Source organism: Opitutus sp. (genome assembly GCA_024998815.1).
Classification (GTDB): domain Bacteria; phylum Verrucomicrobiota; class Verrucomicrobiia; order Opitutales; family Opitutaceae; genus Rariglobus.
This window is the reverse complement of sequence record JACEUQ010000002.1, coordinates 420,858-536,200: the sequence shown is the minus strand read 5'-3', so window position 1 is coordinate 536,200 and position 115,343 is coordinate 420,858. Positions and strand designations below refer to the sequence as shown.

At 61.8% G+C, this 115,343-nt stretch carries 88 protein-coding genes, 1 tRNA gene and 1 other RNA gene (2 of these 90 cut by a window edge); 43 read left to right on the top strand and 47 right to left on the bottom strand.

Going from position 1 to position 115,343, the window contains the following annotated elements; all coding sequences use genetic code 11:
* The 3 genes in view from H2170_10120 to H2170_10110 are tightly spaced (at most 5 nt apart) and all read right to left on the bottom strand, a layout consistent with a single transcriptional unit that may run on beyond the window.
* A protein-coding gene (locus tag H2170_10120) for a metallopeptidase family protein (protein ID MCS6300442.1) crosses the window boundary here: on the bottom strand, positions 1–21 show its 5' end (the start). Its footprint begins 351 nt before the window's first position; 21 of the gene's 372 nt are visible here — the first part of the coding sequence; the start codon lies at positions 19–21; its stop codon lies beyond the left edge, outside the window.
* Between the two features lie 5 nt (positions 22–26).
* Positions 27–980, bottom strand: coding sequence for a glycosyltransferase (locus H2170_10115; protein ID MCS6300441.1), 954 nt, complete (start codon positions 978–980; stop codon positions 27–29).
* Positions 977–1,405 (bottom strand): GtrA family protein, encoded by a 429-nt coding sequence (locus H2170_10110; protein MCS6300440.1) that lies wholly within the window; start codon positions 1,403–1,405, stop codon positions 977–979. Before H2170_10110 ends, H2170_10115 begins: the two co-directional genes overlap by 4 nt.
* A 125-nt stretch (positions 1,406–1,530) precedes the next feature.
* Between H2170_10110 and H2170_10105 the strand changes: the two genes are divergently transcribed.
* Together H2170_10105 and H2170_10100 are read left to right on the top strand one after the other, a co-directional pair.
* Positions 1,531–3,882 (top strand): RNA-binding transcriptional accessory protein, encoded by a 2,352-nt coding sequence (locus H2170_10105; GenBank protein ID MCS6300439.1) that lies wholly within the window; start codon positions 1,531–1,533, stop codon positions 3,880–3,882.
* A gap of 332 nt (positions 3,883–4,214) precedes the next feature.
* Complete coding sequence (locus H2170_10100; protein ID MCS6300438.1) at positions 4,215–4,568, top strand: hypothetical protein; 354 nt, start codon at positions 4,215–4,217, stop codon at positions 4,566–4,568.
* A gap of 122 nt (positions 4,569–4,690) precedes the next feature.
* Here the strand turns inward: H2170_10100 and cadA are convergent, their stop codons facing one another.
* Positions 4,691–6,724 carry a cadmium-translocating P-type ATPase gene (gene cadA / locus H2170_10095; GenBank protein MCS6300437.1) on the bottom strand — a complete coding sequence of 678 codons (2,034 nt, stop codon included), beginning with the start codon at positions 6,722–6,724 and terminating at the stop codon, positions 4,691–4,693.
* A gap of 1,287 nt (positions 6,725–8,011) precedes the next feature.
* Between cadA and H2170_10090 the strand changes: the two genes are divergently transcribed.
* Positions 8,012–9,745, top strand: coding sequence for a ShlB/FhaC/HecB family hemolysin secretion/activation protein (locus tag H2170_10090; protein ID MCS6300436.1), 1,734 nt, complete (start codon positions 8,012–8,014; stop codon positions 9,743–9,745).
* 17 nt (positions 9,746–9,762) lie between these two features.
* The gene (locus tag H2170_10085) at positions 9,763–16,326 is read left to right on the top strand and encodes a filamentous hemagglutinin N-terminal domain-containing protein (GenBank protein ID MCS6300435.1); all 6,564 of its coding nucleotides are present in this window, start codon (positions 9,763–9,765) and stop codon (positions 16,324–16,326) included.
* A 97-nt stretch (positions 16,327–16,423) separates the two neighbouring features.
* Here H2170_10085 and H2170_10080 read toward each other — a convergent pair whose 3' ends face one another.
* From H2170_10080 to H2170_10035, 10 genes are all read right to left on the bottom strand, one after another.
* Positions 16,424–17,206 (bottom strand): glycosyltransferase, encoded by a 783-nt coding sequence (locus H2170_10080; protein ID MCS6300434.1) that lies wholly within the window; start codon positions 17,204–17,206, stop codon positions 16,424–16,426.
* Positions 17,203–18,105, bottom strand: a complete 903-nt coding sequence (locus H2170_10075) for an FAD:protein FMN transferase (GenBank protein ID MCS6300433.1) — start codon at positions 18,103–18,105, stop codon at positions 17,203–17,205. Before H2170_10075 ends, H2170_10080 begins: the two co-directional genes overlap by 4 nt.
* 34 nt (positions 18,106–18,139) lie before the next feature.
* A complete protein-coding gene (locus H2170_10070; GenBank protein ID MCS6300432.1) occupies positions 18,140–19,303 on the bottom strand; it encodes a Gfo/Idh/MocA family oxidoreductase in 1,164 nt (387 codons plus the stop codon).
* Positions 19,304–19,430: 127 nt separating this feature from the next.
* The gene (locus H2170_10065) at positions 19,431–20,477 is read right to left on the bottom strand and encodes a sugar phosphate isomerase/epimerase (GenBank protein MCS6300431.1); all 1,047 of its coding nucleotides are present in this window, start codon (positions 20,475–20,477) and stop codon (positions 19,431–19,433) included.
* A gap of 90 nt (positions 20,478–20,567) precedes the next feature.
* Positions 20,568–22,184 (bottom strand): MFS transporter, encoded by a 1,617-nt coding sequence (locus H2170_10060; GenBank protein ID MCS6300430.1) that lies wholly within the window; start codon positions 22,182–22,184, stop codon positions 20,568–20,570.
* 41 nt (positions 22,185–22,225) lie between these two features.
* Positions 22,226–23,653, bottom strand: a complete 1,428-nt coding sequence (locus H2170_10055) for a hypothetical protein (GenBank protein ID MCS6300429.1) — start codon at positions 23,651–23,653, stop codon at positions 22,226–22,228.
* A gap of 14 nt (positions 23,654–23,667) precedes the next feature.
* On the bottom strand, positions 23,668–24,324 hold the full coding sequence (locus tag H2170_10050) for a hypothetical protein (GenBank protein ID MCS6300428.1): 657 nt from the start codon (positions 24,322–24,324) through the stop codon (positions 23,668–23,670).
* Between the two features lie 102 nt (positions 24,325–24,426).
* Positions 24,427–25,782: a Gfo/Idh/MocA family oxidoreductase gene (locus H2170_10045; protein ID MCS6300427.1), complete on the bottom strand. Its 1,356-nt coding sequence runs from the start codon at positions 25,780–25,782 to the stop codon at positions 24,427–24,429.
* Positions 25,783–25,785: 3 nt separating this feature from the next.
* Positions 25,786–26,310, bottom strand: coding sequence for a hypothetical protein (locus tag H2170_10040; protein ID MCS6300426.1), 525 nt, complete (start codon positions 26,308–26,310; stop codon positions 25,786–25,788).
* A gap of 246 nt (positions 26,311–26,556) precedes the next feature.
* On the bottom strand, positions 26,557–27,324 hold the full coding sequence (locus tag H2170_10035; GenBank protein MCS6300425.1) for an AraC family transcriptional regulator: 768 nt from the start codon (positions 27,322–27,324) through the stop codon (positions 26,557–26,559).
* Between the two features lie 721 nt (positions 27,325–28,045).
* On the opposite strand from H2170_10035, the gene H2170_10030 reads away from it, so the two are divergent.
* Positions 28,046–31,141 carry a PAS domain S-box protein gene (locus tag H2170_10030; protein MCS6300424.1) on the top strand — a complete coding sequence of 1,032 codons (3,096 nt, stop codon included), beginning with the start codon at positions 28,046–28,048 and terminating at the stop codon, positions 31,139–31,141.
* Positions 31,142–31,253: 112 nt separating this feature from the next.
* Here H2170_10030 and H2170_10025 read toward each other — a convergent pair whose 3' ends face one another.
* Positions 31,254–33,800 (bottom strand): circularly permuted type 2 ATP-grasp protein, encoded by a 2,547-nt coding sequence (locus H2170_10025; GenBank protein MCS6300423.1) that lies wholly within the window; start codon positions 33,798–33,800, stop codon positions 31,254–31,256.
* Between the two features lie 431 nt (positions 33,801–34,231).
* On the opposite strand from H2170_10025, the gene H2170_10020 reads away from it, so the two are divergent.
* The gene (locus tag H2170_10020) at positions 34,232–34,849 is read left to right on the top strand and encodes a response regulator transcription factor (GenBank protein ID MCS6300422.1); all 618 of its coding nucleotides are present in this window, start codon (positions 34,232–34,234) and stop codon (positions 34,847–34,849) included.
* A 4-nt stretch (positions 34,850–34,853) separates the two neighbouring features.
* Positions 34,854–35,927, top strand: coding sequence for a PAS domain-containing protein (locus H2170_10015; protein MCS6300421.1), 1,074 nt, complete (start codon positions 34,854–34,856; stop codon positions 35,925–35,927).
* A gap of 95 nt (positions 35,928–36,022) precedes the next feature.
* Here the strand turns inward: H2170_10015 and H2170_10010 are convergent, their stop codons facing one another.
* Positions 36,023–36,433, bottom strand: coding sequence for a DMT family protein (locus H2170_10010; protein ID MCS6300420.1), 411 nt, complete (start codon positions 36,431–36,433; stop codon positions 36,023–36,025).
* A 170-nt stretch (positions 36,434–36,603) separates the two neighbouring features.
* Here H2170_10010 and H2170_10005 point away from each other — a divergent pair, with 170 nt between their 5' ends.
* Complete coding sequence (locus tag H2170_10005; protein ID MCS6300419.1) at positions 36,604–37,044, top strand: DUF2721 domain-containing protein; 441 nt, start codon at positions 36,604–36,606, stop codon at positions 37,042–37,044.
* A gap of 259 nt (positions 37,045–37,303) precedes the next feature.
* Here H2170_10005 and H2170_10000 read toward each other — a convergent pair whose 3' ends face one another.
* Positions 37,304–37,951, bottom strand: a complete 648-nt coding sequence (locus tag H2170_10000) for an HAD family hydrolase (GenBank protein ID MCS6300418.1) — start codon at positions 37,949–37,951, stop codon at positions 37,304–37,306.
* An 84-nt stretch (positions 37,952–38,035) separates the two neighbouring features.
* Here H2170_10000 and H2170_09995 point away from each other — a divergent pair, with 84 nt between their 5' ends.
* From H2170_09995 to H2170_09980, 4 genes are read left to right on the top strand one after another with little or no spacing between them, the layout of a single operon-like run.
* On the top strand, positions 38,036–39,169 hold the full coding sequence (locus tag H2170_09995; GenBank protein ID MCS6300417.1) for an ABC transporter permease: 1,134 nt from the start codon (positions 38,036–38,038) through the stop codon (positions 39,167–39,169).
* On the top strand, positions 39,153–39,980 hold the full coding sequence (locus tag H2170_09990; protein ID MCS6300416.1) for an ATP-binding cassette domain-containing protein: 828 nt from the start codon (positions 39,153–39,155) through the stop codon (positions 39,978–39,980). Before H2170_09995 ends, H2170_09990 begins: the two co-directional genes overlap by 17 nt.
* A gap of 28 nt (positions 39,981–40,008) precedes the next feature.
* A complete protein-coding gene (locus tag H2170_09985) occupies positions 40,009–41,022 on the top strand; it encodes an MCE family protein (protein ID MCS6300415.1) in 1,014 nt (337 codons plus the stop codon).
* A gap of 20 nt (positions 41,023–41,042) precedes the next feature.
* Entirely contained in the window at positions 41,043–41,681 is a 639-nt protein-coding gene (locus H2170_09980) for a membrane integrity-associated transporter subunit PqiC (protein ID MCS6300414.1), read from the top strand.
* A gap of 28 nt (positions 41,682–41,709) precedes the next feature.
* Here H2170_09980 and H2170_09975 read toward each other — a convergent pair whose 3' ends face one another.
* The 13 genes from H2170_09975 to H2170_09915 all read right to left on the bottom strand — a co-directional run bounded on the left by H2170_09975 (position 41,710) and on the right by H2170_09915 (position 60,021).
* A complete protein-coding gene (locus tag H2170_09975; GenBank protein MCS6300413.1) occupies positions 41,710–41,865 on the bottom strand; it encodes a FeoB-associated Cys-rich membrane protein in 156 nt (51 codons plus the stop codon).
* Between the two features lie 175 nt (positions 41,866–42,040).
* On the bottom strand, positions 42,041–44,179 hold the full coding sequence (feoB, locus tag H2170_09970) for a ferrous iron transport protein B (protein ID MCS6300412.1): 2,139 nt from the start codon (positions 44,177–44,179) through the stop codon (positions 42,041–42,043).
* Positions 44,180–44,389: 210 nt separating this feature from the next.
* Positions 44,390–44,626 carry a ferrous iron transport protein A gene (locus H2170_09965; GenBank protein ID MCS6300411.1) on the bottom strand — a complete coding sequence of 79 codons (237 nt, stop codon included), beginning with the start codon at positions 44,624–44,626 and terminating at the stop codon, positions 44,390–44,392.
* Between the two features lie 72 nt (positions 44,627–44,698).
* The gene (locus tag H2170_09960) at positions 44,699–44,959 is read right to left on the bottom strand and encodes a ferrous iron transport protein A (protein MCS6300410.1); all 261 of its coding nucleotides are present in this window, start codon (positions 44,957–44,959) and stop codon (positions 44,699–44,701) included.
* A 408-nt stretch (positions 44,960–45,367) separates the two neighbouring features.
* Positions 45,368–46,567: an HDOD domain-containing protein gene (locus H2170_09955; GenBank protein MCS6300409.1), complete on the bottom strand. Its 1,200-nt coding sequence runs from the start codon at positions 46,565–46,567 to the stop codon at positions 45,368–45,370.
* 333 nt (positions 46,568–46,900) lie between these two features.
* A complete protein-coding gene (locus tag H2170_09950; GenBank protein ID MCS6300408.1) occupies positions 46,901–48,055 on the bottom strand; it encodes a response regulator in 1,155 nt (384 codons plus the stop codon).
* Positions 48,056–48,287: 232 nt separating this feature from the next.
* Positions 48,288–49,520 carry an HDOD domain-containing protein gene (locus H2170_09945; GenBank protein ID MCS6300407.1) on the bottom strand — a complete coding sequence of 411 codons (1,233 nt, stop codon included), beginning with the start codon at positions 49,518–49,520 and terminating at the stop codon, positions 48,288–48,290.
* Entirely contained in the window at positions 49,517–53,185 is a 3,669-nt protein-coding gene (locus H2170_09940) for a PAS domain S-box protein (GenBank protein MCS6300406.1), read from the bottom strand. The genes H2170_09945 and H2170_09940 overlap by 4 nt, the downstream gene beginning before the upstream one ends.
* A gap of 460 nt (positions 53,186–53,645) precedes the next feature.
* Positions 53,646–54,287, bottom strand: a complete 642-nt coding sequence (locus H2170_09935; protein ID MCS6300405.1) for a DNA/pantothenate metabolism flavoprotein — start codon at positions 54,285–54,287, stop codon at positions 53,646–53,648.
* 194 nt (positions 54,288–54,481) lie between these two features.
* Positions 54,482–55,045 carry a phosphopantothenoylcysteine decarboxylase gene (locus H2170_09930; GenBank protein MCS6300404.1) on the bottom strand — a complete coding sequence of 188 codons (564 nt, stop codon included), beginning with the start codon at positions 55,043–55,045 and terminating at the stop codon, positions 54,482–54,484.
* A gap of 183 nt (positions 55,046–55,228) precedes the next feature.
* A complete protein-coding gene (gene panB, locus H2170_09925) occupies positions 55,229–56,017 on the bottom strand; it encodes a 3-methyl-2-oxobutanoate hydroxymethyltransferase (protein MCS6300403.1) in 789 nt (262 codons plus the stop codon).
* Positions 56,018–57,017: 1,000 nt separating this feature from the next.
* Entirely contained in the window at positions 57,018–58,373 is a 1,356-nt protein-coding gene (locus tag H2170_09920) for an insulinase family protein (protein ID MCS6300402.1), read from the bottom strand.
* Between the two features lie 220 nt (positions 58,374–58,593).
* Positions 58,594–60,021, bottom strand: coding sequence for an insulinase family protein (locus H2170_09915; GenBank protein ID MCS6300401.1), 1,428 nt, complete (start codon positions 60,019–60,021; stop codon positions 58,594–58,596).
* A 138-nt stretch (positions 60,022–60,159) separates the two neighbouring features.
* Between H2170_09915 and H2170_09910 the strand changes: the two genes are divergently transcribed.
* Positions 60,160–62,856, top strand: a complete 2,697-nt coding sequence (locus H2170_09910) for a glucosidase (GenBank protein ID MCS6300400.1) — start codon at positions 60,160–60,162, stop codon at positions 62,854–62,856.
* 187 nt (positions 62,857–63,043) lie between these two features.
* On the opposite strand, the gene H2170_09905 is transcribed toward H2170_09910, so the two are convergent.
* The 5 genes from H2170_09905 to H2170_09885 all read right to left on the bottom strand — a co-directional run bounded on the left by H2170_09905 (position 63,044) and on the right by H2170_09885 (position 67,616).
* Positions 63,044–63,472: an iron-sulfur cluster assembly accessory protein gene (locus tag H2170_09905; protein MCS6300399.1), complete on the bottom strand. Its 429-nt coding sequence runs from the start codon at positions 63,470–63,472 to the stop codon at positions 63,044–63,046.
* 7 nt (positions 63,473–63,479) lie between these two features.
* Positions 63,480–64,451, bottom strand: a complete 972-nt coding sequence (gene pdxA / locus H2170_09900) for a 4-hydroxythreonine-4-phosphate dehydrogenase PdxA (GenBank protein MCS6300398.1) — start codon at positions 64,449–64,451, stop codon at positions 63,480–63,482.
* Positions 64,444–65,202: an acyl-ACP--UDP-N-acetylglucosamine O-acyltransferase gene (gene lpxA / locus H2170_09895; GenBank protein ID MCS6300397.1), complete on the bottom strand. Its 759-nt coding sequence runs from the start codon at positions 65,200–65,202 to the stop codon at positions 64,444–64,446. The genes pdxA and lpxA overlap by 8 nt, the downstream gene beginning before the upstream one ends.
* 68 nt (positions 65,203–65,270) lie before the next feature.
* A complete protein-coding gene (aroB, locus tag H2170_09890) occupies positions 65,271–66,356 on the bottom strand; it encodes a 3-dehydroquinate synthase (protein MCS6300396.1) in 1,086 nt (361 codons plus the stop codon).
* A 162-nt stretch (positions 66,357–66,518) separates the two neighbouring features.
* Complete coding sequence (locus tag H2170_09885; GenBank protein MCS6300395.1) at positions 66,519–67,616, bottom strand: hypothetical protein; 1,098 nt, start codon at positions 67,614–67,616, stop codon at positions 66,519–66,521.
* Between the two features lie 143 nt (positions 67,617–67,759).
* Here H2170_09885 and H2170_09880 point away from each other — a divergent pair, with 143 nt between their 5' ends.
* Both H2170_09880 and gndA read left to right on the top strand, forming a co-directional pair.
* Positions 67,760–68,071 (top strand): hypothetical protein, encoded by a 312-nt coding sequence (locus tag H2170_09880; GenBank protein MCS6300394.1) that lies wholly within the window; start codon positions 67,760–67,762, stop codon positions 68,069–68,071.
* 142 nt (positions 68,072–68,213) lie between these two features.
* Entirely contained in the window at positions 68,214–69,722 is a 1,509-nt protein-coding gene (gene gndA / locus H2170_09875) for an NADP-dependent phosphogluconate dehydrogenase (protein ID MCS6300393.1), read from the top strand.
* Positions 69,723–69,978: 256 nt separating this feature from the next.
* On the opposite strand, the gene H2170_09870 is transcribed toward gndA, so the two are convergent.
* Positions 69,979–70,368 (bottom strand): hypothetical protein, encoded by a 390-nt coding sequence (locus tag H2170_09870; GenBank protein ID MCS6300392.1) that lies wholly within the window; start codon positions 70,366–70,368, stop codon positions 69,979–69,981.
* Between the two features lie 109 nt (positions 70,369–70,477).
* Between H2170_09870 and H2170_09865 the strand changes: the two genes are divergently transcribed.
* From H2170_09865 to H2170_09845, 5 genes are all read left to right on the top strand, one after another.
* Positions 70,478–70,675 carry a helix-turn-helix transcriptional regulator gene (locus H2170_09865; protein MCS6300391.1) on the top strand — a complete coding sequence of 66 codons (198 nt, stop codon included), beginning with the start codon at positions 70,478–70,480 and terminating at the stop codon, positions 70,673–70,675.
* A gap of 439 nt (positions 70,676–71,114) precedes the next feature.
* Positions 71,115–71,828 (top strand): hypothetical protein, encoded by a 714-nt coding sequence (locus tag H2170_09860; protein ID MCS6300390.1) that lies wholly within the window; start codon positions 71,115–71,117, stop codon positions 71,826–71,828.
* A complete protein-coding gene (locus H2170_09855) occupies positions 71,825–75,016 on the top strand; it encodes a DEAD/DEAH box helicase (protein ID MCS6300389.1) in 3,192 nt (1,063 codons plus the stop codon). The genes H2170_09860 and H2170_09855 overlap by 4 nt, the downstream gene beginning before the upstream one ends.
* Before the next feature lie 626 nt (positions 75,017–75,642).
* Positions 75,643–76,197: a hypothetical protein gene (locus H2170_09850; GenBank protein ID MCS6300388.1), complete on the top strand. Its 555-nt coding sequence runs from the start codon at positions 75,643–75,645 to the stop codon at positions 76,195–76,197.
* 332 nt (positions 76,198–76,529) lie between these two features.
* Complete coding sequence (locus H2170_09845; GenBank protein MCS6300387.1) at positions 76,530–77,336, top strand: TnsA endonuclease N-terminal domain-containing protein; 807 nt, start codon at positions 76,530–76,532, stop codon at positions 77,334–77,336.
* Positions 77,337–77,654: 318 nt separating this feature from the next.
* Here H2170_09845 and H2170_09840 read toward each other — a convergent pair whose 3' ends face one another.
* On the bottom strand, positions 77,655–79,148 hold the full coding sequence (locus H2170_09840) for a hypothetical protein (protein ID MCS6300386.1): 1,494 nt from the start codon (positions 79,146–79,148) through the stop codon (positions 77,655–77,657).
* Positions 79,149–79,404: 256 nt separating this feature from the next.
* On the opposite strand from H2170_09840, the gene H2170_09835 reads away from it, so the two are divergent.
* The 4 genes from H2170_09835 (at position 79,405) to H2170_09820 (ending at position 83,560) form a co-directional block, all read left to right on the top strand.
* Entirely contained in the window at positions 79,405–80,565 is a 1,161-nt protein-coding gene (locus H2170_09835; GenBank protein ID MCS6300385.1) for a site-specific integrase, read from the top strand.
* 121 nt (positions 80,566–80,686) lie between these two features.
* Positions 80,687–80,962, top strand: coding sequence for a hypothetical protein (locus H2170_09830; protein MCS6300384.1), 276 nt, complete (start codon positions 80,687–80,689; stop codon positions 80,960–80,962).
* 441 nt (positions 80,963–81,403) lie between these two features.
* Entirely contained in the window at positions 81,404–82,924 is a 1,521-nt protein-coding gene (locus tag H2170_09825; GenBank protein ID MCS6300383.1) for an AAA family ATPase, read from the top strand.
* A 177-nt stretch (positions 82,925–83,101) separates the two neighbouring features.
* A complete protein-coding gene (locus H2170_09820; GenBank protein MCS6300382.1) occupies positions 83,102–83,560 on the top strand; it encodes a hypothetical protein in 459 nt (152 codons plus the stop codon).
* Between the two features lie 58 nt (positions 83,561–83,618).
* Here the strand turns inward: H2170_09820 and H2170_09815 are convergent, their stop codons facing one another.
* On the bottom strand, positions 83,619–83,846 hold the full coding sequence (locus H2170_09815) for a hypothetical protein (protein ID MCS6300381.1): 228 nt from the start codon (positions 83,844–83,846) through the stop codon (positions 83,619–83,621).
* A gap of 439 nt (positions 83,847–84,285) precedes the next feature.
* On the opposite strand from H2170_09815, the gene H2170_09810 reads away from it, so the two are divergent.
* Together H2170_09810 and H2170_09805 are read left to right on the top strand one after the other, a co-directional pair.
* A complete protein-coding gene (locus tag H2170_09810; GenBank protein ID MCS6300380.1) occupies positions 84,286–84,723 on the top strand; it encodes a hypothetical protein in 438 nt (145 codons plus the stop codon).
* Between the two features lie 388 nt (positions 84,724–85,111).
* Positions 85,112–85,312, top strand: a complete 201-nt coding sequence (locus H2170_09805) for a hypothetical protein (protein ID MCS6300379.1) — start codon at positions 85,112–85,114, stop codon at positions 85,310–85,312.
* Positions 85,313–85,507: 195 nt separating this feature from the next.
* Here H2170_09805 and H2170_09800 read toward each other — a convergent pair.
* Positions 85,508–85,584 (bottom strand) — tRNA-Val (locus H2170_09800).
* A 152-nt stretch (positions 85,585–85,736) separates the two neighbouring features.
* Between H2170_09800 and recN the strand changes: the two genes are divergently transcribed.
* The 7 genes from recN to H2170_09765 all read left to right on the top strand — a co-directional run bounded on the left by recN (position 85,737) and on the right by H2170_09765 (position 94,557).
* Positions 85,737–87,395, top strand: coding sequence for a DNA repair protein RecN (gene recN, locus H2170_09795; GenBank protein MCS6300378.1), 1,659 nt, complete (start codon positions 85,737–85,739; stop codon positions 87,393–87,395).
* Between the two features lie 133 nt (positions 87,396–87,528).
* Positions 87,529–88,707 (top strand): DNA polymerase IV, encoded by a 1,179-nt coding sequence (locus tag H2170_09790; protein ID MCS6300377.1) that lies wholly within the window; start codon positions 87,529–87,531, stop codon positions 88,705–88,707.
* A gap of 180 nt (positions 88,708–88,887) precedes the next feature.
* On the top strand, positions 88,888–90,612 hold the full coding sequence (gene ilvD, locus H2170_09785) for a dihydroxy-acid dehydratase (GenBank protein MCS6300376.1): 1,725 nt from the start codon (positions 88,888–88,890) through the stop codon (positions 90,610–90,612).
* Between the two features lie 215 nt (positions 90,613–90,827).
* On the top strand, positions 90,828–91,193 hold the full coding sequence (locus H2170_09780) for a hypothetical protein (GenBank protein ID MCS6300375.1): 366 nt from the start codon (positions 90,828–90,830) through the stop codon (positions 91,191–91,193).
* Positions 91,194–91,376: 183 nt separating this feature from the next.
* Positions 91,377–93,455 carry a TonB-dependent receptor gene (locus H2170_09775; protein MCS6300374.1) on the top strand — a complete coding sequence of 693 codons (2,079 nt, stop codon included), beginning with the start codon at positions 91,377–91,379 and terminating at the stop codon, positions 93,453–93,455.
* 22 nt (positions 93,456–93,477) lie between these two features.
* The gene (locus H2170_09770; protein ID MCS6300373.1) at positions 93,478–94,170 is read left to right on the top strand and encodes a PepSY domain-containing protein; all 693 of its coding nucleotides are present in this window, start codon (positions 93,478–93,480) and stop codon (positions 94,168–94,170) included.
* An 18-nt stretch (positions 94,171–94,188) separates the two neighbouring features.
* The gene (locus H2170_09765; protein ID MCS6300372.1) at positions 94,189–94,557 is read left to right on the top strand and encodes a copper-binding protein; all 369 of its coding nucleotides are present in this window, start codon (positions 94,189–94,191) and stop codon (positions 94,555–94,557) included.
* Positions 94,558–94,642: 85 nt separating this feature from the next.
* Here the strand turns inward: H2170_09765 and H2170_09760 are convergent, their stop codons facing one another.
* The 4 genes from H2170_09760 to gyrB all read right to left on the bottom strand — a co-directional run bounded on the left by H2170_09760 (position 94,643) and on the right by gyrB (position 101,706).
* A complete protein-coding gene (locus H2170_09760) occupies positions 94,643–95,119 on the bottom strand; it encodes a PTS sugar transporter subunit IIA (GenBank protein ID MCS6300371.1) in 477 nt (158 codons plus the stop codon).
* A gap of 162 nt (positions 95,120–95,281) precedes the next feature.
* On the bottom strand, positions 95,282–96,322 hold the full coding sequence (locus H2170_09755; GenBank protein ID MCS6300370.1) for a 50S ribosomal protein L11 methyltransferase: 1,041 nt from the start codon (positions 96,320–96,322) through the stop codon (positions 95,282–95,284).
* Positions 96,323–96,568: 246 nt separating this feature from the next.
* On the bottom strand, positions 96,569–99,073 hold the full coding sequence (gene gyrA / locus H2170_09750; protein ID MCS6300369.1) for a DNA gyrase subunit A: 2,505 nt from the start codon (positions 99,071–99,073) through the stop codon (positions 96,569–96,571).
* A 110-nt stretch (positions 99,074–99,183) separates the two neighbouring features.
* A complete protein-coding gene (gene gyrB, locus H2170_09745) occupies positions 99,184–101,706 on the bottom strand; it encodes a DNA topoisomerase (ATP-hydrolyzing) subunit B (protein ID MCS6300368.1) in 2,523 nt (840 codons plus the stop codon).
* A gap of 158 nt (positions 101,707–101,864) precedes the next feature.
* Here gyrB and H2170_09740 point away from each other — a divergent pair, with 158 nt between their 5' ends.
* The 7 genes from H2170_09740 to H2170_09710 all read left to right on the top strand — a co-directional run bounded on the left by H2170_09740 (position 101,865) and on the right by H2170_09710 (position 109,201).
* A complete protein-coding gene (locus H2170_09740) occupies positions 101,865–102,278 on the top strand; it encodes an Rrf2 family transcriptional regulator (protein ID MCS6300367.1) in 414 nt (137 codons plus the stop codon).
* 38 nt (positions 102,279–102,316) lie between these two features.
* Positions 102,317–103,036: a hypothetical protein gene (locus H2170_09735; protein MCS6300366.1), complete on the top strand. Its 720-nt coding sequence runs from the start codon at positions 102,317–102,319 to the stop codon at positions 103,034–103,036.
* Between the two features lie 243 nt (positions 103,037–103,279).
* Positions 103,280–103,710, top strand: an RNA gene (gene rnpB / locus H2170_09730) — RNase P RNA component class A.
* Between the two features lie 229 nt (positions 103,711–103,939).
* Positions 103,940–104,602 (top strand): DUF1275 domain-containing protein, encoded by a 663-nt coding sequence (locus H2170_09725; GenBank protein MCS6300365.1) that lies wholly within the window; start codon positions 103,940–103,942, stop codon positions 104,600–104,602.
* Between the two features lie 110 nt (positions 104,603–104,712).
* The gene (locus H2170_09720; protein MCS6300364.1) at positions 104,713–105,858 is read left to right on the top strand and encodes a PAS domain-containing protein; all 1,146 of its coding nucleotides are present in this window, start codon (positions 104,713–104,715) and stop codon (positions 105,856–105,858) included.
* A gap of 134 nt (positions 105,859–105,992) precedes the next feature.
* Positions 105,993–107,795: an ATP-binding cassette domain-containing protein gene (locus H2170_09715; protein MCS6300363.1), complete on the top strand. Its 1,803-nt coding sequence runs from the start codon at positions 105,993–105,995 to the stop codon at positions 107,793–107,795.
* Between the two features lie 212 nt (positions 107,796–108,007).
* Positions 108,008–109,201 (top strand): PAS domain-containing protein, encoded by a 1,194-nt coding sequence (locus tag H2170_09710; protein MCS6300362.1) that lies wholly within the window; start codon positions 108,008–108,010, stop codon positions 109,199–109,201.
* Between the two features lie 33 nt (positions 109,202–109,234).
* On the opposite strand, the gene H2170_09705 is transcribed toward H2170_09710, so the two are convergent.
* The 4 genes from H2170_09705 to H2170_09690 all read right to left on the bottom strand — a co-directional run bounded on the left by H2170_09705 (position 109,235) and on the right by H2170_09690 (position 112,621).
* On the bottom strand, positions 109,235–110,887 hold the full coding sequence (locus tag H2170_09705) for an AarF/ABC1/UbiB kinase family protein (protein ID MCS6300361.1): 1,653 nt from the start codon (positions 110,885–110,887) through the stop codon (positions 109,235–109,237).
* Entirely contained in the window at positions 110,884–111,204 is a 321-nt protein-coding gene (locus H2170_09700) for a hypothetical protein (protein ID MCS6300360.1), read from the bottom strand. The genes H2170_09705 and H2170_09700 overlap by 4 nt, the downstream gene beginning before the upstream one ends.
* A 76-nt stretch (positions 111,205–111,280) precedes the next feature.
* Positions 111,281–111,658 carry a twin-arginine translocase TatA/TatE family subunit gene (locus H2170_09695; GenBank protein MCS6300359.1) on the bottom strand — a complete coding sequence of 126 codons (378 nt, stop codon included), beginning with the start codon at positions 111,656–111,658 and terminating at the stop codon, positions 111,281–111,283.
* A gap of 42 nt (positions 111,659–111,700) precedes the next feature.
* The gene (locus H2170_09690; GenBank protein ID MCS6300358.1) at positions 111,701–112,621 is read right to left on the bottom strand and encodes an aldose epimerase; all 921 of its coding nucleotides are present in this window, start codon (positions 112,619–112,621) and stop codon (positions 111,701–111,703) included.
* Positions 112,622–112,754: 133 nt separating this feature from the next.
* On the opposite strand from H2170_09690, the gene H2170_09685 reads away from it, so the two are divergent.
* The 3 genes in view from H2170_09685 to floA are tightly spaced (each overlapping or abutting the next) and all read left to right on the top strand, a layout consistent with a single transcriptional unit that may run on beyond the window.
* The gene (locus H2170_09685) at positions 112,755–114,242 is read left to right on the top strand and encodes a hypothetical protein (protein MCS6300357.1); all 1,488 of its coding nucleotides are present in this window, start codon (positions 112,755–112,757) and stop codon (positions 114,240–114,242) included.
* Positions 114,239–114,721 (top strand): serine protease, encoded by a 483-nt coding sequence (locus H2170_09680; protein MCS6300356.1) that lies wholly within the window; start codon positions 114,239–114,241, stop codon positions 114,719–114,721. The genes H2170_09685 and H2170_09680 overlap by 4 nt, the downstream gene beginning before the upstream one ends.
* A protein-coding gene (gene floA / locus H2170_09675; protein ID MCS6300355.1) for a flotillin-like protein FloA crosses the window boundary here: on the top strand, positions 114,718–115,343 show its 5' portion. 385 nt of this gene lie beyond the right edge of the window; 626 of the gene's 1,011 nt are visible here — the first part of the coding sequence; it begins with the start codon at positions 114,718–114,720; its stop codon lies off the right edge, out of view. Before H2170_09680 ends, floA begins: the two co-directional genes overlap by 4 nt.

Here is a 115,343-nt window from a genome sequence, read left to right as displayed (position 1 = left end):
CGTGAGGTCGGTGGGCGTCATGGCTGTTATTTCACGCCTTCAGGGTTTCGGGAGGAGCCGAGTCCGAAAAGCCCCAGCGCCCAGCCGGCCAGGGCTGCCGCGGCTTTGCTCCAGCGCTGGTCAAAACCGTAATATATAAATCGCCAGGCCTGGAGCACCGCCCGCCGGCCCTGCCAGCCCGCCGCCAGAAGTTTATCAAAACCGTGCGCTGAGCGTGTATAAAAATAAGTGCTGTTGCGGTGGAGCAGGCGCACTCTCGCCACCGGCATGTCGGCAAACACATGCGTGTTTCCGTTTTTAATAAATGTCACCTTGCGCCCGACTTGATGTGAGAGTTCCAGCGCGGGCACCAGCCAGACGCCGGCGCCGGCCGCATTGATCGCCAGGCCGAGGGCGAAATCATATAGATCCAAAAAATAGGCGCTGTCAGGGAGCTTGAGCTGATGCAGCGAGGGCAGGTGCAGCAACATGCCGGAAGCCGGCAGGAAATCGCATTCCACGGGATCCGTTATATAAAAAACGGGGCGACTGCGGAAGCGGTCAAAGCGCAGCGGCGCGTTGGGCTGGCCGTCGTCGCGGTTGCGGGTCAGCGGCGCAACGAGGCCGACTGGAATAGGGATGGATTTTATCAGGCACTGGTGGTCCTCGACTAAATCGGCCAGCAGTCCCGGGTTTGGCTCGCTGTCCTGGTCGAGAATCCACAGGTAATCCACCCCGGTTTCAATGCCCCAGGTGATCGAGCGATTGATCGCCCCGGCGGTGCCTTCGTTGGCGGGCAGGTGGTGATAAAGGATGCGGGCGGGGGCGTGCGTTGGCGGTAACGGCAGAGCGAGCGGCGCGGGCGAATTATCCACCAGCCTGATGATCGCCGGTGCGCACGTTTGCGCCTGAACCGCAGTGAGCACCCGCGCCAACGCCGCGGCATCCCGATAGGCGGTGACGTGGACCGCTATATTAAAAATAACCGGACTCGCTGTCATGTCGCCGTGGTGCTCAGCGTGGGTGTCACGGGTGGCGGGCTGCGAAAGGTGAACTGGGAGTGAAGTATATAGGCGAGTGTGGCACTCACCGGAATTAATAAAAGTCCGGCCAGGTATTCGGTGATGCCGGTTTTTAATAAAGCCGTAAGAAGCCCGACGTTGACTCCATAGAGAACGGCGTAAACCAGCGCAAAGCGCACGGCGGTCGCAGTTCCTCGGCCGCCGCTGGTTTGTTTAAACACCAGTTTGCGTGTCGAGATGAAGTTGAAGCAAACGGCCAGGATGGTCGCCACCAAATTGGCGAGAGAGTAGTGCAGGCCCAGATAAATGAAGAGGGCGAACAGCCCGTAGCCCACCGCTGAATTAAGAATGCCGACCAGCAGGAAGCGGAAAAAACGGGCCTTCTGGGTGAACTTAAACGTCATGATTTTATGGGTATGGGTAACGTACCCAAGCTGGGCAATCGCGGAGTGCGCCGGATGCTTGGGGCGGCGGGGCTTTTGCCCTTGCCCGCGCTCTGCGAGGCGTTGCACTCGACTCTTTCTTTAACATGGCTGAACCCACCGCCCTCCCCGCCTCGCTCCCCAACGCCGACCACGTCCTCCTCATCGTCAAAGAGCTGGGGCCTTCGGTCAAAGTCCACCAGGTCGCTACGACCGCCCAGCTTCTCAAGGACGGCGCCACCGTCCCCTTCATCGCCCGCTACCGCAAGGAGATGACCGGCGAGCTCGACGAGGTCCAAATCACCACCATCCGCGACCGCTTGGAGCAACTCGCCCAGCTCGACGAGCGCCGCGCCGTCATCCTCGCTTCGCTCAAGGAGCGCGGCCTGCTCACTCCGGCCCTCGATAATCAGATCGCGTTGGCCGAAACCCTCACGCGGCTCGAAGACATCTACCTGCCGTTCCGTCCCAAGAAGCGCACCCGCGCCACCATCGCCAAGGAAAAGGGCCTGGAGCCCCTCGCCGAACTCATCTGGGCCCAAGATCCCGCCACCGATTTCGCTGCCGCCGCCCAGGCTTATGTCGGCCGCGAGTACCAGCCCGACGACGGTAAATCACCGCCCACTCCGGTGCAAAAAATCGCCACGCCCGAGGAGGCGTTTGCCGGTGCGCGCGACATTCTCGCCGAGCGCGTTAGCGATGATGCCGCTGCGCGTGAAAAACTCCGCTCCATCTACCGCGAGTCCGCCGTTATCACCTCCAAGGTGATCGGGGGCAAGGAGGCCGAGGGCGCCAAGTTCAAGGACTACTTTGAGTGGTCGGAGCCGCTCGCCAAGTGCCCCTCGCACCGCCTGCTCGCCATGCGCCGTGGTGAAAAGGAGCTGTTTTTGATGATGCGCATCACGGTCGACGAGCTGCTCTGCCTCGCCGAACTGGAGCGGCTTTTCATCAAAGCCACCTCGCCGGTCGCCACCGCGCAACTACGCCTGTTGCTCGCCGACACCCTCAAGCGCCTGCTCGCTCCGGCCATGGAAACCGAGTTCCGCCTCGATTCCAAAAAGAAGGCCGACGCCGACGCCATCAAGGTGTTTGCCGACAACGCCCGCGAATTGCTTCTGGCCGCTCCGCTCGGTCAACGCGCCGTGCTCGCCCTTGACCCGGGCTTCCGCACCGGTTGCAAAACAGTGATCCTCGATCGTCAGGGCAAACTGTTGCACAACGACGTGATTTACCCCGACCGCCACGAGGTCGAGGCCGCGGAAAAAATCAAAGGCTTTATCGAGTTTTTCAAAATCGAGGCCATCGCCATCGGTAACGGCACCGCCGGCCGCGAGACCGAGGCCTTCGTCCGCGGGCTGAAACTCCCCGCTTCGATCACCGTGGTCATGGTCAACGAGTCGGGCGCCTCCATCTATTCGGCCAGCGAGGTGGCGCGCGAAGAGTTCCCCGACCACGACCTGACGGTGCGCGGCGCCGTGTCGATTGGCCGCCGCCTGATGGACCCGCTCGCCGAGTTGGTGAAGCTCGACCCGAAGAGCATTGGCGTCGGCCAATACCAGCACGACGTCGACCAGAACGCTCTCAAGCGCTGCCTCGACGACACCGTGATTTCCTGCGTGAACGGCGTGGGCGTCGAGCTCAACACCGCCTCCAAACAGCTGCTCGCTCAGGTCTCGGGGCTCAACAGCCGCAGCGCCGCCGCAATCGTCGCCCGCCGCAACGACAAGGGAGCCTTCAAAACCCGCGCCGACCTCTTGGACGTGACGGGCCTCGGCCCCAAGGCCTTTGAACAGGCCGCCGGCTTCCTGCGCATCCACGATGCCGCGCACCCGCTCGACGCCTCGGCGGTGCACCCCGAGCGTTATGCGCTGGTTGCCAAAATGGCCGCCGACCTCGGCTGCACCGTGGCCGATTTGTTGCGCGACGAAAAGCTGCGCAAAAAGATCAATCTCGCCGCCTACGTCACCGAGGCGGTCGGTTTGCCGACGCTCACGGACATCTTGGCCGAGTTGGCCAAACCCGGCCGTGACCCGCGCGAAAAGTTTGAAGCCTTCAGTTTTCAGGAAGGCGTGAACAAACCCGAAGATTTGAAGCCCGGCATGAAGTTGCCCGGCCTGGTGACCAACGTGACGGCCTTCGGGGCGTTTGTGGACATCGGGGTGCACCAAGACGGACTGGTGCATGTGAGCCAGTTGGCGGACGGGTTTGTCAAAGATCCGGCGGCGGTGGTGAAACCGGGTCAGAAGGTCAGTGTGACGGTGACCGAAGTCGATTTGGCACGCGGGCGTATTGCGTTGTCGATGCGCAGCGCGCCGCAATTGGGTGCGAAGACCGGTCAAGCCGGCCCGCGCACGAGCCCGGGGCAAGCCCGCCCGGCCCCGGCTGCCGCTCCGGTGGCGAAACCCGCGCAGTCGTTGACCAACGACTGGTTCGCCGCCGCGCTCAACAAGAAGCGCTGAGCGGCAGCCCCGGCGCATGCGCAGGCACCTGTGCCTGCGCCCCCCACCCCCGCGCCACCCCCTACGCCCACCGCGTCCACCCTCGCAGCCGACCCTCGCAGCCGCGCACCCTCGCTGAATCAGCCGAATCCACCCGGTGGCGATCCCTTTATCGCGAACCGGCAAAACCAAAGTGTCACCTATTAGGTGACACTTTGGTTTAAAGGTTTACCTGAGCAGCCGGAGTTTACGCGGCGCAGATGGGTGAGGGAGCTTTCCAGCGGCCAGGGGACAAGCCAGAAAAGTGTCACCTATCAGGTGACACTTTTCGAAAGCTGCATAGCGGTGTGGGCATGGACTACTCACACCCGCGCCTGAACGCCGCGTTGGCTTTGGGGGCAGGACTTGAACTGGCCGCCGTAGCAACCGCCCGCGCGCTCAAAGACGCCTATAAGCACACCCGCCCTCCGCGCTGCGAAGCACTCAAACCGGGCTCCGACACTCCCTTGTGGAACGAGCTTTCCCTCGTCCTGCGCCAGCAAAAATGGGCTTATGGCGAGAAGGCCCGCTTGGGCCGTATTCTCGGCGTACCGCGCCAGCGGGTGGACGACTATATTGTCGGCCGCCGCCGTTTGCCCGATGCCGAGCGCACACTCCTGCTCCTGCATTGGCTAAACTCCCGCCAGCACGGCATTCACTTGTCCTGATTCGCCAATCTTAAGTGTCACCTAATAGGTGACACTTAGGATTTGGTCTGGGTGAACGAACGACCTTCTCGGTTGCCGCCCTGCTCCGACCGATCCGACCCCGCTCTCAACGCGGCGTGTGCTTAGAGTCGGGCGTGGCGCAGGCGCAGGGCGTTGGCCACCACACTTAGCGAGCTCAGGCTCATCGCCGCCGCCGCGAACATCGGGCTCAGCAGCCATCCGGTTAATGGATACAATAGTCCCGCCGCCAGCGGGATGCCGGCCGCGTTGTAGAAAAACGCCCAGAATAGGTTCTGCTTGATGTTGCGCAGCGTCGCCCGACTCAGGTGCACCGCCTTCACCAGCGCGCGCAGATCGCCTTTGACCAGCACCAGACCGGCGCTGTGCATGGCCACATCGGTGCCCGTGCCCATCGCGATCCCGATGTCGGCGGCGGCCAAGGCAGGCGCGTCGTTGAGGCCGTCGCCGGCAAACACCACGACCTCGCCGCGCGCCTGGTGCTCGCGCACGAGCTCCTGTTTGCGCGCCGGAGTCACGCCAGCGTGGAACCCGTCGAGGCCGAGTTCGTCGGCCACGGCGCGGGCGGTGGCCTCACGGTCGCCGGTGACCATGTAAATTTTTAACCCCAGCCGGTGCAGTTCGGCGATGGCCGCAGGCGTGGAGGCTTTGATCGGGTCGGCCAGCGCAATCGTGCCCGCGAAACTGCCGTTTAGGGTGACGTCGATCACCGTGGCGGTGGCGTGGTTGTCGGGGCGCTCGGCGGCGCGGGCGACGCGCACGGTGCGTTCGGCCACGCGGGCGCTGACGCCCTGACCCGGTTGGGCGCGGAAATCGCTGGCGGGGGCGAGGGGCAGGTTGCGCTCCTTGGCTGCGGCGACCAAGGCACGGGCGAGCGGGTGTTCGCTGGGCGACTCGGCGGCGGCGGCGAGGGCGAGCAGCTCGTTTTCGGGCATGCCGTTCTGGGGCGTAATGGCGACGACACGGGGTTTGCCCTCGGTGAGCGTGCCGGTCTTGTCGATCAGTACGGTGGTGGCGGCGGTGAGGTGTTCGAGGGCGGCGGCGTCTTTGACGAGAACGCCCGCCTGCGCGCCGCGCCCGATGCCGGTGACGAGTGCCACCGGCGTGGCCAGACCGAGGGCGCAGGGGCAGGCGATGATGAGGACTGCGACCGCGTTGACCAGGGCGGGGATGAAGGCCGGCGCGGGTCCGAGCCACAGCCACAGGATGAAGGTGAGCGCCGAAATCGCGGCGACCGTGGGCACGAACCACGCCGAGACGCGGTCGGCTACGCGCTGGATAGGCGCTTCGCTGTCCTGCGCCTGTTCGACCAGGCGGATGATTTGCGCGAGCAGCGTGTCCGCGCCAACGCGTTCGGCGCGGAACAGGAATGAGCCGGTGGTGTTGAGCGTGCCTGCGCTGACGGGGGCACCGGGGGATTTGGCGACGGGCGCGGGTTCACCGGTGAGCATGGCTTCGTCCACGTCGCTGCCGCCCTCGGTGAGCGTGCCGTCCACCGGGACTTTTTCGCCCGGGCGCACGCGCAGCACATCGCCCGCGACGATCTCGGCGAGCGGGACGTCTTCCTCGACGCCGTCGCGCACGCGGTGGGCGGTGGCGGGGGCGAGCTCCATCAGGGCGCGAATGGCCGCATCGGTGCGAGAGTGGGCGCGTTGCTCTAAAATCTGACCGAGCAAAACGATGGTCGTGATAAACGCCGCCCCCTCGAAATAGAGCGGCACGCCGTGATCGGCCAGGTGGAGGGAGGCGGGGAATTTGTGGCCGAACAGCACGGCGGCCACCGAGTAAAAATACGCCGCGCCCGTGCCGGTGACGGTGAGCGTAAACATGTTGGTATCAAGCTCGCGCAGGGATTTCCACCAGCGGCGGATGAAGAACGCGCCGCACCAGAAAAACACCGGGGTGGTCAGGGCCAGTTGCAACCAGGCGGATAGGCGCGGGTCGAGATGCGGAAAGCTGGCGGGGGCGAGCATCGGTCCCATCGCGAGGACGAGGACCGGCAAGGTGCAGGTGAAGGCGACCCAGAAGCGCGGACGCAGCACGCGTTCGTCGGGCAGGCCCATGTAAACCGGTGCGGCGGGTGCGGGAGCGGGAGTGTGGGGGCCGGGCGAATGGCAGCAGGACGGCGTGGTGGTCATGGCGAAGAAGCGGAGCGAGTGTAGGCGCGCACCCTAAGCATCCAGGTGCCGAGCGCGAGCGTGACGGCCAACGAGTTGGCTTATTTTGGTAATGCGAACGAGAGAACCGAAGGCGCGCCGCGAGTCTCCTTAACGTTTCCGGTGGGTCGGCCGCAATCCGTTGGCCACCAAAACACCCAATGACACAAAAACGCGGCCCCAAATCCCTTTTACCGCGAAGGCTGTAAGGCATGGGGCGTGCAGGCATAACCACCGTTGAGCCAAGCCCATAGGCGGGACGCCCATGCCACGTTAGGACCAAGCCCATGGGCGGGACGCCCGTGCCACGTTAGGACCAAGCCCATAGGCGGGACGCCCGTGCCACGTTAGGACCAAGCCCATAGGCGGGACGCCCATGCCACGTTAGGACCAAGCCCATAGGCGGGACGCCCATGCCTGGAGTTTGGCCTCAAAACGAGTTGAGATCCGTCCCCCAGCTAAGGTAGAAGCGTACCGCAGGTAGCAACGGCATGGGTTTCGATGCGTTCGTTGACGTGCGGGTGGCTGTTGCGAAGTCTGCGAAACTCTCCGGAGTGATCAGCTCAGATCGCCATACATGATGCGCAGCACCTGTGTGGTTCTTGGCACGAGTTAAACGGCCAAACTCCAGACCTTGAGCTCACGCTCAAGGCCACGTTCGGGCGGGTGCGGCCTGGAGTGTGCCTTTGCCTGGGTGGCTTTGGCTCGGTGTGGCTTCGTGCGTGAGCACGAGGTGTTTTTTCTGGCTGCGGTGCGCCGAATCCTTGAGCTCACGCTCAAGGCCACAAGGAGTGTGTTCGCGAAGAGTGTGGCCTTGAGCGTGAGCTCAAGGATTCGGCTGATCTGCGTTCGACTAGTCAGGGGCCAAACTCCAGCCATGGGCGGGACGCCCATGCCACGTTAGGAGCTAAGCCCATGGGCGGGACGCCCAAGGCGCTCAGACTCATCCGACGTGGCACGGGTGACCCGACCGTGGGGTTTGAGTCAAAAAGCATTCATCGGCTTTTATTAACAGGTAGTTACGTTGCCCTTAGCGCTCCTTTGCGAGCCTTCGCGGTTAGATCGATCGAGGCCTTGGTTTTTGTCTCATTGGGGGCTTTTCGTGGCCAATGGTTTGAGGTCTCACCACCGGCACTGTCGAAGAACCCCGTTTTTCGGCTCAAGTAAATGGCCTGCCGTGCCGTTAGTAACCAAACTATGGTGTTTTTATCGCGGAAAAGGCTGACGGCGTTTCAATGGCTGGCGGCTTGCGGGTTGGCATTGGCTTTCGTGGGCGCACCACTTGCCCGCGCCCAAACCCCGCCGCCAGTCGATGCCGGCAGCCTGCTGCAGCAGCAACAAAACCAGCCCGCGCGCGCTACCTTTCCGCCTGCCTCGGGCGATGCCGTTGTGCCGCCAACCGATCCGACTCCGGCCCCGCCTCCAGCTCCGGCCAAAGCGGAGGTCAGTTCCGCCGTTGTGGTCGTCACCTCCTTCAAGCTCACGGGCGCTATCTCCGTATTCACCCCAGAGCGTCTGCACGCGGCCCTGGCTGGTTATCTTAATCGCCCGTTGAGCCTAGCGGATTTGCAGGCAGCCGCCCGCAGCTTGACCGAGCTCTACCAAAAGGGGGGTTACTTTTTGGCGCGCGTTTACCTACCCAAGCAGGATGTCACCGAGGGGATCGTCACCTTGGTGGTTAGCGAGGGACGCGTGGATTCAGACCAGGGCATCCGCATCGAGGGCCAGGGGCTGCGGTTAAAACCCTCCGTGGTGAAGGGCGTTCTCGGCCGTGCCGCGCCCAGCAACCAGCCGCTAAAGCGGGCGGACCTAGAGCGCGGTTTGCTGCTGCTCAATGATCTGCCTGGCATCGGGGCCAGCGCTAACCTCGAACCTGGCCTCACCCCGGGCACCACCCGCATCGTTGCGGACGTGAAAGAGGCGTCGCTGTTTAACGGTTTCGCTCTGCTCGACAACTACGGCAGCCGCTACACCGGGGCCAACCGCGCCAGTGCGGGGTTTAACTTCAACGACCCGCTCGGCTATGGCGAACAGCTCACGGTGCAGGCCACCCAATCGCAGCGCTCGGCGGGCGCCAACTACACCTATGGGCGGGTGGGCTATTCGCAGCCGGTCGGCACGGCGGGAGCCCGGGCCGGTGTGGCCTATAGCAGCATGGCTTACAGCGTGGGTGAGGAGCTGGCCAACCTCCGCGCTGAGGGCACGGCGCAAACTTGGACGGGGAACGCGCGTTACCCGCTGATCCGCAGCCGTGAGCGCAGCCTCTACGCCACGGCCGCCTATGATCGCAAAACCCTTTATAACGAGGCCGCCGGCGCCGCCACCAGCGACAAGCTTGTCGATTTGGCCACCACGGGGCTCGATTTGGAGCAGTCTGATGCTCTCGCCGGCGGGGGCTACACCTACGCCGGGCTCTCGTTCAGCGCCGGTCAGCTCGATTTGGGCCGGAATGCGGCCAGCCTCAGTTCTGACCAAGGAACCGGCGGTGCCCACACCCAAGGCAGTTTCCAAAAAATCAACTGGCATGCCGCCCGCCTGCAGCGCGCCACCGAAAAGCTTAGCTTCGCGCTGCTCACCACCGGGCAGTTCGCCAGCTCCAATTTGGACAGCGCCGAGCGTTTTCAGCTGGGTGGCCCCAGCGGGGTGCGGGCCTATCCGACCGGCGAGGCCGCAGGCGACGAAGGCGTGCGCGCGACGTTGGAGGCGCGCTACTTCGTGGGTTCCTTTGGCGCTTGGGGCGATGTGAACGTGCAGGCGTTTTACGACTGGGGGCGGGTGCGCCAGTTTAAGGACGCCGACGGGCAAACCCTCACCACCCCGAACGATTACACTCTCAGCGGCTTCGGCCTGGGGGTGACGCTCAGTAAATCGGCGCGCTATGAGGCCCGCCTGCAGTGGGCCCAAAAAATCGGCGACAATCCCGCCGCCAACACCCAGGGCAACGACTCCGACGGCACCCGCCACCGCAGCCGCGTGTGGGTCAGCCTCACCACTTTCTTCTAATTTTGGACTCCCCGCGCATGAAACACATATCCTGCCTCACGTCCACGGGCTGCGGCCCGATCAAGCTCCTCGGTGATTGCCTGGCCGTCGTCCTCGCGACCCTGCTGAGCGTCGCGCCCGTCCAGGGCCAGATTTTGCCAATCGTCCTGGCCCCCGCCCCCACCGCGCTGCCCACCGGGGCCAACGTCGTCTCAGGCGTGGCGAGCCTTCAGCAAAGCGGCGCCAACCTGACCATTACCCAGTCGTCCCAGCAGCTGATTACGAACTGGCAGACCTTTAACATCGGCAGCGACGCGAGCGTGCGTTTTGTGCAGCCCAGCGCCTCGAGTGTGGCGCTCAACCGCGTGCAGTCGTCCGACCCCAGCGCGATCTACGGCTCGCTCAGCTCCAACGGGCAGGTGTTTTTGCTCAATCCTGCCGGCGTGATTTTCGGAGCTTCGGCGCGCGTGGACGTGGGCGGTCTGGTGGCCTCCAGCCTAGCGCTGAGCGACGCGGGCTTTTTGGCCGGGCGCCATGCGTTCGAGAAAAACGCCGGTGCGGCGGCCGCCTGGGTGGTCAATGCCGGGCAAATCCGTACCGCCGAGGGCGGCTACGTGGCCTTTCTCGCCCCGCGGGTCGAGAACCAGGGCACGATCAGCGCCGCTCAGGGCTCGGTGGCCCTGGTGGCCGCCGACAAGGTGAGCCTGAACTTTGACGGGCAGCGTTTGATTAACTTCACGGTCGACCAGGGCGCGCTCGATGCCCAGGTGCAAAACAGCGGGCGGCTGCAGGCCTCGGGCGGCGCGGTGCTGCTCTCGGCGCGTGCGGCGGACCATTTGACTCAGTCGGTCGTCAACCAAAGCGGTGTGATCGAGGCGAGCAGCCTCACGACCAAGGGCGGACGCATCGTGCTGGAAGGCGACGCGATCACCCTCTCCGCCGGCTCGCGCACTGAGGCCACCGGCCCAACCGGCGGCGGCGAGGTGCTGGTGGGCGGGGACTGGCAGGGCGGCGGCCCGCTGTATCAGGCCACCACGGTGAAGATGGAAGCGGGCGCGAGTATCGATGTTTCGGCGACGCAGGCCGGTGACGGCGGCAAGGTGGTGCTGTGGAGCGAGGTGGCCCAATCCGAATCGCGCACCACCGTGCAGGGCAGCATTTTTGCCAAGGGCGGCCCCGTCGGCGGCAATGGCGGCCAAATCGAGACCTCGGGTTACGTGGCCGAAGTGGGTGGCGCCACGATTTCTGCCTCCGCCGCCAACGGAGTGGGCGGCCTGTGGCTGATCGACCCGACCGACGCCACCATCGACCAAACCATCGCGAACACCTACGTCGCCACGCTCAACGGCGGCACCAGCGTCCTCAACGAGGTTTCGGGAAATATCTCGATCGATTCAGGCGTGACCTTGGCCAAAACCGTCGGCGGCGATGCCACCCTAACGCTCAAGGCGACCGGGGACATCGTGTTTAACAGCAGCGTGGCGATTAGCTCCACGCTGGGTAAATTGAACACCGTGTTGTGGGCCGACAGCGACAGCAACAGCAGCGGCAGCATCCGCCTGCTTAACGGCTCCAGCATCATCAGTAACGGGGGCGACATTACCATGGGCGGCGGGGCCAACCCGCTCAGCGGCGCGGCATTTGGTGATCGCGGGGTGGATTTGGATTCCAACGTGACGCTCACTGCGGGGGCCGGGAGTGTTTCCCTGCGCGGCACCAGCAATCGCAGCACCGGTGACACGGGCATTGGCGTGCGATTGATCGACCATGTGGTCGTGACGGGGGCCGACATCACGGTGGTGGGAACGGGTTCGGCCAACGCGGGAAGCGCCGATCGTAATTGGGGCGTGTCGTTGGAGGCCACTTCGTCGATCACGGGCACCGGCACGGTGGCGATTACCGGTACAGGCGGCGTTGGAAGTGGCAGCAGCGTAAACGGCAATAACAACCAGGGCATTTTTCTGGACTCTAGTTCTTCGATTACGGCCAGCGGCAGCGGGGCGATGACGCTCACCGGTACCGGTGGCGGAACCGGGACTTCGACGACCAATTTCGGCATTTATCTTTTGGGCAGTAGTGTGGTTAAAACGACCGGCGCTGGTGCGCTCTCCCTCGTCGGAACGGGGGGCAATGGAACCAACGGACTATTTGGCGTCAAAGTTAACGGCTCTACGGTGTCGGCAGAGGGTGTCGACGCGGGATCGACCGTTTCCATCACCGGCACGGGGGGCACGGGCCAAACCGGTAGCGGCGCGACTCATGGCGTCAGCATAGAAAACAGTGCTGTGGTCGAATCGGCAGGCGGCAACGTGACGGTAACCGGTACCGGCGGAGGCAATGGCAGCGGCTCCTACAACATGGGAGTTGTTGTTCAAAGTGGAGGAATTGTTCGGTCTGGTGGGGCGGGCACGCTGGCCATTGCAGGCACCGGTGGTTCAGGCGCGGGTTCCAACCAGTACGGTGTGCTGTTAAGTGGCGGCAATATCAGATCGGCCGGCGGTGCCATTGGCGTTACGGGTGTAGGCGGCAGCAGCGGCGGCACCGACAGTTTCGGTATCATCGCTGAGAGCACAAGTACCGTGGGCGACAACAGTTCAGGTGCTATCACTTTGCACGCCACCGGCGCCAGTGGGAGTTCCGATCTTAATGTGGCGAGTACGGCTTTCGGGGGTGCCAGCTACGCGGGCAACATCGCCATCAACGCCAATACGTTCTCTTCCTATTCTGCTTCTACGCTTCAAACCACGGGTGGACTCACCATTGCGCCCCGGACATCGTTTAGTTCGACGTTTACCTGGAGCGGTTCCAACGCGGGATCGCTCACCGGTTTGACGATCAACAGTTTGTCGTCACTTGGCGGGTTGACCCTCGGCAAGAGCGGTAACACGGCTGACCTGACCATCGGCGGGGCGAGCAGCATCGCTGGTCCGATCAACTTGTTTGGCGGTAATATCGCGATAAACGCAGCCCTTACCGCAACCGGTACGAACACCACCACACTCACCGCCACCGGCAGTATCAACGGCAGTGGTTTGATTACCTCAACGACGGTGGATCTTAACGCGGCCACGGGCATTGGTAACACCACCGCGCTCAACCTGGCCGCCAGCAGCATCTCCGCTGATACCACCGCGGGTAAGATCGACCTCAATAACGCGCTGGCAACCGCCACGACGGTTACCTCGCTTACGTCGGCTTCGACCACGGATCAGGGCATTCTTATCACCTTCGATCAGACCGGAGGCGGCGCTGTGAATTTCACCAATGTTTCGACTGTAGGCAGCACGGGTGGGTTTGGCGACATCAGCCTCAGCAACACGGGCGCCAATCTGACCATCGGCACTGCGGCCACCACGTCCGGGGACTCCCGGATTTTTCTCACCACCACGACGAGCGGTAACCTTATCCTCACCGGCACGACCGGTTCGGCGAGTGTTGGCGATGGCGGGCTCAATTTCACCTCGGCCGGAAACATCAGTGGCGCGGGGCTCGTTACCGGAAACGCCATCAACACCCTGCTTGCCCAGACGGGTATTTCCTTAAACACCGCTGTTGGGGATGTATTCCAAGAGATCGTCACCGCTGCCGGCGACATCACGATCAGCAACACGCAAGCCCTTCAACTGCCTGCGTTCACCGCCCCAGGGAATGTCACCCTAACGAGCACGGGTGGCGTCATCCGGCAGTATGAAACCTTCTTTAGTATCGTCGTAGCGGGCACGACTAACCTGACCGCCGGCGCCAACGCCATCACGCTGAATAATGCCACCAACGACTTCACCGGCGCCGTGAGCCTGTCGAACTCGGGTGCCAACAACGTCAGCCTGCGCGACACCAACGCGCTGGATCTGGGCACGGTTGGGGTGGGTTCGGGTACGCTGACGGTGCAGTCCGGTGGAGCGCTCACGCAGTCAGGGGTCATCACGCAGGCCGCAAGTGCTGGAGCGGCATCGTTCACGGCAGGTGCAAACGCCATCACCCTCAACAATGCCAGCAACAACTTCACCGGCACCGTCAGCCTGTCGAACTCGGGTGCTAATAACGTCAGCCTGCGCGACACCAATGCACTGGATCTGGGCACGGTGAGTGTGGGTTCGGGTACGCTGACAGTGCAGTCCGGCGGAGCGCTCACGCAGTCGGGGGTCATCACGCAGGCAGCAAGCGCTGGGGTGGCTTCGTTTACCGCAGGTGCCTTCGCCATCACGCTGGCCAATGCGAGCAACGACTTTACGGGTGCACTGAGTTTGTCGAACTCGGGTGCTAATAACGTCAGCCTGCGCGACACCAATGCACTGGATCTGGGCACGGTTGGGGTGGGTTCGGGTACGCTGACGGTGCAGTCAGGCGGCGCGCTCACGCAATCGGGGGTCATCACGCAAGCCGCCAGCGCCGGGGCGGCGTCGTTCACGGCGGGCGCCTTCGCCATCACATTGGCCAACGCCAGTAACGACTTTACCGGTGCACTGAGTTTGTCGAACTCGGGTGCCAACAACGTCAGCCTGCGCGACACTAATGCGCTGGATCTGGGCACGGTGAGTGTGGGTTCGGGTACGCTGACGGTGCAGTCGGGCGGTGCGCTCACGCAGTCAGGGGGCATCACGCAGGCAGCCAGCGCCGGGGCGGCATCGTTTACCGCGGGTGCCAACGCCATCACCCTCACCAACGCCAGCAACGACTTTACCGGCACCGTCAGTCTGTCGAACTCAGGTGCCAACGCCGTGGCGCTCACCGATGCCAACGCACTCACGCTGGATAGCTTCACACTGGGGGCCGGGACTTTCACCGCTACAGGCACCAGCATCACCCTCAGCGGGGATATCACCACCACGGGCAGCCAGACCTATAACGGTGCGGTCTTGGTCGGTGGCACGACCGTGACATTGGCCGCAGGCTCCGGGGCCATTAGCTTCAACAATGAGGTCAACAGCAGTGCTTCGGGGACTCACAATTTGGTGCTGAACTCCACGGGCCTAACGACGCTGGGCGGTGCGGTAGGCACCACCACTGCCCTCACCAGCCTGACCACTAACACTGGCGGCACGACTGCGCTCAACGGTGGCGCTGTGACCACCACGGGCGCCCAAACCTATGGCGACGCCATCACGCTTGGCGCTGATACCACGCTAACCGGGGTTGGCAGCAGCTTTGCCGGCACGATCGACGGCGCGCACACGTTGACGATCTCCGACAGCGGCACGCCCAGCTTTGGTGGGGCCTTGGGTGGCTCCACTGCGCTGACCGGCCTTGCACTCTTGGGAGGCGGCAATTTCACGCTGACAAATACCAGCAACCGACTCGGCATTTTGGCCGGCAACGTGGGGAGCCTTGCGGTGGTTAATGCCGGTGCGTTGACCATCGGCACGGTGGGGGCAACCCAGGGGATTACGGGCACCGGGACGCTCACGATCGCCACCTTGAGTGGTGATTTGACCGTGGCGCAGGCTGTGGTGACCACCAACACCACGAGCGGCGCGGTTGTTTTAAATGCGGGTAAATCGGCTGGGGCCGGCACCGCTGCGGGAGGTGAGTTAATCCTTACGGGCTCTCCCACCGTGAGCGTGGGCACGGGCGGTCGCGCGACCTTGTTTACCGGCAGCGTTTCCGGCAGCACGGGCTTGGCTACGCTGGTGGGTTCAGGCAGCGGGCGCTTCCGCTACAACAGCGACGAAGTGAGCGATGGTTTCAGCACGGCGCTAGGCGCGGGCGTCTTCGCGATCTACCGCGAGCAACCCACCCTCAGCGTGACGGCTAGCGCCGCGTCCAAGACCTTTGATAACGCCGCTTTTACCGGCGGAAATGGCGTGACGAACAGCGGCTTCGTTAACGGCGACACCGCGTCGGTGCTGACGGGTACGGTTGCCTTTGGCGGCAGCAGCCAGGGCGCGATTGCAGTGGGCACCTACGCGATAAGTCCCAGCGGTTTGGCCAATGGGCTGGGTTATGCCATCAGCTTTGTCGATGGGACGTTGACGGTGTCCGCCCAACAGGCTGCTACTGTGTTTGAGCCGCTCCCCGTTCAGCCCGTCACCCCAACCGATACGGGAACCGGCGGTGACTTGATCGGTTCGGGGGGCGCGCTGGTGGTCCCAGGAACACCCGGCGGCCCTTCGTTGATCTCGATGCTTCCGCCTGAAGCGGCGACCGCGCCCGGTGTTGAAATCGCGCGGAGTGGTAACGTGTTAACCCTAACCGGAGCCGGCACGCCCCGGGCTAATGGCGGAGAAACGGTGAGCAGCAGTTTTGCCGTGATCGTTTTGCGGGCCAATCAAGCGCCAGCACAGGAAAGTTCCTTTGCGCTCACCCAAGCCGACGACACGCTCCAGCTCAGCCCGCTCTCGGGCAGCGCGCTCCAAGCCCTGACCGAGCCAGGCAAGGTGCTGGCGAGTTATGCGTTTGAGATTACCGATCCCCAGCTGGGCGCCATGAGCTTCAGTGCCGAAGTGACCGATACCGGGTTGGTGATTAAGGTGAGTTCTGGAACGGCCTCCGAGCTGGCCAGCACCCAGCGCGATCTGTTGGTGGGCACGGCGTTGTTGGTCGCACAACGCAATAAAATGGCCACGGCAGCTCAGGTGAAATCGGTGTTCATCGACTTCCGCTAAGTGGGAGAAAAGCAGTGCACCCTGAAGCCGGGCCCGATTCGCCAATCGGGTCCGAGGCAGGAATTCGAGCCGCAGTGCAGGGCGCGGGCGTGACGGCCTAATTGGCGCGCGGTTGCGCAGGCGGCGCGCCGATGGGCACGCGGCTGAGCCGGCGGATTGCGCAAAGCATCGCCCAACCGTCTCGGCCCAACTTGAGCCGACTGCCGGGTTGCCAGCGCCAACGCACCGGCATCTCCCTGATCGTCGCGCCCGCCTTTTGGCAGGCCAGTAACAACTCGGGATCGAAGGCGAAGCGCTCCTCTTTCAGTTCACGTCGCACCGCACGGTAGATCGCAGCGGGCATGATTTTGGCACCGCATTGGCTATCCCTCACCGTTAACCGCGTGTGCCAGCGCACCCAGGCGGCGAACAGGTGGCTCAGGGCTTGGCGCAAGGGCGAACCCCAGCGGGCGTCGGCTCCGGCGACGTGGCGGCTGGCGCAAAGGCAAACCGGTGCGGGAGCGGCCAAAGCTTCGCGGCAAAGGCGCAGCAGTTCGTCGGCTTCCACGCTGCCGTCGGCATCACAAAACCCCAGCCAACACGCGTCGGCGGCGCAGGCCAAGTCCCAGCCGGCGTAAACCGCACCGCCTTTGCCCCTGTTGGTCGGAAGGCGGTGCAGGGGATTTACAAAGGCATATTGGGCGCGCCATGCCTCGCAGCGGTCAGCCAACGCTTCCGCCAACTGTGAAGGGGAGCCGTCGTCTACGATTTGTACGGTCACGGACAAACCAGACGCGGCGAGGGCGGGAAATAACCGTTGGACAAAGGCGTCGAGTCGCACGGTTTCGCACCACGCAGGAATGACTAAGCAGATGCTACTGGATTGGGATGGAACGTTCATTCAGTCCGCGGTGAGGTCGAAATGGGACCAAGCAGCGGGAAAAGCCCAAAGGGTTCCAGTGCCTCGGCGCGTTCCTCGGCGGCGATGAGGGCAAACCCGGTTTCCGGCAAGCGCGTGGCCAACTGATCCAGTTCGGCGCGCTCGAGGAGCATGGCGGCGGTGGAAAGGCCATCGGCGGCGGCCGCTGAGGGTGCGCTCGCCCAGGTGCGGAAAAAACCGTGCGACGGCGAACCATCCCGCGGATCCAAAATGTGTTTACCTTTAACCGTCGAGCCGGAGGCACCGAGCGCGATGTCGGCCAGCCAGATGCTTTGGCGGGCAGTCAGGCCGATTTCCCAGCCTGCCGTACCGGGAGGAGCAGCCAAGGCGAGTAAGCTGCTACCGCCTGCCAGCAGGAGGGCGTGCGGCAGGTCCCACTCGCGCAAAACCTCGGCGGCGCGGTCAAGGGCGTAACCTTTGCCAATGGCCCCGAGGTCGAGGTGAACGGGGCCCCCTTCGCAGGTCACTCGGCCTGCTTCAGGATCTAGCAGGAGGCGACCGCGCGGGGTGGAGGCGTTCGCCACCACGCCGTGGGCGGGACGTAGGTGGCCGAGTGCCGGGTCAAAGGCACCGCCGGTCGCCGTCGCCAAGTCCAGCGCCTGGCGCAGGCAGGCGAAGGTGTCGGGGTGGAGGCGCATCGCCTCACCCGGGGCAAGGCGCCCGAGTTGACGCACTTCGCTGTCCTCCCGGTAACGGCTGAGCAGCGACTCCAGCCGGTCGATGCGGCTGAATATCTCCTGCGACGCTTGTGCGGCGTAATCGGCATCCGTCGTGTCGATCCTCAGCTCAAACCAGGTGGCCATCGCCTCGTGCCGGTAGCGCTGTTGGGACCGAAAGGCCGAGGTGGAGGAGGATAACATGGCGAATAGGGGTAGATGATTGCCGCTGAGCGGCTCAGAGCTGGGGGAACTTCACCCAAACGGCGCCAGCGCGGGAGCTGGCCACGGCGGTCTCAATAAACGCCATGCCTTCGACGCCGTCCTCGATGGTCGGGAAATCGAGGTCGGCCGGCAGCGGTTGGCCAGCCTGGGTGGCGCGAATCGCCCGGAAGACCTCGCGGTAAATGTTACCGAAGGCTTCCAAATAACCCTCGGGGTGGCCGGCCGGAATACGGGTGACGGCGGTCGCAGCGGGACCGACGTAGCCGTTGCCGCGTCGCCAGATTTGCGTGGGCTGATCTGGGAATTTGAGCAGCAACTCGTTGGGGTGTTCCTGGCTCCACTCCAGGCCGGCCTTTTCGCCGTAAACGCGGATGTTGAGCGCGTTTTCTTCGCCGACGGAGATCTGCGAACTGTGAAGCACGCCCTTGGCGCCGCCTTCGAAGCGCAGGAGGATGTTGCCGTCGTCGTCGAGGGCGCGGCCTTCGACGAAGGTGGTCAGGTCGGCGCAGAGTTCGCTGATGCGCAGGCCGGTGATGTAGCGGGCTAGGTTTTCGGCGTGGGTGCCGATGTCGCCGATGCAACCGGCCGCGCCCGAGCGGGCGGGGTCGGTGCGCCAGCCGGCTTGTTTTTGGCCGGTGGCTTCGAGGAGCGTGGACAGCCAGCCTTGCGGGTACTCGACCACGACTTTGCGCAAGGTGCCGAGGCGGCCTTCGCGGACAAAGGCCCGGGCCTGTTTCACCATGGCGTTGCCGGTGTAGTTGTGGGTGAGGGCAAAGATATTGCCACTGCGGTGCACGATGTCGCGCAAGGTCCGGGCTTGGGCGAGGTCGAGGGTAACCGGTTTGTCGCAGACGACGTGAAAGCCGGCTTCGAGAAACGCTTGAGCGGGGCCGAAGTGCTGGTGATTCGGCGTGACGATCACTACGAAGTCGAGTCGATCGGCGGCGGGGCGTGCGGCCTCAACGCGGGCCATCTCGGCGTAGGAGCCGTAAACGCGAGTCGGGTCGAGAAATAGGTCCGCGCCGGAGGCGGCGGATTTTTCTGGATCGGCGGAGAAGGCGCCGGCGACGAGCTCGGCCTGGCCGTCCATTTGCGAAGCGATGCGGTGGACAGCGCCGATGAAGGCGCCGCGGCCGCCACCGATCATGCCGTAACGAAGTTTGCGATTTAGAGACATGGGAGAGGAAAACGGAAAGTTACACAGAGGGCACTAGAGGATGCACAGAGGTCACGGAGAAAGACATGGTTGGATTGGCTCTGTGGCCTCTGTGTCACCTCTCGTGCCCTCTGTGTAATTCTGTTCGTTATTGCTGTTTTTTGTCGAAGGCGGCGTCGAAGGCCACGGCACTGGGGGAGAAATCCAACCGACGCACGAAGGCGGCGGATTCAGTGGCTCCTTGCACGCGATCCATACGGATGTCTTCCCATTCCACGGAGAGCGGTCCGCGGTAGCCGATGTCGTTGAGTGCTACGATGACGTCCTCGAACCGGATATCGCCGCGACCCACCGAACGGAAATCCCATTGGCGACGGGCGTCACCAAACGAGGTGTGGCCGCCGAACACGCCGACCGTGCCGTCACCGTGGCCCCACCACACGTCTTTCATGTGGGCGTGGAAAATGCGGTCGGGGAAGCTGCGGATGAATTTAACGTAATCGACGCCTTGGTATCCGAGGTGGGACGGGTCGTAGTTGAAACCGAAGCGGCGGTGGTTGTTCACGGCCGCGAGGGCGCGCTGGGCCGAGGCGATGTCGAAGGCGATCTCGGTGGGGTGAACTTCGAGGGCAAAGTTCACGTTGACCGCATCGAAGGCGTTGAGGATGGGCGTCCAACGCTTGGCGAAGTCGGCGAACCCGGCGTCGTAGTAGGCCTGCGAGGTGGGCGGAAAAGCGTAAAGCGCGTGCCAGATCGAGGAACCGGTAAAGCCGTTGACCACCGGCGCGTGCGGGATGGCCGGGGCCAGCGAGGCGGGGCGGGCGTCAAAAAAGGCACGGGCAGCCTGGCCGGTGGCGATCATGGTGTCGGCGGCACGGCGGCGTACGCCCTCGGGGTCGCCATCGCCCCAAACCGTGGGCGAGAGGATGGCCTGGTGGCGGGCGTCGATGGGATCGCAGACCGCTTGGCCGACCAAGTGGCTGGAGAGTGCCACGCAGGTCAGGCCGTGGTCGGCGAGCAACTCCCAGCGTTCACGGGCGTAGGTGGGCGAGGCGGTGGCGGCCTCGACGTCGAAGTGGTCGCCCCAGCAGGCGAGCTCAAGTCCGTCATAGCCCATTTTTTTGGCCAACGGTGCGAGTTCGGCGAGGGGAAGATCGGCCCATTGGCCGGTGAATAAGGTGACGGAGCGTTTCATGAAAAGTGAGTGCGTGATTCGTTAAGCGAGGCGGCGGAATCGGAGGCCGCGCGCTCAGCCGCGCGGCCTCGTTGGAGAGCCAGTGTCTGTTTAAACCTCCTGCAGCTCGTTTTGCTTTGCCTTGGAATGCTTCGAGGTGGAATCGAGCGAGACCGGACGGTAGCCGCCCTTGGCGCGGAAAAACAGGAACAGACCGATGTAGCCGACCAACATCAGAGCGGGGAAAATCGCCATGTGGCCGAGGGCATCGAATTGCCCGGCGAGTTGCGCGGCGGCCAATTTGGCCTGAGCGGCGGGTTCGGCGAGCGCGGCAGCTTTGTCGGCCTGAATCGCCTGGTAGCCACCGAGCAGGTAGGACTTTTCCACCAACACGGTTTGGGCGATCGAGGGAGCCTCGGTGAGCAGGTGGGCGCTGGCGGTTTTTTCCTGCACGGCGCCGATGTAGGGGAAACCGAGCACGCCGACGGCGATCATGCCGACGCCACCCATGGCGTTGAGCGTGAGCGCACCGCCACGGGGCGATTGTTCGGAGGCGACCCCCAGCATGGTGGGCCAGAAGAAGGTTTTGCCCACGGCGTAGAGGGTAGCCGCAGCGAAGATGGCGAGAAGCGAAGCCTCGGCGCAGTGCGACAGCAGGGTAAGGCCGACGATAGCCAGGACGGAGCTACCGATGAGCAAGCCGATCGGCGAGAGACGGTGAATGATCGAGCCCGCGAAAAAGCGCAGGGCCATCATGATCGCCGAGGTATAAACCAGAACCCAGCCGGGGTTGTGGCCGGCGGCGGCCAGCGGGTGCTCCATCAAACTGCTGATCCAGCCGTCGGTGCCGATTTCGGCGGTGGCCAGCGGCATCATGAGGAGAATGAGAAACGCGAGTAGGGCGTTGCCCAGACGTCGGGTGTAGGCGCCAAAACCGAGCACGACGGTGGCGGTCAGGCCGATGGTCACGCCCGTGCTCCAGCCGAACACTTGACCGAGTTGGGCGAAAATCAGGCCGAAGGCGACCAAGGCACCGAACATGCCGAACTCGCCGAGCATTTCGCGGTAGGAAACACCGGCCTGCTCGCGTTCGCTTTGCGGAAACTTGGCACCGATCAGAAGGCCGAAGAAAACAACCGAGGGCAGCGCGATTAGACCGAGCACCAGGCGCCAGTCGCCGTGGCTGGCGGTGGAGCTCAGGCCGATAGTGATGAGGCCGCCGAGCACCAGACCCGCAGGCCAACCGGCGTGGAGTTTATTGAGCCACTTGGTCTTGTCGGTCTTGAAGATCGTGGCGACGAGCGGGTTAACAAAGGCTTCTACGGTACCGTTGCCCAGGCCGAGGATGATGCTGCCCCAATAGAGCAGGCTGTAACCACGGTTTTGAGCGGCTTGAAGTGCGACGCCCTCGAGCCCTTGGATCGAGAGGTAGGCGAACGAGGCCATGGCCAGATAACCGGCGTAACAGGCGAAAGAAAAAATCATCGCCACACGATAACCGACCCGGTCGATGATCAGGCTGAACAAGATGATCGAAATGGCGAAGGGCCAGATGCCCGCTCCTTGGAGTTCGCCGAGCTGGACTTTATCCAAACCGAAATCGGTCTGAAAGCGGCCGAGCAACATCATGCGAGTGATGAAGCCAAACGAGGTGGCGATGAGCGCGACGAAACAACCCCAGAAGACAAGCTGGCTGGGATTGGTTTTGGGTGAGACGGACTGTGTCATAGGTGTGTGTGGGAAAGTGGGAAAGGGGGAGCTGAGGTCGGTCAGCGAATACGGGAGAGAAAGAGGGTGAGGCCGGGACGCACTTCGTAGGGCGTGAACTCCATGCCCGGTTCGGCGAGGGCCCCGAGATACTCGGGCTCAACGAGCACGATACCCGGTTGAAGCGCGGCGGGCGGCTCCGGCCAGTAACCGACCTCGTAGCGCCGTAGAATCCACGGCAACGGCCAGTAGTCGCGGGCGATTACCTGAACCCGCAAAGGACGCCCGGACTTGGTGGTGGTGGCTTGGGCGGCGAGATCGCGCTCCAGGCGGGCGAGGTCGGCGCTGCCCGGCGAATAGGCGAGCGGGTTGGCCGGATTGACCGCGTGGCGCTGGCAGCGCGCCAGGGTCTCGGTCGCCAGCAATCCGGCGACTAAAAACCCGGCGGCCACCGCCAGCCCGACGAGCCGCCGTTCGCGCAGGCGGGCGACGAGGTTTTCCGCACCCAGACCGGCCAACAGCGCCAAGGGCAAGAGCGGCGCTAGGATGAGCCAGGGAGTTTTATAAGGGAGGATGGAGAAGAACGACGCCAGCAGGACGAAACCCAAGGCGAGTGCCCGGGCCAGGGGGTGGCGGCGGTGGGCCCATAAGCCGAAGCCGCCGAAGCCGAGTAAAAGCCACGTGCTCCACGGCCAGCCGACGGGCGTCGGGGCCAAGAACCAGCGCGCGTAGGTGAACCACGGAAAAGCGTGCTCGGTGCCGTGGCTGCGTCCCACGTGTTGGCCAATGGCGCGAAACAGATCGAACGCACGCTCAGGGTGCCGGCCGAAGTCGCTGTAAAAAAACAGCACGACGGCCAAACACACCGCACCCGCTTGGCCGCTGACGACGACCAGTCGGCGCCAGGGCGGACGCGCGATGCCGAGAATCGCCAGCCCCAGCAGGCCCATGAGCGGCGCCCCGGTTTCCTTGGTCGCGAGTAGCAACCCGGCACAAAGACCCGCTAGCAGCGTCGTGCGAACTCGGCCGCCGTTGACCGCGTGCCAAGTGGCGACGAACCAGCCGAGCAGCAGCAGGATGACGAACGATTCGTGGATAAACGTGCCGCTGTAGTAAACAAACGGCGCAGACAAACTGAGAAAGAACGCAGCACCCAAGGCGGGCGTTAAACCGAAAAGTGTGAGGAACCAAGCAGAGGCTGTGGCGGCGAGGGCGGCTCCGGCGACCGCCGGGAATATCCGGAGCATCCAGATTTTCCGGTCGGCCGCTTTGAGCGGGCCCGTCACACCCAGGACTGCGGCGGTGAGGTGGTAGAGTGTGGGTCCGTGGTGGTCGTGGGTGAGATAACGGTAGCCCTCACCGTTGAACAGGCCGTCGAGCTGGTAAGCGTTGCCCGCCTCGTCGGGGTGAACCGGCCGCGACTCCAACCCGGGCAAACGAAAGCAGAGCGCCACCCCAAAAACCAGCAGCGGCAGGAGCCAACGGGTCATGGGGCGGCAGCCAATCACGAGGTCGGCGTGCCCCAGACTTCGACCTCGGTGTAATGGTTGGCTGAGTTTGCAGAGCTACCGTTGCTATAAAGGCGCACGTAGCGGCCCTTGGCGCCCTTGGCGTCGAGCAGGCGGCCCTTGTTGGTTTCGATGTAGGATTTGTCTTTGCCGGCGCCGCGGCCGCTGAGGTTTTTGGCGTCGTTGTTGTAGATCACCGTGACCCCGGAAATGAAGTCGGGGTCGTCGGAGATTTGCACCACCATGCCGAGGTAAACGCGCTGCTGGGAATGGAAATGCCAGACGTAAACCGCGTTGATTTCGGCGGTTTTTCCGAGGTCGATCTGCACCCACTGGGTGCCCTTGGCCATTTCCACAAAGCAGCCTTCGGAGGCGTCCTTGTCGCCATCGGTGACGAGGTCGTAGTCACCGAGCAGTGGTGTCGGGTCGCTGCTGGTCACGGGCCGTTTGAGCGCGAGGTTTTGGGCCGTTTTGGGGATGAGGAACGGCGCGTCGGCGGCCGGGGCGTTTTCGAGGTTGTCGACTTTGATCGCCACTGGCGTGCCGACGAGCATCGGCTTGGGCAGTTCGGTGACCAAAGGCACCAGGTCGGCGGCACGCACGGTACCGGTGAGGGCCAAGGCGGAGAGCAGGAGAGCGAGGGTGGGTTTCATGAAATGAAGTGGGTTAAACTAATTCGCATTCAACTTTGGCAGTAGCGCAGACTTCCAGTCTGCTCAAAGGCAGGCTGGAAGCCTGCGCTACGGGGAGGCGGGTTAGACGACAGGTTCTTCGATGGTGATGAGCTGACGTTTTTCGATGGCTTCGATGGCTTTGAAAATCGGGTATTCGCTGCGGAAGGCTTCGTCGGCCGGGCAGTTCAGTTTGGCTTTGCCGCGGATCGCCTGAAAAAAGTTCTCCAGGTGATACTGGTGGATGGCCTTGTTCAGGGTGATCGGCAGACCATAGGTGGCCAAGGGGGCGGTCTCGCGGGCGTCCACTTTGGCGTCGGCGGCGGGCGCGGCGGCAACGGGTGCGACGTCGGCACGCAGGTAGTTTTTCCGCGCCCACTCTTCCCAGGACGGTGCGGCGGCTTCGCGGTAGATTTTGGTCTGCGTGGGGTTTTCGGAAATACGCACGGTGCCCTCGCTGCCCATGAACTGCTCCCAGTAGCCGCCGCCGGAACTGGTGGTGGTTTGCACTTGGTAAAAGGCGCGCGCCACGTGGCCTTCGGGCTGGGGGAATTCGTAGATCACCATGGCGTTGTCGAACCACTCGTGGGTCTTGTAGAAATCGACACCGCCGCTGGCGATCACCGTGCTGGGCAACCGACCAAAGAACCAACTGAAGATATCGATCTGGTGGGCGCCAAGGTCGGAGAGCGGGCCGCCGCCGAATTTTTTAAACCAACGCCAGTTTCTAAACGTGGCCATGTCGGGGAAACCGTAATGGGCCAAGGTTGCCGCCGGAATGTCGGACTTTTTCGGCCAGCCGAGATCCTTGGTGGCAGCGCGGTTCCACTGGGCTTGAGCACCGGTCAGTTGGCCGCACAGCTTAGCCTCACCCAGCAGGCGCTCACGGGTGAAGCGGTAGCGAGGATTACTGTGCCGCTGGTGACCAATCTGGAGCAGGCGGCCGGTCTCTTTCATTGTCTGCACCATGGAGCGGGCGCCCTCCACGGTGTTGGACATCATTTTCTCGCAGTAAACGTGCAGGCCGGCCTTGAGGCACGTGTTGGTGTGGGGGGCGTGGAATACGTCCGGGGTGGCAATGATGACTGCGTCGAGGCCCTTTTCCTTGGCGAGCATCTCATCGAGGTCGCTGTAACCGGTGAGGTCGACGCCAGCCGCTTTGAAATAACGTTCTCCGTAGGTGCGCGCGTAGTCCCACATGTCGCACAGGGCGACCAGCTTGATGTCGCCGATTTTGAGCAGGCTCTCGGCCAGTACCCGTCCTTGGGCACCGTAGCCAACCAGGGCGATGCGCAGCGGCTTTTCTGACGACCCGGCGCCGGTGACTTGAGCGAAAAGCCGGGGAGTGCTGGCGAGCGCGAGCGCTCCTGCGGAAAGGCCGAGAAAACTCCGGCGGGAGAAACCGGTGGAGGGGGAGACGATGTTAGTGATGGGGTTCATGGATTAGGCGCGGGTAATGGCGAAGCGGTTGTGGTCAACCAAGGTTAGCGCGAGGGCCACTAGGCCCACGTGGATGGCCAACCAGGACACACCGGCATCTTGGCCGATAAGCATGAGGCCGAAGGTGAGGGAAGCGTAGAGCCCGGCCATGGCGAAGAGAGTCAGACGGTTGGCCACACCCGCCAGCAGTAGAACTCCGAGGATGATCAATGCCGGTCCCAGAAGGGTGTAAAAGGGCGTGCAGAGAAAGCCGGGCAGCAGAGGTTCGGAGGCGAACTTGGTCTGCAAGGAGTCGGGTAGGGCGTGGTAGTATTTCAGACCATACACCTTCTTCTCCACGTCCATCATTGCCCCGCTCATGTCGGGTTGCCCGGCGGCATCCAGCATTGGTTCTTGGACGGTGATTTTGGCGGAGTATTTTTCGAGGCCGGTGATGAGGGCGCGTGAGCCCAGCCAGAGGCGGAGCGAGAGAAAGGCGAGCGAATGCCCAGTGAAGCCGAAGACGGTGGGCGGGGTGAGAGTACTCATGATTTAAATAGGTGGTAAGGGTTGAAAGTTAGGCGTCGTGGAGAGTGTCATCAGCAGGCTGGGCTTAAGATGCGGCGGGTTTGGGGGCGGCGAATTCCTTGAGGAATGCCTCGGACTCCTTGCCCTTGAGTAGTCGGACGGCTGCAATGAGTTTAAAGAAAGCGCGGCGGTTCATGTTGGGGGGGGGGGGGGGGGGGCGGTTAAGCAATCGACACAGGGTTTATAAACTTAAGCTGGGGATCGGTATTATTGCCGATGCGCTATGCGGTAGCGGCGCGGCGTAGTGCCAAAATTTTGGGTGAACAGCGCGGTCATGTGGCTTTGGTCGCAAAAACCACAGGCAACCGCGATCTCGCCCACGCTGTCGTCGGTGGTCAGCAGCAGGTGGCGGGCGGCACGCAGGCGCACGGTGTTCAAGTAGCGCAGCGGCGAGGTTTTAAAAATCTGCGCAAAATGCCGCTCAAGCGTGCTCGCCGAAAGCGCTGAAACCTGGGTGAAGTCCTGCATGGTCAGGCTTTGCCCATAGTGCTGTCCGATGTGTTCCAGTACCGCGAAAATGCCGGGCGGGCAGGCGGCGTTCGCGCCGTCGATTAGGCAGGTAACACCGGCTACGCCGATCACCCGGCCATCTGCATCGCGTAAGGCAACTTTGGAGACGGTGCGCCATTCAAACGTGCGGTCCGGACGCGGGACGGGTTCGATTTGCTGGAGCAGGGGTTCGCCGGTGGTCATCACGGCGCGGTCGTCGGCTACGAAGCGGGCGGTGATCTCAGGCGGAAAGAAGTCGGCGTCCGTGCGTCCCAGCACGTCTTCGGGCTTGGTTGCACCCAGCATCGCCACGAAGCCGGGATCTGCCTGAACGAATCGACCCAGCTCATCCTTGGCGAAATAGTTCACGTCTTGAACTTGGCCGAGCAGCAGCTCGATGTGGCGGCTGCTGTTCATACGCCGATGGAACGCATCGAGGTTGAAAGCGGCCGTCTGCGGGGTGGCAGGGGGCTCGGCGAGGGGCATGAGCCGAAAACTGCCGAAGCTTAATGTCGGGTCAATATTTTTATTAGAAAAACATCACCTGGGTTAATTTCCTGTTTTGTTTTGTTGGGATTTTTTAGTTAAATCGTTACTTTATAGCATGTATTAGGGGGATGAGTTGAATGTTGAATTTGTGTGAGTGCGTCATGCGTCGATGCCTAGTGTGGTTAGAAACAGCGGCGTGGGTTTACCTTCGGGCTCCGGCGGCGGCGACCGCGGCTGCAAAACGGGCTCCACCTGCAGAATCCATAATTCTGCTACTGGCCGGTCTCTAATACCAAAAGCTAAATGGTTTTAGACTTTGTTTGGATAAGGGAGGGACGACCTCCGTGTCGTCCGTGCCTCGATCCAGACCACACGGAGGTGGTCCCTCCCAAAGTCTAAATTCAAAGAGACGCCGGTCTGAAGCGCGGTGGAAAACAGCGCAATGTAGCCGACCTACACCGCCACGCTGAAGTTGAACGATTTCGCACGCAAAAAAATATAAACGAACCGGTTAACCGCTAATGAACGCTAATAGCCGCTAATAAAAAACCAGGAATACAGGGCTTCTGCATGAGCGTATCTTAGCGTTCATTAGCGGTTAAAAATTCCGTTGTTTGAAGCGGGACTCCTGAGTGGACCTGTGGCGGACATGGAGGTTGCGCCTCGACACCGGGCGGCTGGGGAACGCATTTTGGGGGCGAACTTTTCTGTCCCTGTTATGCCTCGCCCCCATTTTTCAAGGTCTACGCGCTGGTGCCTGGTAGCGAGTACGCTGCCGTTGGCCACGCTTTCGGCCCAAGCCCAGGAGGTCGGCGGGGGGGCGGCTCAATCGGCGCCGTGGATCGTTCCAGCCTTGGGTGTACTGGCGTTGGGCGGGCCGCTGGCCTGGTGGCTCAATGGCCGGTTGCGTCGGCAGGTGGGCCGTCACAGGCAAGCCCTGCATGCCTCCGAGACGCGGTTACGCAGCCTTTTCGATCACGCGCCAGTGGCTATCGTGGAGACGGATTTTTCGGCTGTGGTTGCGTGGTTGGATGAACTGCGCCGGCGGTGCCTGATCGACCTCGATGCGTTTCTGTTGGCGCACCCGGCGGTGGTGGCCGAGCAGTTGAAGCAAGTGCGGGTGGTGGATGCTAATCGGATCGTCCTGCGCTTAAGCGGGGTGGCCAACGTCGCTGACTACATGGCCAGCCTGCGTAGCGAGCCCACACCAGAGGTGCTGGCGGCTTTTGTGGCGCAGTTAAAGTGCCTGTGGGCGGGAGAGTCCGAGATGACCCGCGAGCTCAACAATCGCGGCATCGACGGCCTGCCGGGCCACAGTCTGATGCACTGGAGTGCTCCCGTGGTGGAGGGGCGTCCCGATTACAGCCGGGTACAGGTCGCGTTCACCGACTTGAGCGGGCTGCGCGCCGCTGAGGGCAAACTTCAGGATGTCGAAGATCGCTGGCGGCTGGCGGTGATGGGCATTAACGCGGGCTTGTGGGAGTTTGATTTCGCCACCAAGGAGACGTTTGTTTCGGAGCGTTGGCAGGAGATTATCGGCTATTCCAGCACCGAGATGATCAACCCGGGTGAGGATTTCTGGCCGCGCATCCATTCCGATGACGCCAAGGAGGTGAAGCTGAAGTTGCAGGCCTATTTGGCCGGAACGAGTAGCAGTTATTCGGCTGAATTCCGGATGCGCTGCAAGGACGGCAGCTATAAGTGGATTCGCTCGCAGGCCATGGCGCTGTTCGAATTGTCGGGCAAGCCGATCCGTATGGTCGGTTCGCATACCGACATCGACGAGCGCAAGCGGGCCGAGGACCAGCTGCGCGCCTCCGAGGCGCGGTACCGCGTGCTCTTTGAGAACTCGCCGGTGGCGATCATCGAATACGACCTTCGCGGCCTGCGTGCGTGGTTGGCCGGGTTACGCGCGGAGGGCGTGGCGGATTTCAACACCTATGCCGATGCGCATTCCGAGGTGTTTAACCACCAGCTTAACGGGGTGGTGCTCACGGGGGTTAACAACGAGACTTTCCGCCTGGTGGGGGCCACCAATCAGGCCGAGGTGTTCGCCTCGCTTTCGCGCATCGTCACCAGCGATGTGGGGAAGGTTCGCCGTGCCCTTTGTCATGCGCTCTGGGACGGGCGCACCGCGATCGAGGGCGAGATGCAGATTAACGCGATCGACGGTACGCCGCGCCGGGTGTTTTACCGCTGGTGGGTGCCGTCGCTGGGCGGTGAGCCTAACTACGCATGGTCGCAGGTCGTGTTGGTGGACCTCACCGGCATCAAGCGCACCGAGGCGGCGCTGGCTGCGGAGCGCGAGCGCCTCGCGGTGACGCTGCGGGCGATGGCTGAGGGCGTGGTTACCACCGATGTGCAGGGGCGTGTGCTGTTTTTGAATGAGGCCGCGTGCGAGCTGACGGGCTGGACGGCCACTGCGGCGATCGGCCGGTTACTGGAGGAAGTCTGTGTGCTGCGTCATGAGAAGAGCCGGCAGGCGCTGCCGCCGCTCGTCGAAGCGGCGATTAGAACTGACCAGGTGGCCGACCTGCCGCCGCGCACCGCGCTGTTTGACCGCACGGCCACGCCGAGGCTGGTCGAGGGCCGTTGCGCCCCCATTCACGACGTGCACAACCAGGCGATTGGCGCGGTGCTGGTGTTGCGCGACGTCACCGAGCGCGCGCGGTTGGAGGCCGAGATCCTGCGGGCCTCGAAGCTGGAATCGGTGGGGGTTTTGGCCGGCGGCATCGCGCATGATTTCAACAACCTGCTCACGGTGGTGATGGGCAACATCACGCTGGCCATGCTCGATGTGCAGGTGATGGCTGCGGCCGGGCGCTGGTTGCAAAACGCGGAGGTTGGGGTGATGCGGGCGCGCGACCTCACCCAACAATTGCTGACCTTTGCCCGCGGCGGGGAGCCGGTGCGCTCCGCCGTGAACCTGCCCGACGTCATCAAAGAGGCGGCGCATTTCGCTCTGCACGGCTCGAAGGCGCGGTGCGATTTTACCATCGAGGAGGGCTTGTGGACGGCCGATGTGGACAAGGGCCAGATCGGGCAGGTGGTGCAAAACCTGGTGATCAACGCCGTGCAGGCCATGCCCGAGGGCGGGGTTATCCAGATGACCTTGGCCAACCAACGCCTCGGGCCCACGACGATCGCCCAGCTGGGTGCGGGCGAGTACCTGTGCATCACGCTTCAGGATACGGGTGAGGGAATCCCGGCGGAAAACCTGGCGCATATTTTCGAGCCCTACTTTACCACGAAAAAATCGGGCAACGGGCTGGGGCTTGCCATGGTTTATTCGATCATTCGCCGCCATTCGGGGCATATCGAAGTCGACTCCGAGTTGGGTCGTGGCACCCGCTTCCGGTTTTGGTTGCCGGCGGTTCCGGGTGTCGTCGCAGTGCCCCATGAAGTCGCCGCCGCGCCGAAGACCTATACAGGGCGGGTTTTATTCATGGATGATGAAGAGCCGATTCGCCTGATGGTGTCGGCGTTGCTGGAACGGCTCGGTTTTCAGGTGGTGGGCGCCGTTGACGGACGGGAGGCGATTTCGCTCTACGTCGAGGCGCTGGCCGCTAACTCACGCTTTGATCTGGTCATCATGGATCTGACGGTGCCGGGAGGAATGGGCGGCAGGGAGGCCATGCTGGAGCTTCGTAAGCGGGACCCCGGAGTGAGGGGATTGGTGTCGAGCGGCTATTCGAGCGACCCGATCATGGCCAACTTCCGCGCTCACGGTTTCAACGGCATGGTGGCCAAACCCTACCGTTTGACCGATCTAGCCAAGACGATCCGTGCGGTGATGGATGATTCGCAGGGGTGAGAGGCTTGTGGCTGTTGAAAGTAGCGCAGACTTCCAGTCTGCTTTGTGCCGGCACGTTCAAGCACTCTAGAAGCAGACTGGAAGTCTGCGCTACTTGTTCGGCCGGCCCGCGCTACAGCTTGAACTCGGTCTGGGGCGCCGCCGTGGGGGCGATGAGGGCTTGGTGGCTAAAATAGTGGTCGCTCAAAACCGGATGCAGGCGGTAGAGGCGGTCGAGTAACGTGGCCAGGATGTCGCTGAGTTTACCCGTGGCCGCCGCGCCCGTAGCCACTTCGTCGTTAAAGTGTCCCGATAGCCGGACCTTGGCGATGAACTGTAATAATTCGGCAACCGTCGCGACCATGGGGCCTTCGCCGGCTTCACCCAGGTCCTGGCGGATCGATCGCAGGCTGGTTTTAATCTGGTGCAGATTGTGGAAAATACTGCGGGGCGCGTCGGGTTGTTGCAGGAACAACTCGGCCACCCGGCGCGGTTGGCTGCGCATCTGATAAAGCCGGCGGTAGGCGTCTTGGGAGCCGAGCATGCGCAACAGCGCCGAGAGCTCAGGGTTGTCGCGGTACGGAGTGCGGGCCTCGGCCGGGCCGGCGGGTTCCTTGGTGGCAGGGGCGGCCGAGTCGAGCGCGCCGAGCACGTGGCGCAGCGCACTGCAGGTCATGGTGGCGCGCTCCAGGTGCATGCCGATGTGCAAAAAGTGCCAGCCCGCATCCTGGATCATGGTGCGTTCGGCCAGGCCGATGATGGCGTTGATTTCCGTGAGCACGGCTTGCACCGCCTGGGCGGGCAGGGCGGGGTCGCGGGCGGTGTGCAGGCTGGCGCGGCGGGCGGCGGTGGGCCTTTGCTGGAGCAGCTCATCAAGGCGGCGCTGCAGGCGGCCCAGCGTGGTCCAGACCTCGGGGCTCACGTAGTCGCGCAGTTGACGGGCGTTTTCTACCGCCCAGCTCACCGAGGAGTAAATTGAACTGGAGTTGGCCGCGTCCAGCGACATGCGCCACATCAAGTCGGTGGACAGCGAGGCGTGGGGATTGGCGCGGGCAGTGATCTTGTGGTCGGTGTGGCCGGTGGCTTCAAGCAGGCCGCGCCACAGCGGCAGCCAGCGGCGGCGGTCACGCGCGGAAATCTCCTCCAGCGACACGTCTTCCAAAATGGACAACATGCGCGCGGTGGCCTCGGCGCGCTCCAGGTAACGGCCAAGCCAGAACAGATTTTCTGCGGCGCGGGAACCGAGGGTGTGGGTCTGCACGCCGCCGGCGGGTGACTCGTGATCGGCGATGTCGCCGGAGTTGGCCTGGGTGTCGATGAGAACAACGGTGTCGGCGGTGGTGCCGACACGGGCGGGGTTGGGTTCGGCGGCGCTGATGTGGACCAAGCCGCCGGGGAAAACCGAGAAGTGTTTACCCTGGCAGAGTACGAAGGCGCTCAGGCGGGCCGGGGGGGCGTTGCGCGAGCCGGGGCTGACGGGCAGCAATTGCAGGCGCGGCCGGGCCACGAAGGCGTGCGGGTTGGCGCGCACGATGGGGGACAGGCCATCGGGGCCGAGCAGGGCACCGTGCGGCGCGGTTGGTGCGCGGGTTGTTGCGGTGGACAGCCAGTCGCCAATACGCGCGTCGTGGGTGGGCTGGATGCGCAGGCTGTCGTGGTTTTCCAGGATGTAATCGAGGTGGTCGGTGTCGCCGCAGGTGAACGTGGGAACCGATCCGAGCAGGGGCTTTTCGCCCAGGTAAAACCGAAGCAAGCGCGGGGCAAACGCGTTGAGCGCGCGGCTCTCGGCCACACCGGTGCCAATGGCGTTGGCGACCACCACCCGGCCCGAACGGATGCACTGGAGTAGGCCGGGGATACCGGCGTTTTCACGGTCGGTGGAGAACACCACCGGGTCGATGTGGGCGTCGTTGAGGCGGCGATAGATCACGTCGACGCGTTCCAGCCCGGCGATGGTTTTGAAATAAACGCGGTTATCGAGCACTAGCAGGTCGTCGCCACGGGCCAGCGGCAGGCCCATTTTGCGGGCGAGGAAACTGTGTTCGGAGTAGAACGGGTCGTGCGGGCCGGCGGTGAGCACCACGATCGACGGCGCGCTCACTGAGTCGGGGGCCAACGCGCGGAGGTGGTCGAGCAGTTGTAGCGGAAAATTGATGACGCTGTGGTAGTCGGGCAACGCGCGGTACAGTTCGCCCGCCTCCTGGGTCATGAAGCGGCGGTTTTGCACCGCATAGCTCAGGCCGATGGGGGTGTTGGTGTGGACGTCGTCGAACAGCCAGCCGTCGGTGGTTTTAACCAAGTCGAAGCGTAGCAGGGTGGCCGGGCTCTGCCGGGTGGGCTCAAGACCGAGGCAAGGCCGGCGGTAATACGGGTTGGCCAGGACGAGTTCGGGCGGGATGATCCCCTGGTGAAGCGCCTGTTGGCCGCCGTAGAGGTCGACGAGCAGCGCGTTGATGTAATGGGCGCGTTGGCGCAGGGCGGCTTCGAGCAGCGCCCACTCGGGGGCCTCGATCACCAGCGGGGTCGGCTCGAGCTCCCAGAACGGCAGTCCGGCGGGGCCAGCGGCCACCCCGAAGTCGGTCAGGCCTGCATCGCGAATGGAGGCACGCAACCGCGTGCGCAACGGGCGGAGTTGCGCTGGATGGAGCGAGGGAAAGTGAAGCGGCCGAGCGGACGACATGAAAGGCGAAGCGGATAAAACAGGGGGGCGGGCGCTAGGCGCAAGCACGTCGTTTGCCAGAAACGGGTGGATTTTTAGCGAAACTGTTTCGGTAACTTTGGGGGTAACCGCAATGCCTGTAAGGCATTGGGCGCGCAGGCATAACCAGCTTTTAGCCAAGCCCATGGGCGAGACGCCCATGCCACGTTAAGAACCAAAAACGGGGCGGGACGCCCAAGGCGCTCAGGCTCATCCGACGTGGCACCGGCGTCTCGCCCGTGGGCTTGGCGTGGCATGGGCGTCTCGCCCATATCATTTGAGCTAAGGTGCTTATATCGACTCAAGGAATGCATTACAGGCATTGGGGCTAACCGATTATCCTGGGGGGCTGCCCACACGGCTCCGCCCTTGCTTTCCGGAGGCAGGAGGGTTGGGGTTTAAACCCAGTGACTGTGACCACCCTCATTATTATCGATGACCATAAAATCATCCGCGACGCGCTGCGGGCGCTGCTGGGGCAGGCCGAGGGGATGAGGGTGATCGGCGAGGCCTCCGACGGCCGTGCTGGGGTCGAGCTGGTCCTGGCCCAAAAACCCGACGTGGTCCTCATGGATATGGGGCTGCCCTTGCTCAACGGCATGGAGGCCACCCGCCAGTTGCGCGAACGCGGTTACCGCCGGGGCATCGTGATGATCTCGATGCACAACGAGCGCCACCTCGTGCGCGGCACCCGTGAGGCCGGGGCCGACGCCTACGTGCTCAAGGAACACGCTTTTGACCAGCTCCCGCTGGCGATCGCGGCCGCCAACCGGCGGGAGTCTTATTTCAGTCCGCAGCTCGGCGAGCTTGATGGGGATGGGGACGGCTTGACCGGTTCGCTCACCCCGCGCGAGCGCGAGGTGCTGCAGATGCTCGCCGAGGGCGCCACCGCCAAGGAGATCGGGTTCGCCCTAAAGCTTAGCTCGAAGACGGTCGACGTGCACCGCGCCAACCTTCAGCGCAAGCTCAACGCCGGCACGCTGGCCGATCTCACGCGCATCGCCCTGCGTGAGGGCATCGCCCAACTCTGAGCTGATGCCCCACCATATCCCGATCGAGGTCCTGCGACGTTGCCTGGGCCACGCGCGCCACGGCTTTACTGTCGTCGATGCCCGCCTGCCGGACCAGCCGCTGGTGTATGTGAACCAGGCATTCGAGGCGATGTCCGGCTACAGCCGGGATGAGTTGATCGGCCGCAATTGCCGGTTGATGCAGGGGACGGATCGCAAGCAGGCGGGGATTAAAACTATCCGTGCGGCACGGGAGGCGGGGCAGCCAATACGCGTTACCCTGCGCAACTACCGCAAGGACGGGACGCTGTTTTGGAATGACCTGAGTTTGACCCCGATTTTCGACGAGCGGGGTGTGCTGACCCATTACATCGGGGTTCAGGCGGACGTAACCCACCTGCGCAAGGAGCGGGCCAGGATCTTGAGGCATCAGCGCCAGCTACAAGTGCTGGCCGAACGGCTGATTCGCACCGAGGCGGCAGAGCGGCAGAAGCTGGCCTGCGAGGTGCACGATCAAGTGGGGCAAACCCTGGCGTTGTGCAGCATGCAGCTTGGGGAGTTGACGCGCGACCTCGGGGGGGCGCAGGTGCCGCCGGCCTTGGGGGTGGTGTGCGGTTTGGTGGAGGCGGCGTTGAAGGAGGCGCGCGGCCTGATGGCCGAGCTTAGCCCGCCGCTGTTGCGTGAACTGGGATTGGAGGCGGCCCTGCAAAATCTGGGGGAGCAACAGGCACAGCGTTTCGGGCTCGTGGTGCGGGTCAATTTTGAGATCGGGCGCAAGCCGGTGCCTGAAAAGGTGGCGCAACTGGTGTTTCGATCGGCGCGCGAGTTGTTGATCAATGTGGGCAAACACGCCGCAGCGCAGGTGGTGCAGGTTGGGCTGAAGCTGGAGGCTGGCGAACTGGTGCTGACGGTGGAGGATGACGGCAAGGGCTTCCGCACGCCTCGACAGGTCGAGGCTGCGGATGGCGGGTTTGGGCTGCTCAGCATCCGAGAGCGGGCGGTTTACATGGGCGGCGGGTTGAAGGTGCGCAGCAGCGTGGGCAAGGGAGCCCGGGTGGTGCTGCGCCTGCCGTTGGCGCAGAAACGCCGGCGCGCGTAGGCGGCGGTAGGAGCAGGTGGCCGGACCGGAACAGGGCGGAAAACGTCCGAAATCCGCTGCCCAACGTTCAACATCCAACATTGAACATCCAACGTTCAACGGGGCTGGGCGTTGGATGTTGGAGGTTGAAGGTTGGATGTTGAACGTTCGGTTTTGCCACTGGGCTTAAAGGCGGTGGCGAAGTACAGGGCGGCCACCAGCAGCGCAAAACTTACCGCGTAGTTCCAGGTGAGTTTTTCCTTCAGCACCAGCCAAGCAAACACCACAAACACGCCGAGCGTGATACACTCCTGGATGATCTTGAGCTGATAGCCGGTAAAATCCCCGCTGAGGTACCCGGCTCGGTTGGCGGGAATCATCAAGCAGTATTCGAAAAACGCGATGCCCCACGAAAACAAGATGATCCAGATGAGGCCTTTGCCCTCCAAGAACTTCAGCTTGAGGTGCCCGTACCAGGCGAGGGTCATGAAGATGTTGGAGGCTACAAGCAGGAGGATAGTTTTCATGACAGGATGCGCTAAGCAGGCGAATGGGGGGAGCAGTAATTAAAATGAGGGAGGTGTGTCGGGCTAGGTCAATGGAGGTTGGCTAGCGGGCGCTTTTCAAAGGTAAGCGGAGTTGCTTCGGGGGCGGACTCTGGCGGAGTGGGCGGATGGATCTTTCGGTTTCCGCGTCTTTGCTCCCCACCATTCAGCTTTCGATTACTCCGGTGATTTTGATCACCGGCTTGGGCTCGCTGCTGCTGACCATGACCAATCGCATGGGGCGCATCGTCGACCGCACCCGTATCCTCGCCGGCCAGGCTCGTGCGGCCAGCGCCGGGGAGCGGGATCACGTCGAACATCAATTGCGGATCATGTACCGGCGCGCCCAGATCGTGCGCAGCGCGGTCACACTGGGCGTATCCAGTATGTTCTGCTCGGGCCTGCTGGTGGTGGCGATTTTTGCAGACGCCCTGCTCGATGCCAATTTGGAGGTGTTTATCCTCGGGCTTTTTATCATGAGTATCGGCCTGCTGCTCGGGGCATTGGGGGCGTTTTTGCGCGATATTTTCCTGTCGCTCAACGCCCTCGGGCTTGAGGTGGAGCGTGCGCTCGACCACCCGCCGCTGGTTTGAGCGCGATGATATCGGAGGCGGGCGAGAGAATGAGTAGGAGTAGGAGAACGAGAACGATATCGGAGGGACGACCTCCGTGTCGTCCGGGATCGAAAAAGTAGCGCAGACTTCCAGTCTGCTCCGGCAAGCACCCGAGGCAGACTGGGAAGTCTGCGCTACTTTTTCGGCTGCCCGAACCAGCCCGCATGGAGGTGGGCCCTCCCGCGATCATCGGAATGCAATCATCGCCAAACCCAGCGCTGCTTGGTTTTTTTAGTGTTTAGCCCAGGCCGAACTGCGCCGCGCCAATCGCTCCGAGGCTGGCGTAAACCCCGTCGGCGCCGGCCATGCTTAACTCCTCGTGGGTGTGGGTGCCCGTGGTCACGGCGAAACAGGGGAAGCCGGCGTTGTGCGCGGCTTGCACGTCCCATGGCGAATCGCCGACCATGCAGGTGCTGGCGGCGTCCGCGCCGAGGGCTTTAAGGGCGTGGGCGGTGAACTCGGGTGCAGGCTTGAGCCAGGGCGTGTCCTTGGCACCGAAAACGTCGCGGGTGTAGCGAGTAAAACCGAGGTGGGCGCAGACTTCGCGCGCCGAGGGGCCGTGTTTGTTGGTGAACACCGCTGTCGTGATGCCGCCGACGTGGAGGCGCTCGAGCAGTTCAAGGGCGTCCGGCATGGCTTCACCGCCGGTGAGCATGGTGGCATCCCAGAAGGGCCGGTAAATCGCGATGGCCTCGGCCACGCGGGCTTCGGGGATGAATTTGAGCATCGCGTTTTCCAGCCCGCCGCCGATCGCGCGTTTGACCTGGTCGTAGGTCGGCGCCGGAAAGCCGAGCTGGGGCAGCGTGTGGACATAGCTGCGGTGGATCGCCGGCAGGTGATCCATCAGGGTTCCGTCGAGGTCGAAAAGCACGGTACGAAAACGCATGCGGCAACCCTATGTGGCGTCGATTCAAGGGAACGATATAAAAATTTCGTGCCTTCTGGGGCGAGCTGAGGTCAAGTGGGGACAATGTCCGAACCGATCAGTCCGCTGCCGCCCGAGACTCGCGTGCATTTGAGCCCGCAGAACGAGGCCTTGCGTGTCGAGTTGCACGGCGCCTGGCGCATAACGGAGACGCGGCCGTCGTGGCCGGCGTTGATCGAGGGGCAGGCTCCGGGGCGGGTGAAACTGGTTTGGGGGCGGCTGGGCGACTGGGATAGTTCGCTGCTGCTGTTTGTCTATGAGGTGCGGCAGTGGTGCCGGGTTAAGGGCGTGCAGTGCGAATTTGCCGACCTGCCGGACGCGCTGCAAAAACTGCTCCAGCAGTTGGAGGTGGTGAACGAGACCCGCATGCCGGTGGACCGCTCGCGAGATTTTCTGTCGATGGTGGGCTTCGCCGCCCAAGACGTTTGGGCCAAGACCAAGGAGATCGCCACGTTCGTGGGCGAGTGCGTGATCAGCGCCACCGGACTGCTTAAAAAGCCGCATAAGTTCCGTTGGCGCGACTGCCTCGACGAGATGCAGCAATGCGGCGCGATGGCCCTTCCCATCGTCAGCCTGATCAGCCTGCTGACCGGCCTGATCATGGCCTATCAGTCGGCGGTGCTGATGCGGCAATTCGGGGCCGACATTTACGTGGCCGACGCGGTCGGGTTGGTGATGGTGCGCGAGATGGGGGCGATGATGACGGCGATCATCCTGGCCGGCCGCACCGGCGCGGCGTTCGCGGCGACTTTGGGCAACATGCGCGCGGGCGAGGAAATTGATGCCTTGCAGACCCTCGGTATCCGCCCGGTGGATTTCCTGGTGCTGCCACGGTTGGTTGCGCTGGGTCTGATGATGCCCCTGCTCGCACTCTACGCCAACAGCCTGGGCATCCTGGGCGGCATGATCGTGTCGCGCGGTGTGCTCGACATCCCTCCCTCGGCCTACTGGGTGGAGACGCTCACGGCTATTGATTTGTCGGATATCACCACCGGACTGATCAAGGCATCGGCCTTCGGGATGCTGGTCGGGTTGGCGGGTTGCCATAGCGGGTTGCGGGCCGAGCGCAGTGCGGCTGGGGTGGGTCGGGCGACCACCTCGGCGGTTGTTATGGGGCTGTTGCTCATCATCGTCGCCGACGCGCTTTTCGCGGTAACCTTTAATGTCCTCGGCTGGTAACCCTACCGTTATGAACCGCGCCAATCCCACCGCTCCCGCCCTCGACGCGTCCTCCCTGGAGTGCGGCTATGATGGGCATGTGTTACTCAAGGACGTGAACTTCCAAGTGAAGCGCGGGGAGATATTTTTTATCATCGGCGGCTCCGGTTGCGGCAAAAGCACGCTGCTGCGGCACCTGGTCGGCCTCAACCTGCCGACCGCCGGCACGGTTAAATTTTTTGGCGAGTGTTACAACTCGGCTAGCGCCGACCGCCAGCGCGAAATCCTGCAGCGCATCGGCGTGCTTTACCAAGGGGGCGCGCTGTGGAGTTCGCTCAACCTGCTGGAGAACGTGATGCTGCCGCTGGAGGAGTACACCCCACTCGACGCCGCCGAGCGCGCGGAGCTCGCCTGCATGAAACTCGCGCAGGTGGGCCTTTCCGGCTACGGCGCCTATTACCCGGCGGAGATCAGCGGCGGCATGAAAAAGCGCGCCGGCTTGGCTCGCGCCCTGGCGCTGGACCCGGCGATCGTGTTCTTTGACGAGCCCTCGGCCGGCCTTGACCCGCTCACCTCGCGGCGGCTCGACGAGTTGATCCTGAATTTGCGCGACCTGCTCGGCATGACCTGCGTCGTGGTCTCGCATGAACTGGCCTCGATTTTCGCCATCGCCGACCGGGTCATCATGCTCGACAAGCAGGCCAAGGGAATCATCGCCGAGGGCGACCCCCGCGTGCTGGTGAAAACTAGTCCTGATGTGCGCGTGCGCGAGTTCTTGGGACGCGGCGAAGATGCCGCCGATCCCAGCCGTCAAAACCAGCCTTCCCCTTAAGCCCGCTCCCGCCTAACCCTCTTTTACTGTGAAGACCAAAGTCAGTCCTGCCGTCGTCGGTTTGTTTGTCCTAGGTGCGCTCGTGCTGGGCATGGTCGCGCTGTTCTCGTTCGGCGGCATTAACTTTTTCTCCCGCCCCGAGCGCTTCGTGGTGTACTTTGACGAGTCGATCCACGGCTTGGATCTGGGCTCGCCGGTGAAGTTGCGCGGTGTGCGCGTGGGCCGCGTGGTGGACATCAGCCTGCGCTACGTGCCCAACACCAATCACTCGCTGGTGGCCGTCGCCTGCGAGCTCAACCGCAACCTCATCGCCGACGAAAAGGGCCAGCTCATTGACGTGACCGAGGCCGGCCAGTTGCAGGGGCTCGTGGAGCGCGGCCTGCGCGCCCAGCTCGGTGTCATCGGCCTGGCGACGGGGTTGCTTTTTGTGGAGCTCGATTTTCTCGACCCGGCGATTTACCCGTTCAAGGCGCGAGCGGATCTGGCGTCGAAGTACCTCGAAATGCCTGCGGTGCCCTCGGCGATTTCGGAGTTTCAGTCCAACCTCACCGTGATTTTGAATAATTTGAAGCGCATCGATTTCCAGGCGCTGTCGGTCGAGGTGCACGGCCTGCTGGCCGACACCCGGGCGAAGATCAACGCGATGGATACGGGCGCCCTGGTGGCGGAATGGGCGAAGGCCGGCACGGCGATTCGTGAACTGGCCGCCTCGCCCGAGCTCAAGCAGTCGCTGGAGCGGTTGGGCGCGGCCGCGCAAAAGCTCGATCTCATCCTTGGCGACTATGCCCAGAACGGCCCGAAGGGTGCGGATCTGGCCAAGACGCTCGAGGAGGTGCGCGCGACCGTGGTGGCGTTTAATGGCACCGCAGCAACCGTGCAGAAATTCGTGAGCGCCCAGCAGAATCTCGGCGACGAGGCGGCCCAAGCATTGATGAAGCTCGGCGAAGCGGCCTCTGCGGTGCGCGGCCTGGCTGATTTTCTTGAACGCAACCCGAGCGCGCTGCTCAGCGGCCGAAAGACCCCGCTCCTTCCCACCAAGTGATTTTAACGGTTACCACGTCGATGAATTTTACCGCCTCATTCCGCCTCCTCCGCCTGCCGATGATCAGCCTCTGTGTGCTGGCTCTGGCCGGGTGCTCCCTGTTGCCAGCGCCCTCGTCCGATCCCACGCGCTATTACGTGCTCAACCGGGGCGTGCCCGACGTGAAGCAAGCGGCCAAGGCCGAGAAGGCGTTGGTGCTCGGCTTGAAGCGCATCGAAATCGCCCCGTATTTGAACGGCAAGGACTTGGTTGTTCGCGAAGCGGGCAATGAGATCACGTACCACAGTTTTTCGCGTTGGGCGGAGCCGCTGGCCACCAGTATCGGGCACGCCTTGGCGGACCGCTTGGGGGCATCGCCGCAGGTGAGTCGCGTGTATACGCAGCCATTCCCCTTCGAAGTCGTGCGGGATTACGACGTGGCGGTGATTATTTCCCGCTGTGAGGGTGAGCGCCGGGTGGATGGACGCACCGTCGCTTCGTTGGTTGCGGTGGTCGAGGTCACCGAGGCGGCCGTGGGTGGCTCGATTGTGCTGCGCAAGACGTTCACCGCTCCTGAGCAGGCCTGGGACGGCAAGGATTTCGGTGCGCTGGCGATTGCGCTCAGCGCCGGTGTGGACGCGCTCGGTGCGGAGTTGACCCAATCGCTTCCCGCCCGCTGAGGCGGTGCGTGGGGGCGGGGCGCCGCGGCTACTTCTTGAGTTGCTTCTTTATGTCCTGACTGGGGCAACCGCAGTTGCCGCCACAGCCGGGCTTTTGACGTTTTTTCCAAGCTCCGCGAATCAGCAAGGCGAGCGTCACAGCGACCACGAAGAGGGCGAGCGGGGTTTGCCAGTCGGTGAACATAGTGGAAGCTTAGATTACGAAGGTGATTGAGGCAACCGACCGGGCGGCGGAAACGGAGACGGAAACGGAGTTTTAACCGCTAATGTACGCTAAGTGACGCTAATTCCGGCCCGGCCTATTTCTGGATTAGCGGTCATTAGCGTCCATTAGCGGTTAACACTCGGTCTGTCTTGGTTTAGTACCCGAGTGCGCGGCCGACTTGATAAATGACAAGGCACAGGCCCCAGGCGAAACCGGTCATGTAAGCGAGTTGAAACAATGGCCAGCGCCACGAGTTGGTTTCGCGTTTCACCACCGCGACCGTGCTCAAACACTGCATCGCGAAGACGTAAAACACCATCAGGTTGAGGCACACTAGGGGCGTGAACAACTTGCTGCCGTCGGTCCGCACCGCCGCTTGCAGCGCGTCGCGCAGGTGGCCTGCGTCGGCTTCCTCGTCGTCGCTGGTTTCGACTGCGAAAATCACACTCATCGCACTGTTAAACACCTCGCGGGCCGCAAAGGAGTTGATCAAGCCGATGCCGATGCGCCAGTCGAAGCCCAGCGGTGCGATCACCGGTTCGAGCGCGTGTCCCGCCTGGCCGGCGAAACTGTGCGCCAGCGCTTGTTCCTTGGGCGTGCCTTCGGGGGCTTTCGGGTAGGTCGCGAGAAACCACAGCACGATCGACAATCCGAGGATGACCGTGCCCGCGCGTTTGACGAAAATGCCGGCGCGTTCAGCCATTTGCTGGGCGACGTCGCGCACGCGTGGCAAACGATAGGGCGGCAGTTCCATAATCATCAGCGGCGGGGCACTGCGCAGCAGGGTTTTCTTGAAAAACCAAGCGAAGCCAAACGCGCCAAAGGTGCCTAGCGAATACATGAGCAACATGAGGCCGACCTTGGTGCCCAGCGGCACTTCGCTGGTCGGGACCATCGCGGCGATCAGCAGCAGGTAAACCGGGAGGCGCGCCGAGCAGCTCATAAACGGCGCCACGAGGATGGTCACGAGGCGGTCCTTGGGTTGCTCAATGGTGCGCGTGGCCATGATGCCGGGAATCGCGCAGGCGTAGGAGCCGAGCAGCGGGATAAAACTGCGGCCGTTGAGGCCGACGCGGCTCATCATGCGGTCCATGATAAAGGCCGCGCGCGCCATGTAGCCGGTGCTTTCCAGCAGGCCGATAAAGAAGAATAAGATGATGATTTGCGGCAGGAAGATGATCACGCCTTGCACGCCGGCGATGGCACCGTCGATCACCAGGTCGTGCAGGTCGCCGGCCGGGATTAGGCCGCTGACCCAGGTGGACAGAACGCCCATCAGGCTTTCAATCCAGCCCATGGGGATATCGGCTAGGGTAAAGATGCTCAAAAACATTGCCGCCATGATCGTGCCGAAGATCGTCCAGCCCCACACGGGGTGCGTCACCCAAGCGTCAATGCGGTCGCTCACGCTGGGGCCGACAGGGGTGGCGGAGTCCTGGCCGACGACCTCGGCGGTGAGTTTACCGATGCTCTCGTAGCGGGCGTTAACGAGTTCGGCGGCCCAATCGGTGCCGGCGGCGGCCCAGCGTTTTTCCCACGACGCAAGGATTTCCTGGGTGCGGGTGGCGAGCGCAGTGGAGCCGGCCACACGTACGCTGTCGCGGTCGGTGAGTAGCAGCAGGGCCTCGGCGCGGGCGATGAGCGGGGGTTTGCCGTCGTTTTCCTGGAGCGAGGCTTGCAACTCCGAGACGGCGGGGGCGATGGCGGCGGGCACGCCCCAAGCATGCCGGGAAAGCGGCAGGTCGGAGCGGCTGAGGGTGAGTTTGAGTTCTATGACGCCGCGGCCGCTGGAGGCGGCGCAGGGGATCACCGGGATGCCGAGCAGTTGTTCGAGCCGTGCGGTGTCGATGCGCATGCCCAGTTCCTCGGCTACATCGATCATGTTGAGCACGAGGATGACCGGGCGACCGAGGTCGAGGATCTGGTGAACGAGGTAAAGGTTGCGCTCTAGGTTAGTGGCATCGACGACGCAGACGATGCGGTCGGGCATGGCGGTGTCGGCACGGCGGCCGAGGAGGACGTCGCGGGTGACGGCCTCGTCGGGGGAGCGGGCGGCTAGCGAGTAAGTGCCTGGCAGGTCGATCAGGGTGAGCGGCTGGCCGTGCTGGGTGTAAGCGGTACCGATCTTGCGCTCGACGGTGACACCTGGGTAATTGCCCACCTTCTGCTTCAGGCCGGTGAGGGCGTTAAACAGAGTGGATTTACCGCAGTTGGGATTGCCGACCAGGCCGTAAACGGGAGCCGAGGCGCGGGTGGAGGGCGCGGGTTTGGAGGGAGGGAGGGGAGGCGTCATAGAGGCGGGAGCTGATCTTTCTCTTTCCTCGTTATCTTTATCGTTATCCCTCCGGAATCCGATGCCAGTTGTCGTGGCTGTCGGGCGGGGCACGCACCCCTGACGAAAGATTAAGATAAAGAGGAAAGAGAACGATTCGGCGAAGGATTCGGCGGAGAGAACGAGTAGGAGAACGAGGAGGAGCCGGCGCGTGGGACTACGCTGACCGGCTTATTTCGCTTCGACCAAGATAAAGTCGGCCTCGGTTTTGCGCAGGGTGAGGTTGTAGCCGCGGAACTTGATTTCGAGCGGGTCGCCCATTGGCGCGGTGCGCACGAGGGTCAGGGAGGTGCCGGGCAGTAGCCCCATCTCGCGCAGGCGTAGAAAAGCGACGCCCTGCTTGGGGAATTCGCGGACGACGGCGCTGGCGCCAACGGCAAGGGATGAAAGCGGTGTGAGCTCAGCCATAAAAAAGGGGGGGCTGTCGGGGGGGAGCGGCGGGGGGCGGGCGAGCGGCGATTGCAACCAGTGGCGGTTGCCTCAACGCACGCCGCGAATAATTTCGACGGTGATATGCTGGGCCACCCCTTCGCCGAGGGCGACCCGCATGCCACAGACTTGGCACAGCAACGTGCTCTGGCCGGAGATTTTTTGCACCACCGCCGACTCACAGAAGCCCATTTCACGCAAACGCTGGCACACCTCCACTGCGCCGTTAAGCGCATGAATGCGCCCCGCCGCCCCAGTGGGCATCTCGGTGAGCGTCATACGCGGACGCTGTAAGCGTGAGTCGGTGGGCATAAGCGAAGGCGTTGTTATGACTGAGACTCAGTTTCAATGTCAAGCGCCGGGATGGGGGCCGAGCAGGGGGGCGACGAGGGAAGGGCCGGATTACGTGGGCGCGAGGCGGTGGAAGTTGCGTGGTTAAGCCTAATGCCTGTAAGGCATGGCCCGGATAAATCTCGGGATAAGCAAGTTGCGCTATAATATTAATATACGAACAAAGGAATCGAGTACACCGAACCGAAACGCCCCCGAGTCCCTGACGAAAGAGAACGAGTAAGAGAACGAGAACGATTCAATCCCCGTCCACCGATCGGCACGTCAGCGGCACCGCTGAATTCCGTATCGTTCTCGTTCTCTTAATCTTACTCGTTCTCGATCCGACGCCGATTGCTCGAGGTAGAGCATGCCTTAACGGCATTGCGGTTAAGCCAGGGGGAGTTCGGCCAGCAAGGCCCGCCAGACGGGCAGGCGGGGTTCAAGGGCGAGCAGGCAGGCGGGAGGGAGTTTGAGCAGCGAGTTGGGTACGCCGTCGATCGCGGGTTGCCGCTCGCCGACAAGAATGTGCGCCACGTGTAGCAGGGTGGGCAGGGTCAGTTCGGGGGCGTCTAGCGCCGGACCCGTGTGGTGAGATCCCACGGCCTCGACGATCGAAGTCGGCAATTCCCACAGGCTGAGGACATAGGCGGAAACCTCAGCGTAGGTGGTGCCGTAAGTGAGGCGTTCACACTCGTCGAGCTGTTGCTGGCGGTTTCGCGCCATGGCGATGGCCGTGCTGAGTGGACCCGGCAGGTTAGCGGCCAAGACCAATAATCCGCAGTTGTGGAGCAGCCCCGCCGTAAAGGCGCATTCCTGTAACTCCCCTGGCAGGCGTTCTTCCTTGGCAATCGCCCGTGCCGCCGAACCCAACGCTTGCGCCCGCGCCCAGAGCCGATCCACGGAGATGCCCGCCCGGCCGGGATCATGGCAAAAATTGAAAATCTCCGCGCTCAGCACCAACGCCTTCAAGAGCTCGACGCCCAGCAGGTTCACCGCCTCGGCCACCGAGTTCACCGTGTGACCGAAACCGAAATAGGCGGAGTTGGATAATTTCAGCACTTTAGCGGTGAGGCCCTGATCGGCCTCCACCAAATGCGCGAGGGTTTCCAGATCGGTTCCGGGCTGGTTGATAGCGGCCACTAAACGGCGGTAAACGAGGGGCTGGCTCGGTAAAAGCGGAAGCCGGTCGGCCATCAGCACCGCGCTCACGTTTTTGTCCTTTGCGCCCAAACCAACGAGGTTGAGCACGGTTTCGCGCAACTGCTTCGGGGCACAGGGTTTGGCGAAATAATGGTGAGCGGTGCTCACGCTTTGCGCTAGTAGGGTTTGGTCGGCTTGGCCTGAAAGGACGATGCGCACGACGTGGGCGTAGCGTTGGGCGACCACAGCGAGCAGTTCGGCTCCGTTCATGCCCGGCATGCGCATGTCGGTCACCAGTACATCACACGGACCGGCGGCGAGTTTTTGCAGCGCCTCGTCGCCACCCGTTGCGCTCGCCACGCTCCAGGTTTCGCCAAGGTCGTCAAAGGCTCGCCGCAGCCCTTCCATCAGCCGCTGTTCATCATCAACAAAAAGAATGTGTTTCATCGGCGTCAGGTGGGGAGTAGCAAAGGTAAAATCATCGCAGGGGAGGCCGCGTTGGAGAGTTATCGGCACACGGGGCCTTTAACTAAGTGGGGAATCGCCTAAAATGTGACGCGGCATCGATTCGGGTTGGAGCCCGCTGTTCCGTGGGGAGGTAGCAGCGGTTATGCGGCGGCCGTTTTACCCACGAACTACACGAACGGACACCAAAGTAGGAGCGGATGGGCGTGGCTTAGTTATGGTAGGTAGCCTGGGGTTTAGGCAGAAGCGCCAAAGAAGCCTAAAAGGGAACGGCGAGATCCAGCTCGGCCTTGGCGGATCAGTCCTCCAATGCCGTCATTCAATCGCGATGGGTTCGGTTACGCCGTTAATCTCGGCGAAATTCTGCAACCGTTGCAGGTGCGCCTCGGTTAGGCGCGTGCCGGCGGTGAGTAAGATCAGCCCGTTGGGCGTGGTCACGTTGGCACGCAGGGTCATGCCCGCTTCCAGTTTAGCCAAGCTTACTGCGCTGGGGGCGGTCAGGCCATTGGTCGTTACGGGTTTAGCCGCTGCCTCAAAGACCTTCACGCTGGCGTACAGCGCGAGCACCACCGCGGGTTCATAGCGCTCGGGTCCTTGCTTGAGCAAGCTGATCGCCTCGGTGGGCGAGGTGCCTTTGCGAACGATCGTTAGCAGCGCTTTGATTGCGTGCAGCACACGTGCTTCCAGCGGGATGGCCGCGCCGGCGATTTTGTTCTCCGGGTAACCCGCCCCGTTGAAATGCTTGTCCTGGTAAAGCACTGCCTGCGTCACGGCTTCGAGGCGCGGGATGCGTTGCAACAAGCGGCTGGAAAACTCCGGCACGCGTTCAACCAGTTTGGTTTCCGCAGCCGACAACGGCTGATGGTTTTTGAGCTTTTCGTTGACCGATGGGGGTAATGTCGCCCGGCCGATCTCGGCGAGCTGCGCGGCAATTTCAAAGCTCCACGTGGGCTGCTTGAGCGCCAGGGCGACTTCACGCGCCAAGCTGCGGCGCAGCTGTGCCTGCCCAAACGCCTCAGCATCGAGCAGGCTGAGGATGTCGGTGAGCGCCTGGATCGCGCCGTTGAGCGTACCTTCCAGCAACTGCTTCTCGGCGGTGATCAGCCGGTACTGCTCAAGGCCAGCGTTAAGCGCTGCGGCCACCTGCTCCGGGGCGCAGGGCTTGAGCATGAGCCGGAAAACACCGGCCTGGTTAATGGAGTTGAGCGCGTCGCCCATGTCGGCGTGGCCCGAGATCATCAGGCGCACCGTATCCGGTCGCAGGGCACGGGCGGCCTGGAGAAATTGCACGCCGTCCATACCCGGCATTTTGAGGTCGGTGAGGATGACCGCGTATTCCTCGGCCTCGAGCATTTTGAGTGCGGCGGCGGGCCCTTCGGCGGTGTGGAGGGTGAATTGCTCGCCAAGGCTGCGTTGGTAGGCGCGCAGGATCAGGGGTTCGTCGTCAACGGCTAGAATAAGATTGGACATGGGGGCGGGGGGAAAAGGGGGCGGTTGCGGAGGACGGAGGGGCGGAGGACGGGGAAAGGGGACGGGGGCGGGGGAAGGGGGGCTGGGGGCGGGGAGAACGTTCAACATCCAACATTGAACATCCAACGTTCAAGGGGCGGAGAGGCGGAGGCCGAAGGGGGGGGCGGTTGGACGTTGGAAGTTGAGCGTTGAATGTCGGATGTTGTTCTGGGCTTTTGTTTGGGGCCGTTCTTCAGGGATTGGGCTTCAGGGTCTCGGCTACGCAGGCGCGCCAGGTTGGCAGGCGGCTTTCAATGCCGAGGCTGGCGAGGCGAGCGAGGTCGAGCGCGGTTTCGGCGATGCCGTCGATGGAGGTCAGGCGCTCGCCGACCAGTCCATGGGCGACATGCAACAGGGTGAGCGTATCGAGCGGTGCGGTGGCGGTGGCCTGTCCCGCGGGGGCGGGCAGCAAGCCGGGGCCGCGCAGGTGGCTGGCCACCGCCTCAACGATCGATTTGGGCAACCCCCACAAATCGAGCACGTAACCGGCGACCTCGGCGTGGGTTGACCCGTAGGTTTGCAGTTCGCCGTTGTACAACGGCTGGTGCTGGTTGCGTGCCAGGGCGATGGCGGCGCGCACTTGATCGGGCAGGTTTTCCGCCAACACCAGCAGCCCGCAGTTGTGCAAAATACCCGCCGTGAACGCCGCCTCCTGCTGCTCGCGCGGCAGTCCTTCCTCGTGGGCAATCCTCCGCGCCGCCGCCGCCGTCGCCTGGGCGCGCGCCCACAGCCGCTCGATCGACAGGCCGGCCCGGGTCGAGTGTTTGCAAAAATCGAATACCTGCACGCTCAGCACCATCGACTTCAACACCTCGACGCCGAGCAGGCTCACCGCATCGGCTACGCTGCGCACCGAATGGCCAAAGCCGAAAAACGAGGAGTTGGCCAACTTGAGGACTTTGGCCGTGAGGCCCTGGTCGGATTCCACCAGCCGGCCCAACGATTCCAAGTCGGTGCTAGGCTCGGCGATGGCCGTTAGCAGCCGTTGGTAAATCTCAGGCCGACTCGGCAGCAGCGGCAGTCGGTTAACCAAGCCGCGGGTACGGTCGTCGCCTACGCCTTGGCCAAGATTGAAGAGGCGCTGCACGGTGGTGCGCAACAACTCCGGGTCGCAGGGCTTGGAAAAATAATGGTGCGCGGTGTTCACGCACTGCACCAGCAGCTCGTGGTCGGCCTGCCCGGAAAGCACGATGCGCACGATCTGGGGCCGCAGTTGCACGACTTCGGCGAGCAGTTGCGCGCCGTTCATGCCGGGCATGCGCATGTCGGTCACCAGCACGTCGTAGTGGCCGCCGGCGAGCTTTTGCAGGGCTTCCGCGCCGCTGTTGACGCAATCCGCCGTCCAACTCTCCTCAAGCTCGCTAAACGCACGCCGCAGCCCGCGGAGCACCATCGGATCATCGTCGACGAAGAGGATGTGGTTCATGCGGGTGTGGGGTGACCGGGGGCGGTCGGATTGCCTATGACTGAGTTGGCGGCTCCAGCTTCGACCACAGCCACCAACGGGATTCGAATAAAAAACGTGGTGCCGCGCCCCAGCTCGGTTTCGAAGCTCAACGTGCCTTTATGCCGGTCGACGATTACCGAGCGCGCCAGCGCCAGCCCTTGGCCGGTACCTTTGCCGACCTGCTTGGTGGTAAAAAACGGCGTGAAAATGTGGCTGCGGGCGCTCTCGGGGATGCCGGCCCCGGTGTCGGCCACCCGCACTTCCGCCCAGCCTTCGGCCACTCGCGTGCTCACCGTGATGACGCCTTTGCTGCCGGGGGTTTTCGCCACGACGTCGCCGATACTATGCGCGGCGTTGACCACCAAGTTGACGATCACCTGGTTGAAATCTCCCAGGTGGCACGGCACTGCGGGCAGCGCGGGATCGAGGTGGGTCTGCATGTCGGCCACGTATTTCCATTCATTGCGGCAAACAATCAGGGTGTTCTCGATGGCTTGGTTGAGGTCGGAGGCGGTCAACGCGTCGCCACTGCGGTGGGAGTAACTCTTCATGGCGCGCACGATTTGGGTGATGCGCACCATGCCGTCGTGGGCGTCGGCCAGCGCCGAGGGTAATTCGCGGCGCAGGACTTCGAGTTTCACGTTGGGCAAGGTTGCCAGCCACTCCGCAACGTCGGGGGCCAAGGGCCCGCTTGCGTGCAGCGCGGCGAGCAGGCGGGGATGCGCCTCCAGCACCGGGTCGAGTTTAGCCACTCCTTGGGTGACGTAGGCGAGGTTGTCGGTGACGAATTGCGAGGGCGTGTTGATCTCGTGGGCAATGCCCGCAGCAAGCATACCGATGGACTCCAGCTTCTGCGATTGGGTGAGCTGGATTTGCAGGGTCGCGCGCTCCTCGTCGGAGCGTTTTTGCACCGTGATGTCGGTGGAAAGGCCGAAGGTGCCGGTGATGATACCGGCGGCGTTACGCAGAGGCAGTTTGCTGGTGGAGAACCAGCGCCGGGTGCCGTTGCGCTGGGTGATTTGCTCGATTTGGTCGATGATCGGGCGGCCGGTTTGACGAATGGACGCTTCGTCGTCGGCGCATTTGGCGGCATCGGCCGCCTGGTAGAAGTCGAAGTCGGTGCGGCCAAGGATCGTTGCTGGCTCGGCGCCGACGAACGTGGCCAGCGCCTGGTTGACCTGGATAAACCGGCTCTCGTTGTCCTTGAAATAAATCAGTGCGGGCACCGTTTCCATCAGGCAGTTCAGCAGCCAGCGTTCGTGGCGCAGCGCGGCCTCGGCGGCGCGGCGCTCGGTGATGTCCTCTTTACTGGCGAGGTAGTGGGTGATCACGCCGGCATCGGTCTTAATCGGGGTAATGGTGGCGGCTTCCCAATACAGCTGGCCGGCCTTGTTCATATTGTGGAAGACCCCGGACCAAGGCTCGCCGCGACTCAGGGTGGCCCACAGTTCGAAATAGGCCTCTGGCGAGGTCTCCCCGGATTTAAGCACGCGGGGGTTTTTGCCCAAAACTTCGGCGCGAGAGTAGCCGGTAAGGCGGGTGAACTTGTCGTTCACGTACTCGATGTCGCCGCGAGTGTTGGTGATGACGACGCTGGCCGGGCTTTGTTCAACGGCGCGGGAGAACAACTGGAGGCGCTCCTGGCTGTTTTTCAATTCGGTGATGTCCCAGTTCACGCCGATCATCTTGAGTGGTTGGCCGTGTTCATCGCGTTGAACGATGGCGCGGGCCCGCAGGTGGTGAACCGCGCCGTCGGGCCATGAAATCCGGAACTCGGTGTCGAACGGCCGGATGCCTGCGACTGCATCCTTAAGTTCCTCATATGCTTTGGCTCGATCGTCGGGGTGGAGCGCGTCTGCCCAGGAAGCGTAGGAATTGACCAGCGCATCGGGTGGCAGGCCGAAGATGCTGCGCATGGTGGCGTCCCACAGCAGCGTGTTGGTGCGCACGTCCCATTCCCAAATGCCGATGCCGCCGACTTGGTTGGCCAGAGCTAGGCGCGAGGCCTTTTGCTGCAACTCGCTCTCGGTGCGGCGCAGGTCGGTCAGCGCGGCTTCGGCGCGCTGCCTTTCGATCTCGAGCCGATCTGCGGTGAGTTTGCTCGCGGTGATATCGAGCTTGGTGGCCATGAAGCCGGTGAGCTGGCCCAGCTCGTCATGCAGCGGGATAACATCGAGGTTCACCCAATAATCCTGGCCGTCCTTGCGCTGGTTGCAGATGTCGCCCTGGAAACTCATGCCACGGTCAAACGCGGCGCGCATGGCCCGAATCGTGGCCGGGTCAGTGCGAACGGATTGCAAGAAGTCGCCGGGTTTTTTGCCAATGGCCTCTCTGGCCGTATAGCCGGTGATGCGTACGAACCCATCGTTTACCCAGGTGATCCGCCGCTGGGCATCGGTGAAAACGACGGCATTGGTGGTGCGGGTGGCGACCAGGGCGAGTTGCTCGGCATTGTTTTTGGCTTCAGCCAGATCGGCGGTCATGGCTTCGGCTAGAGCGCGGGCTTTTTGCGAGGTACGCTGGTAGCTGAGCAGCAGGCCGGCGACCAACAGGGTGAGGATGGGCCCGATGAGCGCAGCGCTATAAACACTCAGGCGCGAAGTCGCTTCGAAGTGTGTGCTGGGAGTGACGGACAGTTCCCACGACTCGTTGCGCAACTGAAGGGGGATAACGCGATGAAATCCCCTCGGCGCATGGGCCGTTGGTGCGCTAGCGCCAGCTTCGGCTTTTCCGGTTTGGAACACGGGTTGGCTGCGGTCGGGGCCGCCCAAAACATCAAAGTTGATCTGCTCGCTCAGCCCGCTGGTGAGGGAGGCGAGCAAGCGCGAGGCGCTCACCGGCAGGTAAGTCCAGCCCAGGAGCGCTGCGCTGCGCTCGTCGGCGGTGGCGGGCCGGCTACCGTTTCGGTAAACCGGAAAAATCATAAAAACCCCTTTGCTGGACGGGTCTTGTGGGTTGAGCAAAAGCGGCGGGGTAAAGGCGATTTCACCGCTGCGCATGGCGTGCTCAGCGGCCGCGCGAAGCCGTGGATCTTGCGCGAAATCAAATCCCTCGGCGGCTGCGTTCGGCGCCAGCGGGTGGATAAACTCAACAACGTAGAGTTCGGCTGCATCGCCCTGGCTTTTAAGTTGGAATCCCGGGGCGTCATCGGCGCGAGTGGCGACAAGGAATTCGGCCAGGTTTGCTCGCGGCACGCGGCGAATGAAACCGACGCCAAGGGCGCCGGGGAACTCCTCGGCGAGGTTGCGCTCGGCAATCATCGCGGTGAACTCGCCGCGTTCGACTGATTTGCTGGCGGGCCAGAGCGAGCGCGCGCCACGCAGCCCGTTCTCGCTATGATTAATGCAGCGGTGGATCTCGGCCTTCAGGTCCGCGCCTAGATGGTTGAAGTATTCAAAATCCCGCGAGCGGGCGACCTGTTCAGTCCACCAGGTGGCTGCGACACTGAGCCCGAGCCCGATGAGGATCACGCTGACTATGGGCAGACTGGCGCCACGCAGACGGGCGTGGCCCCGAGTTCCGCAGTTCGCTTTAAGCGGCAGGGCCGGTGCGAGCGGGGCGTGCACGGTTGGGTGCGCGGAATCGCGGGTCGCGCAGCCGGCAGGCGAGCTGGGGGCCGCAGAGGGGGTGGTTTTGGGCAGCATAACTGACGAGAGTAGGTCAGTTATCTATCGGCGCATTCGGTCGGTTACCTTAGGGCTAACTCGCAAAAAGCGGCCGCCCCCTCGTGGAATAAGCCCAGGTTTTAGGGGCTCAGTGGCTGGCTTAACCCGAACGCCGAAGTTTTAACCACGGAATTCACAGATGAGCACAGATAACAGAGTGTTACTGAATTTGAAGACAGGATGAAAAAAAGGGGATCACGCTGAGTCCTTTTACCTCCTAAGGGATTGTATCTGTGCAATCTGTGTAATCTGTGGTTGGTTTGAACTTCGGAATTCAGGCTTAAGACGAATCACGTACAAGTCGTGGGTTCCGGCACCTCGAGCTCACGCTCAAGGCCACGGGGAGTACATCGCTTGAGCCCGTACGGGGATCGTGGGGCCTTGCGCGTGAGCGCAGGGGTGGGCCAAGGGCTCCGATCTTCGACGCAGCGAATTCGCTTTAGGCCCCGAAAAACTGCGTCAACCAGGGGATCAGCCCCTCGATTCCGGCCAAGGTTTCGGGCGCGGGTTGGCCGGCGCGCCAAGCGTGGAAGGGGCGGGCGTCGCCGGTGGACAGGTCGTCCATGTCGTTGTGGATAACCGCATCCACGGTGCCGGCGGCAAACAGTTTGGCCACGGCCGCCGCGCGGGCCGGCGCATCGGCACCGGCGGTGAGTTTGAACCCAACGACCTTCAGCGGTCGGGGCGCGGCGTAGGTTTTTAACTCGGGTAGCAGCTTTGGCGTGGGCACCAGGCGCACCGTCAGTTCGGCGGCGTAGGAGGACATTTTACCCTCGTGAGTGGAGTCAGGGCGGTAGTCGGAGACGGCGGCGCAGTGGATAACCGCGTCATAGGGGTGGGCGGCATTGCCGAGACGGCGGCGCAGGGCGGCTTGCAGCGCTGCGGTGGAGGAAAACGACTCGGTGTCGGTCACGCGGCTGGGGCGCACGGCCGCTTCGCCGTGGAGAACCGTGACGGTGTGGCCGTGGGCGGCGAGGGCGTCGGCCAGCAGCGCTCCGGTGCGGCCGGTGCTGATGTTGGACAAAAAGCGCACCGCGTCGATGGGTTCGCGGGTCGCGCCGGCGGTGATGAGGATGTTCACGTGAAAAGGCAGGAGGATTAGCGGAGCGGAGCAGTTACACAGAGGGCACGAGAGGTGGCACGGAGGTCACGGAGGGCGGAGTTCATGGAGTTTACTAATGTACGGACGGACGAAATTCTTTAACTGGATCTAGGATTAACTCCGTGGACTCTGTGGTCCTCTAGTGCCCTCTGTGTAACCCTGCCTTGTCTCCCTCATGCGATCTTCGGCCCCAATTCGGCGAGGACGTGCATGACGAGCTGCTCGGGTTCAAGGAGCCGGCCGGCACCCTCTTCGCCGCAGGCCAGCGGGCCGCTGCCGGTGGGCAGCACGCGCACCCCAAGGCCGCCGAGTTTGGCAAGCGAGGCCTGAGTGAGCGGGTGTTCGAACATCGCGACGTTCATCGCGGGCGCGATCCACCACGGTTTTTTCTGCAGTTCCCACGCCAGGAACAGGCTGCCAACCAGGTCGTCGGCCAGGCCGTTGGCGAGGCGGTTGATCGTGTTGGCGGTGGCGGGGGCGACCAGCGCGAGGTCGGCCCAGCGGGCGAGGTTAATGTGTTCCATGGCCCGGCCCGGCTCCCACATGTCGCTGGCTACAGCCTGGCCAGTGAGGCCCTCCAGCGTCGCCTTACCGACGAATTGCAGCGCAGCGGGTGTGGCAACCGTGCGAACCTCGACGCCTGCCTGCACCAGCCGCGAAATCGCGAAGCAGGCCTTGTAGCACGAGATCGAACCAGTGAGGAAAAACAGCAGGCGGGGTTTGCGGGCGGTGGTCATGGGCGGAGCGGGGAGAGAACGGGGCGGAGTCGGAGGGTTACACAGAGGGCACGAGAGGTGGCACGGAGGTCACGGAGTAAGGCAGCGGTATGGGCTCGAAAAGTAGCGCAGACTTCCAGTCTGCTTGGGTGTAACGGGTTTCCGGATCTAAGCAGACTGGAAGTCTGCGCTACTTTTTGGGGCTTAGTAAGATTCTTTGGCGCTAGGGAAGCTGCCGTCGGCCACCGCGGCGGCGAAGCCGGCGAGGCCGCTGGTCACCGTGCCACCGGCGTCGGCGAACGCGCGCACGAAGCGCGGCGCAAACCCGGGGTTGAGTCCGAGCAGATCGTGAAACACCAGCACCTGTCCGTCGGTGTGCGGGCCGGCCCCGATGCCGATTACCGGAATTGCCAGCGCTACCGTGATGATTTTAGCGACTTCACTGGGCACGCATTCGAGCACCAGACCGCACGCACCCGCCTCGGCGGCGGCACGGGCTTGGGTGATGAGTGCCTCGGCGGCGGCCTCGGTTTTACCCTGCACCTTGTAGCCGCCCAGCGCATTGACCGACTGCGGAGTCAGCCCGAGGTGGACGATCACCGGCACGCCGGACTCGACCAGATGGTTAACGACATCGGCGTGGCCGTCGATGCCCTCGATTTTAACGGCATGGGCACCGGCGCGCATCAGTAGTACGGCGCACTCGACGGCGGGGGCGATGCCCTTGCGGGCAGCGAGGAAAGGGAAGTCGGCGATGATGAACTTGGTGCCGGCCAAGCCGCGGGCGACGGCGGCGGTGTGGCGCGCCATGATTTCGGGGGTGGCGGCGAAGGTCGTCGCTTCGCCATCGACGACGGTGGCAACGCTGTCGCCGACCAACACGCAGTCGACGGGTGAAGCAGCCAAAAAGCGGGCCTCCCACGCCGTGTAGGCCGTGGACATACTGATACGGCCCTGACCCTTGCGGGCCTTGAATTCGAGGACGGTTTTCATGCGAGGCGGGAACTCTCGCAGCTCGCCGGCAAAAGCCAACCCCGCTCTTGCGCGGTTTCGGCGATGCAAGCGCTGGGCGGTACAGGCAAGCGCGGGGCGCAGCACCTTAAGCTCACGCTCAAGGCCACGGTGAAGTGTCGCTGGCAGTGCCAAAGGGTGGTCCTGGGGCCCTTCCACGTGGCTGCCCCGACCGTTGAGCCCCTCCGTGTGGCCTTGAGCGTGAGCTCAAGGGGTTTGTGCGGGCCTGTTACAAAGCGGGCGTCAGCCAGACGTGGCGAATGCTGAGGCCCTTCCAGCCTTCCTTTGCGCCTTTAAACGCAAACGGGTCTCGCCCGCCTGGAGCGCGATTTCGCCGAGCGTCACCGTTTTCCACGTCTATCCCACGCCGGTCGAAGGTGTTCGCCAACGGGCTGTTTGTTAATGGGGTGAACATTGCCGCGCTCGCCGTAGTCGAGGGTGACGGCGAATCCGGAGCGGGGGCCGCTACGGCAAAGGCGCGCTGCACCTCGCGGAGGGGGGGCGTAGCCCACTTTCTCGTCGGGCCAGTTCGCGGTGTGCAAGGAGAGTTGCCCGATGAATACAGGCAGCTCGGGGCGCTTCCAGGCGGTGCGCAGTTCGGCGACGGTTGGCTTTTTTTGCGGGCCTCGTCCCTCCGAAAGGCATCACTGCCTTGGCGGTTTCGTCCACGACCACTTTCGCGCTCCCAAACAATGGGGTGACTGGAGTGGCGTCTGTTTTGTGGGCATCTGTGGTTGTGGTTTTTTGTCATTCACCCCCCCCCCCCCTACAATGAAGCGCTTTCGCGATTCCACTCCTGACTCAACTTCGGAAAAAACCTCGGCAGTTTGGCCGCGAGAGAACGCAAGGAGTGCAAAGAACAATCCCTGTATTTCTTTGCGCTCTTTCGCGGCTAAAAGGATCGAAGTTTTTCTTCGATTTGCAGCGCCGGCAGAAGCTCCAACTTAAATGTCACTGCCTACAAGTCCTGTCCGCCCGCGCCTTACTTGGCCGCCGTCGGGACCGTGCCGGCTTTGATCAGCACGAAGCTGTCGGGCTGCAGGTGCTTCTTAATCGTCGCATTGACCTGCTCCACTGTCAGCTCGGTTAGCTTCTGCGGATACTCGTCGATCCAGCTCAGCGGATACCCGCGGTTAACCGTCGCCAGCAGCGTGCCGGCCATGCCGTCGGTCGTGGCCAGTCCCACTTGAAAACTGCCGGCAAGGTTGGTCTTGGTGCGGCCCACTTCCACAGCGGTGACGCCCTGCTCATACCAGGATTTTAACTCGCGACGGGTGGCGGCGAGGCCTTTTTCCAACAACTCGGGCGAGAAATTCGCCGCAATGCGCCAGTCGCCGTTGGAGTAGCTGTCGTTGGAAACCCGCGAGCTGATCCCGTAGGTGAGGCCTTCTTGGTCACGCACCGTGGCCATCAGGCGACCGGTGAATCCGCTGCCCAAAATGGCCGTGGCAACACGCAGGGGCAGCGCGTCGGGATCGGCGTGGCGCAGGCCGGTGGCTTGGCCAAAAATGACGCTTACGTTGGGCTTGTCGGCCATGAACACGGTCTGGTCGCGGTCAACGTCGAGGTGAGTGATGGTGCGTGGATAATCGGGGCGTTTCACTCCACCCGTCCAGCCGGCGAAGGCCTTGGCGACCTCGGCTTGCAGGGTGGCGGAGTCGACATCGCCAACGGCAACCAACGTGAGGCCGGCCGGGCCGTAGTGCTTTTGGTGAAAGGCGCGCAGCTCGGCCACGGTGGCGGTCTTGACTGCGGCCATGAAGGCAGCCGGAGCCGGCTCGTAGTTCGGGTGGCCGAGAGGATAAATGGCGGCGGCGAAGGACTGGCCTGCGCGGTAGTTAGTCTGCTCTAGGGAGCGTTGCACGCGGCCAGAGATTTGTTTCTGGAGTTTGACCAGATCCTCATCGTTGAAGGCCGGGGCGCGCAGTTGTTCGGCCAGTAGTCCGATCACCAAGGGGAAGTCCTTGCGCAGGCATTTGCCGCTGAAGGACACCATGGTGTCGTCGACACTGAAGGTCAGGGTGGCGCCGACGGCGTCGAGTTGTTGGGCGATCGCGAACTGGTCCTGTGCGGTGGTGCCTTTGTCCAGCATGCCGCCAACTAAAGTGGCAATGGCGAGGTTGCTTTCGGGCGCGAAGGAATCGCCGGCCGGCAAAGCGCCGCAGAAGGTGACCACGTCTTTGACGAGGGTTTTGTAAGCGATCACATCGATGCTGGCCACCTGGGCCCGCACGGCCTGGTCGGCGACCCCGGCGTGCACAGCGGCGGCGAGCAGAAGGGGGGCGGCGGTGGCAAGAATCAGGCGGCGGGCAGCGGACGGAAAACGGAGGCAGTTCATGGTGTGAAAATCAGGGGTGGCGGGGGCGGGTGGGCGGAGGGGCGTCGGCTCGGTGGCGGGCTTTGGGGATCTTTCTCGTTCCTCTTTATCTTAATCGTTCTCCTTCCGGCTTCGATTCCGGCTGCTGCTGGTGCAGTACGCCTGACCCTGACGAAAGATTAAGAGAAAGAATAAAGAGAACGAGGCGGCGAGTGAGGATAACGAGAACGATTGCGGGCGGTTACGGGGTGATGATCTCCGGGGTGGACAGCGGGATAAACCAGCCGGTGGTGCTTTGGTCTTCGTCGAGGTACTGGTTGGCCACGCGTTTCACGTCGGCGGCGGTCACCTTGCGGATGGCTTCGTCGAGGGTGACATAGAGCGTCCATTCACCGCTGGAAATGTACTCGTTGAGGTTGCTCGCAATGGCGAAGGCGCCGTCGCGGGCGTAGGCCGAGGCGGCCATCAGTTGGCTGATTGCAGCGGCGACCTCGGCGTCGGTAACGCCGTCCATTTTCACTGTGTAAACCTCATCGAGCAGCGCGGTCTCGGCGTCCTCGGGCTTCACGTCGGGGGCTAGGCTTGCGTAAAGGGTGGTCAGCGCAGGATCACGGAAAAAGCCGATGTCGGCATTCACGTTGGTGGTGAGATTTTTGTCGGTGAGACCGCGGTAAAGGCGGCTGTTTTTGCCGTTGGTGAGGATGGAGCCGAGCACCTGGAGGGCGGGCATGTCGGGGTGGTTGGCAGCGGGGGTTTTGAAGGCGATGCCGACTACGCCGAGACGACCAGCGCGCTTGAGGGTGACGCGGCGCGGGCCGGTTTGGGCGGGCTCCTCGGTGACCACCTGCGGGATGGTGTGGGGCGCGCGCGGGATGGCGCCGTAGTGCTTTTTAACCAAGGCGAGGGCATCGTTTGCGTCGATGTCGCCGATGAGCGTGGCGGTGGCGTTGTTGGGCCAGTAAAAGGTGTTGTAGAACTCACGTAGTTTTTCGATGGAGACCTTTTCGATGTCGCTGCGCCAGCCGATCGTGGGGTGATGGTAGGGGTGGGCGATGTAGGCGACGGCGTTGATCTCCTTGTCGAGGGCCTGGATGGGGCTGTTTTCGCCGATCTCGAATTCGTTGCGCACGACGGTCATCTCGGGCTGGCGGTCGGACTCGCGCAGCCAGAGGTTGCGCATGCGGTCGGACTCGATGGCGACGTAGGCGTCGAGGTGGGCCTTGCCGAGGTTGGCGAAGTAGTTGGTGCGGTCCAGCCAGGTGGTGGCGTTGTAGGTCGCGCCGACGCGTTCGAGCAACTGGTCGATGCTGTTACCCTTGGCGCGGTTGAAGTTTTCCGTGCCCTTGAACATGAGGTGTTCCAGCAGGTGAGTGGCCCCGGTGGTGCCGCTCACTTCGTTGCGCGAGCCCACGTGGTAGGTGACCATGAAGGTCACCACGGGGGCGGAGTGGTCGGGCAGAACGAGGACGCGAAGACCGTTGGCGTCGAGGGTGTACTCCGAGATGCCGCCGAGGGTTTTGACGTAGGTGTAGCCAGCCACGCTGGCCGGTTCAGCTATGGCCTGCGGGGCTTCCGCTGCAGGCGAGGCACACGCGGAGGACGAACAAGCCTCGGCGCGCAGGGATACGGCGGGCAAAAGGACCAGACAAAGCAGGAGGCGGGGATTCATGCAAAAAGACGAGAGTCTGTGGGATGCGGGGTGAAATTAAAAAACACAGGCAGGCAAGGCGATCGCGGGTGCGGGTGCAAGCGGGGAGGTTTCGGATTTGGTCTTTCATTGGCCCGTTCGGCCGCTACGGTCCCAAGCATGAGTAAACTGACGCAGAAGACGGCGGCCAAGGTTGTTAACCCAGAACGCACGCGCCTGGCCGAGGATGAAGCGCGTACGATGAACTGGAAGCGTTGGGGCCCCTATCTCGCCGAGCGCCAGTGGGGCACGGTGCGCGAGGATTATTCGCCCGACGGCGAGGCCTGGGGCTACTTCAGCCACGAACACGCGTGCAGCCGCTCCTACCGCTGGGGCGAGGACGGCCTCATGGGAATCACCGACCGCGAGGGGCGGTTGTGTTTCTCGGTGGCGCTGTGGAACGGCCGCGACGCGCTGCTCAAGGAGCGTCTCTTCGGTCTGTCCAACCCCGAGGGCAACCACGGCGAAGACGTGAAGGAGGAGTACTTTTACCTCGATGCCACGCCGACCCATTCGTACCTGAAGGGACTTTATAAATACCCGCAGGCCGCCTTCCCCTACGCGGCGTTGCGCGAGGAAAATAAGCGCCGCAACCGCCTCCAGCGCGAGTTCGAGTTGGTCGACACCGGCGTGTTTGACCAGTCTCGCTACTTCGACGTGCAGTGTGAATACGCCAAAAACGCGCCCGACGATATCCTCATTCGCATCACCGTGACCAATCGCGGCCCGGAGGCGGCAAGCGTCCACGTGTTGCCCACGCTCTGGTACCGGAATTTCTGGTCCTGGGGCAGCAACCACGAGGGCTGCGAGGTGAAGCCGCACCTAGCCGCCACCGGCCCGCAAACGGTTGCCTGCGACCACGCGACCTTGGGCCGCTTTACCCTCCAGCAGGAGGACGCCGTTCCGCTGCTGTTTACCGAAAACGAAACCAACACGCAGCGTCTGTTTAACTCGCCCAATGCCACGCCTTACGTGAAGGACGCGTTTCACGACTACGTGGTGCGCGGGATCACGGCGGCGGTTAACCCGCTCCAACGCGGCACCAAATGCGCCGCGCATCACGAGGTCACGCTCGCCGCCGGCGAGGCGCGGGTTTTTCGCCTGCGTCTGCACTCGGCTGATACGGCCCTCGCTCCGGCCAAGGGCGCGGTTTTCGGCAAGAAATTCGATGCGGTGTTCGACGCCCGCCTGGCCGATGCGGATGTGTTTTATGGCGACTTGTTGGCGGGCGTGAGCGAGGAGAAAGAGCGCGTCGTGGCTCGGCAGGCCTACGCCGGGCTGCTCTGGTCGAAACAGTTTTATCACTACGTTGTTAAGGAGTGGCTGGAGGGCGATTCGGCCATGCCGCCGCCTCCCGAAGAGCGCAAAAACGCCCGCAACGCCGAGTGGGCACATCTGTTTAACCGCGACGTTCTCTCCATGCCTGACAAGTGGGAATACCCGTGGTTCGCCGCCTGGGATCTGGCCTTCCACATGATCCCCTTCGCCAAGCTCGACCCCGATTTCGCCAAGCATCAGCTCAACCTGCTGCTGCGCGAATGGTACATGAGCCCGAGCGGGCAGATTCCGGCCTACGAGTACAATTTCTCCGACGTGAACCCGCCGGTGCATGCCTGGGCCTGCTGGCGAGTGTATAAAATGACCGCACCGCGCGGGAAGCGTGACCGCAAGTTCCTTGCCAGCGTTTTCCAAAAACTGCTGCTCAACTTCACCTGGTGGGTGAACCGTAAAGACCCGCACGGCAAAAACCTGTTCGCCGGCGGCTTCCTCGGCTTGGACAACATCGGTGTGTTTGACCGCTCCCGGCCGCTGCCCGCGGGCGGTACGCTCACGCAGGCCGACGGCACGGCGTGGATGGCCTTCTACTGCTCGACCATGCTGGCCATGGCGCTGGAGCTGGCCGATGGCGACCCGGCCTACGAGGACATCGCCTCGAAATTCTTCGAGCATTTCCTTATGATTGCCGACGCGATGAACCACCTCGGCGGCACCGGCCTGTGGAATGAAGCCGACGGGTTTTATTACGATCAGTTGGTGCTGCCCGGCGGCCACACCGAACCGGTGCGCTTGCGCTCGATGGTCGGGTTGATCCCGCTCTTCGCTGTGGAGTTCATCGACCAGGACCGGCTCGATGCGCTGCCCGGTTTCGCCAAACGCACGCGCTGGTTTTTGAAAAACCGTCCCGAGCTCGCGCGGCAAATCTCGTACCTCGCCGCCGACGGCTGCGAGAGCAGTTTGCTTCTGCTGGCGATCCCGACGCGGGCGCGCCTGGAGCGAGTGCTCAAACTGGTGCTCGACGAGACGGAATTGCTCGCGCCCCACGGCGTGCGTTCGCTCTCGCGCCGTTACGCCGACCAGCCCTACGAGATGCACCTCGGCGGGGAATCCTACCGGGTTAACTACGTGCCGGGCGACTCCGACACCTGGCTGTTTGGCGGCAACTCGAACTGGCGCGGGCCGATTTGGTTTCCGCTCAACTACTTGCTCATCGAGTCACTGGAACGCTACCACCACTTCTACGGGGACACGATGAAACTGGAGTTCCCCACCGGCAGCGGACGGCTGCTCAACTTGGCGGAAATCGCCGCCGAACTCGGGCGGAGGCTGGTGTCGTTGTTCACCCCGGATGCCGCCGGACGGCGCCCGGCCCTGGGCGATGATGCGCGCTTCAGCGGCGATCCGCACTGGAAAGAGCTCGTGTTATTCCATGAGTTTTTCCACGGCGACACGGGGGCCGGGTTGGGTGCCAACCACCAGACCGGCTGGACCGCGCTGGTGGCGCGCCTGATCGAGCAGTACCCGACGGAGCCGCTCTAAGGCGGAGCGGGGCGATTCCGCTCTTTCTCGTTCCTCTTTATCTTGATCGTTCTCCTTCCGAATCCGGCGCAGCTCGTAAGTGGCCTGATTCGGAGTTCCTGACGAAAGATTAAGATAAAGAGTAACGAGAACGATGTCGGCTGTGGGAGCCGCGTGGCGGCGGCCGCCCCCGCTCTGCGCACTGTCCTCACACGCTAAAGCTCTCGCCGCACGAGCAGCTGGCCTTGGCGTTGGGGTTGGAAAACTTAAACCCTCCCGCGATCAGCTTGGTCGAAAAATCCAGCTCCGTGCCCTTGAGGTAGAGCGCGGTTTTGGCATCCACCAGCACCGCCACGTCCGCGCTGCGCACCAGGATGTCGCCCTTTTTGGGCTCTTTGACGAAGCGCAGTTTGTAGCTCAGCCCGTTGCAACCGCCGCCGCTGATCGCCACGCGTAGGAAATCGCCCTGCTGTTCTCGAGCGATCAGCGCCCGTGTTTTCACGCCGGCCGCCTCGGTCAGGCGCACCAGGTTTTCGTTCCCCGCTCGCACGCCTTCCGGCAGCGCGCTCGCAGGCGCGGAAACGGCGTCAGCGGTGGCGGCGGCAGGGGTGAGTGGCGTGGCGGTGGAGTCGGACATGGCGCGACTATCGCCCAAGTCGCCGCGTAATCAAGCGCCGCGCAACCGTCACCGCGTTGGCAAAACTGGTGCCGCTTGCCACGCCTTTGCCGGCGATGCCGTACGCGGTACCGTGGTCCGGACTGGTGCGCACAAAGGGCAGGCCGAGCGTCACGTTCACCGCCTCGTCGAAATCCACCGTCTTGAGCGGGGCTAAGCCTTGGTCGTGGTAAAGTGCCACCACCACGTCGAACTCTCCTTTTAACTGCCGCGCGAACACCGTGTCGCCGGGTAACGTCCGCGAGAGTCCGGGAAACTCGCCGCGCAACGTGTCCAGAATCGGGTCGATCGTGGTGAGCTCCTCCGACCCGAGCAGGCCGTCTTCACCGGCGTGGGGGTTGAGTCCGCACACCGCGATGCGCGGCTGGACCACGCCCTCGGCCCGCGCCAGCGCGTCGGCCGCGCGCACCGTGCGCTCAAACGTTGCCGGCGTCAGTTGCGTGGGCACATCACGCAGCGGCAGGTGCCAGCTGAGCAAGACCACGCGCAAACGTCCGCCGCAAAACGCCATGACCGGATCCCCGCCCCAGCGCGCGGCGAAAAACTCGGTCTGTCCAGGAAAGGGATACCCCACCGCCGCCAGGCGCGCCTTGCTGACCGGACCGGTGACCACGCCGGAAAACCGCCGGTCGCGGCACCCCGCCGCCGCCAGTTCCATCGCCGCGAGCGCCACGCGAGCGCCCGCGTCGTCGGGCGCGCCGAGGGTGGCCGCGTAGTCGGCCGGCCCCACCGCGATTTTTTCCACGTCGGCCGGCAAGCCCGCCAGCCAGCGGGCCGGGCCGATCACGGCGACCGTGTCCGCCTGCGCGGCAAGGGAGGCCGTTTGAGTGGCATGGGCGTCCCGCCCATGGTTTTGATCCGAGCGCGCCGCCAGCCACGCGGCGATGATCTCCGGGCCGACCCCCGCCGGGTCGCCGCAGATGAGCGCGAGCTTACTCATCGTTGCCAGCGCTCAGTCCGCGATCGGCGCGGGCGAAGCCGCGTTTACCGCCCGCGAAAAACTCCAAAAAGCTGCGTGCCTCCGCGGTCTCATAGTCACCGTTGGCCAGTGCTGTGGCGGCCAGCGTGCGGATGTTGCCCAGCCCGAAATACACCGCGCGGAACGCCAGCTTCAGCTCACGGATCGCGGCGCGGGAAAAGCCGCGGCGTTTCAGGCCGACCAGGTTGAGCCCCGACACCTCGTCGCGCTCGGCATTGATGGTGAACGGCGCCAGGTCGCGCGAGATGCGCGACAGTCCGCTGATCATCGCACTCTCGCCGATGCGGCAAAACTGGTGGATGCCGGCGCCGCCGCCGATGAAGGTGAAACTGCCCACGTCGACATGCCCGGCGAGCATAACGTTGTTGGCCAGCACCACGTCGTCGCCCAGTGCGCAGTCGTGGCCAACATGGCTGTTGGCCATGAGGAAGCAGCGCTCGCCGATCACGGTGGCTTTACCGGCATGAATAGCGCGGTTGAGGGTAACGTTTTCGCGGATCACCGTGCCCGCACCGACGCGCACAAAACTGGGCGTGGCGCGGTCAAACTTCAGGTACTGCGGGTCGCCGCCGACCACCGCGCCCGGGTGCACGACCACGCGGTCGCCGAGCACGGCATGGCGGGTGACGATGGCGCGGGCCATGATCTCGCAGTCGGCGCCGAGTTGTGCGCCGTCTTCAACGAGGGCAGTGGGATGGATGAGCGTGGGCATTGGGCTTTGGTTATACTGGCGATGTTAGGGGCGCGGGAGATGCGTCGATAAGCGCGGCAACGCGGGTGTCAGACCGCGCCGACTTCGCGGAAGCTGGCCTCGGCTAAGGCCGGGTCGATGTCGCCCTGGGTGGCGGCCAGACCGAGGGATTTGAGGACGACGAAACGCAGGGCGCCGGCGCGGACTTTTTTGTCGCGGGCCATGGCGGCCAGTAGCGGGGCGAGCGGCAGCGGCGCTCGTAGTCGCACCGGCAGGGCGTGGGCGACGAGCACGGCCTCGATGCGCGCCACTTCGGCGGCACCGATGTAGCCAAGTTTTTGCGACAACCGCGCCGCTCCCGCCAGGCCGATCGCGACCGCCTCGCCGTGGAGGTAGTTGCCATAACCGGTGACCTGCTCGATGGCGTGGCCGAAGGTGTGGCCGAGATTGAGGAGTGCACGGCCGCCATCCTTGGCGGTTTCATGTTCGTCGGCCTCGACGACACCGGCCTTCAGCGCGCAGCAGCGGCGGACCACCTCGCCGAGCTCGGCGCTCGTGACCGTGAGCGGGCGGGCTTCGAGTTGGGCGAAGAGCGAGGCGTCGCCCAACAGACCGGTTTTGATGACCTCGGCCATGCCGGCGGCGAACTCGCGCGGCGGCAGCGTGCCGAGTAGGCCGGTGCCGATGAACACCCCGCGCGGTTGATGGAAAGCGCCGACGAGATTTTTACCAGCCTTGAGATTGATGCCGGTTTTGCCGCCCACCGAGCTATCGACCATGGAAAGCAGGGTCGTGGGCACTTGATAAAAGGCGATGCCGCGCAGGTAGGACGCGGCTGCAAAGCCGGCCAAGTCGCCGATGACGCCGCCGCCGGCTGCAAAGAGCGCACCGCCGCGGTCGACCCGGTGTTCGGCAAGAAAATCGAGCACACGCCCGAGCTGGGGGAGCGATTTGGTTTCCTCGCCCGGTTCGAGTACGAGGGTGGGTTGGCTGCCGAACATGGCTTGCAGCGCATCGGCCTGGCTGCGCGCGAGGTTGCGGTCGGTGACAACGACCACCTTGCGACCGGCGGCGGCCAGCGCGTCGATTTGGGTGCGCACGGCGGCGGCCACGTCCTTGCTGAAGTGAATCGGGTAACTGCGATCGCCGAGGTTAACTGTGAGGCTCTCAACCATGGCGGTGGGTTAAACGGGAGCACGTGCCGAGGGTCAACCTTCCGCGCAGCCCCGCACTTGCCGCAGGGAAAGTAGCGCAGACTTCCAGTCTGCCTCCGAGCGGTTCGGCTTAAGCGGAGCAGACAGGAAGTCTGCGCTACTTTTTTTGCCCATCCCGAGCCCTCACTTCTCGGCGTCGCCGTCGAGACGCTGCGGGCGACCGGGCAGCAGCGCCTCGACGTTAAGGCGGATCGATTCGAGGTTTTCGCGGATGAGCTCGCCCATCGACTCGCAGCTCAGGTACTCCTCGCGGCCGTAGTGCTCGGCGAGCTCGGCGCGCAATTGGTGGATGTTTTCGATCGGGGCGATCGGATCTGCCGACATCGCCGCGAGCAATCGCTCCAAGCGGTCTTCGATGATCGCCGCGCGTTGCAGGATAATCACCTGCTCCTCGCGCTGATACTGTTGGGCGGTTTCGATCCGCAGGTGCTTCACACAAAACAGCGCCAGCGGCTGGTTGCCTTTGAAAAACTGCGGGCGGTACAGGTTCATGCGGCCCTCGTAACTTTGCTGGTCGAAGTCCATCGCCCGGATCCGCAGCTGCGCCCCTTCGAAATCGGGCGTGAGCACCACCACGAAGTTGTAACTGCGCATGTCACCGAGTAGGCGCACGAAGGAGCGCTCGTTAAACTTCACCAGCTCCTTGGCCAATCGGATGGGGCTAATTTCAGGGCTGCCCAGCCAGCGGTCGATGAAGTCGTTGCCGGGAATGCCCGCGATGTGCTCCTCAACGAGGGTGTCGCCGTAGTTGAGGTAATTGAGGCGGTTGGGCGAGAGCAGGTGCTCGAGTTCCAGCCCGTAGATGCGCGAGGCGTCGCCACGCTTGATGTAGAAATAGTCGGGGTTGTCGTTAAAGGAATTCACCACCCGGATACGAAACGGCATCGAGTTGCCGTAGGAGCAGAAGTCGATGCGATCGACGTAGAGGTGTTTCATCACCGACAGGTCGCCGGCGACGCGGATCAGGGCGTACATGCGCTTGAGGTCCTCGTGGAGCGACTCCATCTCGAAGCGGTCGTAAAAGACGCTCTCCCACAACGAGGCCTTGCCCTTGGCGTCGGTGAGCGGGACAGAGTCGACGAAGCGGCGCAGGCGATCGTAGGTGACGGGCAACTCGCGCTCGCGCCGGTAGCGGCGCAGGTAGGCGTGCAGCCCGGCGCTGATCGGGAAGCTGGGTTTTTTTTGCTGCGGACGCAGGGCCGCCAACGGCTTTTCTTCCATAGTGCCGGTGAGCATGCGTAAGCCCGGGTGACGCTGGCAACGCCGGAGGTGGGCGGGTCACAATTGTCGGCACGGTCATGAGGGAAATAACGTTTGCGCCTTTCGACTGGTCTCTGCCGCGCCGTAGCTTAGCCTCCTAGGCCATGATCCTGTTCGCCGCCACCACGCTCGAAAAACTCAACGAAGTCCCCCGCCAGGTTTGGCTTAACATCGGCCTGGGTGTGCTGATTTTTATCGTCGGCTTTATGGTGCTCCGCGCGGTCGCGCAGATGAACAAAATCATCCTCTGCATCCTTGTTTTCGTGGTGATGACGGTGGTCGGCTTTAATTGGGTTTACTCGCGCAACGAGCCCAAGTTCCTCACCCCGGTGGTCGATAAAATAGCCCCCTTCTTCCCCTCCGGCGTGGAAACCAGCCCGAAGGCTAAGAAGTATGATCAGGTCATCGGGCGCTGAGGACCGGCGGGCGGGCGCGGCGTATTCGCCCGCGCAGCGCACGTTTGATTCATGAGCGGCAGTGATTGTGAGAATGAATTCAACTTCTTGGAATTGTGATTGGTCTTTGGCTGCTAAGTGTCCACGGTACCGCACTTTCACTATGCCCAAATCGCACTCCGACATCGGACTCATCGGCCTCGCCGTCATGGGTCAAAACCTCGCCCTGAACATCGCCGACCACGGCTTCCAGATCTCGGTTTATAACCGTACGGTCGAGAAGACGGACAAGTTTGTCGCCGAAAACCCCAACACCCCCGGTGGTCTGATCGGTTCCAAGACACTGGAGGAGTTTGTGCAATCCATCGGGTTGCCCCGTAAGATCGTCATCCTCGTTCAGGCCGGCAAGGCCACCGACGCAGTGATCGACGGCCTCATCCCGCTGCTCGCCCCCAATGACATCATCATCGATGGCGGCAACGCCCTCTGGACCGACACCATCCGTCGCGAGAAGGCTCTTAAAGAAAAGGGGCTGCGCTTCATCGGTTCCGGCGTGTCCGGCGGCGAAGAGGGTGCGCGTTTCGGCCCCTCCCTCATGCCCGGTGGCGACAAGGCCGCCTTCAAGGAGCTTGAGCCGATCTGGAAGGCCATCGCCGCCAAGGTCGACAAGAAGACCGGCAAGCCCCTCATGGGCGCCAAGCCCGGCAAGCCCGTCAAGGGCGGCGTGCCTTGCACCGTCTACATCGGCGAAAACGGCGCGGGCCACTACGTCAAGATGGTCCACAACGGTATCGAGTACGGTGATATGCAGATGATCTGCGAAGCCTACGCCCTCATGGAGGGTTTGCTCGGCCTCAAGCCCGCCGAGATGGGTGCGATCTTCACCGATTGGAACAAGGGCGCTCTCGACAGCTTCCTCGTCGAAATCACCGCCGACATCCTCAAGCAGAAGGATCCGGTCACCAAGAAGCCTTTTGTCGACATCGTCCTCGACACCGCCGGCCAAAAGGGCACCGGCAAATGGACCTCGGTTAACGCTCTCGACATGGGCGTGCCGGCTCCGACCGTCGCCGAGTCCGTTTTCGCGCGCTGCATTTCCGCCGTGAAGGAAGAGCGCGTCGCCGCCTCCAAGGTCCTCAAGGGCCCGAAGATCAAGAAGGTCGCCCCCGCCAAGAAGAAGGCCTTGATCGCCGCGATCCACGACGCCCTCTATTGCTCGAAGATCTGTTCCTACGCCCAGGGCTTCCAGCTCATGCGCGCCGCCCAGACCGAGTACAACTGGAAGCTCAACTTCGGCCAGATCGCCCAGATCTTCCGCGGTGGTTGCATCATCCGCGCCGCCTTCCTGCAAAAGATCACCGAGGCCTACGCCCGCAACCCGAAGCTGGCGAACTTGCTCCTCGACGCCTACTTCAACAAGACGATCCAGAAGGCCCAGGACAACTGGCGCAAGGTGATCAGCCTCGCGGTGGAAAACGGCATCAGCGTGCCGACCTTCGCCTCGGCACTGAGCTACTACGACGCCTACCGTTCGGCCCGCCTGCCGGCCAACTTGCTCCAGGCCCAGCGCGACTACTTCGGCGCGCACACCTACGAGCGCACCGACAAGCCCCGCGGGAAGTTCTTCCACATCGACTGGCCCGAGGCTAACCGCCCCCAGCTCGAAGCCTAAGTCTCACCAGTTAGTGTTGACGGATAATTCAAAGCGTCACCGGGGAAAATACAAACGTCACCTGTGACAATTAAAACATCACCTGGATAATCAAAACGACCGCCTCCGTTAAAGAGGTGCGTCTTCGAGATTCAAATAACCGGTATCTCCCTCACAACGTAACTAATGCGGAAGCCGCTAAGGCTTCCGCATTAGTCACGTTAGTCGCTGCACACCAATTATCGGCTATCACCTAGCCCCACGCGACCGTTCAATGTTATCTCGTCTCACCACGCCCGGTGCGGCTCACTGGCTTAATGAGCTCGTTTCTGTGTTGCGCCCAAATGCGATCTGCGAGAGCGCCGGCGGCATCAGCGTCTGCCGCATTCATGCCTCTCACGCGACTCGCCATCAACGGCACTTCGACGGGAGAATAGGTGCTAGCCACGAAAGATATTTCACCATTCGTAAGGCGGACAAACAGTTCGTTGGTGGGGATAACGCCCCAAATCGAACAGGTGATGTAAGGATACTCCTTATCAGCCATAGCCTCTTCAAAAATGATGACCTCGTTGGCCGCAATGTGGTAACGAAGCCTTTTTGCAGCCTTTCCGGAGGGGTGGGGCGGGACCAAACTGCCCGCCGGGGGATACTCATCGCGATCCATGATGTGTGAAAATCACACAACGCCACTCCCTTATTACGGTAATGTCAACGTGTGAATATCACACATTATCATCGTGACTAAACGAAACCCAAAGAACGTGATCGGGCCGATGATCCGAAAACTCCGGAATCAATCTCCAGTGGCGATAACCCAAGAGGCATTGGTCTCAAAGCTGCAGATGTGCGGGTTGCAAATCGATCGGTCAGCATTGGCGCGGATCGAAAATGGAGAGCGACTTGTGCGAGATTCTGAAATAATCGCGTTAGCGGCAGCGCTTCGAGTGCCCATCCAGCGACTATTCGAGTAGTGAGGCCAGAAGCGTTAATGGACCGGGCTTCCTATTTAAGGGGGATGGTTCTGGATAATTCAAAACGTCACGGGGAAATAACAACGTCTCCAGTGATAATTGAAACGTCTCTGCCCAAAAATTCCTCCCGTAATTTATACTCGTAGCCCGCAAGCGCACTCCGACAGCATTCAGACTCTCTGATAGGCTAATCGCAGGGATTGAACGGAGAAATAACGTTTCAATTTAAGAAGCAATACAGTGTTCTAAGCTATTGCCTGACACACCCTCCAGAAATTCGATGGCACAGGGGGCCGCGTCCTCTACTCCGGTATCCGCCGGGGCTATAGTGTCGCCCTTACCAGTTGTACCAGGCGTGGGACGATTTTGGGCGGATTGTGTTTTTCAGCCAGCAGTGCGAAGTGCGGGCTACGAGGTGCATCGGATATCGATGCCAGCCTTGAGCGCCGGAGCGTGCGACGCTTTGGCTGCGACGATTGAGCACCACTACCTTGAACCCGCACGTTTTCGCGCGGGGATCGGAGGCGGGACTTTGGCTCGGGTTCTTCAGGCCCGACTGCCAAGCCAAGCGAATGATCCAACCGCCAAGAAGGACCGTGCAGGCGACCTCGGAGAACTTCTCGGGATTGAGTGGCTTCGCCGGCACGGCAATGGAATTTGGGAGGTGTGCTGCACGCTGCGATGGAAAGAGTCCATTCGGCCGCGCCGAGGCGAAGACATCATTGCGGTTCGTTGGGATGTGACGCCGGTCGGGCTCCTTAAAGGTGAATCAAAAGCTGCCGAGGCTGTTCCCGGAGCGACAGTCGCCGAAGCGCGCGCCAGATTGGATCAGGACGGCGGATGGCCAGCTCCCTTTACCATTGATTTTCTGGCGGAAAAGCTCTCGAAGGATCGTCGGGAGGCCGAGGCAAAGCGATTGTTCGACGAACGCTTCACGATTGCTCCTCGCCCGACTGATCGCGGATGCACGCATTTGATTTTTCTGCTTTCAGGTGACGATCCAAACGCCCGCTTTGTCGCCAACGGCGCGCCCGCTTCTGGCATCGTTCACGAACAGCTCGCAGCTATTTTGGTTTGTCCGGATTATGCAGTCATGCGCGACAGTGTGCATGCCAAGGCGATTGAACTAGCCCGAAGGCGACCCGCGTCATGATCGCAGATTCCGCCGAAGCGGCACTCAATCTTTTGATCCAAGAAAATGGGAGGTTCAGGACGACCTCGAAGGGGCTGGCTCGTTCGCTGGTTTGGCGCGACGGAGTGCCTCCGCCAGAAATGGGAGCTAATTTCGGGGCCAACCTGACCGCGTATCTTTTGCTTCAGGCGGATCGTAGCCTGATCGCCTCGCTACGTTTGATAGAGTCGGAGAGTCAGGAGCGTGTCGCCCTAGGCCGTCAGGGTTTCCATCGCGCGGCGGAAGCCTATGAGTCCATCCTGCGTAACGGGGACACTGCCGACCCAAGGCGTTCGTTGAATCGAATTCTGGCGGCCACGAGCTATCACCTCGCAGGCTACGCGGCCTCGTCCTATTCGCTGCTGCGCATGGCTCAGGAGCAAGAAACCCCTGATCTGATGCTCCGGACGATAAATTTGCTACTCGAACGGGATATTTCCGGACTGGACGAGGCCGTGCGAACCGCAACCGTGGATTTCTATTGGGGTGAGGGATCGAGTGAGACGCCAGAATCAGCGCAAAAAAAAGACGGCGCTGCCGCTGAGCAGAACTTTGCCCATTGTTTGGCCCTCTTTGTTTTCGCCATGCGACTGAACAGCCGAGAGGCGATTGGCGAATGCCTGCGCCGTCTCGAAATCGGCGAGCGATTCTCACTCGAAACGGGTGATGTGTGGTCACGTTTACTCTATGCGATTTGCCGCCCGCTCGTGCGCGAGCTTTGGGCCAACAGTATTGTAAATGCGATTCCGGAGGCTGCGCCCCCGGAGTCCTCTGCTGAAGAATGGGCGGCGAAGCGTGCCCTGTTTGGCCAAGTGCTGGGCTCGCGGAAAATCGCTGAGCTGGAGTTGTGGCCGTCGCAGCTGGAAGCGGCGGCGCGGGTTTTCAGTGGCAACGAGTCCTTCGCGGTTGCGTTGCCCACAAGTGCCGGGAAGACCAGAATCGCCGAATTGGCGGTCTTTAAGGCCCTGTTGCTCGGGAAAAGAGCCGTCTACATTACGCCCCTACGAGCGCTATCCGCGCAGGTGGAAAGGGGATTCCGCAAGCTTTTTGGTCCGCTGGGGTTCTCGGTTTCCGCTTTGTATGGTGCACAAGGTGTAACTCCAGTCGACCAGGCGACTTTTGATGACAATGACATCGTTGTAGCTACACCTGAAAAAGCCGGGTTCGCGCTGCGAAATGCCCCAGAGCTATTCGATCGTGTTGGGCTGGTTGTGTTCGATGAAGCTCATTTGGTGGGAGGTGAAACGCGTGGCGTGGCCTACGAGGCGTTGATCGTTGCGTTGAAACGACGTGCGGACTGCGCACATCGGCGCATGATAGCGCTTTCGGCATTGCTGCCTGAGTTAGAGCCGAGCACAGCGGCCTTTTCGCGATGGATAAGCGATGGGGCCTTTCCTGCTCCGCTGGGTTCCCCGTTGGTTCAAGGCCAATCGTGGAGGCCAACTCGCCAGTGTTTTGGGTCCATCGCGCGTGCTGGACCAGAGGAACCGTTGCGCTTCCGTTACGATATAAACGTGGGTGGAGAAAACTCATGGCTGAAGGATTTTATTGTCCAGCAAGTGCGAGCTCCGGTCAGAAAAAAGAAGAAGAATCCGATCATATTTCCATCGGACCGGAATGAACTCGCCTTGGCGGCGGCTGAAAAGATGTTGGCGAGTCAGAAGAGCGTTCTGATTTACTGTCCAATTGTTGCCTCGGTTGATGTCGTATGCCGTAAATACTTAGCGGCGGTCGAAGCGAATTTTATCACGCCGGTTCCCGTGGCCGAACATGATCGAGAGGCCATCGAGCGGGCTATCAGGATAGCCGAGGAATCGTTGCCACATGGGTCGGAAGCAGTGAAGGCGTTACGGGCCGGACTCGCAGTGCATCACGGCCAACTCCCGCGTGCCTATTTGCGAGAAATTGACCGCTTGATTGCACTTGCAGTTATTCGCGTCGTGGTCGCCTCGCCTACGGTGAACGCGGGGTTAAATATTTCGGCAACTTGCGTGCTCTTTAACGGTTGTGGCCGAGGGATGGAACGCTTCCAGCGTCGCAGTGGCGCATATAGTAAGCGGCTCAAAGTATTGGATGGAACCGAGTCCATGAACGTAGCTGGTCGTGCCGGTCGAGCCTTTGTGGATACACATGGAGAGGTGTTGGGTTTATGTTTCGACGCAGATCAAGAGCGCCATTGGAATCGGCTGCGGGAGCAAATGGCTCTACGTAGCTTCACGAGTGGATTGGCGGCCGTTCTGGACCGATTGATCGTGTTACTTGAGGGTGAAAATCGCTCCTCGGAAGCAGTGCGTGACATGATCGCTAACGGCGTCGACACGTTATGGGGGCAGCCTCCAGTAGCGAAGGACGAACTCGCGGGGTGGTCGAAAGCGACGCAGACGTTGGATCAAGCGCTGTTGTCCTTCGTAGAGGAACTCGACGTTGATGAGGCCAACTTGGCCGCCCGTTTGGACGATGCGCTGGCAGGCTCATTCTTCCGAGCGGCAATCCAGAATCTTCAGCGAGAAACAACCTATCTGCTTCTCGTCCACTCGCGAGGACGGACACTATGGCAGAACAGCACCGCAGAGCAGCGTAAGGGGTGGTATTTCGCCGGGGTGGGTTTGAGTGATGGTTTGTTGCTGGATCAAAAAGCCGAGATCGTCGCCCCACTTATTGGACGAGTCGAAGCCTTGCTAGAGTTTGGGGACACTAGCGATGTCGTCGCATTGCTGATCGAGATAGCGGGACACCTTTTCGAGATTCCGACTTTTCTGCCGAAGGCTGGGCTTCCTAATGGATGGCAGAGAATCATGCACCAATGGTTGGAGGGCATTCCGCTACAATTGATTTTCGCCGACTCAGATCGCTACCCGCCGGATAACGCCGCCTATCGCGCGGCGGGGCATTTCATCGAAGACGGCGTGGTCTATCGTCTCACTTGGGGAATGGAGGCGGTGCGTGTCCGTCGCCCTGAACTAATCGACGACGGCCCATTCGCGCAAGCGAGGGGGCTGCGGTGTGCAGCCTTTCTTGAGTCGGGCACACTGAACACCACCGTGGCCGTCCTGTTGCAGATCGGCCTGCCCTCGCGTCCTGTTGCAGATCGGCCTGCCCTCGCGTCGAGTTGCGCAGGAGGTTGTGGCCCGCGAGGGCATTGCCATCGGGACGGTATCGGGTCTCCGTGATTGGCTACGCGCCCAACGGCACGAGCCAGTGGCCCGCTGGGATTATTTGGACGCAGCAATCCGGCCTCTTTGGGTCTCGTTTATTGCGGAGTCGGGCGCTTCCGAACACGATGCTTGGCCTAAGAACGTCAGCCGCCTGCGCCTGACCCGTTACCGTGATGGCGAGACGTCGGGAGCAAGCATCCGAGGCCTGTTTCGTCGAGTTGCCATAAATGACGATACATTCGGTGAATTCCAGCATCCAGACGGCACTCCCGTTGGGAAAGGTACTTGGACATACGGCTCGAACGGACCGAATTTCGCCGCCGCCACCTTACGGAGACATACTAGACGTTTTCTATTCGGGGCCATAACGTGCATTCTGGGCCTATCTCGCGACGTTCGCGATAAGCTCGATCCTTGGTATGGCCGTCACTGCACAAAAACACATTACATTATTAAGTGGTGTCGTTTTCATCACCGGAAATTACACCTATTGAATTCTCCGAGGCCAATTCCTCCCCTTGGGAACAGGTGACATTTCGGATTATCACCAGGGGAACGCTGGGGATTTAATTCGGGGATTTACATGAAATTCCGGGTGATTTATCTTGTCAGGGGAACATGGGGAACATATTTTTCCTCAAATGACCCCCCGTGTGGCATCAATTATTCGAAATATTGAGGAAGAACGCGATAACTTCGTGAAACGTTGCAATGAGGCAATCAACCAACTACTTGGCCCAGAGATAGAAGCGGAGGATCCTTTAAGCCAGAAACAAAGTGGGGCGCCTCACCGCTTCAATCCCACGTCAAACCAAACCAACACCCCGCAATCAAACAATTCCCAAGAATCGAAATCTGCCGCTGTGCCTTCTCCCCGTCGCAGGGGGCGCCCGCCTAAAAATCTTCAAACTGGGTCGGAAAAAAAAAGCCACACGGGACAGGGGCCAGAAACCGAAGGTAAGAATTTCTCCGTTCGGGATTTGGTTAAAGAAGCAATCCGCTCGCAAACGAAGCCTTTCACTCGAGACGATATCGAAATTTATATTAAGGCGCGCTACCCAGGAATTGCGCCTCAGATATCCAGTAAGCGTTACAGCAACGAGATGTCCTACCTTCGAGTTACGGAAAAGATGATCTCGATAATTTCCGAATCTGAGGAAGGTGGACCAAAAGTTTACAACCTAATAGCCGCTTAATAAAAAATAATGGCCGGTGGAGCACGTCCTTGAAAAACAACTCCACCGGCCTAAAACAGACCATTTCACCGAAATCTAAGGTGTCTTACGACACCACAGCGTGACGGCTCAAAGTCCCTTTATCGGAATTTTACTTCCGACGAATGGACCGTGAGCTGGCTCTAATGCGCAGTCAAGAATATTGCGCGGCCCCATGTCCTTGAGTGAGTGGGGAAAGAACTCGGCCCCAGGGTTATCCCTATCTATCAGCGAATAAAGCAGGAGCCTGCTTAGTGTAACATGAATACTTATCATCGGGGGCGGAGCATTGCCATTTGCTTCCTTTCAATCCCATGAGTGGACGTTTCCATCCCCTGTTTCTAGCTCGAGACTACGACAAATGCGTAGTGGCGAAAGGTAAATGCCTCCTCGATGACCCCCCGAAGAAATATAAGCCGCTGTTCACCGTGGTGGACTTCTCTTCAATCGGGTTTAGGACGATGTTCTATTCTTGGATCGTTCACCGCATAGTTCACCCGGTTTCCGCGCTGGAATACCACGGCTTGCTGATGTTCCATGCCCCCGATTCTGGCGTCGTCAATGTTTCAGAGCAGGTAGCTCTTGATCCGTCATTCACACAAGAGATTGCCCGAGCGCTCGGACTGAAGCACCCGGCGCATCGAGGAGAGGACGTAATTATGTCCTCCGATCTAGTCGTGACCTTTAAGAGGGCGGGGGGAAGGTTGGATCGACAGGCATTTTCTCTAAAACGCGAGCAAGACATCACTCCGCGAGTTCTCGAGAAATTCGCTATCGAATTCGCTTACTGGAAGTCTCGTAAAATCATATTATCTTTGCTTTTAGATACGCGATTGCCTCGGCAGTTGATCGACAACGTAGAACTCATAATGGAGTTCTACGATCCTGATCGGCTCCCCTGCGATCGACGCGTCATCGACTTGGTCGGAAAATGGATAATTTCGCACCTTGTGACGAAAGACGCGTTACGAAATTTGTGCTCGCAGTGCGACAGAACACTAGGATTAGCGCGCGGAACGGCCCTCGCGGTCACCTACCACCTCACGGCCACGAGAGTCATACGCCTTAACCTACGGAACGCGTTTTTACCCAACGCGGCTCCTTCGCTCGTCGCCGCATGATCATGACCGCTACAACGCCACTCCGTAAAAAATATTGTTCAGAGGTAAGTCCGTTTATCGCAGGTCAAGTTTATCGTGAGCAACGCCCCGAGGCTGTTCAGAAAATCCACGATAAAATAGAGCCTGTCCCAAATTTCCGGATTTTTAAAAAGTGCGCAGAGGTCCATTGGGATTGCGGGCGAACGAGGTGGCACGAATCACCCCAGCGACGTTAAACGGCGGCCCGAATCGATTTTTCCCGCCCCCAAGCGCGGTAGTAAGGTACGGCAAAGCCGGGGCGAGCCCCAGGGTTATTCACATTTTTGCCGGAAAATTGAATTAAGCGGCCAGCGGAAGTGTTATTTCCTCGGCAAGGATTCGTGACACCAGCCAGAGGTTGTGACCGAGTACACTCCAACCCACCGAACGGTAGCGGTTGGCAAACCCTTTACAGCGCAAGCGTCCGCCGAGGCGTTGTTTGAGGATCGCAATGCGCGCTTCGGTCGCCGAACGGCGCCGCTGCAATTGGGCGAAGCGTTTTTCGCTCAAACGCTCCTTGAGCGCGTGCGGATCACGCGGGCATACCGCATCGTAAACGTCTTGTTGCTTGAGCATTGCGGAAGTTTTTTTGGTGGCGAAGCCGCGGTCGGTGCCGACCGCGCTAATCGGCGCACTCAGGTCAAAGCGGTTCTGCCGCGCCAGGCTTTCCTCGAGTTGGCACCATTCTGCCGGAGCCGCGCCCTGGTAGAGTTGCCAGTCGGTGATTAAACCGGAGAGCGCCTCGCTCAACAGCAACGAGTTGCCAAACTCGACTTGGCTCCCTGCTTTGCCGCGAACCAGTACGTTCACATCAAGTTCATGCACGCTGAGGATCTTTTGGTCGTTGGGCACCGGGCGTCCGCCGATGATGCGCTCGTGGGCCTGCTTGATGACGGCGGGCAGTTGGCCGAGCATAGCGTCGATGCGGGTGGTTATCCGCTTGGTTTGGCGTTGGCTGTAATGGGTTTGGCTATACTTCTGCGCCAACAGGTCGCGGTGGCGGCGGGCATGTTCTCCGATCGTGCGTAACAGCGTCTTCATCTTGCGCAGGATCTGTTTACGCGCGCGCTTGGCGTCGTTGCGGCGGCCTGCGTGGGTCATTGACATGCACAACTTGTTCATCTGCTTGGCAAAGCACTCCGGCTCTTCAGGCATACGGTGGAGCAGTCCAGCGCGGCGGATTAAAATCATGGCCTTGAGCAAAGTCTTGGACACATCACGCAACAGCACCCAGTCCACCGGGAAGTGGATGTTGGTCTCCAAGCACGTGCCGTCGATGAGGCAAACATCCATGTCCAGCGGCGCGCTCAACCCGAGTTCAGTGGCGCGATCCTTCTCGCCGCACATCTCCACCAACACTTGCCCCATCCAGCGCACCTGTTCGGCGGTGAAAAACTTCGAGGCCCGCTCCAGCACACTTTTGGACGCCCCCTTGATTCCCTCAAGCGTGCGAACACCGCAAAAATCCGCCAGTAAATCACTTGAGGCAATGCTACGGGAAAGCTCGCGAAAGGATATGTTGCCCAAATGCACCCGCAACACTTCAAAGCGTAACGCTTTGAGCGCAAACTCCATACGCTGGCGTAGTTGTGCGACACTGGCTTGGCCTGCCCCCGCCTTGGCAAAGTCCATCGCCATCGTCTCCAAGTGGCTGCCACGCAACAACGCGTCGAGTCCTTCCAATTGCTGGCGAAACTCGGCGTAATCTTTATTGGCACCGACTGGCGTTAGCGCCGGACGCAACCAGCGTTGCAGGGCAATGGCCGAGGTGGCGGATACGGGTTTTGACTTCATGGCCGATTATAGCGGCTTTTTTTTGACCAAAACCAGGGAATTACCCCTCTTTAGGCATCATTAAACTTATGCTAATAGTTCACTGCTAGGTTTTTATGCTTTCGGGACAGGCTCTATGTATATGGTGGACCCTACTGGACTCGAACCAGTGATTCGTTTTTACGCTAGGGGAAAAACTATTTACCTAGGTAAAGCATCACATGGAACATGCTAAAACGTGCTTGCGTGTTAGTATTTTTGTTAGGATGCTGTGGGCATGGGCTCACTTCAGCGACACGTCGGCACTAAGTATTGGATTGCCTGCTTCCGTGACGGCACCGGCAAGCGCGTTCAGCGATCCACTAAAACGGTGGTCCGAAAAACAGCCATCAAGATGCTGGCCTCATGGGAAGACCTCTCGGCAAAGCGAGCTACCGAGGGTCAAGCACGCCGTGTTGTCAGTGATTTACATGAGGCTATTCACGGCAAGCCGCTTCAGTTTCACACCCTTGCCTCTTATTCCGACAAGTGGCTGGCAATAAAGAAGAAGGACTGCAAGCCGGCATCGTTGGCCGCCTACGCCGGTGCCGTGAAGAGTTTCCTCGCTCACGTTGGGGAGGCAGGCACCCAATCAATCGCTTACATCACCAAAGAGCACGTCAACGCCTGGCACGACGCCTCCCGCGATAAGGCCACATGGCGAACCGCTGATTCTAAGTTGAAGTGTATCCGAGTGCTTTTCTCCGACGCATGGCGCGACGGTCTTCTTGCCGAGGGAGGCAATCCCGCCGCCAAGGTGGAGGTCTTTGGTAAGCGCAAGAACACTGCCAGCTCTCGCCGTGGTCTTACTGACGTCGAGATCAAGGCCGTCTACGCCGTCGCCAATGGTTCGTGGCGCGGGATGCTGCTGCTCGGTTTATACACCGGGCAACGGCTGATGGACTGCGCGACCCTGCGCTGGTCAAATGTCGATTTGATCAAAAACGAGATCACGCTGGTATCGGCCAAGACCGAGCGTGCAATCAGTGTCCCAATCGCGGCCCCCCTGCGGACCTATCTCGAAACACTCCCGGCCGGTGATAATCCGACCGCCCCGATTCACCCGGACGTCTACGCGCTCGGTACCGGCCCCGGAGGAGTGGCGCGACTCTCCACGCAATTTCACGAAATTCTCGTTTCCGCTGGATTGGTCACACCGCGACCACCGAAGGACGTATCCACCGGCAAGGGCCGGGACGGCGCTCGCACCAAGACGGAGATTTCTTTCCACAGCTTGCGCCGCAACGCCACAAGCGCTCTCAAGTCGGCCGGTGTTTCGGCCGAGGTGGCCATGGACATTATCGGTCACGACTCCGAGGAGGTTTCCAAGATTTACACCAAGATTTCCGACGAGGCTAAGGTGTCCGCCATTGGTAAATTGAAGGACTTCACACTGTAACAAGGCCATGCGAGGGGGCGAATCGGTGCGATTCTAAAAGTTCGTCCTATATTTCAAAAAACATCTAAAATTAAATCCGGCAACCGATAGACCCCCCCAGCGATTTCTTAGGCTGGAGGGGGTGATTAAAACAACCAATGCGCCCGCCGCGCTATCGGCGACTCCCTCGGCCCAGCCCGAGTTTTTGAACCTCCCGCACCGTGGTGGCGATCCCGTATTCGGGTTGAGCCGGTCATGGTGGTTGTCCAGTGAATCGTCCGGTCTCATCCGACTTGATCGGCTGCGCAAGCCCGGTGGCATTCGTGGCCGGGTCCTGATTCCCGTCCAAGCCGGACGCGACCTTATCGCTAAGCTCGCCGCTACCTCGGAAACGAAAGGGGGCGCGACCAATGCCTGAATCCACCAAACGAAAAAGCCCCTGCGTCATTGACGTGACCGGGGCTAAGATTCGGGACAAAGCTAACGGCTCAAAGCCTGCAAAATCGGCGGGCCCTGTCAACTTCCCTGAGCGCGTGAGGGCGTGGCGGTTGAGGGCTGACGCCGACGAAGCCGCTGGTCGGCCCGTGGACGATGCTGCTTACCTCACGCTCTGTCTTGAATCACAAGCTTTCAAAAAAACCTACGGCATCGGCTTATTTGAACCCGTCATCGCGCAGCTGGCAGGGAGATACTTAACAGCGCCCGTGACCCTTGCGGGATTGAAGCGATTCGCAGTAGCTGCACTTCGGCATGAACGCACGGGATACGAGGCCCCGAGTATTTGCGCTGGTCCCGGCAAGGGGCAAACCTGTGCGGAGTATTTCGCAAAGCTCGAAGCTGCAAAACGAGGGGGGGCGCAATGATCGCCCCGCACGAAGCTTTTGAGGACTACGAGTTTGCCGAGGCTGGCGAGGCCCCAACGCTTGGCCCGCCAAAGGCGCGGGCGGTTGCGGTTGAGTCGGTTACGCCCCCGCGCCCAGCTTTGCCGAACGACGCACCGAATCAGGAGCCCACGCAGGCGCGAAGACCGGCCAGCGGGTTTGCGCTGCCTGCAATGATCGCCGACCACGAATCGCGGTTCATCGCCGCCGTTCTCATCGACGCCACCCTCGATCGGCTCAACGAAAACCGTGGCCTACAAATCGCAGCCTTTGACGATTACCGGCACCGTCATACCTGGGCGCAACTGCGCAAGGCCGAGACGCTCGACGAGGTGGAATCCATCGCCATGAGCTACGCCGCCGTGGAAACCGGTAGCGGGATGCACTTTCACGCCGACCGCATGAAGCTATATTTCCGCGCGCTCGAAGTGATTGGATTAAGCCGCGTGGACGAGTGGCGCCGGTCGCTCCCTTCGGGAATGAAGGGCGATCCGCTGGCCGCAATGGATGCCCGCCGCCTCGACCTCACCGCCCCACCACCGAGGCCCGCCCCCGTGCTCACCTGCGCAGGCGTGCCGGTAGCGAAACGAGGCGACATAACGGCTGTAATCGCACCGGCCAAGGCAGGCAAAAGCGCATGGATCGGCGCAGCAATCGCAGCCGCCGTTGTCAGTGGCGAGGGTGTCACCAATGAAGCCGACTGCCTCGGCATCGTCGCAGGCGTGCGCCCAGAAAACAGCGTCGTCTTGCTACTCGACACCGAGCAATCGGAGGCTGACCAATTCGACCTTGCCCACCGTGCCGCCCGTCGCGCTGGCGTGGAGGTGCTGCCGGATTGGGTTATGCCCTACAACCTGGTAGGAGCTGCCCCCAGCGAGATCCGGCCGATGCTCACGGCCAAGCTGGTAGACCTTAAAGCCCACGGTGTGCCGGTCTGGTTCGTCGTCATCGACGGCGTTGCCGACTTGTGTGATGACCCCAACGACCTAGGCGAATCGCAAGAGTTGGTTCGTGAGGTTCACGATCACGCCCGCGAAGCCGACTGCCCGATCATCGCTGTGATTCACCGCAACGAGGGACGAGACGCCGACCAGAGCGCACGCGGGCACCTAGGCAAGCAACTCGCACGAAAGGCCGCGTTTAATCTCACACTGGAAAAGGACTCCAACGAGGTGACGGTGGTTTTCAGTAGCGGGAAGAACCGCGGTGCCCCGATCCTGAAGAAGAACGGCCCGCGCTTTGCATGGTCGGACGAACTGAATATGCACGCCAGCGTTGCCACCCCATCGGCAGGCCACGACGTGGAGGAATTGCGCGAGCTAGCCAAAGACGTGTTCGTGAAGGACGACCAACTGACCAACGGAGAGCTTCACGAGAGCATCATGGAGGTAAGCGGAAAGAAAAAGACATGGGCAAACGACCGAATAAAGGAGCTGAAGTTAAACGACATCATCCGCGCAAGTGGCGGGGGAAAATACATGATGGTTCAGTCCATTTAGTCCGCTGTCCGCAGGCACTCCGTTTCTTGTCCGCGCGGAGTGCTTCAACCCTTTGTCCGCTTGTCCGCCCGACTATATAGGAGGGCGGATAACGGACAAGGATATGGAGTTAAATCGGGGAGAACGCTACTCCGCCAAGAATCAAGACCCCTCAACACCTCAATTATCACCCACCTTATGACCACCACCGACACCGAATATCCATTTTTTGCCGCCTGCGCTTTGATCTCAGAAGGCGATAGCGTTTCACAGGCCTGCAAAACCGCTAGGGTTGCCCGGCGAACTTTCTTCAAGCGACTCGCCGAGGCAGGGGAAGGCGACCCGTTGCGGCATCACTACGCCCGCGCGCGAGCGGCTAGGGCTGACTCCCGTTCCGACGACATCGAGGAGTTCGTGCGCCGTGCATGCCTTCGCAAGGATGACCCCGAATACCTCGACCCCAACGCGGCACGGGTCGCAATTGACGCGATAAAATGGCTGGCGGGAAAAGAGAACTCCGCCAAGTACGGGGACAAAGTTACTGTGGAAGCTCCGCCAAAGCCCGCCGCCACAAGGGAAGATCACCTTCGCATCGTTCAAGAATCCGGCATCGATATTGCGGCGATTTTGGAGTGTTACGCTCTGCCTGCGCCCTAAATCCGCCCCAGCCCGGCCTCGGCGGCGGAAAGGGGCCGGTGGCGGTGCCTAGCGGCGTTTACGCCACAAGGCGGGCGTAAGTCTCTTCGTTCATTCCGTTGGGTTCCTCAAAGTGCGCCCCGTCATCGAGTGTCACGGCGACAGACCGAGCGAGGGTTTCACGGGCGTATGCCTCTGGAGTCTGACCGCGCATGGTGGCGATGTGCTGAATGGCGGTGGCGAGTGCGCCAGTTGCGGAGATGGTGACGTTGGCGCTGGCAGTCTTGGCGTTGGCAGTGGATTTCATGTGGTCTTAACGAGAAGAAACCGCACCTACTCGCGGGGGTAGTAATTGGGCACGCAGTGCCCTCCCCGTTTTCGATGCGGTTTCAAGTGTTCGTTCTGCGATGCTCGGGTTACTACGCCCGATGACTCCAAGTGAATCATGGGCACACTCCCGCCGGCGAAGTTGCCGCTGTCAAGGCGGCGTGTGGAGTTGACGGGCTTGATTAAGTCGGGGTTACGCTTCATGAGTTGGGCGTGAAGCGGCCTCTTCCCACATTCCTTATCTCGTTCGTCCTAACACTTATGGTCCTTCAATTCGGGATCGGGCAGCGTTACACCATCAGGCTAAACGAGGGTGAAGTTCGCCTACTCGATCGGTGGAATGAAAAGTTTTACACCCTTGCCGATAGCGGCCACTGGATAGGCGGCCGATGAACCGGGTTCTATGCGCAGTCCTCGGGATGATCGTTGCCTATGCCTGTTATGGGGCGATTGGCGGACGCTATTTTTACTTTGAGAAGGGCCAGGTGCGGCAGGCAAAGTTCGACCACCTTACGGGCAGCTTGCGATACCATGATAACTCTCGCGTCGTCAGCGTAAGATACGATGCCCAAAGTTCTCTTTGGTCGGGGCTCAAGCCCGAGGATGAAATACTCGTGAAGGAGCCGAGCGGCGAGGCGGTAATCATCAACTCTGCACTAGTTATCAATGGCAGGCACAGGTTTACCCGTATGGCCGACCCGCTCGCCCCCCGTGAACACTACTGGGTTTCAATCGTTGACCCTACTCTTATCGTGCGACCGCAGGACAAGAGCTATTCATGGGAGAAGGTTAGCGCACAAATGGCCGTGAAATACGGCCCCGAGGAAGATGGTTGGGTGACAGTTGAAGCGCCTTAAACTAGGCTTCTTGAACCATACGGCACCGTCGATGCGGCGCTAAATTCAAAGCCGATCTTGATCCTGATTCTTTCGGTCCTACATTTCTGGGATGCAGCATCCGGCGCCAACCCCGACACCAGCATCGCCCAGCTTTCCGATTTCGAGCGCAAGTGGGACGTCGAGCGATCCAAAGAAGGTAAGCCAACAGTCAAATTCATTCCATCCGCTCTCTCATCCCTACAGCCCGAATTGGACGGGGGAGTGCGAGACGTGCAGCGGGGAGTATGTAAACGGAAAGAGCCAATCCGTTTAACGTCGTGCGGACCCTACCCCGAGCGTCCTGACCTTAACTGGCAGGGCTTTTTCGTTCATTGACGGCAAGGGCGGGCGGCATTGATTGGTTTTTATGGCCTACGATTCCGAGCTGGAGCACAAACTATTCAACGCCACCCGTGGCTGGCGCGGAACCCGCTCCGAGTTGCACGCCGAGCTGGCTCGCATCAGCAAAGACCACGCCGACCGTAAAACCGCATGGAAGAAGCTGGGGCCGTTCATTTGGTTCCTCGTGGCCGTGATAGTCGTTATTTTGATTTCACAGCGCCCTTGATTCCGCTGGCGAGTCGATACGCTTCCCCGAACGGCAAACCGTAATCGAGCGCACCACGGTTTGGCCCCCCCCGAAAAAGCACTTAGTGAAACAAACCCGAATAAAGCGGGACTTGTTAGTAGTTTTGTTAGGAGTTGGAGTGTTTTTCTCCCTGCCTTAAATCCTATGCCTCGCTGAATGAACTACTTATGTAGATGGTGGACCCTACTGGACTCGAACCAGTGACCTCTTCCATGTCAAGGAAATGCTCTAACCAACTGAGCTAAGGGTCCGTCAAAAACAAGTCGCGGAGTAAGCAGGAGGTCGTGGTCATATCGCAAGGAAAATTTTCACGATTTTTGGGGGCACTTGTTTACCCGTGCAAGCGGGGCGCGAACCGACTTGCCCCGGCTCAGTTGAACCACCTCACTGCTTTCTCCCTGCCATGCTTCAATCGCTTCGCATCAAGAACCTCGCCCTGCTCGAAGAAGTCGCCCTCGATTTTGAGGCCGGCTTTACGGTCGTCACCGGTGAAACCGGCGCTGGCAAAAGCATCCTGCTCGGCGCTTTGTCGCTGTTGGCCGGCGAACGTGCCGACAAGACCCTCATCCGCCAGGGCGCTCCCGCTTGCGAGGTTGAGGCGTCGTTGTTTTTTGAGCACGCGGAGGCCATTAACGCCCTGCTGATCGAGCTCGATTTGCCACCCTGCGAAGACGGCATGCTCATTCTTAAGCGCAGCTTGCCCCGGGAAAAAGCTGCCAAGCTCACCGTCAACGGCGGACTCGCCACTCTGGCCGCGCTCCAGCGCTTGGGCGAGGCGTGGATCGACTTCCACGGTCCGAGCGAGCCACGCCGTCTGCTCAAGGAAAGCTGCCAGCTTGATCTGCTCGACCTCTACGGGCGCGCCGGGGACGCCCTCGTCGCTTACGAAAACAAATACCGCGTCTGGCGCGACCTGCACGCTGAGCGCGAACGCATCGCCCGAGAAACCAAACTCTCGCCTGATCAAATCAAGTTTCTCGAAGGACAACTGGCCCGCCTCGACGCGCTTGATCTCACGGACGAGGCCATCGAGGCGCTTGAACGCGATTTTCAGCGCATGAGCAAAGCCCAGGAGTTAACCGGCTTGGCCTCCACGCTGGCCAACGGGTTGACCGGCGAAGACGGCGCCACCGGGCGGGTCGCAGGCCTTTTGCGCGAGGCGCGCCAGTTGGAAAACCTCGATCCGGCGAGCAAGGTTTTTGCGGATCGTCTCGCGGCGGCCAGCATCGAGCTCGCCGATCTCGGAGCCGAATTTGAGTCGTTGGTCGGCCAGTTTCACTTCGATCCTGAGCAAGCCGAGCAGCTGCAGGCCAACATGAACACGTGGCTCGAGGTGAAGCGCAAACACGGCGGCGACCTGCGCGCCGTGATCGTGGCGCGCGACGAAATGCGCCGCCGCTTGGAGATTCAGGGGGATCTCGAGGGTACACTGGTGCGCCTCGACAAACAGATCATCGATGCAGAACGCGCCGCGCGTAAAGAGGCCACCGTGCTCCGTGCCCTGCGCGAAAAATCATCCCGTGAATTGGCCAAAATCGCCGCCGCCAGCATCGCCCAGCTCGGCTTTAAAAAAGCCGATTTCCAGATCCGCATCGTGCCGCTTGAACAACTCGGGCCCACGGGGGATTGCGGTGTCGAGTTCCTGTTTTCACCCAATGTCGGTGAGCCCGTCCTGCCACTTAATCGGGTCGCTTCCAGTGGTGAACTCGCCCGTGTGATGTTGGCGCTTAAAACCGTGCTGGCCGACCTCGATAACGTTCCGGTGCTGGTGTTCGACGAAGTGGACGCCAACGTCGGCGGCGAGATCGGCCGCGTCGTGGGCGAGAAAATGGTCGGCATTTCCAAGGGCCACCAAGTGCTGTGCATCACCCACCTGCCGCAGGTTGCGGCTCAGGGCGACAGTCACCTCGTTGTCGAAAAAGACCAGTCGCAGGACCGCGCGGTGGTGCGTATCTCGCCGATCCATACCGAGCGTAAAGCCAGGGTGAGCGAATTGGCCCGCATGCTCGGCGATCGTAATGCCAAGAGTGCGTTGGCCCATGCCGAGGAGTTGCTCGGCTGACGTCATTTAAATTAAACGCCATCGGCCGTCAGCGGCTCGACGTAGCGCAGGCTTCCAGACTGCCTTTAGCCCCATAGTAGACTGGAGTTCTGCGCTACTTCTCGCGACCTCCCGCAATCCCTCCGCTCTGCCGATGACTCCCGCGCTGTCCACCATCGTACACCTCGACGCCGACGCGTTTTTTGTGTCGGTCGAGCTGGCGTTGCAACCTCACTACCGGGGTAAAAAAGTCGCGGTCGGCGGCCGCGAGCGGGGCATTATTGCCTCCGCCAGTTACGAGGCGCGTGCCTGTGGCGTTTACACCCCGATGCCGACTTCACGGGCGTTGCTCGTTTGCCCTGAACTCATTCTCCTGCCGCATCAGGGCAATTATGGGGAAGTTTCGCGGAAAATGTTCGATCTGTGCGAAACCCTGACGCCCTACGTGGAGCGCAACTCCATCGACGAGGGTTACCTCGATTTGGGGCCGTGCGGGTTGACCACGGCAGAAGCGGTCGAACGCACTGTGCGCGGCTTGCAGCAACGTATTTGGGACGAGTTACAAATCCCGGTTTCCTTCGGTATCGCGACCAATAAACTGGTTTCTCAAATTGCCTCCAAACTCCGCAAACCCCGCGGTTTTGTGGTGGTGCTTCCCGGCACCGAGGGTGCCTTCCTGGCGCCGCTCGACATTGGCAAACTCCCCGGTGTGGGGGCTAAGACGGAGACTGAATTGCAAGCGCGTGGTATACGGAAAATCAGCGACCTGTTTTCGCGTAAGGAGCGCGAGTTGGAAGCGCTCCTTGGCCGTGATTGGCGCGCGTTTATGGCGCTGGCCCATGGAGTCGATGATCGCCCCGTGCAAACGGAGCGAGAGGACGCGAAAAGTTATTCGCAGCAGGAAACCTTCGCTAGAGACGTAAGCGACTTAGCCACGGTCGAACGCACCGCCAAGGGCATGATCGACGCCCTCCTGCCGACCATTCGCGCCGACGGGAAGCGAGTGCGAACCATGACCGTGAAGGTGCGCTACGGGGATTTCACGCATGAAACCGCCGGTCGCAGCCTGCCCGAGGCGAGTGATCTGGAGCAGCCGTTTTATCCGTTGCTCACGGTGCTGTTAAAACAAGCCTGGGCCCAGTCGCGCCCACTGCGGCTAGTCAGTGTGCGTTTTTCGGGAGTGGAGGCGGGCGCCCGGCAGTTGGACTTGTTTGCCGCGACCGACGAAAAACGCCGTAAACTCGCCGCTGTTTTAGACCAAATGAACCAGGGGAAAACGGCGCGCGTCCACCGCGGCCACCAGTTGCCGCCCAAGCCACCCGTTGGCGGGTAGGTAAGTAGCGCCGGCAAGTAGCGCAGACTTCCAGTCTGCCATGGCCGCCCGGCGGCACGGTCGTGAAGCAGACTGGAAGCCTGCGCTACTTTGTACTCCGCCCAACCCAACCCGCGGCCGGCGCGACATGGGACTTGCCGCCTTTCGCCGCGCTTGGTTTGGTCTCCGCTTTTCCATCCCATGTGCCAAACGTTCTCCAGCGCCTTTCCCCGTCCCCATTCCTCTGTCGTCGTTGATGGTAACGACCGCGCCCCGGCCCGCTCGATGCTGCGTGCCGTCGGTTTTACCGACGAAGATTTCAAGAAGCCCCAAATTGCGGTGGCCTCTTCGGCCAGTGACATGACGCCGTGCAACGTCCATCTTGGCGATCTCAGCGAACACGCTCGCAAGGGTGTGAACGAAGCCGGCGGCAAGGCGGTTTATTTCAATACCATCACGGTCACCGATGGCATCAGCATGGGCACGCTGGGCATGCGCTACAGCTTGGTTTCCCGCGACGTGATCGCCGACTCCATCGAGACCGCCGTGGCCGCCGAGGGTTTTGACGGTCTGATCGCCATCGGCGGTTGCGACAAAAACATGCCCGGCGCCCTCATCGCCATCGCCCGGCTCAATCGTCCCGCCGTGTTCATCTACGGTGGCACCATTCTGCCCGGCTTTGCTGCCAGCGACTGCGACAAGCAAAAGCCCCTCGACATCGTCTCGGTATTTGAAGCCGTCGGTAAACACGCCAAGGGCGAGCTCTCTGATGCCGGCCTCAAGGAGGTCGAAGCCGGTGCCATCCCCGGCCCAGGGTCCTGCGGTGGTATGTACACCGCCAACACCATGGCCAGCGCCATCGAGGCACTCGGCATGAGCCTGCCCAACAGCAGCGCCCAGCTCGCCGTCGGCCCGGAAAAACGCGACGACTGCCGCCGCGCCGGTGCCGCCGTCATGAACCTGCTCCAGAAGGGCATCAAACCCCGCGACATCCTCACCCGGAAGGCGTTTGAAAACTCCATCACCGTGTGTCTCGCCTTGGGCGGTTCGACCAACCTCATCCTTCACTTGCTCGCCATCGCCCACTCCGCCGGGGTTGAGCTCACGCTTGAGGATTTCAAGACCATCGGTGCGCGCGTGCCGCTGCTGGCCGACGTGAAGCCCTTCGGCAAGTACGGTATGGCCCACCTCATCCGCATCGGCGGCATCCGCCCGATGATGAAGATGCTCCTCGACCGCGGCATGCTCCACGGCGACTGCATGACGGTCACCGGCGAGACGATCGCCGAAACCCTCAAGGATGTGCAGCCGTATCCGTCCTACCCCGACCAACAGGACATCATTCGCCCTTGGGATAATCCGATCAAAGCCGAGACGCACCTGCGCGTGCTCCACGGCAACTTGGCCCCCGGCGGCGCTGTCGGTAAAATCACCGGCAAGGAGGGCCTCTATTTCAAAGGCACCGCCAAGGTTTACGAGGGCGAGGAAGATGCGCTCAAGGGCATCCTGCGCGGCGACGTGGTCAAAGGTGACGTGGTGGTGATCCGCAACGAAGGCCCGGTGGGCGGCCCCGGCATGCGCGAAATGCTTTCCCCCACCAGCGCGGTGGCCGGACGCGGTCTCATCAAAGACGTGGCCCTCATCACCGACGGGCGTTTCTCCGGTGGCAGCCACGGTTTCGACGTGGGGCATATCACCCCCGAGGCGGCCAAGGGCGGGCCGATTGCCATCGTGCGCAACGGCGACCTGATCGAAGTCGATGCGGTTAAAAACACCATCAGCCTGCTGGTTTCCGATGCCGAGATCGCGGCCCGTCTGGCGGCCTACAAGCCGCTCCCGCCCCGTGAAACCCGTGGCGTGTTGGCCAAGTACGCCAAGCTGGTCAGCACCGCCTCCGAGGGCGCGGTGACCGACAAGTACCTGTAATTCAGGCCGGGCGAGTCGTGTTCCAATGCACGACTCGCTCGTTACGAAGCGGGAGTGCTAAGAGTAGCACCCCGAGCCCCGCTTGCTCCGTTTAGCAGCGCGGGGCTTTGGCTCCCGGATGAGGCGGTATGCGGCTAATGATTTTAATTTGACCGCATACAGTTCGCTGCCTGAAGTCCGCCCACTTTATGCGTCGGCGACTCTCCCTGATCACAATGTTGACCGCGTGGCTGCTCGCCACCGGCAGCCATTGGGATTTGCTTCAGACGTTCGCGTGGGGCCGCATGATAGCGACCTATTCGCAGTCGATGTCGCTTTCGCAAGCGGTGAAATTAACCTTCACCCCCGACAACCTGTGCGGCCTTTGCCAAAGTGTGATTGAAGCCAAACAGCAGCAGGCGCACGACACCGCGCTGCCGAGCGAGGCCAAATCTTTCGGTAAAATCCCCCTGATTTTCCAGCCGATTACCGTCTTCGTTCCCCGTGGGCCGATCTCGGCACATTGGGATTGGAATCATACGGTGCCCGCCTGGCGGGACCGTTCGCCGCCGCCGATTCCGCCGCCACGCGCGCCCGTTTGATCCTCGGTTAACACCCGCCTCACCGGCCGCGACTTTTCGGCCGGTCGGTTGCTGGGTTTTCGTCGCATCCGCATCGAGCGGACGGACTGCCTTGTATCATTCACGCCTGAGTCTTCCGCGTTTCCCCGTCGTAGTGCGTGGGCGCGTGAAGCCGGATATTCCTGTGTTCTTGTCTGGCTGGTTATGAAATTTTCATCTCGTTCATTGTTAGTAAATCTGGTGCTGGCTGCCGTGCTCCGCGCGGAAGTTTCCCCGCCGGTGGCGGCCCCGACTACTGCGGAAAAAACGGTGGTTTTACCGGAGCTCGAAGTGACCGCTTCGCGCACCTCCCTCACCACGCCTTCACGCGAAGCGGCGCGGGCCGATCTCGCTCTCACTCCCGGCGGCGCCGAAGTGGTCGCCGCCGAGCGCTACCTGCAGGGCCGTGCCTCCACAGTCGCGGATACCTTTGCGCTTTCGCCGGGTGTGGTCGCGCAGTCGCGTTTCGGTTCTGACGAAGCGCGGCTCTCCATTAGGGGCTCGGGCATCCAGCGCACCTTCCACGGTCGCGGTCTCCGCGTGTTGCAAGACGGAGTTCCGATTAACTTGGCTGACGGCGGCTTCGACATGCAGTCGCTGGAGCCGACTGCCGCCGACCACATCGTCATCTGGCGCGGGTCCAATGCCCTGGCCTACGGCTCCTCCACACTGGGCGGGGCCATCGACTATGTTTCTCGCACCGGCCGTACCGCCCCCGGTGGTTTTGCTCGCCTGGAAGTGGGTTGTTTTGACTACCTGCGCGCCACCGTGGCGGACGGGGTTGCGCAGGGTAACGCCGATGGCTACGCGAGTTTCACCCAGTCGCAGCAGGAGGGTTTCCGTGACCACGCGGAGCAAAATAACCAGCGACTGTTCACCAACGTCGGCTGGCGCTTGAGCGATGAAATCGAGACGCGCCTTTACCTGACGGCGGTGAAAACCGACTCCGAATTGCCCGGTAGTTTGACCAAGGCCCAGATGGAGGCGAACCCCGAGCAAGCCAACGCATCGAACATCACGGGCAATCAGAAGCGCGACTATCAGCTCGTGCGGGTGGCGAATAAAACCACGGTGAGTGCCGGTGACAGCTCGGTGGATTTTATCGCCGCGTGGACTTACAAAAACCTCGATCACCCCATTTTTCAGGTGATCGACCAGGTCACCAATGACGCGCTGATCGGGCTCACGCTAACGAACAAGACTGACCTGTTTGAACGTGCGCATCAGAACCGTGCGGGCTTATTAGCCAACCAAGGACAGACCTCTGCTGCCAACTTTGTTAACGTCGGTGGCTCCCGCGGTGCGCTCGTTTCGCAAGACGACCAGATCGCGACAAACCTAGAGGCCTTCGCCGAGAGCCAGCTCTCACTCGGCGCTGGATTCACTAGTGTGCTCGGTTTCGCTGCTGCCCACAATCGTCGTGATACGGCCCGCACGTTGGGTGCAGTCACAGCAGCCAACACCTACGATCGCAGCTACGAAAATCTCGCCCCCAAACTGGGCGCGCGTTGGGATAATGCAGCCAAAACCAAGCAGGTTTACGCCAACGTTAGCGGCAGCTACGAGCCGCCCTCCTTCAGCGAAGGCGGTAATGCCACCGTCGCGAACGAAGCCCAGCAGGCCCTGACCTACGAGTTGGGCACCCGCGGTACCCACGGTTTTGTCCGCTGGGATGCGTCCGTGTATTACGCTCAAGTGGAGGACGAACTCTTGGCGATCTCCCTTCCAGGGCCGGTTTCTGGCACCTTTAACGCCGATCGCACCACCCATCAGGGCGTCGAGTTGGGCTTTGAAGCTGACGTGCTCGGCCAGCCCTGGAGCGGAAAAACCGACAACCGTCTGGTGGCCCGCGGAGCGTGGACCTACGGCCGTTTTAATTTCGAGAACGACAGGACCTTTGGCGACAACACCCTTGCCGGCCTCCCCGAGCATTTGTTCCGCGGAGAGTTCGTCTGGCAGAATGCCGCCGGTTATTACGCCGGCCCGACCTTCGAGTGGGTGCCGGTGAAAGCCTTCGTTGATCACGCCAACACCCTGGCGGCTGATCCCTACTCACTGGTCGGCTTTAAGTTCGGCCGCCGGCTTGAGCGCGGGTTGTCGTGGTTTGTGGAGTTCAAAAACCTCACCGACGAAACTTACGCCGCGACGACCGGAGTCATCGAGAGGTTTACTGGCGGTAATGGTGCGCAATTCCTGCCCGGTGACAGCCGCTCCGTCTACGCCGGCGTCGAATACCGCTTCTGATCCGGCCCAATCCTCCTCAACCATGAATCCTCTCACTCTTCGCCGTCTGCACCGCTGGATCGGACTGGCCTGCGCCCTGACCGTACTCCTCGCCGCCGGTAGTGGCATTTTACACACCGTCATGACTTGGACGCAGCCGCCGCCGCCCCGTCCCGAGCCGGCCACACCGTTTTCACCGGCCAACATCGCATTCCCGGTTTCCGCACTGCCCGCCAGCCTGGGGCCGATCCGCAGCCTGCAAATCCACACCTTCGATCAGACAACGTGGTACCAAGTGTCCACGCCGCAGGGGCTGCGTTATTTCAGCACCACCGACGGCCGCGAAGACCCCGCGGTAGAGACGCGCCTGGCGCTAGCAATCGCCCGCCGTCACCTCGGCATCGGCGTGGCTGGCGACGCGTTCGCGTACACCCGGAGGCTCGACGCCTACGACCGGGAATACCTGAGTATTTTCCGCCTGCTGCCTGTGCACCGCATCGAGGTGGCCGATGGCCGGGGCACGCGCCTATATGTGAGTACGCTCACCGGTTCGGTCGCCCGCCACACCGATGACCGCCGTCAGTTCGAGGCTAATGTTTTTAGCATGTTTCATAAATATGCCTTCATTCCCAATAAAGGCCTGCGCGACGGCGTGCTGGTCACGGCTACGGCGATCGCCTTCCTAGCCGCCCTGACCGGAGTGATTCTCTTTTTTGCGACCCGTCGTCGTGCTTAACCCTTCTGCTTATTATCCATGAAATCATCCCGCTTACTTTTGGTTTTGATTACGTTTTTGCCTGTTGCCGTGGGGCGCGCCGAACCGGATTGCCCCTGCGAGTGCGCTGCGGCCAAGCCGGTTCTCTCGACCAAGCTGGTTGCCGCCGCCAACGAAACGGCGCCGGCTCGTCATCCGCTGCGCGGTGTGGTGATTGAGGTTTTGGCCGACAAGTCCGCGCTGCTGGTCAAACATGAGGATATTCCCGGGGTGATGAAGGCCATGACCATGTTGCTGAAGGTCGACACAGCCGCCCTGACCGCAGTGCAGAAGGGCAGCCGGATAACCGGACTGCTGGTCAAACACGCGGACGGGTGGTGGCTCGAAGCTGTGCAACCCGCGAAGTAGCGCGTCGGTGCGGGGAGGGCAACTGAGCCGAGGAGCGCGGGTTTCGACGAAGAACCGGAGTTAACCCGGCCCGCCGGCGGGCGGCTCAAGGCGCTTTGTTGAGACGGGCTTCGGCGCTGACCATTGCCTCAATAAAGGCCTCGGCGGTGGGGGCGGCCAGCAACGCATCACGATTAGCCGCATCCTTGAACACCTTGCACAGCGCGCTCACGACCAGCAGGTAATCGGTGGGATTGGATTTGGGCGTACCGAGAACGAACATGAGTTTGACCGTCTGGTTACCGTTTTCGAAGTGCACGCCAGCATCGCTGCGGCCCACCGCCATGACGATTTTTTGCACGTGTTCAGTGCGAGCGTGGGGCAGGGCGATCTCGTTGCCCAGGCAGGTGGTGTCGAGACGCTCCCGGGCGAGTAACTCGGTGTAAAAGCCGTGGAAATTGGTGACATCCGGGTGGCCGTCCAGCAGGCGTGCGACCTCGTTGAGCGCCACGGTGCGCTTGGTGCTTTGCACCCCGAGAAGGATGCGAGAAGGGTCGAGAAGAGTGGAGAGGCGGCCGGCCATGCGAGCTACATGTTTTAGCGTTATCGAGTCGTCAAAGAGACGACTCGAAAAATTCATTGGCAAGTGCCGATTGGGGTCAGATCCGCCTAATTTTAGGCGGACGTTTCCATCCCCGATTTTAAGCCGATAATTCGACTGGAACTCGCGCGATTTAAAGCGGTTTTAGGCCGGGTTCGGAGCCGGCACTGCCGCTTGTGGGACGAGGGAGTGGCACCAGCGCCAGGTATCGAGGTCGTGCCAGCGATGAGCCGACAGTTGCACGTCGATCACGTCGCCCAAGGCGTAGTCGGCCGGTTCGGTGCGCAGGATACGGAATCCCCAATGTGGGGCGCGGCCCGGATCGTGCGGGGCCGAGCTGAGTTGCAGGTCGGCGTCGACGGTGGTGCGGAAATACACCGCAAAGCCGTCGATGCGGCCGGCGCGGCGCACTTCTCGTTGAAAGCACAGGTCGCGGGAGAATTCGGCCGCGTTGAGTGTGTGCAGATCGAAGGTGAGGGCCGGTTTCGGGTCGGCGAGAAAATGCTCAACGAGCGCCCCGTCGTTGCCACAGAGGTGATAGTAGCCGGTTTCCTGCGGGCGCGCGTGTTCGAGCGAGGAAAAGTCGTAGCCTTTCACCTTGAGATTCCAGATGAAGGGCACGTGGCGCGCCGTGTTGAGTTGCACCGGCTCGCAATAAAACTCGAAGCACGAGGGCAGAATCCGCCCGCCGGGTTTGAGCAAGCGGTCGCGCAAATCGCAGATGTTGGGGATCATCGCCTCGTCGAAGAGGAAGTCGCCCATCTGCTCGTGGAGCAGCACATCGACCGGCGCGGGCAGGGTGAACGTGGTGCTGTGGCAGGAGATGAAATCGACGCGCTCGATTTGGTTGGCGGCGGCCAGGGTGCGGGCGTGGTTGAGGATGTCGGAGTGGTCGAGGGCGTGCACGCGGGCCGCGCCACGGCGCGAGGCGAAGGCGGCGAGGATGCCAGTGCCGGTGCCGAGGTCGATGACGTGGTCGCCAGGGTGAATGTGGCGCTCAATGGCCGCGTGGTAAAAATCCATGCGCGGGCGGTCAGCGAGCATGCGCTCTTGTTGGTGCATGCCGGAAAAATAACGCCGGTTGTTGTCGCGGTGGTCGTCTTCGGCCGAGGGAGCACCTTGAAAGAGCCGGCGCAGGGTCGCCACTGCAGGAGCGAGGAGGCGACCAAGGGTTTTAATGGGCATGAAGAGGAGTGGACGGGAGACGGGGCGCGCGTGGCGTGGATCCGCGGGCAGTGGCACGCGGATCTGAGAAAACGCAGGGACCGCGCTCGGCGTCACTCGATTTCGCAAACAATCGGGGGCTTTGCACCGAACGCCGAGCTCCAGCTCGGCCGGGTTCGATCGTCGTAGTGCCAAAAAAAGGCGCGCCGGTGAGGGCGCGCCTTGGGTGGAAGACCCGGAGTGAATCCGGGGCTTTAGGACAGTCGCTTAGCTGGCTTCCGGCGGCGGGGTTGCGCCGACGGCGGCGGCTGCCTGCTCTTCGTCGGTCTCGACTACGCGGGCGATCGACATGAGTTTGTCGCCCTCGGCCAAGGTGAGGAGTTTGACGCCCTTACCGCCGCGGTTGACCTCGCGGATGGTGTTCACCGGGCAACGTACGCTCTGGCCCTTGGCCGTGAGGAGCATGACTTCGTCGGTGTCCTTGATGCTGAGCGCGCCGGCGATGTTAACCGAACCGTCCTCGGGCAGGTCGATCGCCCACACGCCGCTGCCGCCGCGGTTGACGAGGCGGTAATCCTCGAAGCGGGTGCGCACGCCGAGACCGGCTTGGCTGGCCACGAGGAAGCGGGCGTTGTGGTCGACGACTTCGAGTACCTCGAGGTAGTCGCTCTCCAGCTTGAACTTCATGCCGCGCACGCCGCCGGTGGCCCGGCCGGTGTCGCGGAAGAGGATCTCGCCGTTGTCGGGATCCTTTTCCGACAGGCGGACGGCTAGGCCTTGGTGGGAAACCAGGATGAGCTCGTCGTTGCCGGTGGTGAGCACGCAGCCGATGACGTTGTCGCCCTCGTCGAGGTTGATGCCGATCAGGCCGGCTTCGCGGGTGGCGTTGGTGTAGTCGGCCAGCGCGGTCTTTTTAATGGTGCCGGCCTTCGTCGCCATGACCAGGTAGCGGTCGGGCGAGAAGTCGGGTGTGGTGAGCATGGCGGCGATCTTTTCGCCCTCGTCGAGCGAGAGGAACGATTTTACCGACTTGCCCTTGGTGGTACGGGCGCCCTCGGGCACGTCGTAGACCTTCTTCGCCAAGCACTGACCGTGGCTGGTGACGAAGAGGATGAAGTCGTGGGTCGAGGCGGTGAAGAGGTGCTCCACAAAATCCTCCTCGTAGGTCTCGGTGCCGATCACGCCCTTGCCGCCGCGTTTCTGCGAGCGGTAGTCGGCCACCGGGGTGCGCTTAATAAAGCCGAGGTGGGAGATCGTGATCACGCAGCCTTCGTTTGGGATAACGTCTTCCATGCGGAAGTCGCCGGTCGCGTCGATGATCTGGGTTTTGCGCTGGTCGCCATATTTGTCCTTCATGGTGAGCAGCTCGGTCTTGATGACCTCCATCAGGCGGGTCTCGGAATCGAGGATCTCGCGCAGGGAGGCGATCAGCGTCTGGAGTTCCAAATACTCGGCCTCGATCTTGCCGCGCTCCAGGCCGGTGAGCTGGTAGAGGCGCAGTTCGAGGATCGAGTCGGTCTGTCGCTCGGAGAGCGGGTATTTGGCCATCAACTTCGTCTTGGCTTCCTCGCGGTTGGAGGAGGCGCGGATGATTTTGACGAAGTCGTCGAGGTTATCGAGGGCGATGATGTAGCCCTCGAGGATGTGGGCGCGGTCCAGGGCCTTTTTGAGGCGGAACTGGGTGCGGCGGGTGATGACATCGCGGCGGTGCTCAAGGAAACAGTCGAGCAGCTCGCGGATGTTCATCTGCTTGGGGCGCTTCTTGTCGAGCGCGAGCAGGGTGACACCGAAGGAGGACTCGAGCGCGGTCTTTTGGAAGAGCTGGTTGATGACGACGCGGGACTGTTCGCCGCGCTTGAGCTCGATGACGATGCGGGTGTTCTCGTCGGACTCGTCGCGCACGTCGCGGATACCCTCAAGGAGTTTCTCGGTGACGAGCTCGGCGATGCGGATAACGAGGTTGGCGCGGTTAACGTTATACGGAATTTCCGTGATAACGACCTGCTCCATACCGGTCTTGGTCTCCTCGACATGGGCCTTGCCGCGGATGCGCACGATGCCCTTGCCGGTCTTGAGGTAGGAGAGAATGCCGTCACGGCCGGCGATGACGCCGCCGGTAGGGAAGTCTGGTCCGCTGATCAGGCCGCAGAGCTCGTCCACGCTGGTGCGCGGGTTGTCGCTGATCGCGCAGCAGGCGGCGATGAGCTCGTACAGGTTGTGCGGCGGGATGTTGGTGGCCATGCCGACTGCGATGCCGGTCGAGCCGTTCATCAACAAGTTGGGCAGGGCGGAGGGCAGGACAGTGGGCTCGGTGGTCGACTCCTTGTAGTTAGGAGCGAAGTCCACCGTGTCCTCCTCGATGTCGGCCAGCAGGTCTTCGGCGGTGTTACGAAGACGGGCCTCGGTGTAACGGTAAGCTGCGGGCGGATCGCCGTCCACCGAGCCGAAATTACCCTGCGGATCGATCAGCGGGTAACGCATGACCCAGTTCTGAGCGAGGCGCACGAGCGTGTCGTAAACCGACGAGTCGCCGTGCGGGTGGTAGTTTTTCAGGACCTCGCCGACCACGCCCGCGCACTTGTCGAAGGAGCGGTTGTGGAGGAGGCCTTCGCGCAACATCGCGTAAAGGATGCGGCGCTGCACCGGCTTCAAGCCGTCGCGCGCGTCCGGTAGGGCGCGGGCGACGATGACGGACATCGAATACTCGATGTAGGCCGTCTGCATGATGTCGGTGATGTTGGCGGTGGAGAGTTTCTCGTTGCCTGTGTACATGTCGGAAGATGTCAGAAATCAGCTGTTAGAAATCAGATTTCGGAGAGCGGTAGAATCGGAAGCTATGGGCAGACATCTGGCTTCTGATCTCAGACTTCTCTCCGAAGTGGTTAAACGTCCAGATACTGGACGTTGAGGGCGTTGTCTTCGATGAACTGGCGGCGCGGAGGGACTTCGTCGCCCATCAGCAGCGTGAACAGCGCGTCGGCCTTGGCGGCGTCGGTGATATCCACTTTGAGGAGACGGCGTTTCTCCGGGTCCATGGTGGTTTCGAAGAGCTGTTTGGGGTTCATTTCACCGAGACCCTTGTAGCGCTGGATGCTCAAGCCCTTGCGGCCGTTGCCACGAATCTGGGTGACGATGTCGAGCGGCGAAGTCAGCTCGGTCTTGTTCTCGCCCTTCAGGCCGACGTTTTCAGTCAGCGTGTAGCGCGGCTCGGCGGTGGCGCTGAACTCCTGAATCTCCAGTCCGATGGCGGCAATGGCGCGGAGGAGCTTGGCCATTTCGTTGGATTCGAAAATCTCGTGGAGCGTCACGCGGCGCACCGGGCCGGTGGGCTTGGGCGCGGCGGGGGCGTCGGGCGAGAGGTCGGCATCGAGCCCCTCGCGGCTGACGAACTCGGCGCGGGCGTGTTCGTCCTTGAGGAACTCGTGGCTTTCCACGTTGCCGGTGCGGATGCGGGCGATGTAGCGCGGGAGAACCTGCGTCTCACGATCGTGCTGGTCGAGGTAGATGGGCAACTCGACGCCGTAACGGGTGACGCCACTGCCGAGTTTTTCCAGCGCGGCGAGGTTTTCGACGATCTGGTCGATCTGCGCGGGGGCAAACGTGTGGCCGTCGCGGATACGCGTGAGCACGACATCCTCGGAGCCGAGCTCCAGAAGGATGCGGTTAAGCTGCTCGTCGTTGTCCACGTACTGCTCGCGCTTCTTGCGCTTGATCCGGTACAGCGGCGGTTGGGCAATGTAGATGTAGCCGCGCTCGATCAGGCCCTTCATCTGACGATAAAGGAAGGTCAGCAGCAGCGTGCGGATGTGGGAGCCGTCCACGTCGGCGTCCGTCATGATGATGATCTTGTGGTAACGGGCCTTGGCGGCGTTGAACCCGCCGACCGATTCGTCGCCTTCGCCGATACCGGTGCCACAGGCGGTGATCAGGGTGCGGATTTCCTCGTTGGCCAGCACCTTGTCGATGCGTGCTTTCTCGGTGTTGATGAGTTTACCGCGCAGGGGGAGGATGGCCTGGAAACGGCGGTCGCGGCCCTGTTTGGCCGAGCCGCCGGCGGAGTCGCCCTCGACGATGTAGAGCTCGGTTTTCGCGGGGTCGCGCTCGGAGCAGTCGGCGAGTTTACCGGGCAGGCCGCCGCTGGAGAGGGCGCCCTTGCGGACGGTCTCGCGGGCCTTGCGGGCGGCCTCACGGGCGCGGGCGGCGTTGAGCGACTTATCGACGATGCGTTTGCCGATTGGCGGGTTGATTTCGAAGTATTTGATCAGGCCCTCGTAGGTGGAGGAACCGACCACGCCCTCGACTTCGGGGGAGAGCAGTTTGACCTTGGTCTGGGATTCGAACTTGGGGTCGCTGTGTTTGATCGAGATGACCGCAGCAAGACCTTCGCGGACGTCGTCACCGGTGATCTGCGGGTCCTTGTCCTTGAGCAGGTTGTGGGCCTTGGCGAATTGGTTAATGGCGCGGGTGAGGGCGCCGCGGAAACCGGACAGGTGGGTGCCGCCGTCGGGGTTGTGAATCGTGTTGGTGTAACAGAGGACCTGCTCGTTGTAGGAGTCGTTGTACTGGAGCACGACCTCGCAGTGGATCTCGTTGGGTTTATCGTCGAGCTGGATGTGGGTCTCCTTGGTGATGCGCACCGGAGTGGGGAACAGCGCGGTTTTGCCTTGGTTGAGCTGTTTTACGAACTCGGAGACGCCGTCCTTGTAGAGGTAGATTTCGGGCTTCGCACCGACGGGGCGTTCGTCGAGGAACACGATTTCGAGGCCGGAGTTGAGGAAGGCGAGTTCGCGCAGGCGCTGGGCGATGCGGGCGGTGACGAACACGGTCGTTTCCTTGAAAATCTCCGGGTCGGGTTTGAAGGTCACGAAGGTGCCGGTGCCGCGAGCCTTGCCGATGACCTCGAGCTTTTTGACGGGCTTGCCGCGCTCGAACTTCATGTGGTGGACCTGGCCGTCGCGGGAGACCTCGACCTCGAACCATTCGGAGACGGCGTTAACGCACTTGGCGCCGACGCCGTGGGTGCCGCCGGAGAACTTGTAGCCGCCTTGGCCGTATTTGCCGCCCGAATGCAGCGTGGTGAGCACGAGCTCGACGCCGGGCAAGCCGGACTCCTTGTTGATGTCGACCGGGATACCGCGGCCGTCGTCACGGATGCTGATCGAGCCGTCGACATGGATGTTGACCTCGATCTTTTTGCAGTGGCCGGCGAGATGCTCGTCCACCGAGTTGTCGAGCACCTCGGAAACGCAGTGGTGGAGCGCGCGTTCATCGGTGCCGCCGATGTACATGCCGGGCTTTTTGCGGACGGCTTCAAGGCCCTTGAGCTGGCTCAGTTTATCCGCGTCGTAGCTCTCGGAAATCACTGCGTTGGAGACGGGCTGTTCGGAGTCGGTTGGGTCAGACATTTAAAGGGGGGGAATCGTGATGAAAACTAAAGGGCAGAGAGCATCGCAATTCAGGGGCCGCCACAACCCTTTTTTATGCCTGGTTTCTGCCGCTAAAAACGGGCGCTAAAAGTATTTTAGGTTGCGGACCAAAGATTCGGAAGTAGCGTGCCGCCATATTGAAACTCTCCGTCAAAGTTGATTACGCGTGCAGGGTCTTGGCCCAGATGGCGAAAAGTTATGGAACCACTGAGTTGGCGCACATCGAGCAGCTTGCTGAAATCGAGTCGGTGCCGGCCAATTATCTGGTGCAGATTCTCAGTGAACTGCGCAACGGGGGGCTGATTATCAGCAGGCGCGGCAAGCAGGGCGGTTATGCCCTGGCCCGACCGCCGGCCGAGATTACGCTCTACGACATTGTGAAGCTGATCGAGGGGGATTTGCTGGAGCTCAACGGAACCGGCGAAGGGCACTCGGGACGTCGTGTAAACCAGATCTGGCGTGAGGTCAGGTCCTCGTTGGAGGCTAAGTGCCGAGGCTACACGTTGGATATGTTTACCGTTAAAACCGATCAGGAGATGTATTACATTTAAGCTCGTAGCCCTGAGCTAAGAGCTGCGAGCGTCGGGGAATGCTGACTCCCACGCTGGAAAAAATTTTGGTTCTCCAAGATCGCGATAGCAAACGGCTTGGCTGGGACGCACAGCTGAAAGCCGTGCCCGTCGAAATCGCTGCGGTGGAGAAAAAAATCGCCGCTGAGAAGGCCGCGATCGACACCGCCCGCGCCGAGCTGATGGCGCTGGAGACCAAAAAGAAACTGCTGGAAACCGAGATTGGTTCGGCGGAGTCCAAATTGGCTAAATACAAGACGCAGCAGGTTCAGGTGCGCAAAAACGACGAATTTAAGGCGCTGGGTCTGGAGATCGAGCACACCTCCGAGGCCATCGCGGCGCTTGAGGGGCAGGAGCTCGAAGTGATGTACCAGATCGACGAAGCGAAGAAAAAGTTCGCCGTAGCGGAGGCTGTTTTGAAGGAGAATATCGCGGGCTACCAAGGGCGCATCGGCATGTTGCGCGAACGCGAAACCAACCTGGCCGCCGAGCTCAAGCTGGCGCAGGCCGAGGTGGCCGTTGTCCGCACGCCCATCGAGGCCGCGGCATTACGCCTTTACGACCGGATCGCCGCGCGACAGCAGCCGGTGTGCGTAGCGCTGCGGGGTAACAAGTGTGGCGGGTGCCATTTGAAGGTGTCCTCCGAGGTCGAGTCGGCCGTGCGTGGCAAGGGTGACGCGGCGGCGCAATTGCCGACCTGCGACCAGTGCGGTCGGATCGTTTGGTGGGATGTCGCTTGAGGGGGGGGGGCACGGGCAGGGGCGGGGAGGGGAGGGGCGGAGAATGCCCAATGCCCAATGACCAATGACCAATGCCCAATGCCCAAGGTTCAATGGTCAATGACCGAGGGCCTAAGGCTCTAGGACTCAGGACTAATGTTCAGGCCCAATGACCTGAGTCGATGGAGGCAGGGCTGGAGTTTTTGGAATTGGGCATTGGTCACTGGACATTGGTCATTCCCTGATCGTAAGGTGTCCGCTTGGTTTTGGGGCCGGTTCGCCGCTCCAGGTTCTTTGATCCCTGTTGGCGGGTAAAACTGCCGACTGTAGTTAATGCTTGGAGAGGAAAGTCCGGACACCGTAGGGCAGGATGCCGCACGAGCTTCACGGCAAGTGCGGGCAGCGCGTTTTAAGGCGCGTTGACGGAAAGTGTCACAGAAAACAAACCGCCGCGCGGGCAACCGCGAGGTCAGGGTGAAAAGGTGGGGTAAGAGCCCACCGCGTCGTCAGCAATGACGGCGGCACGACAAACCCCTTCCGGTGCAAGGCAAAATAGGTGGCTGGGCTGCTCGTCCTATAGCCACGGGTATGCTGCAGCGGACTTCGGTCCGCAGTGGGCGCAAGCCCGCTAGAGAAATGGCGAACACCGGCCGCAAGGCCGCGCACATAATCCGGCTTACAGGCTCCAAAACCAAATTTTTTACATGGGCCGCTGAAGGGTGGCCCTTCGCGCTCGGCTGGGCTTGGCAGGGTGCCCCGCCGCTGGTGGTCGGCGCAGTGCGCGACGTTATGGCCCCCGGCCTGCCAGGGTTGCGTGTAGGTATGCCAAAGCCTTGCTTGGCCGGTGGAGAAACGGGCGGATCGAAGGGTGGGTGGTCGCGAGCTTGCCGAAGCGGCGTGGGCGGGCTTTAAGCAGGTACCACAATGTTTTCAAAACCGACTCCGCTTTGGATTGTGTTAGGTGGCTTCGGCCTCGCTTGCATGGCGGGGGGGATCAATGCGGTGGGATTTCTGGGTATGCATCATCAGGCGATCTCGCACATGTCTGGCACCGTGACGGTGTTGAGCAATGAGCTTGCGACGGGTCGGTTTTCGTTGGCGGTGTACGCGGTCGCCGTGGTGGTTTCGTTTTTTATCGGCAGCGTTCTCAGCGGTGCGATCATTCGTGAAAGTGCGCTCAAGCTCGGGAGGCGTTACGGGGTGGTGTTGGCCATTGAATCGGCGCTACTTTTCGCGGCCTGCCAAATGCTGATGACCGGGAACTATGCCGGCGACTGTTTGGCGGCGATGGCCTGCGGCCTGCAAAACGCGATGGCGACTCATTATAGCGGTGCGGTGATCCGCACCACCCACATGACGGGCATCATCACGGATGTGGGCATCGCCGTCGGTTTAAGGCTGCGGGGCGTGGCGATCGATGCTCGCCGCATCCGCCTTCTGTTGGTGTTGCTGGCAGGTTTTTTCACCGGAGGGATACTCGGGAGCCTGTGTTATACCCACATCGGCTTCGCCACGCTGTTGATTCCGGCCACGCTGTCGGGGTTGGCGGGGGTGGGCTACTTTTGTTTCAAGCATTGGCGGCGGTGAGAAAATCGGCTCCGGTGCGACCACCGGGTTTATATTTGCATGATCCCGGTTGTTGTTTTCTTCTTCGGCAACCCGCTGTCTGGTTTAGCTGTTAACCCCTCTTTTTTTTCATGGAACCGCTCCCTCGTCACCTGCTTCCCCTCGGTTTAGTTTCGCAAGTGATCAAAGACCTCCCTGTCGCGGAGGACGCGCGTGTTTTACCCGCAGTTGACGATCTCGTCACTTTGGCCGAGGCACTGAAGGCCTGCCCGATCTGCGTGGTGGTGATCGGCCCTGATTGGCCGCCGCAGGATCTGGCTGCCGCACGTGAGTTGATTCTCGATCATGCCGCCGCTTGCGTGGTGGCAACCAATCTGGATCCCGCTGCACTTCAGTCCGCGATCAGTGCCGCGATTGAGGAGCGCGATCGGCGGGTGGAATCCGGGTTTTTCACCCAACTGGTGCACCTGCTGCCGGACCCGGTTTACTTTAAAGACCGTTATGGCCGTTTTCTGGCCGCAAATCCCTTTATTGCTAAGCACTTAAGGGTGGATGATCCGGCGGTTTTGATTGGTCGCAGCGACTTCGATTTCTTTTCCTCCGAACACGCGCAACAGGCGTTTACGGACGAGCAGGAGGTCATGCGCACCGGCCAGCCGATCACCGCTTTATTAGAGAAGGAAACGCATGACGGCGATCGCGTTACCTGGTGCGTGACCTGGAAGGCACCGCTTCTTGACCAGAGCGGCCGAGTGATCGGCACTTATGGTTTCTCACGCGACCAGACCAATCTCAAGAACACGGAAATCGCGCTGGCCACGGAACGGCATCTTTTGGAAGTGCTACTCACCGGTTTGCCTGACTCGGTTTTCATCAAGGACCGCGAAGGGCGTTTCCTCTTGGCCAATCAAGTGGTCGCCCAATGGATGGGCGAAACTCCGGCTTCTCTGAGGGGGAAGAGCGATACGGATATTTATCCGCCGGAGTTAGCGGCGGTTTTCCGTAAAGACGAAGAGGACGTCATGGCCTCGGGTATGCCGGTGATTAACCGCGAAGAGGTGATTAACACCAAGGATGGCCGTGAACTTTACGTACTGACGACCAAACTGCCTTATCGTAATCCCGCCGGTGAGATCATCGGCGTCATCGGCATGTCGAGGAACATTACCCTGCGTAAGGGGTTTGATGCGGAAATGAGGGCGGCGCAGACCGAGATCGCCACTTTGCGCTCCGAGGTGGCTCGACTGACCACCGAGGTGACGTCGCGTTTATCCTGATTCGGCACGGCCGTGGTTGTTTCGCCACGGCCATGGGGGGGGGGGGCGCTGGGACTGAGCGTTTGGCAGAGGCCGCAGGTTTACTGAGCGCAGGGTTGCAATGCCAGCCATGCGGCTGACAAGTTGGCCCGCTTATGGCTTTGTTTAGTCTTCTTGATGTTAATCTCTGTTTCGGTGGTCCGGCGGTCCTTGATAAGGTCAACTTTCAAGTCGATCCGGGTGAACGCCTGTGTCTGGTAGGCCGCAATGGCGCGGGCAAATCCACGCTGATGAAGGTCATCGGCGGCGAGATCAAGTCCGACACCGGTGCGGTTTTCCGCCAACCCGGCGCCGTTTTCACGCGCCTCAACCAAGAGATCCCTTCCGATATTTTCGGCTCGGTGACCGATATCGTTACCTCCGGCCTGCGTGCCCAGGGCGAACACGAGGAGGACTGGGAGCGTGACGTGCGCGTCGACAACCTCATCGAGAAGCTCCAGCTCGCGCCGTCCGCCCAGTTCGAAAAACTCTCCGGCGGGCTTAAGCGCCGCGTGCTGCTGGCCCGAGCTCTCGCCGGCCAGCCTGATTTACTGCTCCTTGACGAGCCGACCAACCACCTCGACATCGAGAGCATCCTCTGGCTCGAAGACTTTTTGCTGACCGAAAAACCCAGCCTGTTTTTCGTGACTCACGATCGTGCGTTTTTAAGGAAACTGGCCACCCGCATCGTCGAACTCGACCGCGGCGTGCTCACCAATTGGGACTGCGATTACGACAGTTACCTGCAGCGCCGCGCCGACCGCCTCGAAGCCGAGGAGCGTCAGCAGGCCGCCTTCGACAAAAAGCTCGCGCAAGAGGAGGAATGGATTCGCCGCGGAGTGCGCGCCCAGCGTTCACGCGCCCAGGGCCGTGTGCACCAGCTCATTGCCATGCGCGCCGAGCGTGCCGCCCGCCGCAGCAAGACCGGCAACGCCAACCTCAAGTTGGTCGAAGCCGAACGCTCCGGAGCCAAGGTCGTCGATGTGGAGAACATGAGCTTCTCCTATCCAGACGGTCGCGTGCTGGTGAAGGATTTCAGCACCACGATCATGCGTGGCGACAAGATCGGCCTGATCGGCCCCAACGGCGCCGGTAAGACCACGTTGATCAAACTGCTCCTGGGCCAGATCGAGCCCACCAGTGGCACGATCAAACACGGCACCCGCATGGAGGTCACCTACTTCGACCAACTGCGCTCGCTCATCGACGACAACAAGACGGTGGCGGAAAACCTTAACCTCGGCAGTGACTGCATCACCATCGATGGCCGCACGCGCCACGTGATCAGTTATCTGCAGGATTTCCTGTTCACGCCCGACCGCGCCCGCACGCCCGCCCGCGTGCTCTCCGGCGGCGAACGCAACCGCCTGCTGCTCGCCCGGCTCTTCACCAAGCCGGCCAACGTCTTGGTGATGGACGAGCCCACCAACGACCTCGACGCCGAGACCCTCGACCTCTTGGAAAACTTACTCGTCGAGTACGACGGCACGCTGTTGGTGGTGAGCCACGACCGCGCCTTTTTGGACGAAGTGGTCACCAGTTCGCTGGTGTTCGAAGGCGACGGCCAGATCGGCGACTTCGACGGTGGTTATACCGACTGGAAGGCCGAGTTGGCCAAGCGTGCGGTGGCCGCCGCCGCGCCCCTGCTCAAGAGCGGCCCGGTCCGCGCCAGCGCCAACGCGGCCTCGGCGCGTAAGCTTAACAATAAAGAGCAGCGCGAATTGGCCGAGTTGCCCGCGCGCATCGAGAAACTGGAGACGGAGCAGGCGCAGCTCACGCTTAAGCTCGGTGACGTGGCTATTTATCGCAAAGACCCGACTGCGGCCTCTGCAGCCAAAGCGCGCCTTGACGAAATTGAGGCCGAACACGCCATTGCCTTTGCTCGCTGGGAGGAATTGGAAGCAGCCAAAAACGGCTGAGCCCAAAGGTGCGGGGACGCGGTGTATGCTCGTGTCGGAAATGCTGCCGACACGGGCGAGATTGAAGCCAATCCACCGCGGCATCCTTTCAGCAGCTAGGCTGGTTCCATTCAGCACGTTCAAACCGGGTTTATAATTGCATGCGGCGATCGGTTCTTTTCTTATCCGCAACCTGCTCGTCGGTTAGACCATTGAAGCCTCTTTTTTTTAATATGGATCCGCTACCCCGTCACCTGCTGCCTCTCAGCTTTAGCTCACAAGTGCTTAAGAATCTGCCGGTGGCGGCCGACGCACGGGTTTTGCCGGGGGTGGATGATCTCGCCGGCTTGGCCGAGGCGATCAAGGCCTGCGCCCTGAGTGTGGCTGTGATCGGTCCGGATTGGCCTCGCGAGGACTTGGTTGCCGCTCAGGAGATGCTACTCGATCACGCAGTCGCCTGCGTGGTGGCTACCGAACTCGACCCCGTGTGGCTGGAGCCCGCGATTGTCGCCGCACTTGCCGAACGCACGAACCAGTTTGAATCCATTTTCTTAAGCCAACTGCTGCCGCTGTTGCCGGATCTCGTTTATTTTAAGGACAGGTACGGGCGTTTTTTGGCCGCAAATCACGAGCTCGCTCGCAGCGTCCAACTGGATGATCCGGCACTGCTGATTGGCCGCAGTGACGCTGACTTTTTGAGCGCTGATTATGCGCAGAAAACATTGGCCGATGAACAAGCGATCATGCGCACGGGGCAGCCGGTGATAGCCCTGTCAGAGCGAGCGACCTATGACGGGAATCGGGTCAAGTGGTGGCTGACTTGGAAATGCCCGTTGCGTGACCGCAGCGGGCGGGTGATCGGTACTTTTGGTTTTTCGCGCGATGAGACCGCATTTAAAACCACGGAGATGGCTCTGGAGACCGAGCGGCATTTGTTGGAGGTTTTGCTCACACGCTTACCTGACTCGGTTTATATCAAAGACCGCGAGGGACGGTTCCTTTTGGCCAATCAAGTGATCGCCAATCGCATGGGGGTTACGCAGGCGTTCTTACGCGGTAAACGCGACGTGGATCTTTATCCGCCTGAGTTGGCGGCGGGATTCCGTAAGGACGAGGAGGCGATCATGGCCACGGGAATGCCGTTGATTAACCGGGAGGAGATGATTCTCGGTGCTGATGGTCGTGAGATTCATATTTTGACGACCAAGCTGCCTTATCGGAATGCGGCGGGCGAGGTGATCGGGATCATCGGCATGGGGCGCAATATCACTCTGCGTAAGGGCTTCGATGAACAGATGAAGCTGGCGCACGAAGAGATTGTAAAACTGCGGGCTGAGGTGGCCGCAACCGCCGAGTTGCGCGCCGAGACGGTGGCGCTGCGTGCCGAACTGGCCCAACTCAAGGGCGCTGGCGCACGTCCGGCCTGAGACCGCTCTCACTCCTGCTCAACTCGCCCCGGTCTACCGGTGGCGGTTGTAGCGGACGATGTCCCAGACGACGTAAAGGCCCAGCATTGCGGAAATGAGGTAGCCGACGATGCCGAAGGCCGGGAAGCCAAACAGGTAGGGGCGAATACCGGTCGTCACGATCAACGAGGATCCGATCACCAGCGCCCCAATGATCACCCCGAGCGTCAGGCGGTTGCTCGCCGAGCTGATTGCCTTATCCAGGCTCTCCAGACCTTGATGCTGAAACTTGATGGTCAGGTCGTCGTGTTCGATGCGGCGGATGATTCGGAAAATATCCGCCGGCAGTTCGCGTGCGCCGGTGAGCAGTGAACGCAGCAGCGTGCGACCGTCGCGGGCGATCGCCCGGGGGCCGGTGCGGTCTTTTTGGAGTTGCGCAAGGATCGGGCGGGACTCGGTGCGTAGGTCGAACTGCGGGTCGAGCGTGCGCGCGACCTCTTCGATCGAGAGCACGGCCTTGGCCATGAGCGAATAGTCGCGGGTGATGTTGATCCCGTTTTGGCCGAAGATGAACAACAGCTTGAGCATGGCGCGTCCGAGTTGGATACGGCCGATCGCACTGTTGAAATCTTCGCGCAAAGTCAGGGTGACATCGCGCTCCATGGCGCGCAGGTCGGCGCGACCGGAGGGGCTGCCGAGGTCGGCGGCGATTTGCACGATGCGCTCGGCGTCTTGCTGGACGGCGGCCATGAACAAATCGGCCAGGCCGAGGCGCAGGCGGCGGGTGAGGTTACCCGCCATGCCCCAGTCGAGAAAACACAGTCGCCCGTCGGGCGTGACCAGTACGTTGCCACCATGCGGGTCGGCGTGGAAAAACCCGGCGATGAGCACCTGGTGGATCAGCGAGGATGCGCCGTTGGAAGCGATGCGTTTGGCCTCGGCGGGAGCGAGCGCGGCGTTGTCCACCGAGACTCCGATGATGCGCTGCATCACGATGACATGTTCGCCGCAAAACTCGTCGATCACCTCGGGCGCGAAGACGCGGTCGGGGTGCGGGTTGAGGGCGTTAAAATAGCGCTGGTTGCGGGCCTCGTGGCGAAAATCGAGTTCGCGCAGCAGGTTGTCCTTCACCTCGGCTACGACCGAGGGCAGGTCATAGGGGGAAATGGCGGCGATGCGTTGGTGCAACTGGCCGGCGAACCACGTGAGCAGGTCGAGGTCGGCCTGCACCGTTTTGTCGAGATTGGGGCGCTGAACCTTTACCGCCACCTCGCGGCCGTCGTGGAGGGTGGCGAAGTAAACTTGGGCGAGCGAGGCGCTGGCCACGGGTTTTTCCTCGAAGATGGCGAACGCCTGGGCACAGGTCATGCCGAGGTCGTCCTCCAGCACCGGGCACATCTCGGCGAAGGGTAGGGGACTGACGGCGTTTTGCAGTTTACGCAGTTCGAAGATCAGGGCGTGCGGCAGAGCGTCGGGCCGCATGCTCATTAACTGGCCGGCTTTGACGAAGGTGGGCCCGAGCTCTTCTAGCGCCAAGCGCACGCGTTCCCACAGGGTGCGGCGTTCAGCCGGCTGGGGGATGATGCGCGTCCAGAGTCCCTCCTGCGGATCGAGCTGGGTGAGCAGGTTGGCGAAACCGTGCTTGGCCAGAACCGCGAAGATGTCCTTTGCGCGGGCGGCGTTGCTGAGGAACGTCAGCGGTTTCACGGTTCGCCGGCGCGGGTGGGAGGGTTGGCTAGTTTGGCTTCGAGCGAGCGGATGCGTTCTTCGAGGGCGGCGATGCGAGGATCGGTTTTGGTGGGGCTGTTGGCGGCCAGATCTTGGATCTTGGCGGCGAGCGTCTGGCTCATTTCCTCGAATTCCTTGCGACCCTGTTCCGCGATTTTGGAGGCGATGATTTTGGCATCGTCGGCCTTCAGTTTGCCCTGGCGAACGTAGTCATCGAGCGAGTCCTCGACTTTTTCCTTGGTGATGACGGCGGCACCGACGCCGGCGAGGAGAGTTTTTTTGATGAGGTCGAACATGGTGCGGTTAACTTGCGCGGGTCGCGGTTACGGGCAACCGCAAAGGCGAAAACGTTCGGGCCTTCCGACCCGGTTGTTACGCTTTGTCGCCGCCGGGTGCAGGATGGCGGTCGCCGGAGGTGAGGGGCGCAGTCGGGGAGGCGGGCGGAGGGGCTTCGACCGGTGTGATAGCGGCGGCGGGCGGCGGGGTATAAACCGGCGGTAAACTGGCCGCAGGGAGGCTAGCCGTGGGGGCTGGGCGGGGTTTGGGCGGGGCTTCCGCCATCGCTTGTTTGAGTTGCTCCTCAACCCCAGAGGTCGCCTTTTTGATTTCGCGGAGGGCCTTGCCCAAGCTGCGCGCCAGTTCGGGCATCTTTTCGCCGCCGAAGAGCATCAGCACGACCAGAAACACCAGTATGATTTCGCCGCCGCCGATGTCTCCGATAAAGGCGAGCGTGGACAATGAAGAGGGCATGGGGATCGGTTTCGTTATGTGGTAAAACTTCTGCGGTGGCGGTTATTTTACCGCGATTTCAACGACGAAGCTTTGCGACTGGCCGGGCTGGACCCAGTGCAGGCCGATTTTGTTTTCAGGGGCGTTGGGCGGCCCCATCCAGGGTTCGACGCAGTAAAACGGCGCCTCGGGCGAGGCCGTCCAGGTGACAAATGCCGCCTCGGCCGGCGGCACGGGTGCGGTGCCGTGGCTGATGGTCACTTTACCCGGTCCGGCACTCGGGCCAAATGAGACGCTGTTGGATTTGAGGCCGAGGTGGATGGCGTCGACCAACGCCGGGTTGTCGAGGCGCTCCTCGCCCTTGAATGTGGGGCCGGGTGTGAGTTTACCGGCGGCGTCCTGGCGGTGGCTGCGCGTAGCGGGAATGCGGATGATGTAGTCGGCGCGGGTCTGGCCTTCAGTCCAGGGCGCGGTGAAATAAAAGTGGTGGCCGGCGCTCCAGGGGATGGGCTGTTTGTCGAGGTTGCGCAGGGTCAGTTCGCAGGCCAGGCCGAGCTCGGAGAAGCGGTAGGCGACGGTGAACTCGTAGTTGAACGGGTACGCCTGGCGGGCGGCATCATCGGGCACGAGAACGGCGGTGAAACCGCGGGCGTCCATGCGCGTGACTTTGAACTCACCGGTGCGGGCGAAGCCGTGCATGGGCATCGGGCGGCGCAGGCCGGTGGGGTCGCGCCAGAAGTGGATTTCACCGGCGTCGAAGCTGCGCGCGTTGAAGGGAAACAGGATCGGGTTGCCGCCGCGCACCTTGGGGAAGTCGTTGAAATTGGCGTCCTCAGGCCAGTAAAGGATGTCGCGCACCGAGCTGTCCCCGAGCGAGAGGTGCCAGTTCATCAGGCGCGCGCCGTGTTCGGGCAGGGCCAGGAACGTCGAATTGCCGACCTGCCAGCGGGTGAGAGTTTTTCCGTGATAAGACACCTTTTCCATGAGGCGGCTGTTTTTGCGCGCAACCCGCGGCTAGGCAAAAGGATTCCGTGGAAACAAACGCGCCAGTTTGTAACTTGCTGATAACTCGCAGCGCTTGCGCAAGTGAAAGGGGCGCGCTTTATTCCCCGCTTTTATGACGCGCGCCCTCTACTGCCTCCTCGTTTCCCTGGTGCTCCCGCTCTGTCTGCGGGCGCAAGCCGAGGCTCCGGTGGTGGCGGCTCCGGCGGTGGCGCTGGCGGAGGACCCAGTGGTGGCTGTCCCTGAGGTTGCGGCGGTGCGCTCGGGCGTGAAGAGCGTGTGGGTTATCCCCGTTCGGGATGGTATCGATAAGCCCATTCTCTATGTGCTGCGCCGGGGATTGAAGGAGGCCATCGAGCAAAAAGCCGATGTGGTCGTGCTCGACATGGAGACGCCCGGCGGCCGCCTGGACGTGACCTTCGAGATCATGGAAGCGTTGGGTAAATTCCCCGGCACGACCGTGACCTTCGTCAATAAAGAGGCCATTTCGGCCGGCGCGTTCATCTCCGCGACCACCAGCGAAATCTGGTTTGCCCCCGAAGCCGTGATCGGTGCCGCCGCTCCCGTGAGCTCGGGCGGCAAGGACGTCGACGTGACCATGAAACAGAAAATCGTCAGCTACCTGAAGGCTCGGGTGCGTGCTCTTTCTGAGGGGAAGGGCCACCGGGGCGTCGTGATCTCGGCGATGATCGACGCCGACACCGAGCTGAAGATCGACGGGCAGGTGTTGAAGGAAAAAGGCGAGCTGTTGTCACTGACCGCCAGTGAGGCGAGCAAGCTCTACGGCCAGCCCCCGCAGCCGCTGCTGGCGGCGGGCATCGCCAAAACCGTCGACGACCTGCTCACGCAAAAATTCGGGGCGGGTAACTTTTCCGTTCAGCGCTTGGAAGTCACCTGGTCGGAGGAGTTGGCGCAGTACCTCAACGCCTTGTCGCCGATCCTGCTCGGGCTGGGGCTGCTTGCGGTGTTCATCGAGTTTAAAACGCCCGGATTTGGGCTCTTTGGAATCACCGGTGGGGTGCTGTTGGGCGTGGTTTTTTTCGGGCACTTTGTGGCGGGACTTTCCGGCCACGAGCCAGCGTTGGTGTTTGCCCTCGGCGCCGGCCTGCTGGCTGCTGAAATCCTGTTTTTCCCTGGGCTGATTGTGACGGCGCTCCTCGGCGTTTTGCTGATGCTGGGCGCACTGGTCTGGTCGATGGCCGACTTGTGGCCCAATGAGCCGATCACGGTTGCGTGGTCCGCCGATGCCTTTGTTCAGCCGCTGCAAACCCTGGGCCTAGGCCTGGTGCTGGCGGTGGCGTTCGGCGCCGCGCTGGCGCGGTTTCTGCCTAAGGGCTGGGTTTGGGATAAAATGGTGGTGCAGGAGTCCATCGGCGGAGTGGCCCAGGTGGCGGGCGTCGGTCCCGGGGGCGCCGCGCATGTCGATTCGCTGATCGGCCAGCGCGGAGTGGCGGTGACCGTGCTGCGGCCGAGTGGGCAGGTGGAAATCGCCGGTCGACGCTACGAGGCGACCGTGGAAGTCGGGGCTGTGGATGCCGGCGACCCGGTGATTGTGCGCGGCCGCACGGCGTTTGCCCTGCTTGTAGAAAGGGTCGGCGTATGACCACCCTCGTGCTCTTGTTTTTGATCGGAACGCTGTTGCTCACGGCGGAAGTTTTTTTGCCGGGAGGCATAGCCGGTGCCGCTGGGGCGATGGTCCTTCTGGTGGGCAGCGTACTGGCTTTTAACCAGTACGGGCTGGCGGGCGGGGTTTGGGCCAGTGTTGGCGCGTTGGGGCTGCTCGGCCTGATGCTTTACGTCGAACTGGTGCTGCTGCCGAAAACCAAACTCGGACGCGCGCTTGTGGTGGATGCGAGCGTGGATGGCACGAGTCAGCCGCCCATCGCTCGACCCGAAGACGTGGTGGACCAACCGGCGGTGGCGCTGACCACTTTGGCGCCCAGCGGATTTGTCCAAGTGGCGGGGCGGCGGTTCGAGGCGTTTTGCTGCTCGGGCTACGCCGCAAAAGGTGCCGACTTACGTGTCGTCGGCGTAGATAATTTTCGTCTCATCGTTATCGTTTCCAACCCAATTTCCTCATGAACAACCTACCGTTACTCATCCTCATCCCGCTCGTCATCGCCATCCTCATTGCGGCTGGCGTTTTCATTTCCTTCATCGGCGTTTGGCTTAAAGCCCGCCTCAACGGTGCGCCCGTCGGCATCCTTACCTTGCTGGGCATGCGCCTCGGTGGCGTGCCTTACAGCCTGGTGGTCGATGCGCGCATCACCGCGGTGAAAGCCGGCATCGAGGTCACCACCGACAAAATCTCCGCGCACTTCCTGGCCGGCGGCAATGTGGTGCCGACGGTGCAGGCGTTGGTTGCCGCGCAAAAGGCCGGCATCGTGCTCGACTGGGACCGCGCCTGCGCGATCGATTTGGCGACCAAGGGCTCCGGTAAATCCGTGGTCGAGGCCGTGCGCACCTCGGTCGATCCGAAGGTGATCGACTGCCCCAACCCCGAGTCCGGCCGCACCACCATCGACGGCGTGGCCAAGGACGGCATCCAGGTGAAGGTGAAGGCCCGCGTGACGGTGCGCACCCACCTCGACCGTTTCGTGGGCGGTGCCAAGGAGGAGACCATCATCGCGCGCGTCGGCGAGGGTATCGTTTCGACCATCGGCTCGTCGGAAAGTTACAAAATCGTGCTGGAGTCTCCCGATAG

Coding starts and splice junctions, on each gene's coding strand:
- H2170_10115 (MCS6300441.1), bottom strand. CDS start 980: ATGACAGCGAGTCCGGTTATTTTTAATATAGCGGTCCACGTCACCGCC.
- H2170_10110 (MCS6300440.1), bottom strand. CDS start 1,405: ATGACGTTTAAGTTCACCCAGAAGGCCCGTTTTTTCCGCTTCCTGCTG.
- H2170_10105 (MCS6300439.1), top strand. CDS start 1,531: ATGGCTGAACCCACCGCCCTCCCCGCCTCGCTCCCCAACGCCGACCAC.
- H2170_10100 (MCS6300438.1), top strand. CDS start 4,215: ATGGACTACTCACACCCGCGCCTGAACGCCGCGTTGGCTTTGGGGGCA.
- cadA (MCS6300437.1), bottom strand. CDS start 6,724: ATGACCACCACGCCGTCCTGCTGCCATTCGCCCGGCCCCCACACTCCC.
- H2170_10085 (MCS6300435.1), top strand. CDS start 9,763: ATGAAACACATATCCTGCCTCACGTCCACGGGCTGCGGCCCGATCAAG.
- H2170_10080 (MCS6300434.1), bottom strand. CDS start 17,206: ATGAACGTTCCATCCCAATCCAGTAGCATCTGCTTAGTCATTCCTGCG.
- H2170_10075 (MCS6300433.1), bottom strand. CDS start 18,105: ATGTTATCCTCCTCCACCTCGGCCTTTCGGTCCCAACAGCGCTACCGG.
- H2170_10070 (MCS6300432.1), bottom strand. CDS start 19,303: ATGTCTCTAAATCGCAAACTTCGTTACGGCATGATCGGTGGCGGCCGC.
- H2170_10065 (MCS6300431.1), bottom strand. CDS start 20,477: ATGAAACGCTCCGTCACCTTATTCACCGGCCAATGGGCCGATCTTCCC.
- H2170_10060 (MCS6300430.1), bottom strand. CDS start 22,184: ATGACACAGTCCGTCTCACCCAAAACCAATCCCAGCCAGCTTGTCTTC.
- H2170_10055 (MCS6300429.1), bottom strand. CDS start 23,653: ATGACCCGTTGGCTCCTGCCGCTGCTGGTTTTTGGGGTGGCGCTCTGC.
- H2170_10050 (MCS6300428.1), bottom strand. CDS start 24,324: ATGAAACCCACCCTCGCTCTCCTGCTCTCCGCCTTGGCCCTCACCGGT.
- H2170_10045 (MCS6300427.1), bottom strand. CDS start 25,782: ATGAACCCCATCACTAACATCGTCTCCCCCTCCACCGGTTTCTCCCGC.
- H2170_10040 (MCS6300426.1), bottom strand. CDS start 26,310: ATGAGTACTCTCACCCCGCCCACCGTCTTCGGCTTCACTGGGCATTCG.
- H2170_10035 (MCS6300425.1), bottom strand. CDS start 27,324: ATGCCCCTCGCCGAGCCCCCTGCCACCCCGCAGACGGCCGCTTTCAAC.
- H2170_10030 (MCS6300424.1), top strand. CDS start 28,046: ATGCCTCGCCCCCATTTTTCAAGGTCTACGCGCTGGTGCCTGGTAGCG.
- H2170_10025 (MCS6300423.1), bottom strand. CDS start 33,800: ATGTCGTCCGCTCGGCCGCTTCACTTTCCCTCGCTCCATCCAGCGCAA.
- H2170_10015 (MCS6300421.1), top strand. CDS start 34,854: ATGCCCCACCATATCCCGATCGAGGTCCTGCGACGTTGCCTGGGCCAC.
- H2170_10010 (MCS6300420.1), bottom strand. CDS start 36,433: ATGAAAACTATCCTCCTGCTTGTAGCCTCCAACATCTTCATGACCCTC.
- H2170_10000 (MCS6300418.1), bottom strand. CDS start 37,951: ATGCGTTTTCGTACCGTGCTTTTCGACCTCGACGGAACCCTGATGGAT.
- H2170_09995 (MCS6300417.1), top strand. CDS start 38,036: ATGTCCGAACCGATCAGTCCGCTGCCGCCCGAGACTCGCGTGCATTTG.
- H2170_09990 (MCS6300416.1), top strand. CDS start 39,153: ATGTCCTCGGCTGGTAACCCTACCGTTATGAACCGCGCCAATCCCACC.
- H2170_09980 (MCS6300414.1), top strand. CDS start 41,043: ATGAATTTTACCGCCTCATTCCGCCTCCTCCGCCTGCCGATGATCAGC.
- H2170_09975 (MCS6300413.1), bottom strand. CDS start 41,865: ATGTTCACCGACTGGCAAACCCCGCTCGCCCTCTTCGTGGTCGCTGTG.
- feoB (MCS6300412.1), bottom strand. CDS start 44,179: ATGACGCCTCCCCTCCCTCCCTCCAAACCCGCGCCCTCCACCCGCGCC.
- H2170_09965 (MCS6300411.1), bottom strand. CDS start 44,626: ATGGCTGAGCTCACACCGCTTTCATCCCTTGCCGTTGGCGCCAGCGCC.
- H2170_09960 (MCS6300410.1), bottom strand. CDS start 44,959: ATGCCCACCGACTCACGCTTACAGCGTCCGCGTATGACGCTCACCGAG.
- H2170_09955 (MCS6300409.1), bottom strand. CDS start 46,567: ATGAAACACATTCTTTTTGTTGATGATGAACAGCGGCTGATGGAAGGG.
- H2170_09950 (MCS6300408.1), bottom strand. CDS start 48,055: ATGTCCAATCTTATTCTAGCCGTTGACGACGAACCCCTGATCCTGCGC.
- H2170_09945 (MCS6300407.1), bottom strand. CDS start 49,520: ATGAACCACATCCTCTTCGTCGACGATGATCCGATGGTGCTCCGCGGG.
- H2170_09940 (MCS6300406.1), bottom strand. CDS start 53,185: ATGCTGCCCAAAACCACCCCCTCTGCGGCCCCCAGCTCGCCTGCCGGC.
- H2170_09930 (MCS6300404.1), bottom strand. CDS start 55,045: ATGACCACCGCCCGCAAACCCCGCCTGCTGTTTTTCCTCACTGGTTCG.
- panB (MCS6300403.1), bottom strand. CDS start 56,017: ATGAAAACCGTCCTCGAATTCAAGGCCCGCAAGGGTCAGGGCCGTATC.
- H2170_09920 (MCS6300402.1), bottom strand. CDS start 58,373: ATGAACTGCCTCCGTTTTCCGTCCGCTGCCCGCCGCCTGATTCTTGCC.
- H2170_09915 (MCS6300401.1), bottom strand. CDS start 60,021: ATGAATCCCCGCCTCCTGCTTTGTCTGGTCCTTTTGCCCGCCGTATCC.
- H2170_09910 (MCS6300400.1), top strand. CDS start 60,160: ATGAGTAAACTGACGCAGAAGACGGCGGCCAAGGTTGTTAACCCAGAA.
- H2170_09905 (MCS6300399.1), bottom strand. CDS start 63,472: ATGTCCGACTCCACCGCCACGCCACTCACCCCTGCCGCCGCCACCGCT.
- pdxA (MCS6300398.1), bottom strand. CDS start 64,451: ATGAGTAAGCTCGCGCTCATCTGCGGCGACCCGGCGGGGGTCGGCCCG.
- lpxA (MCS6300397.1), bottom strand. CDS start 65,202: ATGCCCACGCTCATCCATCCCACTGCCCTCGTTGAAGACGGCGCACAA.
- aroB (MCS6300396.1), bottom strand. CDS start 66,356: ATGGTTGAGAGCCTCACAGTTAACCTCGGCGATCGCAGTTACCCGATT.
- H2170_09885 (MCS6300395.1), bottom strand. CDS start 67,616: ATGGAAGAAAAGCCGTTGGCGGCCCTGCGTCCGCAGCAAAAAAAACCC.
- H2170_09880 (MCS6300394.1), top strand. CDS start 67,760: ATGATCCTGTTCGCCGCCACCACGCTCGAAAAACTCAACGAAGTCCCC.
- gndA (MCS6300393.1), top strand. CDS start 68,214: ATGCCCAAATCGCACTCCGACATCGGACTCATCGGCCTCGCCGTCATG.
- H2170_09870 (MCS6300392.1), bottom strand. CDS start 70,368: ATGGATCGCGATGAGTATCCCCCGGCGGGCAGTTTGGTCCCGCCCCAC.
- H2170_09865 (MCS6300391.1), top strand. CDS start 70,478: ATGATCCGAAAACTCCGGAATCAATCTCCAGTGGCGATAACCCAAGAG.
- H2170_09855 (MCS6300389.1), top strand. CDS start 71,825: ATGATCGCAGATTCCGCCGAAGCGGCACTCAATCTTTTGATCCAAGAA.
- H2170_09850 (MCS6300388.1), top strand. CDS start 75,643: ATGACCCCCCGTGTGGCATCAATTATTCGAAATATTGAGGAAGAACGC.
- H2170_09845 (MCS6300387.1), top strand. CDS start 76,530: ATGAGTGGACGTTTCCATCCCCTGTTTCTAGCTCGAGACTACGACAAA.
- H2170_09840 (MCS6300386.1), bottom strand. CDS start 79,148: ATGAAGTCAAAACCCGTATCCGCCACCTCGGCCATTGCCCTGCAACGC.
- H2170_09835 (MCS6300385.1), top strand. CDS start 79,405: ATGGGCTCACTTCAGCGACACGTCGGCACTAAGTATTGGATTGCCTGC.
- H2170_09825 (MCS6300383.1), top strand. CDS start 81,404: ATGATCGCCCCGCACGAAGCTTTTGAGGACTACGAGTTTGCCGAGGCT.
- H2170_09820 (MCS6300382.1), top strand. CDS start 83,102: ATGACCACCACCGACACCGAATATCCATTTTTTGCCGCCTGCGCTTTG.
- H2170_09815 (MCS6300381.1), bottom strand. CDS start 83,846: ATGAAATCCACTGCCAACGCCAAGACTGCCAGCGCCAACGTCACCATC.
- H2170_09810 (MCS6300380.1), top strand. CDS start 84,286: ATGATCGTTGCCTATGCCTGTTATGGGGCGATTGGCGGACGCTATTTT.
- H2170_09805 (MCS6300379.1), top strand. CDS start 85,112: ATGGCCTACGATTCCGAGCTGGAGCACAAACTATTCAACGCCACCCGT.
- recN (MCS6300378.1), top strand. CDS start 85,737: ATGCTTCAATCGCTTCGCATCAAGAACCTCGCCCTGCTCGAAGAAGTC.
- H2170_09790 (MCS6300377.1), top strand. CDS start 87,529: ATGACTCCCGCGCTGTCCACCATCGTACACCTCGACGCCGACGCGTTT.
- ilvD (MCS6300376.1), top strand. CDS start 88,888: ATGTGCCAAACGTTCTCCAGCGCCTTTCCCCGTCCCCATTCCTCTGTC.
- H2170_09780 (MCS6300375.1), top strand. CDS start 90,828: ATGTTGACCGCGTGGCTGCTCGCCACCGGCAGCCATTGGGATTTGCTT.
- H2170_09775 (MCS6300374.1), top strand. CDS start 91,377: ATGAAATTTTCATCTCGTTCATTGTTAGTAAATCTGGTGCTGGCTGCC.
- H2170_09770 (MCS6300373.1), top strand. CDS start 93,478: ATGAATCCTCTCACTCTTCGCCGTCTGCACCGCTGGATCGGACTGGCC.
- H2170_09765 (MCS6300372.1), top strand. CDS start 94,189: ATGAAATCATCCCGCTTACTTTTGGTTTTGATTACGTTTTTGCCTGTT.
- H2170_09760 (MCS6300371.1), bottom strand. CDS start 95,119: ATGGCCGGCCGCCTCTCCACTCTTCTCGACCCTTCTCGCATCCTTCTC.
- H2170_09755 (MCS6300370.1), bottom strand. CDS start 96,322: ATGCCCATTAAAACCCTTGGTCGCCTCCTCGCTCCTGCAGTGGCGACC.
- gyrA (MCS6300369.1), bottom strand. CDS start 99,073: ATGTACACAGGCAACGAGAAACTCTCCACCGCCAACATCACCGACATC.
- gyrB (MCS6300368.1), bottom strand. CDS start 101,706: ATGTCTGACCCAACCGACTCCGAACAGCCCGTCTCCAACGCAGTGATT.
- H2170_09735 (MCS6300366.1), top strand. CDS start 102,317: ATGCTGACTCCCACGCTGGAAAAAATTTTGGTTCTCCAAGATCGCGAT.
- H2170_09725 (MCS6300365.1), top strand. CDS start 103,940: ATGTTTTCAAAACCGACTCCGCTTTGGATTGTGTTAGGTGGCTTCGGC.
- H2170_09720 (MCS6300364.1), top strand. CDS start 104,713: ATGGAACCGCTCCCTCGTCACCTGCTTCCCCTCGGTTTAGTTTCGCAA.
- H2170_09715 (MCS6300363.1), top strand. CDS start 105,993: ATGGCTTTGTTTAGTCTTCTTGATGTTAATCTCTGTTTCGGTGGTCCG.
- H2170_09710 (MCS6300362.1), top strand. CDS start 108,008: ATGGATCCGCTACCCCGTCACCTGCTGCCTCTCAGCTTTAGCTCACAA.
- H2170_09700 (MCS6300360.1), bottom strand. CDS start 111,204: ATGTTCGACCTCATCAAAAAAACTCTCCTCGCCGGCGTCGGTGCCGCC.
- H2170_09695 (MCS6300359.1), bottom strand. CDS start 111,658: ATGCCCTCTTCATTGTCCACGCTCGCCTTTATCGGAGACATCGGCGGC.
- H2170_09690 (MCS6300358.1), bottom strand. CDS start 112,621: ATGGAAAAGGTGTCTTATCACGGAAAAACTCTCACCCGCTGGCAGGTC.
- H2170_09685 (MCS6300357.1), top strand. CDS start 112,755: ATGACGCGCGCCCTCTACTGCCTCCTCGTTTCCCTGGTGCTCCCGCTC.
- H2170_09680 (MCS6300356.1), top strand. CDS start 114,239: ATGACCACCCTCGTGCTCTTGTTTTTGATCGGAACGCTGTTGCTCACG.